The sequence below is a fragment of the Chryseobacterium sp. ON_d1 genome (assembly GCF_006829085.1).
Classification (GTDB): domain Bacteria; phylum Bacteroidota; class Bacteroidia; order Flavobacteriales; family Weeksellaceae; genus Chryseobacterium.
In genome coordinates this window covers 48,121-163,463 of sequence record NZ_BJTC01000007.1, presented here as the reverse complement: position 1 = coordinate 163,463, position 115,343 = coordinate 48,121, and the positions used below count along the sequence as shown (strand labels likewise).

The window sequence follows — 115,343 nt, the reverse complement described above, 5'->3', positions numbered from 1 at the left end:
TCTGCAACCATTTCGCCACAAAGCGCTTCTATATATGCAGCCAGTAAAGCTGCGATCAATGCAGTTGTAAAAATAGCGGCCCTTGAACTGGCTTCGAGAAAAATACGCATTAATGCTGTAAGTCCAGGCCCCATAGCGACAGAAATCATGGATAAAATCGGTTTGAATGAAGAATTGGAAAGTCATCTGATACAAAGCATTCCAATGGGAAGAATGGGAAAAGCAGAAGAAGTCGCTGATATGATCCATTATTTAACAAGTGAAAATGCAGGTTTTCTGACCGGAGCCAACTTTCTGGTGGATGGCGGACAATCTATTTAGAGAGGCAAGATAGCCATTTTGCTTCTCTTACCATGAACTTTTAAACAAAGTAAATAATGTTATTTCTTATCTTTACCTTATTGATTTCCTTCTTAAAAAAACAAAAATCATGGAATACCAAGCCCGATACATTACCGAAGATATAAAACTTTCAAGCTACGAAGACAAGTTTTTCAAATCGGACATTATGTTTGATGAGCATATGCTGGTCTGGTTTCTTTCAGGAGAAACCAAGATTGTACAGGCTGATGCTTCCTATATATTTGGAAAAGGGGATATTTTTCTAATTCCCAGAAATCAGTTAGCTACTATTATCAATTATCCTAAAGACGGTGAACCCCACAAAACAGTGGTCATGCATTTATCATTAGAAACATTAAAAAATTTTTATGCAGACAAGAACATAAATCCTCAACCCAAAAATTCACCGAAGATTTTTTGTTTCAATAATCACCCTCTGCTGGAAAGTTGCCTGGCATCGCTTATTCCCTATTTTGACATGAAGGACATCCCTGTGGATATTGCTTCCATTAAAATTACCGAAGCCATCAGTATTCTCAGAACCCTGAACCAAGAAATCGATCATGTGCTTGCCAATTTTGAAGAGCCCGGAAAAATCAATCTTGTAGACTATATGGAAAAGAATTTTATGTTCAATCTTCCGCTGGAAAAGTTTGGTTACCTCACGGGCAGAAGCCTTACAACATTTAAGCGGGATTTCAAAAAGGCTTTCACCATGACGCCACAACGGTGGTTAACACATAAACGTTTGGAGCTTGCTTATTACCAGATCACTGAAAAGAAAAAAAGGCCATTGGAAGTTTGCTATGAGGTAGGATTTGAAAACCTCTCCCATTTTTCATTTGCTTTCAAAAAGCAATTCGGGATTGCCCCGAGCTCTTTAGTTTCTTAAATTTTTATAGTTAAAAATCTTCTGTCAGTCAATTTCTATAGCTACATTTTACATTGTTGCCAGGTTAATGATTTGCAATATTCAGCCAATGAAAACAAATATTTTTTAAATAATTTTACAAATTGTTTTTACTTTTAAATATAGATATGGAAGATAAGCAGCTTCAACTGGAAAAAGGTGATTTTAAAATCCGGCAGCTTAAAGAAAATGAAGCACAGCTATATAAAGCTATGCGATTAGAGGCTATTAAGACTGAACCTGCAATGTTCAGAGTCAGCAATCCGCCCGAAGCTGAGCTCACAGATATTGAATGGGAACAACGAATTAAAAATCCCAGACTGGTTTACGGCCTATTTAAAAATAATCAGCCGATAGGCATGACAAGTATGCTTCTATTGAACCCTGAAGAAGCATATTTGGGACAATCATATATTAAGAAAGAATTTAGAGGCCAGGGACTTTCTTCACTCCTGTACCAGATAAGAATGCAGAGTGCCTACCAGTTAGGATTAAGAAGATTGTCTGTTAGCCACCGTAAAAGCAATCTTGCTTCAAAAGCAGCAAACCAGCGCATGGGCTTTATTTTTACGCATGAGGAGAGCATGAGCTGGCTTGATGGTACAACGGAGGATGTACTATATTATGTACTGGATCTATGAAATTTTAAAGAATTTATTAACTACAAAAGTCTATATTTTTTACAATTAGTATTAAGATCAGAATTTTAAAATTTACCACTGATTCTTGCTTTTTCTTTCATAATCCCAAAGTAGGAAGTGGTAAAGGCTGATAGACTTTTATAACCAATCATTAAAGCTATCTGACTTAAAGTATATTGTCCTGTATTGATTAGCTCAATACTTTTTAAAATACGGATCAGCTGTATATATTTTTGGACAGTAATGCCTGTTTCCCGTTTGAATATACGCTGAAGGCTTCTTATAGACATTAAGGATATATCAGCTAAGGTATCTATGCTTAGCTGTTCCATATAATTCTTATTAATATAATTACATACAGGGAGGAGCCTTGAATCAACTGGAATCGGGATTTGTAAACCTTTTTTCTCTGTACAGAAATGAGGAAGACTACTCAATAAAGCTGTTAAGAAATATCCCTGCTCTTCATTTTCATCCAATAGTTTATTCCATTTTGAAGCATATTGAAGCATTTCTTTCAAAACAGACGGTGCAGAAAAGACATGTACTTCATTATAAAAGTCATTGTCAAAAACTTCTTTGAATAAGATAACCATAAGGTTAACTGTGCCAGCTTCCGACTGAGTAAGATGTCTTTTACCTGAAGGAATCCAAATTAGATGATTTTGTGGAACAAGATAAATTTTATTCTCAATGTGAAAATACTGATATCCCTCTTCCACATAAGTCAGCTGATATCTTTGGTGAACATGATCATAGTCATCATGTGTCCAGTCTTTCTCATACCAGACATAAGCAGCAATTCCAATTTCATCATCAAATTCCCCTTGTCTTTTTTCTAATAATCCACATTTCATCCTGGCGTTTTATATAATAATTTTGGCAAATTTAATAAAAACATCGATTGTACATTTGTATTATCATAATTAAAATGAAAACATGTTTTATTTTTACACAACCCTAACAATATCATTATTAAACACTTATTATTCTGTTCAGTAAAAAAAACATACAGAGCAGCCTGGGTGCATATTCTATACCAGGCAACTCAACTGTCGAAATTCAAGCTATCTTTGAGATAGAATAACATAAAAAAATAACATTATGAAAAAAGTTTTTGTTGCAGGAGCCACGGGATGGGCGGGTTCTGAAATTAGCAGATCAATTTTAAATAATGACGAAATAATATTAACTGGCGGACTTTCTTTATCTCAAGATGGGAAAAATCTGTCAGAGATTCTGTCATTAAAATCGGACAATAATATTCCATTGTTTAAATCTATAGAAGATGCAATAGAAAATGTAGAATTTGATATTCTTGTAGATTTTACCAAGCCGGAGATAGCAAAGCATAATATCCACACTGCTTTACAAAAAGGCAAAAAAGTCATCATTGGAACTTCAGGATTAACTGATAAAGATTATGAAGAAATCGAACGTATTGCCAATGAAAATGATACTTCTGTTCTTGCTGCAGGGAACTTTGCATTAACTGTTGTTTTATTGCAAAAGTTTGCTGAAATGGCAGCAAAATATATCCCCCACTATGAGATCATTGACTATGCGGATGCTAAAAAAATTGATGCCCCAAGCGGAACAGTGGCAGAACTGGCTTATCGTCTTTCTAAAGTTCAAAAGCCTAAACTATCCGTAGCAATAGATGATACCATAGGAAATAAAGAAACAAGAGGCGCAACAATAAACGGCATACAGGTTCATGCTGTTCGTCTGCCTGGCCACACTCTCGCTGTCGAAACCATCTTTGGACTCAAGGGAGAAAAATTAATACTGAGACATGATTCCGGAGAAAGTGCGGAGCCTTATGTAAAAGGAGTATTACTTGCCATCAAAAACATTGATACTTTCAAAGGTTTACGAAGAGGATTAGACTCAATAATGGAATTTTAACAGGAAAAACAAAAAGAAAATTTCCCGGGGAATAAAATTTCACTTGGACCTATTTCCTAATATACATTCGTTGAGATCACAAATAGCCAAAAGGCGCCAACTCTCTTTAGTCGGCGTCTTTTTTCCTTTTAATCGAAGGGTATGAACAGTTTCTAAATATTGGATTTTTTATCCTGTCGGATAATAAATGCCACACGAAAGTATTCGTACGGCAGAGATTTATAAAGAAAATGTCTGTGGATATACAAAAAGAAAATTTCACCCGTTAGAATTTACCATTGGTCTGGATAAATCTTATAATGCTCAAGTATTTTCTTTTTTTTCAAAATCATCGAGTTTAAAATAATTACCTTAGCATAACTAAAGGGTAAAACATGTCAAAATTAACAGAACAGCGGGAAAAACTTTGTCTTACACAGGAGGAACTGGCAAAAATTTCAGGTATTTCTGTGAGAACCATTCAGCGGATAGAATCCGGGCAGGTACCAAGAGCCTTTACGCTAAAGGCTCTTGCCAAAGCTTTGCAGGTGGACGAAGCTTACTTTGAAAAGAACGAAATTCCTAAAGATGAAAAACAAAATATGCAGTGGAATAAAATCGTGAATCTTTCTGTATTACCTTTTATTTGTTTTCCGCCGTTAAATATCCTTGTTCCGATTGTTCTTATTCTTTGGAAAAAACAACTGAATCAGGTCAATAAACAACTCCTCTCGATACAGATCATTTGGATATTGATCGGTATCATACTGTTCATTTTTATTTTAATTCTGAACGATTGGTTCGGGGTGAAAAGTAATGCAAAAATGCTCATTCCTATTCTTTGGATCGGTATAAATGGGGTTATAATCATCCGAAATGCGATCATTTTAGCAAAAGGAGACTCTAACCGTATTTCACCGAATATCAACATCTTATAATCTAAGGCAGGTAACTGGCGGGGTATTGACGTGACATTGACATGTATTATTTTCTTATTCTAGAGATTTACTGCATTTCTTTGCTCAAAAATGTATGTCATGAAAAGATCAGATATTAAATACCGGTTCTTTAAAATTTTGGTGATGTTTATTGTAGGAATGCAAATCAGTTATGCACAGCAAAAAATCAGAACGATCAAATCTGCTTCAGAAAAAGCCTTAATCAGTGATGGAGAGAACGTTAAAATGGATTGGCATTTGGAGGCTGGAGTTAATCCTGATATTTATTACGTCAATATTCCTTTCCAAAAAAGTGTTATAAAGTTCACAACTGATCAGGACGAATTGATCATCAATACCCAACCTCAAAAAAAATATGATTTTGTGGTTTTACTTAACAGTAAAGACAGTTGTCATATCCAGATTGCATCTGTTCTTCCTCCTGATGCTGCTCATCTTGAAACAAAAAACAGCTATCCAATTCGTGTACCTTTCACATTACTCAATTCCAGGATTTACTTAAATGGACAAGTCAACCATAAAGATGTGCTTTTACAGCTTGATATGGGCGCAGGAACCAGCGTTGTCAACAGAAAATCTTCAGAAAAAATAGGTTTAGAATTCTCTTCACACAAAATGGTAAGCAATACACATGGGCTAAACAAAGAGAAAACAAGTCTGAATAATCAAGTGACGATATCCGGTTTGCAGTGGAATAATATTGAACTGACTGAGGTTGGAAATATGGATGATTCTGAAGACATCATTATCGGAAATGGATTTTTCCGGGATAAGATAATCGGGATTGATTACGATAAGAAGGAACTCACTATTTATGAAAACCTGCCCAATAAAGCCGGAGATTATAAAAAAATGCCTGTGTATTATGTTCAAAACCGACCGATGTTCAATGCTGAAATTGTACACAACAACAAAAAGTACAGCTCATGGTTCCTTTTTGATACCGGAAGAGACGGTTCTATGTTGATTGGAAATGATTTTACGGGGTCAAAAAACAATTGGGAAGAATTGAATCCGCTCACGGTAGTCAACGGACGGAAAATAATTCGGCTGGATGCTTTTATTGCCGGGATACAATTTAAAGACATTGTAACCAATGCTTCCAATCCTGCTGTACCAAATGCCAAAGCAAGTTTATTTGGTAATCAGATTTTAAAGCACTTTAATGTGATCTTAGACAACAAAAAAGGAACACTGTATCTGAAACCAAATTCCCTTGCCCATGAACCTTATTTCAACTATGACAGCTATCTGAAACAAATGTCAAATAAATAGAAACCAGGTATCATGATCACCATAAACATTTGTCGATTTGAAAACCCGCTTTATTTATATAATACAGGTTCATGTATACCTGCCTTGCTAAGTCGGTCCTTATTCATTTCGAAATGCATAACAGTCATATCATTATAATATTTTTTGAAAGAAGGTAAATGATAGCGGGCTCTCCATTTGTCGACCCGGGCACTGTCTACAAGTCCGTATTTGGGAATAGCCTGCCCAATTTTGTTATAGGTTACCTGTGAGCCAAAACGTTGCTTTTTCTTTTGATTAACTGCTATTCTGTCCTCCAGCATGGCATAATGACTTCTGTCGGCATTCTTTTTCCTAATTTCTTTTTTCAGCACTTTCAGCATTTCTTGCTGAAACAGAACATCATTATCCGCATGCTGGATTGAAATCCAAAACTGGGTTTCTTTTTCACCGATTTTATCATACCCCAGATAGCCATATTTTTCATAGAGTCTTTTTATTCTGTTTTGGTTTTCAAGTCCAACACTGTCTCTCATTTTCAGGAATACATCCCAGACTTTTTTCTCTCCATATTTTTCTTTCAATTCCGGAAAAGGAAGGCCTGCATATTTTTGGTCAATGGTATAGATGTAATTCAATTCATCCAGAATAGTTTTTTTGTCAGCATCAGAAATTTGGCTGGATCTGCAGCCTAATGCTATAAAGCTTAAAAATATGATTATCAAATATTTTTTCATATATCATTTATTTTTAGAGTTCTCCGGTAGTTGGGTACATTTTTATAATTTCTACACATTAGCAATAAGTTCCGCCATAACGCTCAAATTAATTCCAGTTTTCACATTCCTGATTTTTATATGATCGGTTTGATCGCATAGGTTTTGCTACATCCAAACTCTGTCACTTTTTATTTATCAATTGAATCGTATCATCCAGTTCAACATCCTGCTTATTGATCCAATTTTCGAACGTAGCTGCTATTTCATGATCCGGTATTGTACCGCGGCCGAAGTTTTTATTCAGATCAACCGCATTGGTGTATTTCTGCAGAGGTATAGTGATAACCAATCCTGTTGGAATTTTAGCTCTGCTCAGCATTCCGCTTGTATTGCCTTGATAACCGCCACCCGTCTCCTGCCCGATCACTACAGCTTTTTTGTTATATGACATCACGGCTGTAAAATCAGCACAGGATGAAAGACACAGACCATTGGTTAACAGATAGCTGTTTCCCTTAAAATTCATTTTGGCAGGTTTCTGCGGCTCGTAGTAATCGAATTCTTTGGTGATCCAGGATTTTTTCCAGAGATACAACCCGTTATTTTCTTCTGGTTTTTTGTAGAAGATCTTGTTGACGCCTTTGATCTCTTTAGCTACACCTTCTGTAACTTCAATCTCATCCCAATACCTGAAGGTCTTGTCAAAAAAGAAAGACGCCAGTAAAGCTGCATTATCATCCGTTCCTCCTGTATTGTTTCGTACATCAATGATAAGATCCCTGATATTCTGTTGTTGTAATGTCTCAAATACTTCCCTGATAAATTTCTTAAAATTCTGCCCGCTTTGCTTTATTGCGGTATCGGCAAAGGAATGAACTTTTAAAATAGCCATCTTATTTTTTATTTCGAACTCAAGTGCCCCATGATAGTTCTTTTCAAGCTGCTCCAAAGGAGGAAACACATCTTTGGAAACACCGTTTAGCTCAAAGGCCTGATCAGTACCTTCTGATCTCACAACAACTTTAAAAACTTTAGGAGCATCTATTATTTCCTGATACCAAAATGGAAATCTGTAATTCAGCAAAAGTATTTTTTCCGTTTGGTTATATCCGTCTGAAGGAATCGCACTAAGCAGTTTTTTTAATACTACCGGAACAGGAGTTCCATTAATTGAAACCAACTCTGCCCCCTGCATAACCTCTTTATTTTCCGAGTAATTTTTTGAAACCAATACTTTCTGATTTTTGACATCCACGAAAAGTTCTAACGGCAACAAAGTATTAGAAGTATTAAGATAAGCTTTATATTCTTCCGGCAGCTCAATTCCGGTATGCAGGCATCCGATTTTAGCAAATAATGGTTTCAGCTTCCTGTAATACTGTAGCTGGGTTAAGGAATCCTGAATGCTCTGCTTAGTGGAATCAATCAAAAATCCAAATTTTTCCCTGTCTGTATATCTGTAGAATCCAGGGTGCTTTTTGCTAATTTCATCCATTAATCCTGAGGTCCATAGACGTAAACTATCTGCAGGATATTTCTGAGCAGGTTTAAGATCCTTTGTCTGCCCAAAGAAATTTAGTGTTGAACTTATCGATAGTATAATTATTAATGCCGGTTTGATAAAATAACTTCCTTGCTTCGATAGACTTATCATTGTTGATTTCGTAATTTAATTGTATTAACTTCTTATTTTTTGAATTGATGTTGATTGGATTAATCAGGTATCTTTTCAACAACTTTATTTTTGAATCAGATCATCCAAAATTAATTATAAGAAAGCTAAATCAACTTGACGATGGGTAAGTTTTACTTTCCCTTAAAACTTTTTTAAGTGGCGTGCGCTGAAAAATTTCGGGAAGCTGGCTGATGAGATTGCCATAACGTTCTTCCGGATTAACAATCGGGAGTTTGCTCTGATCCTTTTGTTTTCACCGGATATTGGTTTCAACGAAATGAAGTAAGACCAATCAGTTGAGGCTTAAATATTAAATAAGAAAGATGTGAGTATAACTCAGGGAAAGCTATACCCACAACAATATAAGACCGGATTGCCAGGAAATAGAATGACGTAAGGGGTCTTTCTATTTTAAATTCCTTCAAAAAAGTGAATTTCTGCCGTCTTTACTTTTTAATGACTTTTATTGTTTCCAGACCTTTCTCAGTTTTTACCCTAATCAGATAAGAGGCTGGAGTAAGGGATGACAAATTAATTTCTGCTTCAACGCTGCTTACTTTTTGCCTTATAACAGTTTGCCCTAGAAAGTCAATTACTTCAACATCTAAAATGGGTTGTTGGGATGTTAGGAATAACTTGTTTGTAGCAGGGTTAGGAAAGAATTTAAAATTTGTTGTTTTTTCTACTGAAGATACATTTAAATAAGTAGTACAAACAGTTCCGGTATTTATAACACTATTATCAACCCAGTTAGAGGAATTTCCGTTTAAAGAAAAACCATTAAGAGTTCCATTGTAATTATTTCCGCTGCTATCCTGCAAAGTTGTTACGGAAGCATTATTCGCATTAGCGATGCCCTGATTAAATTTATAATATGCAACTAATCCTGCTACCGGATCTGGCAGCTCACAGTTCATGGTGCTTGTTATTTCACTGGGAGACAAAGCCCTATTCCAGATTCTCACTTCATCCATAGTTCCTGTAAAACTATTTGCGGCATTATTAAAAGCACCTAACCTAACCATGTTTCCTCCATCTACCGGACCAACATCGTTACTGGTATCTATTAATGCTCCATCTTTGTATAATTTCAATGTGGTAGTTGCAGCATCATAAGTTACTGCAACGTGATGCCAGGTATTAACAGACAATGGAACGGTATCCTCAAGAGCGAACCAATCCCCGTTATGCCCTGCAGAAAGTTTACCGGAACTATTGGGTATCCAAAAAGCATGCAGCCCGTCTGAGTCACCACCAGAGATGATATTATTTTGGCTGTTTAAACTTTTCACATAAATCCACGCTTCTTTGGTGTAAGATAAAGGCAATATGTTTCCACAGCTTACATAATCATTTGTACCATCAAAATCCAGCGCCGCTCCTTGCTGGGAGAATCCGATTTGGAACATTAAAAGAAAACTGGCAACCCCAATTTTTTGAAAATTCAGCTTGAATGGCATTAAAAGTAATTTACGTTTCATAATAATAATTTTATTAATTAAGTCACAAAATTGTCGTATTCTTCCGGAGATTCATACAGGGGTAAACCCTTGAATTAAGGATTGCATAATTTTCAATATTAGAAATTGATACATTTGCAGAAAAATACTTGTATGGCTACGATTAAGAAAATAATATTCTTATTCATTACTTTTTTTACACTATCATGTAGGGAAAAAAAAGAAAATTTTTATTTTGAAAAAGTAACTCCGACAAAAGAAGAGCCTACAAAAGTTTGGTTAAGAAAAAATGAAAACTATCATGCTGATAAAGAATATTACCTGAAAACTTTTCTGAATTACTATCAAAGTAAAATTGCTAAAGGCAATTATTCAGATGCTTCCGGAATTCTGGATTTAGTGACTACAAAATTTGTTTATTTTTATGATTTTGACCCTCGTCTTACCAAAGCTGTAAAAGAATTTGATGAAAGATATAGGAAGGATTTAGCGCCATTAAAAACAATTTACATTGATAGTTATTATGGCAATTTAGAATTTGACAGAGACCATCTGAACAAGGCTAAGGATTACTTTTTAAAAATTACAGCTTTAGAGCCGGATGACTACAGAAGTTGTTACAAAATAGCCCGTGCTTATTATGATTTATCATATACTTATTTTGTTTTAGGGGATTTAAAAAACAGCATAGAAGCGAATGAAAAATCAAGAAACTACTCCATAAGAATTAGAGATAAGGAAAGCATAGTTTCCGTAGAGTCGAATTATGTCAATATTTACAAAGCAAACGGTTCTTTTCAAAAGGCACTCGCAAGTGCAGATGAAGTGATAAAGGGATCTAAAGAAATCAAAAACACCTATGATTATTTTATGGGAAAATATAACAAATGTTCTGTTTATGGTTTTTTTAATAAGCAACAGTCGAAAAATAAATACATTCACGAAACTTACAAAGAGTATATAGCCAGCCAATATGATAATGATGTACTTCTGCTCTGTATTTCTGATTACGAAATAGAAGCTTTAATTGAAGAAAATAAATTAAACGATGCCAAAATAGTTTTAGACAGAATAAAGCCTGTTGCAGAAAAAAACACCTCTCAAAATTGGCAAAAGGATTACCAGGCGACATTAGCTTTATATCAAATCACTAGAGATGTAAAAACATGTAACACAGAATATATAGAAAATTCACTGCCCAATTTGCTGGAACATAAAAACTACGAAAGAGCCAACCTGTTTTACAATGTTTTATTAGAAAAAGCAATTCAAAGCAGAGATCTGGACAAGGTTGTTTTTTATAATAATGAAGTTTACCGCACAAAAGACAGCTTATCAAGCGCAAAAAGTAAACTGATCAATTTAGAACTCGCAGCAAAATATGAAACTAAAGAAAAAGAGCAGGAAATTAACCTCCAACAGGAAACCATTACCAATAAAAATGCTGTTATTGTGGCTTTAATACTCGTTTTTATTGCCTTATTATTAGTAATTGTTATTTATTATTTAAAACAAAAGCAAAAGAAACTGTCTTTAGAAAAAGAACGGTCACTGCAATTTACCAAAAACCTTCTGGATAAAACCGAGGAAGAACGCAAAAGAATTGCATCTGATCTCCATGATAGTGTGAGCCATGAACTCTTGTCCCTTAAGCATTCTTTTGAGGCAAGCCAGCTTCAGTTAAACGAAAAAGTGGATAGCATTATTAATGATATCAGAGCCATCAGCAGAAATTTACATCCCGTCCTTTTTGAGAAAATAGGACTCAAAGCCAGCTTAGAACAATTCATGGAACGCATCCAGAATACACATCGTTTTATGATCTCATCCGAAATTGATTATCAGGACAGCCTCACAACTGAAAAAGAATTACAGATCTATAGAATTGTGCAGGAAGCTGTTTCAAATATTATAAAATACGCAGATGCTATCGCAGCAAAAGTAGTTTTAACGGAAAATAAAGACACCGTTATCTTAGAAATTTTTGATAATGGAAAAGGGTTTAATGTAAAGGAAACTATGGAAAAAAAGGATGCTTTTGGTTTACACAATATTATAGAGAGGAGCAAAGCGATTGGTGGACAAGCTTATATCACATCAACTGATAAAGGCACAAAAATAGAGGTGCAAATAAAAAAATAATACTATGAAAATTCTAGTTGCAGACGATCATCCTTTAACCCTGAATGGAACGGTTTCCTACCTTACCAATTTGGGCTATAACGTAGTTAGTGCCTGCTCTAACGGAACTGCAGCCCTTAATTACATTCAGGTTTATTTGCCGGATGTAGCTGTTTTAGATTTAAATATGCCAGGTTTGGACGGATTGGAAGTGGCCAAAAAAGTAATGGAAAATAAATGGCATACTAAAGTTATCATCCTTACGATGCACAATGAAATTGGAGTTCTGAACAAAGCAAAAGAATTTGAAGTAGATGGCTATATTCTAAAAGAAAAAGCGGCTCCTGATTTAGAAAAATGTATGAAAGAAATTGCTTTGGGAAAGAAATATTATTCCGGAGCCTTACTTCAAAATTACACAATAGAACAAACGGATGACATAGGCAAACTAAATCTATTAACATTTTCTGAAAGAAAAATAATAGAATTAATAGCTGCTCAGAAAACCAGCAAGCAAATTGCAGAGCTTCTTTTCCTGTCCGAAAAAACAGTAGAAGGACACCGTACCAGAATTATAGAAAAATTGGGTATCCCAAAAGAAAAAAATGCATTGCTGATTTGGGCAATACAGAATTACAAAAAATGAAAGATACCTTTCGCCCTATTATAAGCACGGTCAAAATAGAGCAGATTCTGATGAACATCCAGTTTCTCTGATTGCATAAAGTGTTGGAAGATACGCTCCTCTCCGGCACAAATTGTTAAAAGGCGCCAACTGAGACTGCTGCTTCATTATTTTCTATAAAAAATTCATTTATAACAACTTATAAGAATTATTTTGATTCAAGAACAAAATGCCATTATTGAAAAAAAATTACGGTAAAACATCAGATATTTTAATTTGACAAGAATTAAATTTGTATTTCTATTAAAAAACAATGGACAAGTTCTACTTTCTGCATCTCGTTTCCGCTATTGGTATTTTCCTGGTATTTTTGTTTGCCCTGTTTTTGATTACTGTAAAAACGAAGTACAGACTTTCAAATTGGCTGCTTGCATTTTTTCTTTTTACCAATGCCGTAGATGCAATCAAATTTCTGACAAGAGATTTTCCAGTAAATCATATCAACCTTGAGGCGTTTCGCTGGAGCATTGTCTATTTGGTTCCGGCATCGTTTTATCTCTATGTGCTGTCCGTTTGTTATGCCAATTTTAGACTAAAACCGAAACATCTATTGCACGTGATTCCGTTTGTTGCTTACAATTTGTATTTAATGGGAGGGATTTATTTTGTAGACACAGCCTCTAAAATACATTTTATAAAAGGAATCTATAAAATGCCTGTAACACAATTTTTCTACTTTCTTTTCGAATTTCTTTTTCAGGTATATTTTATTGCGTCATTTCTGGTGATCAGAAAATCCAAAACAGTCTATCTCGAGAATTATACAAATCCTAATGTTTCTGTACTTAACGCACTGTACAAAATAACACTTCTATATTATGTCATACATTTTATAGTTCTTATAAGATGGCTGGTTACTTTCATCTATGGTCCGGGAGAGCTTCGAGCCTGGATCGTAACGCTTGATGGATTTGCATTTCTATTCTGTACCTGTTGGTATCTCTTTGTTGCGTTAAACAATCCCGAATTTTTCCGAGGAGTAAATTCCGGGCTAAAACCAATTACAGAGGTCGTTCCAAAACAAAAAACCAGCCCATTAATAATTGACGAAAAAAATGCGCAAATCGAACTCTTAAAAGATTTTATGGCGGAAAAAGAACCATTTTTGGATTCTTCATTAACGATTCAGGATTTGTCAGAGCAGGTAAAAATGCCTGTCAAGGATTTATCTACTCTGATCAACCTGTATATGGATAAACATTTTTTCGACTTTGTCAATGAATATAGAATTGAAAAAGCAATGCAGATCCTTAAAGATCCTTCTCAAAAAGAACTGACTGTTTTGGAAATTTTATATCAAGTGGGTTTTAATTCAAAATCTTCGTTTAATACCTCTTTCAAAAAATATACTGGAAAAACACCAACTGATTTTAGAAAACAAGCTTTATAAAAATCGAATTACTTTTAAAAATGAGTTCGACTTTTTTTAATCGGTCGTATATTAAACCGTTCTGATGCATTTTTGCAGCAAAATAATTAAAAATAAATTGAATCGTTGTCAATACGTTTTCTGTAACTCCGGAACGCAGACTAAGACTATGATAAGACTCAATTCTATCAAAAGAACGTCTAAATAAAATTCAAAAATTTCTCATGAAAAATATAATTGTAATCTTTTTTTGCATTTTTTCAACACAGGTCTTTTCTCAGAAAAAAACAAAAAACGCCCAATTCACTAAGCAAACAAAGACAGATTTCAAAGTTGATAAAACAAATAAAAAATTAATAAGCCAAATCGATTCGGTAATGGTAAAGTCCTACGAGAGAGGTTTATTCAATGGGAATATCCTTATTTCTCAACATCATAAGATCATCTATCAAAAATCATTTGGTTTTAGTGATGAAACAAAACAGACTGCTTTAAACGACAAATCAATATTTAACACGGGTTCTATTGCAAAGGAATTTAATGCGGTTGCCATAATGATTTTAGTCGAACGGGGTCTTCTTGATCTTGATGACAAAGTATCAAAATTTAATTTAGGGTTGCCTAAGTGGTCTGAAAAAGTTACGGTAAGACATCTTATTAATTATGCAAGCGGTATTCCTCAAATTGACCCAATAGCACCTAAGAATGATGAAGAAGCATGGAATATCCTGAGAAGCAATGACAGTCTACTTTTTGAACCAGGAACCAGTTACAAGTATGATAACAGTAACGTCTTTTTGCAAAGAAGAATCATTGAAAAGGTTACCGGAATGTCATTTGAGGAGTTTATTTCTAAAAATATAATTGAGCCGTTGAAGATGACCAATTCAGTGTTTGATCCAAAATCGGGATATAAAAACCGAACATCCTGTTATGATTTTGACAATGTTAAATGCCCTGAAATGCAATTTATAAGCGGTTGGCTTTGGGTGGATATCAATGATCTGTATAAATGGATCGAAGCGATGAATTCCAATCGGTTAATATCCAAAAAATCCTTTCAGACCCTGTTGAATAATCCATATGCAAAAGACGAAGGAGGATCTCTTGGCAGGTACTTTGAAAAAGAAGGACTGCAAAGACACAATGGCGTTTCGTATAAATTTGAATCTATCTTTTTAAACGATTTTAAAAATAATATGACGATCATTCTATTGTCTAATAATCTAAATAAAGTCTGGGATTTAGGACATATTATTCACAGTTTAATGTTGGGAAAACAGTATGAAATTCCTAAAAAATCCATTTATCAGGCGATAAGAAAAGAAGCTCTCAATGACGTAAATAAAGCTATAGGGACTTATTATTCACTCAAAGAAAATTCTAAAAATGAATATAGTTTCGAGAATCCGGGTGAGCTTAATAAATTGGGATATGAATTATTAAAACTCGGAAAAATCAATGAATCTATAACCCTATTTAAATTGGCGGCAAATGAATTTCCTAAAGACGCAAATATTTTTGACAGTTTAGGAGAAGCTTACTTTACAGGTAAACAATATGAATTAGCGCTGGATAGTTATAAAAAAGCAATCCATCTTGGCGGCACTAACGGGAATGCTGAAAAAATGATAGATAAAATCGGGAAAGAAATAGGGAAGTAAAATTTTCAAATCAGATTTTAAACAAAAAATCCCGGATTACCGGGATTTCAGTTTATTTGATCTCTACAGGAACCGAGATTTTATCCCAATCCATTGTAAACCCATTACTGTTTATTTTATACACTAAATTTTCCTGTGTTGCCGGTAACGCTTTTGTTTTTACATCCACACGTAAAGCATCTTTAGCCTGTTCGTATTTATAAGCACCCCATTGTTTGGGCTCTTTGTTAAAAATGGCAGTCCAGGTTCCATTTTCTTTAGGGATCAGGAAAAAACTGTATTTACCTGCAGGAAGCGGTTTACCCTGAACGGTAATATTTTTATCCGTTTCGAAAGTAGTTGCTTCATTGGCACCTGCACGCCAGACTTTATCATAAGATTCTAAACCACCCCAGATTTTACGTCCTTTAACAGATGGGCTGCTATAGGCTATTGTAATGGTGGCATCTTTAATTTTTCCGGTCGCCGTAGCCGGAGGGCTGGCAGGTTTTTTAGTGTCCTGTGCAAAGGCGTTTACTGAAATCGTCATTGCAGCCAAAACCATGGTAGCAGATTTAATCATTGTTTTCATACTATTTTTATTTGTTTGTTTTTGTGATTGTCCGTTTACTAATTTACTGTTTTCTGCTTATAAAACAGTAAACCGATCGCAGAAAATATAATGACTGCTGCTGCCCCGATTACATTAAGCCAAAGGAAAGAAACGATATCGAACTGATAAACCGCAATAACCGTAATTTCCGATAAAATGGCAGCTATAAATACATTTGCACCATCGATTTTTTTATAATAAAATGCGACCAGAAAAATTCCCAATATCGGACCGTAGAAAAGAGAACCCAATACATTTACCGCTTCAATGAGGGAACCCATCTGCGTGGCAAACATAGCAACACCGATTGAGAAAATACCCCAGGCTAACGTATGCAGGCGGCTATACTTCAATTCGGTTTTCTCATCAGGAATATCTTTTCTGAAGAGTAAATGAACATCTTTTAACGAGCAGGCGGCAAGGGAATTCAGCGCTGCTGAAATGGAACCCCAGCTTGCCAGGAAAATGACAGCGAACAGTAAACCGATCATCCCTGCAGGCAGGGTATTTTTTACAAAATACAGGAAAATGTAATTGGTATCCGTTTTCTCTGCATTATCGTTTGATTGATTGATCGCTTCCTCTACCCTTCCGTGAAGGGCTTTTACCTGAGCCTGCGTGTTTTTAAATTCCTCAATAGTTTTTTTGAGTTGGGGAGAATGGGTTTCTTTCAGTTTTAGAATTTCTTTCGATTCTGCATTGAATTGTATCTGTAAATCCTGATGTTCTTTTTCAAAAACCGCGGCCTGTTCAGGTTTTGTTTCCTTTAAATGCTGATAAGAGCGTTCATTAAAATAAATCGGAGCCGGTTTCAGAGAAAAGAAAGCGAAAAGCAAAGCACCGATCAGGAGAATCGCAAACTGCATCGGAATCTTAACCAGTCCGTTCAGCAGCAATCCCATTTTTGCATTGGTATTGTCTTTCGCAGTAATATATCTTCCAACCTGGCTCTGGTCCGTACCGAAGTAAGAAAGTGCCAGAAAAAAACCACCAATCAGCCCGCTCCAGATATTATATTTATCTTTCCAGTCGAATTCTGTGGTAATGACATTGAGCTTTCCGGATTTTCCCGCCAGATAAAGCGCATCATTAAAGCCAATTCCATCCGGCATATCCTGAATCAGAAGATACCCTGCAAAAGCCATTGTTCCGAGGATAATGAGAAACTGTAATTTTTGGGTATGAGCGATCGCTTTTGCTCCGCCAATATAGGTGTAGATCAACAGAATGCCGCCTGTTAAAACATTGGTTAAATAAATATTCCAGTTTAAAACGCTTGATAAGATGATGCTCGGGGCATAAATGCTGATTCCCGTTGATAAACCTCTCGAAAAAAGAAAAAGCAGCGAAGTGAGTACCCTCGTTTTTTTATCAAAACGGTTCTCCAAATATTCATAGGCAGTGTAAACATTTAAGCGCTGAAAAATCGGGATGAAAGTAATACAGATCACAATCATCGCCAAGGGCAGACCAAAGTAATACTGAACGAAACGCATGCCGTCTGTATAAGCCTGGCCCGGTGCTGAAAGAAATGTAATGGCACTGGCCTGGGTAGCCATAATCCCGATAAGCACAATGTACCAGGGCATTTTATTATCTGCTTTCAGGTAGGATTCGTTGCTTTTCTGGCCACGGCCGATGAATACGCCGTAAACCACCACTGCAACAAGTGTAACAATAAGAACGGTCCAATCTATACTACTCATGCCCAGAATTTAGTAAACCAATAATAAAATGCGATCTGAACGACTAATGCAACAGCCAATAGCAGGTACCAGGTATTCCAGTTTTTAAGTTTCTTGTTCATCAGTTTTTCTGTGCAGATAAAAAGTTAAAAAATAAACGTGCCGCCCCAACATTTCCGGCAGGAAGCTGTCTGAAAAAAGCCAACGGTGTATAAATAAAATTACCCTTCCCATATCGGGCATATAAAGTGGATCCCTTCAGCGGTTCTTCTCCGGTATCATGCATTTCAAAAAGCGGTTCATACGCTGCGTCCCATTGAGCCGGGAAATAGGCACCACGCTCCTGTACCCAGCCTTTAAAATCATCCGCAGTAATTTTGTTAGGAAAGTTCAGTAATTTATGATTGGGATTCAAAAACGTAACCTCAGCATTTTCTTCGGTAACCCGTTTATTGGCAATACTGAAATTGTATATTCCCAATTGGTCAACGGTTGTATCCTGGCTGGTGTTATACTGCATCACCAGATTACCTCCGGTTTTAACATAAGACCATAAAAAAGGCATCCAGCGGCCCAGCTTTTTCTCCGTATTATTGGCACGCACACCCAGTACGATGGCATCATATTGCGACAGCCTGTTTTGATTGCCGTTTCCGCCAGATTCATGTAAGTTGCCATAAAAATCTTCGTCTTTCAGAACATCTACCCGGATACCCGCAATACGCAGGAAATCAGGAATAAAATCGCCTGCTCCTTCTATGTAGCCTACTTTTCTGACCTTCGCCTGAATATCACCTTTCATTACGGTGACCGTAGCAGGCGCAAAATACTGTAAAGAAGGTAAATGCGGGTACTGAATTAATATTTGTTTTTTATGATAAGTGACTCCATCTGCCACAAAATTGGCATCCAATAATATCCGGGATGAATTGATTGTGGCAAGCTTTGTTTTTGGAATAACATAATCGATTGTAGTATCGTTTCCATTAAGTGAACTTATATCAGCACCACCTAACCGTTCTCCGTTATACATCAGGTTCAGAACACCTTTATTGAACTGTCTGCCGGAGTTAATCTTAAGATTTAAGCTCAAATGTAAATCTTCATTTTCTTTAACCACATACAGCGGCTGTATAAATTTCAGCTCCAATGCAGGAACAATACGCAGGGCTTCAACTACATCACCACGCACCGGATCTAATTTTTTGAAAGATAAAGGAAGCTTAACGTGAAATTTTTCCGAACCTATTTTTAAACCAAGCAACACATTCAGTGGCGATTCTGCCTCAGGCAAACCCACTAAAGTATCATCCGGAACAGAGAAAGTGGCTGCGTTCACTGGAGGTTTTGCCAGCCAGTAAGGTTCTGTGAGTGCTGCATCTGCAGGAATCTGAATGTCATGCTGAATGGTAATTAAAGAATCTTTTGACAGTTTTCTGTTGAAGCTTTCCGACTGGCTTAACCATTGTACATTTTCTAAAACAACAGGATCTGCAGCTCTTGAAATCAGGTTTAACCTGAAATTATAATGATCTCCGGCAACCGCTTCAGCCTGAGGGGTAACCACCTCACCCATAAAACCGGCACAGCTTAAAATAATACGATCAAGAGATTTCATTTTATCTTTTTTCAGATCTGAATCATTGAGCGCCATGACCTTTTTCCGTAAAGCAAGCAACGCAGGTAAGCTCTGGGCTGGTTCATTAAAACTGAAAGCCGAAATGATTTGATCCAATGCCTGGTCAATATCAGCATTTCCCTGTGAAATCCAGGTTTTAGTAACTCCGTCAAAAAGGGTATTTTTTGCAGGTTCGCCGATCACATGTGAAAAATATTCAGTTCTGATGCCGGCTACAGACTGTGTTCCTGCACCCTGGCTTTTATGTAAGCTTCTGCTTAATCCCGCCAGTTCACCATAGCCCATTCCCAGTTGCGCATCATATTGCCCAACGGTAACTTTCAGTTGATTTTCAGCGGTTGTATTGACTCCTCCAAATCGAAAAGTATTCCACAATACACGTTTTGGCTGCCATACATTCACATATTTCAACTGATCCGGGAAAGCGTTTTTATCGCCTGCCATCTTAAAAGCTTTTTCTGCCACCACCGCCGAAGCTGCATGCTGCCCATGGCCTGCCGCAGCTGTGGGAGGAAAACGACAGATGATAATATCCGGACGGAATTGACGGATCACCCAGACTACATCCGCTGTGATGCTGTCTGCATTCCATTGTTTAAAAGTATCTGTTGTATTTTTAGAGAACCCGAAATCAATCGCACGGGTAAAGAACTGTTGGGCACCGTCTAATTTTCTTGCCTCCAAAAGCTCATGCGTTCTGATTAATCCCAGGACTGCCCCCTGCTCTGTGCCCAATAAATTCTGTCCGCCATCTCCTCTGGTTAAAGATAGATAGCCTGTTTCAACATTCTGATCGTTGATTAACCAGGAGAGCAATCCTGTATTTTCATCATCAGGATGTGCCGCAAGGTATAAAACTTTAGGCAGATGTTTAAGGGTTTTAAGGTCGCGGTAAATTTCAGATGATTTGGAAGGCCGGACCTGCTGGGCAGAACAAAAAACCGTATAAAATCCAAGGATAAATACAGTGCTTACTTTTTTAAACATTTAATTTTACTTTGCGGAACAAATATAAGTAAATCATCTTTCTTTCAAAATTAAAAGAATCAGACTATGAATTTCACAAAAAATAGTTTAAATTTTTCATTAAATCACAATTCAATACTTCAGCAGATCAACGAAGTTGATTCTTTTCTTTTGCTCTCTTAAAATCAAGTCAACAGTTTCAAAAATGATTGAATATATTGAACCATTAAGATTTTTTAAGCTGTTAAGAACCGTTAAGAATATAGCTAAAGCTATTCATAAAGCGGTCTTTTCATTCATCAAAGATGAATCTTAACTTATCTTATCCTCCTCATTTTCCTTAATGATTTAAATGCTACAGGTAATATGTTATTTCCTATGTTTTGCACTTGTCCCCTATTCTGAAATAGTGTCAGCCCTCTTTTTTTCCCTCTTTCTCTGAAGAATAAGGTGTGCCGCATCCAGCATTTTAACCGTATGAATGTAGGGCATCACGATATTTCTTTCCGGCAGATTTTCTAAACGCCCATTGAGAAATAGACGATTCCAGATATAAAGTAATCAAATTCTTTGATGGTGTATTCTCTGAATGCTGTTTTGAAAACCAACAGAGGATTCCGGTATTCCGTCTCCAAAAGCAGGCCAAGAACCCACGGGGAAATTTTCTCCGGCCGGGTATCAACCGTCCATTTTCTGTCCTTCAGCATCATAAGATAGCCTGCCCGGATCAACGACCTCATCGACTGATGAAACTGGAAGATCACCGCCGGATCTTCATGGATCCAGCTATTTCTTTTCACCGCATAATTCATAATGTTGCTGAGCCTTTCTTTGGAAATATCCAGCTCATTGAACTGAAAGAAAGTTTCTATCAGCTGCAACCCGGAGTACTTTTTATCTGCCCGAAACCGGGAATCAAAGTTTGTTTTGCTTTTTTTCATGTGTTTGTATTTTTTTATAAATGTAAGGAAAAATTACAAACATTCGGATTTGAGTCCGAGATTTTTATAAGAATATGTAATTTATTTGTTTCTATGACAGAAGCAAATAGAAAAATTGTTGAATTTATAAGGGATGAGTGGGTTATCCCTATGAACAATAACAGCAAATTTGCAGTAGATCATAACATTGATGAAAAGACCGTTCGAAGAATAAAAGACGACAAAGATTATCAAATTGCTCTTCTCACGATAATGCGGATTTGCCATGCAAGAAATTTAACTCTTGCCAGCTTTTTCAAGATGGTTGGAATATAGATTACGAAAACAATATAACTGATAAATCCTGACGAAAGTTGGGATTTTTTTGCTTCAATATTGTTGATTTTTTTTGACTAAATAATTAACAATCATTTATATGTACGGGAAACCATATTGATATTTATTGTTATTTTTTTATTTTTGATATATAAAAACTAATTAAACTATAATAACTGGGGAAATTCAAAATATGGAGAAAAAAATTATTGAAAGTAAATATAAGTTTTTAGCTAACCAGCCCTTAGGTGAAGACTTATTTAAAAATAAATCTCAAGATAAGATAGCAACAGTAATAAGTGAAAAAATTCTCGATGAGAAAAGTTTTAAGATTATTGGAATAGATGGAACTTGGGGATCGGGGAAAAGTAATTTAATACACCTATTACAAAAAAAGGTAGAAAAAACTCATAAATTCTTTATGTATGATGTATGGGGTCATCAAGAGGATGAACAAAGAAAAGCCATATTAGTTGAATTAACTGAATTTATTAAAAATGAAACAGATCTTCTTAAGAAAAATGGTAAAAAAAATTGGGATCATAAATTAAAAATATTATTAGCTAATTCGAAAGAAACAACTACCATTAATCAGCCATACCTAAGTGTTGGATTTATTTTTAGCTTGTTATCTATTGTTTATATTCCAACAGTCAATGTATTTAAAGATTCAATTAAAGATTTCTTTCAGATAGATTCATGGTTATGGAAATTAGTATTGGTAGCTTTTCCAATTTTTATTGTCATTGGTATCTATATTTATAATCTTATTAGAAACTGGAAGAATAAAAAGGTTTTTTGGAAGTCATTCGGATATGCTGCAGAAGAAACTTTTCAAGTATATACTAATAAACAGAAAGAAGAAACAAAAATTGAAACAATTTCTGAAAATCAACCATCTGTTAGAGATTTTCAAAAGTGGATGGAGGAAATTGACGAAGATTTAAATAAAAAAATAATCTTAGTCTTTGATAACTTTGACAGGCTACCTAAAAAACATATTCTAAATATTTGGTCTTCTATTCATATTTTTTTTGCAGAGAAAAAATATAAAAATATCAAGGTAATACTACCTTTCGATAGAGAGCATATTCAAAATGCTTTTAAGGAACTAAATATTGATGGAACTGATAAGACTTTTGGAGATGATTATGTAAATAAAACTTTTGATATTGTTTTTAGAGTAACCCTTCCGATTATGTCTGATTGGAAGCTGTTTTTTAAAAATCAATGGGATAAGGCTTTTGTTAATTATGATGCAGATGAATTACGCTTAGTAATACAAGTTTATGAGTTTTTAAATAAAAGAATAACTCCACGAGAAATTATAGCTTTTATAAATGAAATTTTAACTATTAAACTTTTAGATGAAAATTTTAAAGAGAGATATATTGCTGTATTTGTTTTAAAAAAAGACGAAATTTTACAAGATCCATTAAGGGCTATTACAAAATTAGACTATTTAGACGGTTTAAAATCTATTTACTATAATGATTCTGATTTTTCAAACCAAATTACGGCGATCGTTTATCATATTCCAGTAGATGAAGCTATTGAATTAATTTATACTCAAGAATTAAAAGATGCGCTAAATCGAAATGATGTGGATAGGTTTAACGCTATTTGTAAATCCGATTTTGCTGATTCGATTTTTAGCTCAGCAATTATTGATACTGATATTTTAGAAAATCCAATTAAAACACTTTCTGCACTTCAGAATAATACAAATATTCCTGAATTACAAATTAAGCAAGCTTGGAAGACTTTCTACTATAAAGCTATAAATGACAACTCTCAAGTTGAAAAGCTTGAAATTGAAGATTGGAAGTTAATTCTAATTGAAAATTATGATGATGATCAATATCTGAAGACTTTATTATTTGACTATGCAGAACTAATTACTGAGTCTAATATGATGCAGTATATTTCTTTAATTGATAAATTCATGAATCACTTATATGATGATAGAATTCGACCTTTACTACCTTTTAAAAATATTAATGCTGAAAACTTTATTGCTTTAGTTGAAAATAAAGGAAGTGAATATAAAAAGTTTAGATTGACTTGTAACAATAAATTAATTGACGCACACATTTCCAAATTAAAAATTGAAAACATTCTAGAATTGAAAAATACTAAAATTATATGTCGAGATTTTGATCTTAGCAATTATAAACAACATTTAAAAACAAATTTTAATACTGCTGTTGATCAAAATAATATTGAAAAAGCAAATGATATACTTTTAAAAATTAAAGAAACTATAAATGAAGAAAGTACAGCTTTAAAAGAATTATTAAATGATTCTCAAATATATTCTCTTTATACAAATAATATTTCCTCTTCATCACTAATTATTGATGATTTAATAGCAATGAGAATATCAAGAGGTGGAAATTTTAACAATTCTTATAAAAGTCAATTCACTAATATTCTAAATACTCATGATGAATCTAAAGCAAAGGAGATAGGAGTAAAAATCCTAAATTATGTTTCTTATGGAGAACTTTTAATAAACTCGGAACATTTTGTTGACTCTATATTGTTTAAAAATATTATTTTGAGTTTATTTTCCGATTCATCTTTGGATAAGTGGGCGGATATTAATAAACTTATTAATAATTATGATAAAATTAAAACTTCACTAAAATTAAGAGATAGCCAGCTGCTAAATGAGCTGAATGAATGGACAGTAGAGTATTCTGATTTATCATTACGAAATTTAAGTGATGAGTTCATTAATGATTGTTTTAAATATAGTGATTTATCAATATCAAAGAGTTTTATAGAAAAATTTAATCGAGAATTTCAAGGTTTAGAAAATGATGGTTATAAAGATATTTTTAATTCTGAAAATGATATCCACTTTAAATATTTTCATTACTTAGATAGTACTTCCTTAACACAATCCTCTTTAGATATCTTTAAAGAGACATTTTTGTCAAAAATTCAAGAGAGCAAAGTTAATGGAACCTGGTGGACTATATTTAACAAATATGAGACTAATAACTCTAATTTATCGATCGAAAATAGTTTAAAAGATATCAGAGACCAGTTTTTAAATGGGCATATTGAATTTAATATTGATACAGCAAAAAAAATTCTACCACTTTTTATTAAATATAATTTATTAGATCCTTCTACAGATATTTTTAGAACTATCATTAAAAACAATTTTTTGAGTAATAATGAATTTTTAGATATTTTACTACAATATGGGGATTATTTAAAAAACCTATATCAAGCAACCATTCAAAGTCAAAAGGAGGGATTTCGAAATATAATTAATGAGAAAAGAGATAGTAATGAAAAATTAGATCAATTAGCAAAACAAATTGGAATCAGAAAACCAAAAGATAAATAATAAACTATCATATCATACATCTTTTAAAAAAATATTCAACCCCCGCTCTCCAAAATCTCCCGACTTCGGAGCAAGTTCAAAGAAAACAACCTTATTTCATGAGCTTAAAATCAGGAGACTTTCCGTTGCAAAATTTAAAACAAAAAAATCCCAGCTTTCGTTGGGACTTTTAAAGTCTTGACTGATCTAAAGTTTTCAAGCTATTTCAAAGTAAATGAAAGCTAATAAGCAAATCCAAGTCTATTTTTAACATGCTTACTTTCTTCGTCTCTTAATTTCTGATTTGTCATGATTTCATGCTCTTTATTTTTTTGGATAAGCTTAAACCAATGTATTGCGGGAATCAGCCCGTTGGAATGTAATTCAAGCCTGATGATGAACTCATCTGTCGGCTTGCGATGATTATTAATATATTGGCTAAGTACAGCTGGCTTCACATCCACCTCAACAGCAAAGTCCTTATCTTTTTTGTTTTGTCTTCTAACGTACTCATTTAAAAAAAATCCAAAACTAAAAGCTTCCAGATATTGACTGCTATCTATATAGTCTTCCAATTGAAACTTTAGCTGCAACAATTTTGAATACATTTTTTGACGATGAGTGCGATTGTCAAATTGTTTCCGACGAGCTGCCCAGAAGTCCTTCTCCTCTTTTTTCTCTTTCTCATCCAAAATTTGATCTGCAGGAAAGACAAAAGCATCCGCAAGCTCTTCACCTGTAAATTTTGAAAAATCTGTTTCCTTAATTTCCTTCCTGTTTGTCTTCATAATATTCCTGAATTAATTGTAATGAATTTTCACCTTCAGTGATCAAATATATTTTGGTTGACTGTAATCCATACTGCTGCATATAATGTTTAGCAAGCTTTGTTTTTGGCTTTAAGCATACATACCCTCCAAATCCTTTTTTAAATGCTTCTCTGCATGCAAATGCAATAAGACAGCCTGCAATCCGGCTATAGTTCTGCGATTGACCAACATTTTCTTTGGAAGCCGCCAGAAGTCTGATTTCCAAAGCATAATCCTGTGGCCGCTCTTCTATTGATAACAATCCTATGGGTTCTTCTTTCTCTTCTGCTGTCAATTTATAGACATGAAAGTCTTTTTCTTTGTTCCAATTAAAATCAAATCGCCTGGTTTTATTAATTTTCGAAATTTCAGCAGCATCAATTTTAGTTATTGTTGCTGCTTCTTTCTTACCCGTGATTTTATTTAATACGTACATTGCTTAACAAATATACAAAAAAAAGTTTACACATAATGTAAACTTTTTTTCTAATTACTTCTTTTTCAGATAGCTTAATTAACAACTCAAAGCCGTGAAACTTTGCGAAGAGAAATAACCATCTATGTTTTTCTAATTACATTCTGCGTAAGATAAATATAATTAAACATACAAAACGTCGCTACCGCCCCAAATGTATGCCATAAAAAGTGGGTTCCGAAACTGAAACATTCCCATTTATCAGCGATACGGAAGGTCAGTGCAAAAACAAACGACAATACAGCAAAGCCTACCCATTGTCCGGCTTTCCATTGGGTATACATCAGATACCTGAGTACCGAGAAAACTACAAATGACGCCATGATGGCATAATTGACGTTGATAAAAAGAGAAGGGTTATCAGCCAGAATCCAGTTTCTCAAAGCGAACATAAGTACTGTATATCCCAGAACCATTACAGCAGCATAGTACCATCGGGTACTCTGCGCTACAAAATAAAATCCGGCAGACAGGCAGAGTACCATAATAGGCAGCCAATCCATCATAATAAATACCGGCCATTGCCTGAATGAATGGTAAACAGTTCCCCCTATGGCTCCAATATATAATAAAAACAGGCAGTAGGTTAAAAAAGGATATTCTTTAAAATGACCCTTCAATTTAACAGTCCAGAAAATGGCTATGGCTAAAAAAAATGCAGCAGTGATTGCATTTAAAGGCTCAGGGAACAACTGAGTCATATCTGTTTCTTTATATAACAGGCCTCCGTCCGGAGGCATTAGGTGTGTCAGCATTGGCTTTTATATTATATGGATAGGCATGCTTTGGAGTAAAAAATACAAACACAAGCCATTTTTATAATCATGAGTAAAACATGTATTGATATACTAATATACTTCTTCTTAATATAATTTTTTATCAGAAAATTTAAAATCCTGTATTTTGGGCAGAGGCCTTATTAAAACTCTTTTTTTTCTTACACTCAGTGCTTTGGCTGAGCCGGATATTTCATCCGTTTCAGTTCTCATCCCGGTAACCAGATCAAATTTGGTTTCTGTAAATACTGTTTTTTCATCAATATAGCCTTTTGTTGCATTATTAGTGAGCTTATCGACATAGATTAATTCAAAATTGCCGTTATTGTATTTGAAGTCGTAGGTAATATTCCCGCCTTCAATTTCACTCCTCATTTTTAAGATTCCCTTTTCAATAGAGAAATCCGGAATTTGATATCCATTAAATTTCCCCTGGTTTTCAACCGGGTATTGGGGTTCTATGATCTTGGTTGAAGATACAGCCAGAGCTAATTTCCCATTCGGCTGGGACAGAAAAATATCTAATCTTAACGGTCTTGTTTTGTCCACTGTATCCATTTTCACCGTTATTCTATCCATTTTGCCATCATTATTTAAATCTCCATGTTCTTCTCTGACCTGGTACGTATAATGCTCTTTAGGATTACTGTTTTGGGCCAGTAAGTTCAGGGGGACCGAAAGTAAAATGAATATAAAATATATGCTTTTCACAGTTTCACTCATTATTTTAGTTTTTTCATTAATGATATTATAGCTGATAGATGGTTATTGAGTACTAACATTTTCTGCCCTCACTCAACTTATCCAGGATCAATTGCAATATAACAGGTCACCGGAGTGCATCTTACCTATGACCTGGCTGGCGTACTCATTTTTTATAATATAAAGGAAAGCTTTTATCTGAGATTTCTTTTCCCCGCCATTCCGACTCGCATGGGTCTGCCCGGCTTCAATCTTCATTGTATGGCTGCCATCGTCACCCACTATACAATATTTAATGATCCGGTCTCCTAAACGCCAGGTATAGATATCATACGGCTTAATAAAGGTTTCTCTGCTCACTTTTGACTTTCCATATTTCTCATCCAATAACTCTACAAACTTTTTAGTTTCTTCTAAAGAGATCTTTCCCGCAACCGCACTAAAAACCATCATCTTACCATCAGGAGTGGTGGCAAAATTGACGGCATTAAAATCAAAATCGTCAAACCTTGCCAGCACATCTTCATAAGAAAAAATTTCCTGCCTGTATTCAATCCGTACGGGCTTTTCACTTCCTATAAACGCTCCGTCAGAAATAGTATCAACACCTATCACCTCAGATTTTACCTGGTAATAGTTGTCATACGTTTTGTACTTATCCTTATCTGAAAAATAGGCGGACGCCTTATTATTAAAGTTGAAATCCTGTAACTCTATGGCCTTTTCCTTTTTACAGCTTGTCAGAAAAAGTAAACAGATTAAAATAAGGATGATTTTTTCCATGCTTAATGTTGGCTAAAGTTTATTGCGATCCCGAAATGAAGTCACCTCTAATATATAAAATTATATTGGTCTTATATATAATTTATTTTTAATCAAACAATTAACAAACCATTGAGCCTTCTCCAGTCCAATAGGAAAAAGACAGTAACGAATAAATATTTATTCTTTGAGGTAATAAAAAACAATGTTAGATGGTCTTATCTTTACATATACAATAACCAAACTATCATTAGTATGAAAAAACTTAATCTATTACTATTGCTGTCTTTATCCCTCAATATTTTTGCACAAAGTGTTAAGGATAAAATAAAATCATTTGAAAACAATCTTCTTAGCTGGGATACATCGAAAAATAAAAAATGGACTTTAAAGGAAAGAATGGCTTTCTACAATATGAATGCAGTAAGTATCGCAGTCATTAAAGATTATAAAGTAGAATGGTCGAAAGCATACGGTTTTGCAGATGTTGGTGAAAACAGGCCTGCCACGACTCAAACGCTCTTCCAGGCGGCATCTGTCAGCAAATCTATCAACAGTCTCGGCATTCTGAAACTGGTTGAACAGGGAAAATTAGATTTGGATCATGATATAAATAATTATCTGAAAACCTGGAAATTTCCATACGATTCTGTTTCTAAAGGGAAAAAAATCTCCATTGCGAATCTTTTAAGCCATAAAGCGGGACTGTCTGTTCATGGTTTCGGAGGTTATCAGAAAGGGAAAGATCTGCCAACGGTCATACAGATTCTCAATGGGCAGAAGCCTGCCAATTCTCCTGCGGTTCGCTCTGTGTTTGAACCTGATCTTAAATTCCAGTATTCAGGTGGCGGAACCACAATCACCCAGCTGATCCTTGAAAATACCACAGGGGAAAAGTACGAAGATTTTATGGGGAAAAATGTATTAGTACCCTTAGGAATGAACGAAAGTTCCTACAGCCAGCCTCCATCTCAGGATAAAAAAGAATTACTGGCAACCGCCTATAATGACGGAAAAGAAGTAGAAGGTAAATATCATATCTATCCTGAAAAAGCAGCCGCCGGTTTATGGACCAATCCCAATGACCTGGCCAAATACATCATTGAAACCCAACTGTCACTAGCAGGAAAATCAAATAAAATCCTGTCCAAAGAAATGTCTGTAAAGAGAGTTGAGAATAATTACGGTGTATTTCTGAATGATTTCAAAGGCACAAAATACTTCGGCCACAGCGGTGGAAATGAAGGCTTTGTCTGCTACTATATCGGAAGTGTTGAAGACGGAAACGGCCTGGCTGTGATGACTAACGGTAATAATTTTAAATTAATCGATGAAATTCTTTTAAGCATTGCCAGTTTGAACCATTGGAAGGATTATCCGATAGAGCCTCAAAAAGAATCTATCAGACTGACAATCAGAAAAGAATGCTTAAAAAATATTGACAAAGGAATTGCTTTATATAAAAATCTTAAAAAGACTAAGCCTGATGATTACAATTTTTCCAATGAAAATGAGCTGAATGACCTTGGCTATGAGCTTCTGAGAGATCATAAAACAGACTCGGCAATTAAAATTTTCAACTTAAATGTTGATGAGTTTCCAAATTCAGGAAATGTTTACGACAGTCGCGGTGAGGCTTATTTTAATAAAAAAGAGTACAGCCTGTCAAAAAGCGATTATGAGAAATCGCTGAAACTTGATCCCTCCAATAATAACGCAAAAGAAATGATTTTGAAAATCAATCAAATGCTGTCTGCTAAAAATTAAACCAGATTTTTAATATTAATCCTGGTGCTGTTTAAACTTTTTGCTGCAATCCATACTACAGAATCATTAAACGCAAAGAAAATGCATGGAAGCAAAGGAATTTGGCAGTGAAGGGTTCCAATAAAATTGCGGTAAAGCTTACCTGATTCTGATTGCTCTGTAAAAATGTTTGAGGCCAATATCCAAGTTAAAAAATCAAATGGCGTCACTTAAGTGGCGCTTTTTATTCTTTTTGAATACCGAATCAGATAGGTATCAATTTAGAATTGAATACAGTTTTAGAGCTTTCTCAGTCATTCTTTCCCATTCTCTTTACAATTACTCTTCTCAGCCTGTCTTCATTTCTGTCACCCCAGGATCCTAATGCAGAAATGACAGGAATTAAGGTTTTACCAAAATCTGTAAGGTAATATTCAACTTTGGGCGGAACCTCAGCATAGATTTTCTTCGTAACAAGTTCGTGCTCTTCAAGTTCTTTCAACTGGATATTTAAGACACGCCTTGAAGCATCCGGAATTTTACGCTGTAATTCGCTGGGACGCAGATGACCTTCATTGATAAACCACAGCAGACGGATTTTCCATTTGCCGTAAAGGACTTCGCCAATAAGGTCAAGGCCACAGTTTAAATTCAAAGGTATTTTTCTCTCATGCATACACAAATTTAGCCCAATGTACCCAATTGCACAAGAGGGGAAAAAATTATCCCTATGCGATTCCATTTTCCGTTATTGCCTGAAAAAGTGATACTTCCGAAATTTGTACCAAAGAATTCTACAATGGAAAATCTATTCAATTACAACAATGAACTTCAGGGTAAAATTGCCCTGGTAACAGGAGGTACAAAAGGAACCGGCAGAGCTATAGCAGAAAGATTGTTACAAGCTGGCGCAACGGTTATTATCACTGCAAGAAATTCACCTGAACAAGAAAACAGCAACCTGTATTTCATTCCTTCCGATTTGAGTACAGCAGAAGGAACTCAAAAAGTCATCAGCGAAGTGCTGTCAACTTATGGGAGGCTGGACATTCTTGTGAACAACCTGGGTTCTTCATCTACACCTGCCGGTGGTTTTAGCGTATTAACTGATGAAGACTGGGAGTCAACCCTACAGGCTAATCTGCTGGCTCCCGTCCGACTGGACAGAGGATTTTTACCCCAAATGACAGAGCGCAAAAGCGGAGTCATTATTCATATTGCTTCAATCCAGGGTAAACTGCCTCTGTACGAATCTACTTTGCCGTATGCTGCGGCAAAAGCAGGATTGATCAATTACAGTAAAAGTTTATCAAATGAAGTGGCACCAAAAGGTGTTCGTGTTCTGACTGTTTCGCCGGGATGGATCAGGACAGAAAATGTCAAAGTATGGCTGGAAACAATGGCCCGGAATTCAAAAACCTCTGTTGAGGAAGCCCAGCAAAGTGTTCTGAATGCATTGGGCGGAATACCTTACGGCAGACCTGCCGAACCGGAAGAAGTAGCTGAATTAGTAGGTTTTCTTGTTTCACCGAGAGCTCATTATTTAACAGGAACTGAATTTATAATCGATGGCGGGACAGTGCCTACCATTTAATCATCTAAAAAATTAAACAGAATGAATTTACCCAACATCATCTCAGAATTAGTGAAAGCCCAAAACGAATTCAACAGTGCAGCCTATGCCAACTGTTTTGCCGAAAATGCAGAGGTATTTGATGAAGGCCAAACCCACCACGGAAAACCGGAAATTGAAAAATGGATTGATAAAGCCAACAAAGAGTACAGAGCCACTATGAAGCCAATAGATTACAACGAAAATGAAAACATCCTATCTGCAGAAGTTGCAGGGACATTTCCAGGCAGCCCTATTGTTTTGAAATATCATTTTCAGTTGTCTGAAGGATATATTCAATCTCTGAAAGTAACAGATTAACCGTGTAATCATCATATAAATTGAATACTTTAACAGCATGCAGAGGTAAGCAGATTGCCATTCTTTCTTAATTGGCTCACCCGAACCCAATCATGAATAAAAGTATTTGAAAATACGTTCATACTGGTCACAAAAAATGGCATCACTTGTCTTAAGCGATGCCATTTTTTAATTTTTATTTCTTTAACTGAAATCAATTTGCACTAAATTCCATATTCTGCCTTATAAAGGCAATATTTTATAAATTATTTTAGCAAACTTTTTATAATTTTATGATGCATTTAAAATTATTGTCTAAAAATCCATAGATTCAGCCGTAAAAAAATTACGGTTATTGTTTTTTTTGTAATTTTGTCTTTAATAATAAAACTTAAAATGCTTAGAAAATTTAAAGTTTCCAATTTCAAAAGTTTTGAAAAAGACTTTGAATTAGATTTGACAGGAGTCAACGGCTATGAATTCAATAAGAGTTCTATTAAAAATGGAATTGCTAATAATACGATTATTTATGGTCATAACGGTGTCGGAAAATCGAATCTAGCATTAGCTATTTTTGATATTGTTGAACATTTAACCGATAAATATAGAAATGAATCCGTTTATAAAAACTATTTAAATGCTTATTGTCAATCAGATTATGCCAGCTTTTATTATGAATTTCTAATTAATTCAAAAATTGTAAAATATGAATATGAAAAAACGGACTACAAGACCATTTCGTCAGAACTTTTAGAAATAGATGGAAATATAATCGCTTCATTTGACAGAAAAAAAGAATCAAAAGCAACTATAAATCTAAAAGGAGCTGCAACATTAAAAACAGACATAGATAATCCTGAGTTATCCATTTTAAAGTATGTTAAAAACAATACAGATTTGGAGCAAAATGAAATTAATGACATTTTTATATCATTGTTTACTTTCGTTGAACAGATGCTTTTTTTCAGATCATTGTCAGATAGAACTTTTATAGGATTGGATGTTGGTGGCAAATCCATTCTAGAAGATATTATAAAAAATAACAATGTAGACGATTTTGAACGTTTTTTAAATGACGCAGGGATTGAATGTAAATTTTCTATCGTTGAAGAGTTAGGCAAAAAGACACTTGCATTTGATTTTGATGGGAAGTTCATACCTTTCAATGAAGTAGCGTCTACTGGTACACAATCTCTTTATTTATTTTATTTTTGGTATCAAAATATAAAAAAATCTGACATGGTTTCATTTGTCTTTATTGATGAATTTGACGCATTTTATCACTATTCCCTATCTGCATTGATTGTTGAAAAATTAAAAGAAACTGGAGTCCAATTTATATTAACAACGCACAACACATCGATTATAAATAATGATCTACTTAGACCAGATTGTTATTTTGAAATGACTAAAAAAGGGATTCGATCATTTTCAAAAAGTACCCCAAAAGAATTGAGAGAAGCTCACAATATTGAAAAAATGTATAAAGCCGGATCATTCGATGTTGAATAAAGTATTATTTGTATTTGAGGGAGATAAAACTGAAGAACAAGTCATTACCAGTTTACAAAAATACTTTGTAAACGAAAACACCAGCATTAAATGTATATATGGTGCAGAAATATATCAGATTTATCGAGAAATTAAAACTGATGAAGATTTAGATACCTTTAATCTCCTCAAAGAAAGAAACGAAAAAAATAAAGAATTACTTAAAGAATATACAAGAGATGATTTTGCTGAAATCTATCTATTCTTTGATTATGACGGCCATTCATCAATGGCTGATGATAAAAAAGTAAATGAATTATTAAATTTCTTTCAAGAGGAAACAGATAAAGGAAAACTATATTTAAGTTATCCCATGGTAGAATCTTTAAAGCATATTTGTGATTTTGCAACATTTCAGGATTTGGTAGTGGAGTGTAAAAAAAACATTAAATATAAGGCTATTGTAGGAAAAGAGTCTCTTAAAGAACTCATCAACTTTAATGGATACTCTATTGATATTTGGAAATCTTTAATATCAGCACATCTTAAAAAGGCTAATTTTATTATTAAAGACAATTTTGAATTTCCTACACAACTTTTTCCCCAATTAGAGATATTTGATAATCAATTAAAAAAATATATAATACCATCTTCCCAAGTATCTGTACTAAGTGGGTTTCCTATGTTTATTCATGATTACTACGGTAACAAAAAAACTATAGAGCTTGTAAATTTTATATAAAATAATTATTAAATAAGCTAAAAATATTGACGTTAACCAGAAACTTTCTATTAAATAGTTTAATATTTTTCTTTTTTTTAACGAAGTCCAATAATGCTAAATAAAGATTAATCAATTGCAATTATTCTTAATTTTTTGTCTAACACACTAAAATCTATAATAAATATAAAATAATTTTTTTTCAACCTGATTTAAACTCACACAATAATTGATAAAAATGTTTAGAGATACCTTCATACTGGTCACAAAAATGGCATCACTTGTCTTAAGCGATGCCATTTTTTAATACTAATGAGTATAAATACCTCTATCCGGTTTTTCCTCCTTCCCGTATGGTTTTAAATTTTGATTCTAAAAACCTTAAAAGGCTTTTTAAATTCTTCCTTTCCTTTATGAAACCAGGGCATTAGCTGAATCTGTGAATTGGAAATATATAAATATCCATCGTCAGAAATACTATAGCTGTCAGGCCATATCAGCTTTTCGTCATCTTTTACAATCGTATGCATTTTCAGATCCGGTGTTATTTTCACAATTGAATTCTTCTCCAGATCTCCCAAATAAAGGTTTCCTTTTTTGTCGAAAATCATTCCGTCCATTGTGATGAATTTCCCTAAATCTTCTACACTTTTGTTAAGTACTTCTTCAGTTGTTCCAAAATTCCTCAACAGCTCAGTTTTAATTCTGTACAGAAGGTTATCAGTAAGCGGTTTGTAATATAAATACTGATTGTCAGGAGTCAGGGCAATTCCATCTGAATTCACTTTCAACAAAGAACCGTCGTCTTTCCTGAGTTCCGTTCCCAACGGAGCAAAATGATAATTCGGATCTGATTGCACAGAAGGAGAATTGGCTAAAACCAATCTTGATTCCCCGTTTTTGATATTTAAAACAACAATTCCTCCGGTATTTGAATTGGTTAAATAAGCAAAACCATTTTGATTATCGATACGGATATCATTAATATAAACATCTTCCCCTACTACACTGCCCGGAAATCTGTAGATCCTTTCAATTTCATTCGTTTCCAAATTGATTTTCACCACTTTACTACTGTTCTGATAAACCTTTCCAAGGCCAATTCCGGCTGCATCTACCACCCAAAGAAAACCTTTGTCATCAGCCACTACCGATTGTACGGTTACGAATTTATTTTGTCCGTCCTCACCCTTTTGGAAACTGTTCCATTCTTCGTCAGGATAAGGAACAGGCTTACCGTTTTTCACCTCAACAACTGAGTAAGAATGAGTGTCCAGCCAATACGGATAATTCACAAAAACCCTGTTGTCTTTTGCAACAGCAACACCGGTCAACTGGTAAGTGCTGTCTGAGAAAACCTCTTCTAAAGGTGCATTTTTCTCTGCTGAAGTTTCAATGTCAGTTTTTGCATCTGCCCTGTTGGGAGATTTATTACAGGCTGCCAAGGAAATCAATGCAGCTGCCCAGAATGTTATATTTTTAAAATTCATTTTTATTTTTTTATCATGTTGATTACAGACTAATTACGATTTTCCCTACTGTTCTTCCGGTTTCCTGTTCCAGATGTGCCTCTCTCATTTTATCGAAAGGAAATATTTTGGAAACATGCGCTTTAATGGCACCACTTTCCAATAAAGAAGCAATCTGCTTCATATCTTCTCCGCTGGATTGTACGAGAATAAAATACCCCTTTACTCCTTTGGATTCTGCTTTAGAAGTGACCTCTTCATTCAATCCGGTGGGGATACTGATCATCGAACCGCCTTCTTTGATCACTTCCAAAGAATGATCGATATTGTTCCCGCCAATCGTATCCAATACAAAATCAAAGGTTCTTCCTGCTGATTTCCAATCGAAACCATGGTAATCGATATGTGAATCTGCCCCTAAGCCCAGTACGAAGTCTTTATTTTTCGCAGAAGAAGTTCCCGTAACGTTTGCGCCCAAATGTTTGGCAAGCTGCACGGCAATATGTCCCACACCTCCGGAAGCTGCATGAACCAAAACATTTTGACCCTGCTGAATATGGGCATGATGAACCAAAGCCTGATAAGCGGTAAGAGCTACCAACGTTGCAGCAGCAGCCTCTTCAAACGAAATATTCTCAGGTTTTAACGCCAATTGAGCAGCCGGAGCAGCAACATATTCTGCATAGGCTTTTCCGTGTCCCGGGAAATTGACCATCCCAAAGACCTCATCTCCCACTTTGAAATCCGGGCTTTGGGTTTCTTCTACAATTCCGGAAATATCCCAACCCAGGATCAATGGGTTCTCTGTTTTGATTCTTCCGTACATTCCTTTTCCTGCACGGCTTTTCACATCAACCGGATTGATGCTGATGGCTTTTACTTTTATCAGCACCTCGCCTCCGCCAATCGCCGGCTTTGCCAATTCTGCATATTCCAGATTTTCTACGCCTCCTGCTTCTTTTAATACAATTGCTTTCATAATATTGTTGTTGGTTGGATGTTATTTAATGTGTTGAATATAATTTCTCTGAGCTTTTGCATTGATTTTCCCAGATTTGATTTTAATGATTTTAACAAGTCAAAAGTACTCCCATTCTATCTTAATAAATAGTACATTTCCCGCTAATAACAGCACAGATTTACAGAAATGAAAAAGACTGTTTCAAAAGTAAAACAGCCTTAGCCCAAAAGGGTTTTAATTGATCTGGGACTTTCTGAATTCCAAAGGTTTCATTCCCGTTTGCTTCTTGAATAATCTTGTGAAATAAGAAGCATTTTCGAAACCCAGTTCGTAGGCAATTTCTGCAACTCCTTTTTCTCCCAGCCTCAACAGGTTTTTCGCTTCAGAAATCATAAAAATGTGGATAAGTTCCATTGCTGTCTTTCCGGTTTCCTGCTTTAATAAATCACTCAGATATCTTGGCGAAACAAAAAGCTTTTCCGCTAGAAATGCTACATTAGGCAGTCCGTTTGTTTCAAGCAGACCATCCTGTATATATTTTCTCAAGGCATCATTAAATTTGGAAGCAGTCTTTCCGCTCACCTGCGTTCTGTCTGTAAACTGCCTCTTGTAATACCGCTGCGCATATTTCAGGATAGAAGAGATATGGCTCAAAATAATATCACGGCTGTATTCGTCAGGATTATTAAAATATTCTCCCTGAATTTTCGAATAGAGCTCTAAAATAATCTGTTCTTCTTTTGGAGAAAGATGGAGAGCTTCCGTCACTTCATAGTCAAAAAAACTATATTTTTCTATTTCCTTGAAAAGCTCATGCCCGTTCAGATAATCTTCATGAATCATGAGCATATATCCTTTCTCTTCAAATTCAAGATTTTTCATCTCGATAATCTGTCTCGGCCTGGCAAAAAAAAGACAACCGTTATCATGATCATATGGTGTTCTTCCGTACATGAAAATACCTGACTTTATTTTTTTGAAAGCAATCACATAACAGTCTGCTGTAAACTCCCTGTTCCCTAATTTACATTCAGACAGACAGCCAATCATACTGAAAAGCGGATGTTCCGGAGCCTCCCAGTGATTGCCTAAATGTAGTTCCGTAAGGGTTTTATAATGTTGCATTGGTTTAATTTTATCTAAGTTAAAAATAATTTGCCGGAAGCAGGATTATTTTATGTCAAAAAAAACTGATATATCCTGCAGTAAGAGTCTGAATGATAATAAGGGCCATGTACCACATCATTTAAAATGACAGGCTGTATGGCGGGTTCATTTTTCATTAACGGAAACCTGCTTTCTGTTCCAACCTGATATCATGGCCCTCAGAGGATTGCTGCTTTTACAGTGGCTTATACCGTTTTTAATTAATACCCGTGTGCGGCAATACTCACCTCTTTCCACTTCTCAATATCTTCCAGTCTTTTCTTATACACTTCATGGATGGCATGGTAAGCAATCTTACCGAACAATAATCTTTCCGGAGGATTCTGATTATCAATAAGATATAAGACAGGCTCGACTGTAGCTTCCGGTTTTCCCCAGATTTCAGGATTATCTCCGCTTTCAGCAAAAGCCTCACGTACCGGATTGTAATCAGCAATATCCGAAGAGGTCTGGACTGCTGAAGCACCTGCCCAGTCTGTTGCAAACCCGTTAGGTTCAATTAAAGTGGTTTTGATTCCCAAATGAGCTGTTTCAGAACCGATGGTTTCAATCAACCCTTCAACTGCAAATTTTGAGGCATTGTATAATCCTAAAAGGGGTAAAGTCGTCAATCCCAAAAAGCTTGAAATCTGAATAATATGCCCGCTTTTCTGTTTTCTCATGACCGGCAAAACCGCCTGTACAACCCACAACGAACCAAAGAAGTTAGTTTCCATCTGTTCCCTCGCCTGCTGTTCTGTTGTTTCCTCTGCTGTTCCGAATAAGCCAAAACCTGCATTATTAATCAAAACATCAATTCTTCCAAAATGTTTTTCAACCTGATCTGTTACCTCAAAGACTTCTGAACGGTTGTTGACATCCAGTTTTAAAGGAAGGATGTGATCTCCATACTGGTCTTTCAAATCCTGCAAAGCCGAAATATTTCTGGCTGTAGCCGCTACCTTATCTCCTCTTTTCAAAAGTGCTTCAGCCCATAATTTTCCGAATCCTTTTGATGCTCCTGTAATTAAAACTATTTTACTCATTTAATTTTTTTTGTTATTTAATGAAGCAAAGTTATCATCAGGCATGGGGAATAAATAGTCCGTTTCAGCTGAAAAATAGTACAGAAATACGTTTTAAAATAAAATTTGGATTTCTAGCCTGAAAAATAGACCCGCAAGTTGGAGTATTTTTACTCTGACCTTTTATTTTTAATATTTTTTTATGATTTTTTCAGTATTTATATATGCTGTCTGAGGTGTTCTTCAAAAGAAACTAATTCCTGTTCAATCTCTGGATTTTTGAAAACATCATAGAAGGCAAATGTCGGTAACGGCTGAACCCCCACAAACTGAAGTGTCGCTGTAAATGGTTTCGTAAATTCTTCCATGGAAAAATTTTCTAACAGTTGCCCGGAATTTCCAAATGTTTCCTGTGGTGCATTCCAGGTATTGACAATAATCCCTTTAGATTTCAGCAGCCCGCCGGTTCCATAGTTTCCGCCATTATTTCTGCCATCTCCCATATAGATTTTGCCATAACCGCTCATCAAAACCTTATCAATATAGTCTTTTGTCTTTGCAGGCATTCCAAACCAGTTGATCGGAAAATGAAACAGGATGACATCGGCATTCACCCACTTTTCGATTTCCTGAGGAATTTCATAGCCATTATCAATAACGGTTTCCAGAATTTCATATTCTTTTTCGCTGAACACCTCTTTACTTTTTTCAAAAATTGTTCTGTTCAGATTTCCTTCTGCAATTTGCGGCCATTTGATATGCCCGTTGATTACTAATGCTTTCATTCAGCTATAAATATTTGCCCAGGTTAAGTTCTACATCGCCATATGTCTGCAACCCCTGATCCAGCAGCTTTTTGATTCTCGTTCTTGCTTCCGGTTCTGTCAATGACGCAAAAAATCGGGTCTGGGTTTCCATAATATGCTCATTTTTAGGAATAATAGTTCTTTCATTCATAATAGATTTTATAGCTGTAATGATTTTTTTGTCAAATGAAGCAATTCTGTTGGCAAGGTTTTCTACAAAAGCGTCAAGCTCATTATCAGGAAAAGCTCTATTGATCCAGCCATAGCTCGCTGCCGTTTCAGCATCATAATCATCACCGCTCAAAATAATTTCCAGAGCTCTTGCTTTTCCGGTCAACAAATGCAGGCGTTCCAGTCCGCCACCGCCAGGAAAAGAACCAATTCCAATTTCAGGCTGTGCAAAAACAGCTTTTTCCTTACTGGCAAAACGCATATCAAAAGCCTGAATAAACTCGCTTCCCAATCCTCTTGCTCTTCCTCTGACAGATGCAATACTTACAAAAGGAGCCTGTTCCAGACGTTTGGCAACATCCGGCCATGAAATTGAAAGTCCTGTTTCTCCGGTGCCTTTCGGAAATTCAAATATATTAACCAATTCTGCATGGGCAACGTAGAAATCCGGGTTGCCACTTTCAAAAACCACAACCTTCAGATTTTCATTGGCTTCCAGTTCTTCCATTGTCGTTCTCAGCTGAACAGAAAATTCAGGATCAAAAACATTTACGGGAGGATGATTGATGACCACTTTCCAGTAGCTTTCACTTATTTTTTGTGTTGTAAAAATCATAGTAATAATTTTAAATGATATTAAATTTTTAAGACATAGCTTATCTGTCTGTTCAAAATTAATTGGACAGACCCGGGATTTTTAACACAAATCAGGGAATATCTTATACTTTTCTCTGATTTCTTATTTCTGTTGGAGAAATGCCTTTAGCTTTTTTAAAAAATCTTGAAAAATAAGGAACGTTGGTAAAACCCAGCTGATAAGCCACATCACTGATATTCATGTCTGTTTGCAGCAATAAAATTTCGGCCTGTTCAATCAAAAAATCCTGAATGAAACTGATCGTACTTTTTCCGGTTTCTGCACGGATAAGATCTGTAAGATAATTGGAAGACATATTGAGCTCTTCAGCAACAGAGGAAACTGTGGGAAAATTTGAAACGGGTTTTGAAAGATCTTTATAATGTTTCTGCAGTAAGCTTTTTAATTTTGAAGCAACTGAAATGGCTTTTGTGGCTTTATCTTTAAATTGTCTTTCATAAAAAACATCTGCGTAGGAAAGAACAGTATTTAACAGAGAAAGAATAATATTGATGTTTGCTCCGGCTTTATTTTCAACCAACTCCATATGAATTTTTGTAAAAAGCCAGGTAATCGTCTCCTCTTCCTGCGCCGTCATCAATAACGCATCATTGATCTCATAACTGAAATATTTGTACTGATTGATTTTACCTGCTATCGGATTCTGCCTGATCAGATCAGGATGAAATACAAATGCATAACCGTCCCAGAAAGTCAGACTATCCCAGGAAACAACCTGTCCCGGCTCACTGAAAAGCATCAACCCATTCTCTGTATAATATTTATTCTTGCCGTAAAGAATATCTCCGGTGAAATTTTTCTTCAGTGAAATTTTAAACAGGTTAACCTGAATCTCGCCGCTTGTCTGCGGAAAATTTGGAATGGCCTGCTTACAAACTCTGCTGTCCATCAACGGATGCAGTGGTGCAGACAGATTCAGATATTTATTATAGTTCACTAAATCGCTAAAGGTTTTCATATAAGCAAAGTTGCGAAATTGTTTTATAATCTGAATATAAAGTTTTAAAGATATAATCTGTGAAGGATGAGTTTTATAATCCGGTTTTAATCTGGCTCAAACTATCAAATATCTACAAAAGTGTTTAAATATATGCTCTGGTAACTTAAAGAGACAGCTATCCAATAACGGTCTCTTTTTTATACTATAAAATCTAATTTATTAAAAGCTATTTATTCTGCAATTCGATCTTAAAAAATGGATTGCCATTAATTAAAAGACTCCCAGTCAATATTATCTTTTGCCCACTGCTCAGCAGAAATGGTCTCAATGCCATTTTTAAAATTATAGGTTGTCTCTAATGGCCAGGAAACACCTTTTCCTGCTCCGAATATTGAACGGTACTTTTTAACAAAATTGGAAGGATCATTTTTAAGATCATTCTGTATCTCTGTCATATCAGAAAGCGTACGATTATATTTTTGTCCTGACAATGACTCTGCGATATCAGCTAATTGTCCATAAGTAATTGTGTCTCCACCGATATATACGACTTTATCCTCTATTAAAGGTTCTGCAAAAAATATCTCAGCTGTCAGCTTACCAATATCCTCCGGTGTGGTTACTGTAACTGCAGTGTCCCATCCGCCAATAGCATTGATTGATTTTTTTTCTAAATCCAAAACACCAAAGAAAGGTTCAAAAAGATAGCTGGTAAACATCCCTGTGGAAATAATAACCCATTTTGTGGCACTTTGTGATCTGAGAAGCTCCCGGACATCAAGCTGTTCATCAAAAAGATCCTGTGCACTGCCTCGTCCTATTACTTCAAAATCAACTCCAAACTGCCATGGAAAATATCTTTTGACCCCAGCATCCAGCACAGCACTGGCCAGCTTTAGCTGAAAACCTCCCGCACCATTTCCATATCCTGTACAGGAAACAATAGCGTCATAATTTTTAAAAATTGACACCAGTTCAGAAGACGGAGCAGACAGATCCCCGGGAAGTAATTCTACCCCCAATTCTTTAAGTTCTGTAATATTCTTTTTCTTATTGATATCTTCAGTATTAATCGTTGCTTCTCTCAGCAGCACTGTAACTTTTGTATTGCTATACTTTTTAGCTTTTTTGGCTAATTGACGGATGACAGGCATTCCTAATTCACCTGCTCCCAAAACTAAAATTGATGTATTATTCATTTTAAAAAATTTAAGGTTCAAAACTCTGATCTAACCTGATACAATAAGTTCATTTCCCTGAGCAAAGTTACTATGATCAGATAATGAAAACAATAAGGCACCTCGTTGTGAGCTACTTACACAGATGTTAGTTTTTTGATTGATAGTCAGATTATTTTAAATAATACAGAAAATACTTATACGACAACATGATCTATACTAACAAATTCATTTTATTATACACCTTCTTTTGTCAGAAAAATCTATCTTTAAACAGCAATAACATGTTTTATTATGGATAGACTGATGACAGATGCCGAAATCGAAGAAGCCTGGGATGACATCTGCAAAGTACTGAATAAAGACCAGGATGAACTTAAGCGGGATATAGTAAGTCATATTGGTAATAAATGGTCACTTTTTGTTCTCCACGCACTGGGAATAGACGGTAAAATGCGCTTTTCAAATTTGGAGAACCATATCAATGGAATCAGCCAGAGAATGTTGACAAAATGTTTACGGGAATTGGAAAGAGACGGATTGATCTTAAGAAGTGTATATCCTGAAGTACCTCCAAAGGTGGAGTACGAATTAACATCTCTGGGTCGTGGCTTACTGATTCAGGTTACTCCACTTTGGTTGTGGATCGCCCGTCATAGTGAAGAACTTAAGAGTGCACGAGCAAATTATGAGAAATAAATCAACGGGAAATTAAGAAAGAATGCACTGTTAATACTTTCATCAGTATACACGCTATAAAGCCCACAATCAGAAATTTTTCTTTTTCCAACTGTGGGCTATATATCAAATCAGTGATCATGCTTCTTTACCAGACAAAATCACATGGCTGCTCTCTTTCTGCAATCACTCTGCGTAATTCTGTAATATACAATCTTACAAAGCAGCCCGGTTTAATATTATATATGGGTTTATTATATATTCTAACTTCCATCGGGGCACCATATTTGTCAAAATTGTAAATGACAATCTGTTGTTTTGGGTAGATTTCTTTGAAGTTAACCGCCATTTTAATCTGTTCTCCGATAATATGGATCAGTCTGTTTCTGTCATCTACTTCAAGCAGCCCGGAAGAATCAATCTGGTATTCGTGCGGATCTAACCTAATGGTATAATCAGATTTATCGTTTACAATTTCATCTCTGAGATCAGCTACTTTACCATTAGGAATAAATATTGTATCCGGGTTTTCATCGTTCGATTTAAAGTTTTCACTGGCTTTTATGGAACCTTCAACCACTAACTTATCAGCATCATTGGCCTTTCTCCCCATTCCAAAGTTCTGTATACCCCAATGATAGTTTAAACCATCAAAGTCACTCTTCTTTGAACCATAACAATAATATTCTTTTCTTTTTGTAGCGACCTGTTTACCCTCTTTGCTATCGATAATACCTGACTCACCTCCAAAATAATCATCTGCAATGACCAGCCCTGATCCTGTATTTACTGTAAAATCCAAGTTCAGCTGTAAGCTGTACTGGGTCATATAATTCCACTTCTGAATATCTGTGAGTGTAAAATCTGCATCTGTCCAGAATTTATACCATGGTGTAGTCCAGTTTCCATCAATTCCTTTTCTGATTTTGAGCATCGGAATTCCGGAGCCATTAATACCACTCTGATTTGCAAATGCCAACTGATAGGACGAATCTCCTGTAGAGGCAGTTGTACCATCCCAAGGCGAATAAGTCATGATACCAGCATAATTTCCTGACGCTCCCAAGCCCGCACTGTTAGACTTAGCAAAATCAAATCTAACTCTTTTTGGGGTAGCATTAGGGGCAATATCATCTGCATTTCTTGATCCGTCCCTAGATGTAACGAAAAAATTGGTAACGGTAACAGCATTATTTCCGCTTATACTTAATTGCTGCCCTCCTTCATTTTCAGGAGCAGTGCCCAATACAATCTGATTTTTGTTGACAGCATGGCTTCCAAGTGTCCCATTGGGAATAACAGGACTGTGGGTAAATGTTTTTGTATCGCTTATTGTTTCAACTCCATTTTTTCCAACGAACATATTTAAGGACTCGTTCTTCGTATAATAATTGGATAATGCCGAAGTGGTAAGATATGATGCATTGGCATGGTTTCCCCAGTTAAATGCAGTATTCCAATTGCTTACATCTGTTCCGGAAAAGTCATTTGAATCCCAGTCTTTTGTCCAGGGATACCAGTTTCCACTGAAATAGTACCTCCTGTAAACATCGTTATTATTTGCATAGGTAGTATATTCCTGAACGATATGGGTTGCCGTATAATACACTCTTAATTGTCCGGCTAAGCCTACAGGATAATTATTTGCAGAAGTTGCATTCGCATTTCCTGTCTGAACCCACCATCCTGTAGAAGTAATACTGTTCAGATCTACTGTAGGGCCTAAAACACCTCTGTAGAGAAAACCAGTATTATATGCTGATATCCAATCGGAAGAAGTTCCGTCATTGAGTGTTGTAATTCTACCGGTATTATTAATTTTTACAACCTCAGTTAATGTCGGAACATTTCCATTCGTACCGGTAGCACTCCCATAATTAAATGAAAAGTACTTGTGATTGTTCACTGAAAGTCCCCATGAATTTAAGGCTCCTCTTGGCTGAATAAAATCGGTCCCATTAAATTGTAAATTCTGCCCCAGCCACACCCCATAGCCATGCGTTGCATTAGCTATATTCGTATGGAAAATAGCGGATCCTGCTGTTGTTTGATTGCCAAACAGTAAATTATAAGCATCTACAAACTGTGTGTTATTGGCATTGATAACTACCTGACCTGCAATTACAGCATCTCCCTGCGGCCTCAGATACACTACTCCTGCAGTTCCATCTCCTGAAATCAATGTAAACGCAGGACCTGTTCTGATTCTATTGACTCCTATTCTCTGAACCAGAAGTTCACCTGCTGTACTGTTAATACTTCCTGCAACTCCTATATTACCGGATGTATAGCTGTTACCGGCAACGTGAAGCCTGTATCCATCCAACGGTAATGAAGACCCGCCTAAACCAATTCCTACTCTCTGGTCTGAGGTCCAGAGGAGTGCTTTAGTGGCATTGTAACTTGTCGCTCCAAAGTAGCCATACGTCATTTTTACTGTACCATCCGCATCCACAGCCCCAAACCATGCAACAGCATCTACCACCCCATTAGATCCGCTTAATTGTAAAATATCCCTGGCAAATCCTGACGCCGTAGTGATTGCAGATAAATCTTTTTTAATTGTACTATTTACAGCATGATTAAACGTAAGGGTACCACTCATCGAGTCTCCCGATCTATTAACATAGGAATTATTATCCAGAGAGCCGTCCGCTTTTAAAAACTGGGCAGCTGTACCACCCGTCACTTTATAGCCTTTAGAGCTGTTATAATATGCGTATTTTACATCCATTCTAAATATCTTTACGGGTTACTGTTACGGATACAGTATTAGGCAAAGCAGAATCAAATTCAATATCTATTTTATTCGGATCAGTTAATTTTATTCTGCCGTCAATTTTGTAAAAAGTCACCGTATCATACATGGCAACATCTACATTTCTGGTTCCTAAGTTGTGAGCCACACTTGCAGTTCCAGAAATAGAAGTAGTGTATGATTTTACTGTGGTATTTCCGGCTGTTACCCTACCTTTGGAATCAACAGTAACCTCATCATAAGTCCCGGCAGCTACACCCGTTGCACTTAAAGTCAACGCTGAAGTTACATTGGCAGAACCGTCAAATGTAACATTCCAGCTTCCGTCACCTGTAGCCGCTATTGTTCTCGGTGTTGTCAGTTTTGCAGCTGATCCGGTGGTATTGATTGATGCTATTCCTGTCAGTAATGTTGCAGGCACAGCGGTAACAGGAACCACTACGTTTCCGGAACCGTCAATGTTCTGTGCCGTAGCTGTAACTCCGGAAAGTGTAATAGTTCGTATTGTCGACCATTTTGTAGCGGAAAGAACGCTTTTCGCAGCGTCTGCCGTATTATCAACATTACTTAACCCAACATGAGACTTATTCAGAACTACCACTCCTGTTAATCCATTGACAGAGTCTACAGCTCCGGAAGTGATATACACGAATGTTGTTCCCGTCCATCGGTAAGTTTTGTTAGTATCCAGAGATACATAAATTTTGCCTGTTTCCCCGGTGATAAGGTTAGTATAAGCAGCTTCTTTATAAAACTTTCCGTCAGCCACTTTATAATATCCTTCCAAAACATCATCCACATAAGATGGCAATTGGGATGCTGGGACTTGCCCGGATGCATCAAGAGCTGCTACTCCATTCGCTGCACCTTTTTGTGATAACGGGATATAATTGGCCAGATCCGAAGCGGTAGCCATAGAGCCCAGATACACCGTTATTCCGTTGGTTGTCTGACTTATTCCGGTAACCACATTCCCCGTACCTGAAGTAGTGACCGGCAAGGAAAATGTAGTCCCCGTAAGTGTCAGACCATTGCCCGCACTGTAAGTCGTATCCGTAGAGGTTAATGTGATGGTACTTCCAGTCTGGCTAATCGAGGTATTGGCTCCTGCTGCCAGGGTAATATCCCCGGATACCAAAGATCCTGAAGCACCACCTTTCAGGCGGGTAATTGTGTCCGGTGTTGTAAATGATCTGTTGGCTGAGAGATCATAAGAGGTACCATTAATCGTTAAAGTCCGTGTTTTTGGTACATAATCTAAAGGATTTAAATTTCCATCATGCCAGAAAGAATTGATTGATCTTGTGCCACCGCCGGCAGTTAAAATATCATTGTCTGTTTTCCCTTCTATTTTATATCCAACAGAACTTCGATAATAAGCGTATTTAATGTCCATAACTATATTTTTTTAATTGTTAACTGAATGATGTTTGGGGGTAATGAATCAAATAGTACTTCAATATTATTGGTGTCTATCCTCTTCACTTTAAGGGGAACTGTAAACATGGTAACGGTGTCATAAGCATCCATTACAAAACTTAATGTATCAAGATCATGTTTTATTCTGGAGTCCCCTTTAACTCTTTCTTCATGCTTGATTTTCTCGGAACTGGCAGCATCTTCGATCTTTTTAATTTTATCATATACCAAATCATTAAACTGATTTTGATAAGTGACCGCACCCCAGTTTGAATATATTCCGACAAGATTGATTTTATCATCCGAACTGCCTCCGATAACAGCCTGTTTAAGCAATTCTATCTCCTCTCTGTTCTGTTTGATATAGCCTACGATTTCCTGAAGCGTATCAAGATCACCATCATCAGACACCAGTATTTCATTCATTTTCGAAAGATGCTCAAACAATTCATCATCCTTTGCCTGAAATACATTCACAATTTCACCAATCTGCTCTTTTGTATAGACGTTTCCGGTGTTTCCATCTCCATCGATAGTAGCAGCTAATTTGATTTCTAATTTTTCTTTCCATTCGTTTATATTGGCTGCAGTAAGATTGGAAGCGTTGCGTTTTGCCAGTACTGAAGTATGTGCACTTTCATCCTCCAGATGATTGGTAAAAGCCTTAATAGAGAGTGTTTCCTGAAAAGCTTCAGTTAAGCCTGACACTTCGTTTATTCTGATTTTTTCATCTATATGACGGAATGAAGAAAAGGTCTGTTTAAATTGGTATTCTGTAGGTATATCACCTTTTTCAAACCAACTGAAAATTATATTTAATGGTGTACTCATCTGATTGAAATTAATTTTGATAAAACTGATAATTCGAAAAAACCTCTATAGGGATCATTAGGCTAATGGAATTATATTTTTTGAGTGATTTTTTTAAATTATCTCTCTTTTACCATTCCATCAATTTGTGAATTATTTATTTTATATGGTCATCCCCAGAAAGACCATACATTTTGTCAATGTTATCAACAATATCACGCACGCTTTTTCTGCAATACCTTCTGTTTATTCTCCTGATAGATGATATAAGTAAGTTGTATGATGATACATCCAGAATCTCAAATCCCATCCTTCCTGCACTCTTACAGAAGTTTTCTCATCCCTCTGTCCAGTAGTTGCAGCAAGCTTTATTTTTCTGAATTGAGGCGATATTGTTGTGTAATTACAATGTTCAAAATTCATTTTTTTTAACTTCATATGAAAGCTTTTTGCCCCTTCTGTTCTGTAGTTGCAGTGGACTTATATTCTAAAATCCGGTTAAGCCCTTTATAATGTTAAGCTTTAGACTAAAATATACTTCGCCCCTTTCAAGGTCAATAAAAAAGCTGTCTCCTACGTTTGACAAAGCAAACATAGGAGACAGCCACTAATCAATTATTTCAGTTATTGAGTCTCTGAAATTTCTAAACTTTACGGTTTCAAATCTTCAAACTTCTCGTCCGCAGGCAAGATATGCTGTACTTTTTCAACCATCAATTCTTTTGGAACAGAAAATTCTGATGTAAGCCTGATATCTAGAGAAGAGGCCCCCACAGAAATTTTATAATTACCGGCTTCTGCAACCCAGGCGGATTTCCCTGTTTCAAATGAAGCCAGATCTTTCGGATTTAAAGTCATCGTAAGGGTTTGAGATTCTCCGGGTTTTAAGTCTTTTGTTTTTGCATATGCTTTCAACTCGGACTTGGGTTTATCAATAGATTGTTTCGGAGCAGACAGGTACAGTTCCACAATTTCTTTTCCTGCGACTTTTCCTGTATTTTTCACATCAATAGTTACGTCAATATTGCTGTTAAAGCTTTTAGAACTGATTTTAATATTCGAATACTCAAAATCTGTATAAGACTTCCCATAACCAAATTCATACGAAGGTTTTACCCCAAACGTATTGAAATAGCGGTAACCGACATACACTCCTTCCTGATAGGTTACTTCTTTTGGATTCTCCACAGGAATTCCCGGAAAATTCTTTGCTGATGCATGGTCTGTATAATTTACAGGAAAGGTCATTGTTAATTTTCCCGAAGGATTTATCTTTCCGGAAATTACATCCGCCACAGAATGTCCCCCTTCCTGTCCCGGCTGCCAGGCCAAAAGAATAGCGTCCACTTTGTCTTTCCACGAAGCGGTTTCGATAACTCCACCTATATTCAGAATCACAACCACTTTCTTACCTTTTGAGTGAAAAGCTTTGGTAATTTTATCCAGCATATTGATTTCTTCTGCTGCCATATTGAAATCATTCTCCACTCTTCTGTCTCCACCTTCACCGGAATTTCTTCCCAAAGTCACAAAAGCAATTTCGGAAGTTTCTGCTTTTTTAGCATAAAACGCATCATCCAGTTTCATTTCAGGAAGTCTTTCCGGCAACGCCAGAATTCCTCTTTTTTTTCTGTTTTCTTTTTCTGAAGCCTGTTCTTTTTCTGCAAAAGGTTTGTACAGATCAACCAACTCTTTGTCTAATTGATAACCTGCAGCATTCAATCCTTCCAATAGAGAAACGGTATGTTTGTTATTTACACTTCCGCTTCCTGTTCCTCCTGTAATCCATGCGTAGGAAGTCACTCCGAATAAAGAAACTTCTTTATGTTTATCGGCAAAAGGCAATGTATTATTTTCATTTTTAAGCAAAACCATTCCTTCTGTTGCTGCATTTCTTGTGACTGCCGCGTGTTCGTCCAGATTGGGTTTATCACTGTATTTGTATTGAGCAAAAGTGGGCGTTCTGAAAACATACTCCAAAATCCTTTTAACATTGAGGTTAATAACATCCTGAGATACTTTCCCTGAATTTAAAGCTTCCAGCAAAACTTTTTTCTGCGCAGGAATTCCCGGCATCAAAAGGTCATTTCCGGCATTCATCTGTTTTACAACGTCAGAAATACCGCCGCTTCTGATTGATTCAAATCCAGGGAAACCACCGAACCAGTCTGTCATTACAATTCCTTTGAAGCCCCATTCGTTTCTCAGAACCTGGGTCAGCAAATCTTTTGAATCGGATGTATAAACACCATTTATTTTGTTGTAAGACGACATTACGGTCCATGGCTGAGATTCTTTTACTGTAATTTCAAAATTTCTCAGGTACAGTTCCCTCATGGCTCTTTCAGAAACATGGGCATTGATGGTCAAACGGTTCGTTTCTTCATTATTGGCTGCAAAGTGTTTGACGGAAGTTCCAACCCCCTGAGACTGAATTCCGTTTACAATAGCAGCCGCCGTTTTTCCTGAAATCAAAGGATCTTCAGAATAATATTCGAAGTTTCTTCCGTTCAACGGATTTCTCTGAATGTTCAAAGCTGGCGCTAAAAGCACGTCAACACCATATTCTTTTACTTCATTTCCCATTGCTTTTCCAACCTGTTCCAGCAAAGTTTTGTTCCAGGTTGAAGCTAAAGCTGTTCCTACAGGAAATGCTGTTGCATAATAAGTTTTAGAGTCGTTTTTTCTGGTTGGCGAGATTCTTAAACCTGCAGGTCCATCAGCAACCACTGTTGCAGGGATCCCGAACCGGTCAAAACTGGCTGTTCCTCCGGCTGCACCGGGGACTAATCCCTGCTTTGAATCTCCAACCGGACCGGTCAAAACTTCAATTCCGGGCATTCCGGTTCCAATTAAAAGATTAACCTTTTCTTCGTTGGTCATTTGGCTGATAATCGCATCAATTCTTTTATCCACTGAAAGTCTTGTGTCTTCCCAAACATCAAGCTTCCCGTTTTTATTGAGGTCTTTGAATACTTTTCCGCCAACGGTAACTGTCGGGCTATTTTGAGCCTTTACAAAAGGCGAAGCTGCTAATAAAGCCAGGAACAATCCTGCAAATTTTGCTTTTTTCGAAAGCATCAGCAAGGTAGTTTCGTTCTTATTCATACTGTTGATATTTTATTTTCTACTCACAAAAGTTTTTTATCAATGGGTTATATAAAATTTCAGATTTAAAACTGACCTTCCTTTTGTGGTTACTATTTATAGTTTAATGATTTACAGAAATTTGTGGAATCTCAGCCAGTCCAGATAGACATCTGACCATTGGTCAACAGGGAGGTTCTGTTTTCCCATTCCGAAACCATGCCCACCTTTTTCATAGATATGAAGCTCAGTTGGCTGTCCCGCTTCCAGCCATTTATTATAAAGCAAAACTGATTTTGGTGCCAGTTTTAACTGGTCGTCACTTGCGGCACAAATAAATAAAGGAAGAGGAGATTTTGGAAGTTCTGTATCTAAAATTTCCTGACTGGGACCACCATAAATGGATGCTGCAAAATTAGGCAGCGTTGAAACATCTTTACTGTGAAAAATACTTTCCAGGATTACACTTGCCCCTGCCGAAAATCCAATAACACCTAATTTTTCAGGATTGATGTTTAACTCTTTGGCGTGGGTTCTGATATAAGAAATTGCCATTTTGATATCATCTCCAGCCATTGCCTTAATAGGTGCAGTTTTCGCGTCAAAAGCTTTTCTGTCTTTGATATTTTCCATCATTTCTCTGGCTGGATCGTTGGATTTTGTTTCCAGCAATCTGTATTTTAAAACTACTGCGGTAATTCCGTTTTCCGCCAGTTTTTTTGCCATATCAACCCCTTCCCGGTTGATGGATAAACTTTGAAAACCTCCCCCCGGAGCGATAACGATTACAGTTCCATTGGCCTTTGCTTTATCGGCTTCAAAAACCAGCATGGAAGGCTGTGAAACATTGAAAACGACTTCTGTTTTGAACAGCTCATTGAACTGCTGTGCTTCTTTTTGGGTCCAGTTTTCTGTTCCGGGTGCTTTTCCTTTGTATAACGGAATTGATTTTTGAGCATTGATGCTGTTTAAACCGAAAAGGAATAAACTTGCTATGATGATTTTTTTCATTTTTATTGATTTTAAAGTTTTAATGCAAACAGCTAAATAGTTTTTTGTGCAATTCGTTGTTTTTAAGTTCACAAAAGCATTTGACTGCATTGAATCCTCATTTCATTCAGGAAAGAACAAAAGCTAAATAACAGTTAATCCGTCATTCGGCTGGAATCTGGATTCAGCATTTCAAGACCATTGCTGAGATTCTATGGAATGTCAAAAATTCTGTTGATATCTTATTTGAACAACTGTGGAACAAATTCGTTCAGATAGGTTCTCCAATTGCTCCAGGTATGCCCTCCTTCTGATTCTGCATATTGATATTTGAAATTCATTTTGTCGAGTTTTTCACGATACTCTTTGACATTCTTGTAGAGAAAATCGGTCTTTCCAATGGCAATCCAATAAAGTTGGTAGGAATTGGTTTGCTGGATTTTCAGCTTTTGATCTAAATTCTGATATACTGGACTTTTCTTATCGTCAGGCGGAAGAATCGCCGGAGAAAAAAGACCTACATAATCAAACGTTTTCGGCTGATTGGCAGAAATATACAGTGAATGGAAACCACCCATTGAAAGTCCGGCAATCGCACGGTTTTTAGCATCCGCTTTTACACGATAACTGGACTCTGTGAAATCCATAATTTCCTTGAAATACGTTTCCATATCGCCACTGAAAATATCCGGCGTTCTCATATCTATTTTATAAAATCCTTTTGAAGATTCGCCAGGCGCCGCTGAATTGCTGGTGTGACCATTCGGCATTATGACAATCATAGGCTTTGCTTTTCCCTGAGCTATCAGATTATCTAAAATCTGTGACGCCCGCCCTAAAGTCATCCATGCTTCTTCATCTCCGCCCATTCCGTGTAAAAGATACAAAACAGGAAATTTTTCCCTGGAATTTTCGTACCCCGGCGGAGTGTAAACGGTTAATCTTCTGTCTTCCTTCATTCCGTTGGAGTGATACCATCTTTTGGAAACCGTTCCGTGAGGGACGTTTTGAACTTTATAATTTTCCGATGGCTTCCCGTCAATTAAAATCATACTCATCACCGAAGAAACATCACGAACCTGGTAAGAATTGTTCGGATCATTGGCTTTTACCCCGTCAACAATAAACGAATAGGTGTAAATATCCGGATTAAAATCATTTTTTGTGAACGACCAGACACCGTCTTTGTCTTTCTGTAAGTCAACGGAGCCCGGCTCCATTCCTTTTGACGGAAACCAGTTTCCCTGCAGTTTTACACTGTTTGCATTGGGAGCCAGCAGACGAAAGGTAACATTCTGACCGTTGATTTCCGGAGAAACCAGGTTTTTCTTTCCGCTGAAATCGAGGTTTTCCTGGGCAAACATTAATGAACCCAGCATTAATGAATATAGTGTGAATTTGATTTTCATATTAAGTTGTTTTTTAGGCACAGAAGTTTTTAACACTTAATTATTTTAAGTTCAATGCTATTTTTTTAAAGGCCACTTATATTTTGAAAATCCTTGATTTTCGATTTTGTAGACTTTTAGAATTATTATTTTAGACTTAAAGCTTTTGTAACTTTTGACTCCGTCGAATCTTTTGATTTGTAGTTGACAGAAAACAGTTTTTTAATTCAAAAAATAAAATTCTGAGCCCGTACAATACAGACTCAGAAACATTCAATTACTTTTTATATTTTTCTGTCCTTGCATCTTTAATCACACCAGACCAATTCATCCCATACCCAAAATCATAATTATGGCCTTCAGTATCTCTGTGCGTTTCCATATCGTATGGAACATCTTCTTTCTGCTTTTCTACCGTAGCCATATTCGCAGGCATCTGAACCGGAAGTAATCCTGACGGTTCATATTTTCCGGTGATGATATCTACAACTGCCTGATTGGATACGTTGAAGTTCATCAGAATCGCATCAGCATATTTTTCAAATTCGTTGAAAACCATCGGTTTTGAAGCTGTTACTGAAACAATGACAGGTTTCCCATTCATAGCTTTATACGCATTTTCAATGGTCAGCAAATCGGTAAAGTTCGTAACTGTTGAGGTCTTATTTTTGTAGGATCTGTTATGTACATCCGGAGCCACCACCGGGTCTCCGGCAGCTATACTTTTTTCACGCGCATCAGTCGCTGTATAGGTCTGGTACTGAAGAGAAATCGGAAGATACCCGTTTCCGCCTTCTTTGGCATCGATGTCACTGTAACCGCCTTCTTCGCTGTGCGGGCTTTTCACAAAAACCAATGCAAAATCAGCTTTTGTCGGATCTTCGGTTACGTTATAATCTTTTTTGATTTTCTCAATGTTCACGGGATAATCCAAAGACGGAGGAGTATAAATTCCCCACCAGTTGAACATTGCAGGAGAATACCGCTTGGGAATATAAACCGTTTTTCTTTCCTTGATGGGAAGAACATTGGCTTTATTTTTCAACATCACGATAGATTTTACCTGAGCTTCGTAACCAGCTTTCATAAATTCAGGATTACCAACAGTCTTTTTGGTTTCTTCAACGTTAACGTAAGGATTTTCAAATAACCCTGTTCTGAAGAAATTTCTCAGCAAACGAACAGCAGACTGTTCAAATTTTGCTCGGTATACTTTTTCCCCATGCTCTTTTACCCCCATCTGATACGCTTCCAGAACAGGGCCTTTATCATTATTTCCTCCGAATTGGTCAACGCCGGCTTCCAACACTTTATAATGACGCTCAGCAATGGATAGTTTTTCAGCTCCCCAGGGTTTTCCGGCAAATCCACCCGGTGTTTTTGGTTCATTGGCTGTAATGAGCCAGTCAGTGCAAACAACACCATCATACTTATATTTTCTGCGAAGTAAATCTGTGATTAAATATTTGCTGTATCCGTTTCCAACGTTTTCCCCGTTTTTCGTATCCTGATTAAAGCTAATCGTGTAATAAGGCATTACTGCAGAAGCTTCCTTTGTTCCTCCGTTTAGTTTGAAAGCGCCTTCAGTAAAAGGTTTTACGTGATTCTGAAAATTATTGCCCGGATACACCGCAAATTTTCCCATTGCCCAGTGTCCATCGCGGCCACCCTCTTCCGGTCCGCCTCCAGGCCAGTGTTTTACCATTGCATTGACACTTTTGTTCCCCCAACCGTTTTTGCTCCCAATGGTGGTTTGGAAACCATCGATATAGCCTCTTGCCAAATCAGCCGTCAGTTCAGGACTTTCAGAGAAAACATAGGCAATTCTATACCAGCGAGGTTCTGTTCCCAGGTCGATCTGCGGAGATAAGGCCGTTGAAATTCCCAGCGCCCTGTATTCCTGCGCGGCAATATTCCCGAATTTCTTTACCAACTCAGGATCGAAAGTTGCCCCCATAGCCAAACCATCCGGCCAAAGCGAAATCTGTCCACCTGCTCCTTCATTAAATTCTGCCGTTACTGTTGCAGAATGTCTTGGGTCTGTACTGTTGTTGGCTGGAATCCCCAATCCCAGACCTTCAATATATGCCTGGATATTATTGCTCCACTGGGCTGCAATTTCAGGAGATTCAACGGTTGTTACCAAGACGTGACGAAGGTTGTCTTCCTTTAAAAACTTCTTTTGCTGGTCGGTCAAATCAGAAGCTTTTGCTCCGCTTTCTTTATAAAACATGCCATTATATTTTCCTGCTCTGATACCGTCTGCAGGAGCCGGAACAGACTGATGTCCGCTGTACAGCATCAGACCTGCAATTTGCTCAATGGTCATTTTTGAAGCCAGATCTTTCGCCCTTTCATCTGCGGAAAGTCGCCAGTCTTCGTATTTATCGAGTTTGCCGTTTCTGTTTAAATCTTTGAATTTATTTCCGCCAACCGTTAGAATTTTCACTCCTGAATCTGTGGAATACCCCAACACCGGGCCTTTTGAATTGGTCACGATTTGAATATTCTGAGAAAAAGCGGTCACACTTAAGAATAAAGCGGCTATGTTGAATACTGATTTTTTCATTTTCAAATTTTAGAAATTAAAGCTTACTGATAACTGACCTGTCAATGGCATAATGTATGTTCCTGTCAGCAGTTTTCCATAATACTGGCTTGCATCGGTAATCAGCTCAGCTCCGTTGATGGTTCCGCTTGCTCCCCTCTGATTTAGGAAGTTGATAACCGTTGCACCGATATTGATATTTTTATTAACGGTATAGCTTACCCCACCGAAGGTTTCCCATCTTGGGGCAAAATACAATGCATTCGTAATATTGGCATACTGCTTGGAAAAATACCTGAAACTTGCCCAGAATCTCCACTTTTCTATCGTATAACTTGGATCTATCTCCATTAAAACCTTTGAAATTCCCACTACGTTTTTATCGCTGTAATTGTAGTTCTGTCCGAAGGCATCAAAGGCAAAATCTTTGTAAACCGGATTCTGAAAAGTTATAAGATAGTGTAAATTAAACCCTTTAAAAGGTTTTAAAACAAAGTCTGTCGTCCATCCTAAGGTCTGGATGCTGTAATCCACGCTTGCCACAAGAGCCTGAGTGGAGTTATTTGGGTTAACAAGATTATATCTTCCTAAATATCCATTTTTCGTCAGCCAGGTTGCCTGAGAAATCAACTGAATATAATCGGTATTCCAGAATACGCCGAGTGCACCCAGTGGACTTTTAATTTTTCTTGTATCAGGGCTGAATGGCTGAGAATAACTTTCCAGTCTTCGGTTTTCTTCGGTGTAAAGAAAATTAGCCAAAAGACCAAAATTTTTGCTGATGTTGTAGACTGCATTAACACTTCCCGCAACGTGAAACCAGCTTTCGTTGATATCCTGGAAATCATTAGGACCGAAAACAAAATTCGGAGACCTTGGCGTCATTGAAAACTGTCCGTTGATGATATGGTTTCTCAGGTGCAAACCATAGCTAAGATTGAAATTATCTGAAACTTTCCATTCATCATTGGCATAAACAGAAATTTTGTTCTCGGTTCCGCTGTGGAATTCACCACCTACGTTGTAATTGTAGAATCCGTCTGCATCCGTCGTAGGGCTCACCAATCTCTGAGGCTGTGCTTCTGCAGTCTGAAAGAAGAACGAACGGTTTGACGTAAATTTGTCTACGTTATAGTATTGCTCTAAAAGTCCGAAGGTCAGGTTGTGATTTTCAATCTGTTTATTTAATGAAAAACGACCTGCGATATTGGTAACCGGTGTTTTCGGTGTATAAAGTACAAGCTGCGTTCCTACCGGACCGGAATAAGCCTGGCCCGTTGAAGCAATTGTGTATCCTGATGCTGCAGGAGCATTAAAAATACTCAAAGGAATAATATTGGCCATTTTAGTTGTTGCAAAATGTGCCCTTGTGGAGAATTTAAAATTCCAGCCGTTATTCAGCTTGTAATTTCCCAGCACATCAATATTGTGGGAAGTAGTTCTGTTGTCTTTCCCATTCATTGAAGCCCACTGCGTTTCCCCGGAAAGAATATCTTTGAACTTAATTCTTCCGTCCCTCGTTACATAAGAATCTCTACCGATGGTAAAATTGTCAAGTTCAGTCACTTTTCCGTTCTCACCATACTGGAACAGTGCGTAATTGGTGATACTGTAAGAATCTGCGTATTTGTAAAGGAATGAGATTTTACCCCGGTCATCTTTAAAATATTTTGTAACTCCTGCTCTGAAAATCTTGGTTTCATCTGCATTTCTGGCAAATCCTAATTTGTAGGTACTCGGATCATAGTTGGCAAAAGCACCTACCGTATATGTCCAGCCGTTTTTAGAAATAGGTCCGGAAGCATTCACATCACCCTGCAGCCATCCGAAAGTACTGGTTGTAAATTTTCCTTTGAGCTTAAATTCCTTTGTTCCTGTCTGCGCGTAAGAATTTACCGCAAACCCAAGGTCGCCCATGGTGTTGGCAAGCTGGTCCATCTTCAGAAGTCCGGTTCTTTCTAAACCAACACTCTGTCTCCAGGTTTTATTGGGAAGCTCCGGCCAGAAAAAGTACACAACTGGCAGATCATTTTCGAGAATGGTAATTCCCCCCACTGTTCCAGGCAGACCGATATTTACATCTCTTGGGCTGGTATTATTGGCTGCATTGAGCATTACATTTCTGTTGTTGTCTTCCTTAGATGTGACCGTTTTTACGCCTTCTTCAGGTTTAGAAGCTGATTTCAGAACATTTTTCACAGCTGTGCTGTCAGCTTGCTGACCAAAGACAGTGGCAAAGGAAAGCATCAGTCCAAGTGCAGAAATTCTTAAAGTTGATTTTCTCATTTTCAGTATATATATATTCAATTTTTCCCAATAAAAGATTGTTTTTCAAACATCTGAATGTTTACTAATCAACTTTCAAATTGTTCAATCTCTGCTCAATAATTTCAAACTTTCCTAAAGCTGCTTCATATATTTTTCAACTGCTGATTCTAAAATCATATCAATGCTTCAATATGAAGCATTACAATACTATAAATTTTTGTGAGAAATTCAAAAAAAATGTAACAAAAAATTAACAATTAGTACAAGTATTTAAAAATCAGCAACTTAAATATTGATTATTTATGGATTTTTCATTGTTTCATAACGAATCAATGAGAACACATTAACAAAATATTAACCAAAAAATGTACTCAGTTTGCCTAATTTGACTTTTTCTTAAAATTTTTAGTATTAAATTTGTACAGAATGACAAAATGATGTTATGGATTCCAGAGAACTAATCATACAACAATCTGAATACAATAAAGCCCGCTATATTCCCAATCTGTCTGTGGACTCTGTCATTTTTGGCTTTGAACAGAATGAACTTAAAGTTCTGCTGCTGAAGACCGACTACAAAAAGCTTTGGCTTTTGCCTGGTGGTTATGTTGAATTTTCGGAAGACCTGAATGATGCGGTAGCCCGTGTGCTTAAAGAACGTGTAGGAATTTCCGGAGTTTATCTGGAGGAATTTGGTGTATTTGGAAGGAAGGACCGAAGCCAGTCTTTTTTTGATGAATTTGATGAGACTCTGTTCCACAAGCAGCGCTTCATTACACTGGGCTTCTATGCGCTGTACAATTCTTTGACACTTAACCCTATTCCTGATAAGTTCAGTGAAACCTGCGGTTGGGTTTACCTCAGCCAGCTTCCTGAAATTGAATTGGCAATGGACCACAGAGAAATCATTGAAAAGGCCTTAATGACTTTAAGAGAAAAGATCTCTATTAAACCTATCGGTTATAATCTTTTACCTGAAAAATTCACGCTTCCTGAACTTCAAAAACTGTATGAAGCCATTCTTGGAAAAGAACTGAACAGGGGAAATTTTTACAGAAAAATTAAAAATCTCGGAATCCTGAAAAGATTAGACGAACAAAGGCGCGGCGGTGCACATAAAGCACCGGATTTATATTCTTTTGATGAAGAGCATTACAATGCTGCCTTAAAAAATGGATTAAACAACTGGTAATTATAAAGACAGTCTGTTTTTAGACTACACTTTTTACCAGCTTTTATCTTTTATATCAGTTAATTGATTTTTTTCTTTAAATTAGGCATTGAATATCATTTTCCGAAGTCTTTAAATCATTACATTAGCACAGAATTAAAATGCCCTGAGATTTCTATGAAAAATATATTCTGTGTATTGCTTCTTTCAATCGTACAGCCAGTACTGGCACAGACCAAATTAGAAAAAGCAATTACCAATCTTGAGAATAATTATGAACAGGAGAAGGTATATTTACTGACCGACAAATTACAATATGCTGCCGGTGATAAAATATGGTTCAAAAGTTTTGTATTTGACGGATATAACCGCTCTGCATCATCCACAACCCTATTTGTTGAACTGTACAATTCTGATAAAAAATTAATAGACTGGAAAACCATCCTTCTTACCAATGGCGAAGGCAGCGGTGATTTTCAGCTGAAAGACGATCTCCCTGAACAGGTTTATTTTGTAAGAGCCTACACTCCTTACATGACTAATTTTAATGAAGATTTCCAGATTGTTAAAACACTTCCGATTTACAATCCGAATTCCACAGAATCATTAATTATCGCCAAAAGCTCTGATTGGTCTGTCAAAACCTTTCCCGAAGGCGGAACTTTCATTAGCGGTATGCCTACAAAATTTGCGGTAAGATTATCAGGAAATTCTTCTTTGCCAGAAAACTGGACCGGAAAAGTAATCGACGTTCAAAACCCCAGCACACCCATCACCACATTCAAATCTTTTGATAAAAATGTTGCTTCTTTTAAAATAACTCCCGCTTCAGGAAAAAAATACCAGGCTATTATTCAGGATAATAACGGAAAGAAACAGACAATAGATCTGCCACCCGTTGCCGACAGCGGCCTGAATATGGAAGTTTCAAGCTCTAAAGAAGGAATAAAATACACCTTAAAAGGGGTAAATCTGAAACAACAGCTTCAAAATTATAAAATTATCGGAACGATCAACAACCACCTTGCGTACCGAGCTAATATCAACCACCTGACCAATGAAGTTTCAAGTCTTATTCCTACCAAAATAAGCAATGGTGCCAACGGCATTTTACAACTGGCCATCTTTGATGAACAGGACAATGTGGTTGCCAAAAGGCTTTGCTTTATAAAACCCGGAAATTTAAAGATTGACAAACCTGAAATCATAGCTCAAAGCTTAAAACCAACTCCAAGATCGTTTAACAGCATTGATCTCTCTCCGGAATCCAATTTTAAAAATTATACTGTTCTGGTGAGCGAAGATGACGGGATTCAGAATCCGGAAGAAGAAAATATCCTGAGTGCACTTTGGCTTACCGGTGATTTTACAACAAGAATAGATAATCCTGCACAATACTTTTCTAAGAATGCCAACACAGAAGCTCTGGATGCTCTGCTTATTTCTGAAAACTGGAAAAGATTCGACTGGAATTCTGTTCTCAGCGGATCTGCACCTTCCATTAAAACCAATTCACAGCAATTTCTTTCTTATAGGATAAAACCTATTAAAAACAGTGCCCTGCTGATCAATACCAATGTAAATATAATATCACAATTGGGTAAAAATGCATCTGCTTTTAACCAATTCAAAACGGATCAGAATGGCTATGTATATTTAAATAATCTCAGCAATGATGAACCTTTGAATATTTCATTATTTGTAAATTCGGAGAATAAAGAATCAAGTACTGATAATTTATTTGTTACCATTGAACCCCTGGTCAATCCCACCCCATTTAATGGAAACTTCCCGGGTACAAAATATACTTTGGTAAAAGCCGACAAAAATAAATCCCTTCCGCCTGCAATTTCCAGAGCCATCAACACTCAGAATAACAATAAAAAAATAGCAACTAATGAAATACAGATTGAACAGGTAAAATTGGTAGGAAAAAAGAAGGACCCAAAAGAAGAGCTCAACAAACAGCTCTCCACCGGAATGTTTAACTCTGTCAACTCCACTATATTTGATTTTGTAAATGAAGATCAGCATGCTGCAGGATCAACCAATATACTGGACTGGCTGCAGGGAAGAGCTGCGGGTTTAACATTTCAAAGAAACAGTTCAGGGGTTAATATACCTTATATCCGCAATCAGCAGGCTAAACTTTATTTAGATGAAATACCTGTTGACCCAAGCATGATTTCCAGTCTTCCTATCGCCCAGATTGCTATGGTAAAAATTATCAAGGGAGCTGGATTAATAGGTGATGCAGTAGCCGTTTACACCATGAGAGGTGATATGAAATCTAAAAATACTGAAAAGGATGCTCCAAAGAACAACTCTTCTGTCATAAAAGGATATGATAAACCATCAGAATTCCCTATTGAAATGATAGATGATACTGCGAAAATTGAAAATGATACCCGGGAAACCCTGTACTGGAATCCTAATTTGTTTGACAGTGACTATGTTCCTCCCAGAATTAAGTTCTTCAATAACGACAGTGCAAAGCAATATAAAGTATTGATCATAAGCTTTGATGAATATGACAATCTCCTGTATGACCAGCAAGTTTTGAAATAATTAAAAAGAGCCTTTCATTTCCTGAAAGGCTCTTTTTATTTTGCTGCGAACAGGATTTTTATTGATCGTAGTTTTACTACAATTTTACATATTTAACGAAAATTTACATTATGTAATCTATTTTTTATCTAAATTCGGTGACATAATACCAAAAAAAAACGTACAAAATATTATGAAAAACTCCTCAAATTCTGAGAAAGTTTCAGACAACCACATTTCGGGCATTAACCGGGTGGTAAAACTGGATATTGTGGTTGAGGGCAAGACTATCAATCACTTTAAACACTTTCGTTTACAGCAGAGTGCAAGAAAGCACCATGATTTTGAACTGGTATTGGCTCATGACTCTTTAGGTGAGGTACAAAATCACAACCTGGAGCAGGCCCAAAAGTTTTTAGGTAAGAGAATCACCATTGTTTTTAAATATAAAGATGCCGAAAATGAGAGCCCTGAAAGAACATTTGTGGGTCTCATTACCCAGGTAGCATTCAGTCAGGAAAAAATGAGCCTGGGAAATATCATCTTAAAAGGAAAAAGCCCAACTATTCTGATGGATGCTGCTCCCCATACCCAAAGTTTCGGAGGAAGCCAGACGGTGAATACCAATATTATTGCCAACCGGATTATCAAGGAAACATTGGGAACAAATAAATTCGATTTCAGGATAGACCCACAAAACAAAAGTTACATCAGTTACAGTTCACAATACAACGAAACCCATTACAATTATCTTACAAGGATTGCAGAAGCCTACGGAGAGCAATTTTATTATGACGGAGAAATTCTTCATTTCGGAAAGCTTCCCCCTTCTGAAAAACCGATCCAACTGGTATACGGAAGCAATGTAACGGATGTGATTGTGGAACTAAAAGCAGTTCACACCAAGCCGGAATACTTTGGTTATAACAGCAGCAGCCATACGAAGATGGTGGGTTCTTATGACCGTGTACAGCACTTAGGAGAATTATCTGCCAAAGCCTATGAACTGAATGACACTATTTTTACCACCCGTTCACTGACTCCTACTCCCGTTAATGCCAATATGTTTCTGGATGTGGATGACTCCCAGAAGAGTGCAAGGGGAAGTAAAGCGGTAGAAGTTTTTACGGTTACAGGACACACGACAGTGCCATTCCTGTACATTGGCTGTGTGGCAGATTTAGCTATGAGGAAGACCGATACCAATGATACTTCGCATTTTACCACCCTTATGATTACGGAGGTGAGCCACGAAGTGAATGCAAGAGGATATTATACAGGAAGCTTTGAAGCTATTGCTGAAGGCACCGGCTTTATGCCAAAACCTGATTTTGAAATGCCTAAGGCAGAACCTCAGGTGGCCACCGTAATATCGAACACAGATCCATTGAATCAGGGCAGAATACAGGTTCGGTTTGACTGGCAGTTAAATGACACCACCCATTTTATCAGAATGATGAGTCCTGATGCGGGAGGAACAGATGCTGTAGCTCAAAACAGAGGTTTTGTAGCCATTCCTGAAGTTGGCGATCAGGTAATGGTAGGATTTGAATACCACAATCCCGATTTCCCGTTTGCAATGGGGGGAATGTTCCATGGCCAGGTAGGTCTGGGCGGAGGCGTAGACAATCATCTGAAGTCCATACAAACCAGAAGCGGTATTAAGGTATTAATGAATGATGCCGAAAAAAGTGTAACCATTAAAGATCCAAGCGGAAATACCTATTTTATGGATGGACAGGGCAATATTCATGTTACTGCACCGAAAAATATGACTTTCACGGCAGGCGAAGATATGCAGATTTCTGTGGGAAGAAATATGACCACTAAGATTGGACAGGACAGTACTCTGCATATTGGCAATGACCATACCGAATCAATTACAAAGAGATATACTCAGACCTCTGAGAATAAAAGTGTTACCGTAAAAAAAGATCAGACAGAAAGCACAGGCAATACCTTTAGAAGTATTTCCGGAGAAGCTGATATACAGACCTCTAAAGGTGATTTAAAGCTGAGAGGAACATCATTGGCCGTATTTCAGGGAGGAAAAGACGTTAAAGTAAGTAAAGGTTAGGCCTGCTTTGGATGAGGAAAGTCGGTTTCATCTGTTACCAACGAATGATTCTAACCTCAACCTTTGAATCCAATCTAAAATATTAACACATGGAAGATCAGAATACTTCAGCACATGATCAGAAACTTTCTGAGAAAAGGGCAGAAAAACAAAAAAGATCCAACGATGATTCTCCTTCAGAAAAGAGGGAAATGGTAATGCATGGAGCCACCTTGAAGTGTCCTTATGCCCAGGCGCCGGGAGAATTGAAAGTAACCTCAAACGAGATCATCCTTCAGGATAAGTTATTTGCTACAAAGGGCGATGGGAACAATATGGTCAACCTTCAGTTCAAAGGAACCTGCGGACACCCGAAATGGCCTGCCAGAAAAATACCTCCTCCACCCTGTATGAGTGTGATAAAATTAACGCCCTGGCAAAATCTGGGAACCTCTGTTATCCAGGAACAGACCGTGCTGGTAAAAGAGTCTTATATAGACTGTGACCCTGAGTTTAATGCTGCGGCTGCGACACCGATTCCGAAAGCTGAAAGTATAAAAAGTGAAATTCAAAATAATGAAACTCCTAAAATAATTGATGCCTACTTTGTAAAATGGACCGCAGAGAAAGGCTCTCCTGTTGAAAAGGAGGAGGAAGTCTATAACAAAAAACTGGGGAAAAAAGTTTCTGTAAAAAAGAAAGTAGATACTACAAAAATATCTATGGAAAAAATAACAGAACGGGGATTAAGTTATCAGGTTGCCTTAATTGTTGAGACGGAAGGACTTTCAGGAAAAAAAATAAAAGTTAAGATTAAAAGCGGTAAAAATAAAGTTCTGACGGATATTGATACTGAAGTAAGCTTAATTGATATAAAAGATGTGGAAAAAGTTACTGATGCTTCGAAATATGCGGGCATAAAAGCAAAAAGTGAATTTGAAATAGATGTTGATAATTTTGCCAATGATCCCACAATAGAAAATTCAAGCCAGTTCAAAAACAAAGCAGTGCTAAAGCTGATGCTCAATCAGCGTGCTGATGACCTGTCATTTAATTTAGCCAAGCTTATAGCTGCAAGTCCGGACAAAGAAGCCTCGGTATATATAGAAGTTACTTCTGATGAGCCTAAAATTGAATATCTGGGTAAAGAAGGAAGCAGCAGCCTGAAAAACACCTTCTTAAATGAAGCCGGTAAATATTTTAAAATAAAATACCTTGAGCAGCCATGGGTTGTTAAGGCCCGGGAGGAGCAGGAACTTGGCGTTTCAGAAGCCACGCACTGTTCAAAAATTGTAGATGAATATCATGCTGTAAACCGGCAAAATAAGCCAAAAGCCTGCGCCAATACGGATAACAGCTCCTGGTGTGCTTCATTTGTGGGATGGTGTTTAAAAAACACAGGATATTCTGCTCAATTAGACCCGGGTGCCTATTCATACGGAGAAGAAAAGACAAGATACAGAGCCGGGCTTAAGAAGAACCCGACCGATAAAAAAGGACTGGAAAAAGAAGAATTTGACGATCCGGTATGGGGGAAGCTTATTGCTGGTAATCAGCCTCTACTGGGTTCAATATGTGTTTTATTAAACAAACACCACGTAAGCATAGCTGTCGGAAAGAGTAATGATGGCAAAACCATCTATTATCTGGGAGGAAATCAGGGAAACAAAGTCTGTGTAGGAACCTTCGGACAAAGGACTTCCTCCATATATCCCATAGAGTATACCAAAAAATCTGAAGATGATGAATTACCTATTTATTATACAAAAAATGAAAAGCTCAGTTACTAGTATGGTATTACTTTTCTGTATTCCTGTTTGCGGACAAAAGTCTGTGAATGATACTTTGAAAAGGTATTATCAGGACTCACTGATCATAAATAAAAACTTCAAAGACGGAGGCATATCCAGTAAGCTTACAGTAAAAGTAATTAATCCCTGTAATTCTGAAAAAAACAGATTTGACGGAGCCGTAACCCTGATCAGTGCCACTGTTAAAAATAAAAATTACAGTAACAGCATAGATTACAATTATCCCTATGCACAATCCGGTTTAATCCATGTAAAAGCTGAGAATATATCCATTAATAACATAGATAAACATCAGGCTGTTTTAATACCTTTTACCTATTGCGGAAACTGGGATAATGATACAAAAGTCTCCTACATCATATTGTATAACCGTAAAAAGTATTTACACCATATAAAGTATTACTGCGAACAGGAAGGCAAATGTAAGCTCAAAGATAATCTGAATGTTACATTGAAAGATTTACCTTCAAAATTAAGGTTAAAAGTACTCAAAGACTTAGAAACAAAATATAATCAATCCAATGATTTTTACTAATAAGCTCAAAATAGAACGCTATGAGTGAAACACAAAAACAAGATGATTATGCTGCAAACCCCAATCAAAAGGTTTATGATCTGCCACACCAGGTAGATCATGAAGTGAATGTGGTAAAAATATATTTTGCAAAACAGGTTCCCAAAATGACCTGGGAAACCAAGGAAGAAACGTACACAGTGAAAAGTGGCGGTATGGTATCTGATGTCAAAAAGAAGTATGAAAAAAAAGGAAGAAGAAACATACAGGCTGATAAAGAAGATTCGGTAAAACTAAAAGCAAAAGAATCGGTAAAAGTCACCTGGGAAGAAGAGGTACAGGCAAAAAAAACAGATGGCAGCCCGGATTTTGATTTTGAGAGAATAAACAGTACGACCATTAAAAAGAAAGTATGGGTAGTCGCTAACTGTGAAGGTGCAAGCGGAAAGCTCTCTGTTGAGATCTATGAAAATAAACTGAAAAATGCAGAAAACATTTATGAAAATCCCGTAAAGTTTCTGGATGGTGAAGAAGAGAAAACCAAAATAGAATTCACGATCAACGGAACACTGGTGTATGCTAAAGAAATAACGATGCGTCCCAAAACTGATGAAGATCTGAAAAAACTGATTGATAAGTTTAATAAAAGAGACGACAGGAATGCTTTCTTATATTTCAAAGCAGAAATAACGGGAACTGAGGATGAAGTGAAGTTTCCGGATGATACGCATGAATTTTTAAATAAGGACAATGAAAGGTTTGAGATCAGATATTGTAATTGCGGAAACAATTATGATATTACATGCACCCGGTATAGCGGAAAATATGGACCTGCCTACTGGGGAACAAAAAAACTTGAAAACTATGCTGATTGGGATACACTGATCGAAGACAAGAAAATCACGACTGAAGAAAAGGCTATTTTGATAGGAATGTCTGAAAATGAAGGAAAATTAGATTCTGTGCAGTCCTATGACTGGGACCTTTCCGGCGAACAGATGATATTAACTGCCGGTGCCATGCAGAAAACGGTGGATCATACAGGAAAAGGTGAGTTTACAACACAGGTTGAAGAGTTTAAAGCCCAGTACCCTGAGAAATATGACGAATTATTTGTATCATGCGGATGGACAGTAGAATCCGGAATTCTGTATTATAAAGATCCTTCAAATTCCAAAGCAGAAAAAATTACGGGGAATACATTATCAAACAAAATCAGAGAAAACTGTAAAGAATCCTTATTTGGCAAAACAGTGGAATGTAAGCCTCTTCAGCCGATTGTAAATGCTGTTATTGATAAGACTTTTCAGGAAAAACAGGTGCTGGATTTTATCAAGAGGCTGAAAGAGGTCGTACTTCCTATAACTCCTACAGGCTACTCTTATAAATTGTCAGATTATTTACAATCCAAACTGGGCAAGGCCACCGTATTGGATCATCACATCAACAGACCGGCATTGGTAAAAGATGATTTCGGTGCCGCATTAGGCCGGTTTTTTGCTAAAAAAGATGCCAATACAGCGAAAGAAAATAAAACTAAAAAGGAAGGAGAAAAGGTAGAAAAACTATCAAGAAACCCTGCTGAATGGGGAGATAAGCATAGCCAGTATGAGCAGGAAATCCTTGATGATTACGGTAATAACAGAAGAGGTACCGATATGGATAAACGGTATGAAAAAATGAAAAAAAATTCCAATCTGTCATGAAAAAAATTACATCCATCGTAATGATTTTAGTCATTTGTATTACATGCGGAAACACCGTTTCCCGGCGAGATCATTATGAGCACAATAAAACAGTAAAGAAGGACACCCTTATTGCTTTAAATAATACTTTATCATTATACTATGCCTCCTATAATAACAATACGAAACTGTGGTACAATCTCTATATCATGAATAAAAAGAAGCGTATAAAAGTGGATAAAGGCAATGAATACAAAGGCATTGGAAGTGAGCTCTTCTACCGGCTGTCTCCTAATGCTAACTATGTAGTGGTAGATGCCATCATCAAAGATTATGTGCACGAAAGTGATAAAGACAGCACCCTCCATGAAAACTATACCTGTGCCATTATTGATCTGAAAAAAGCCAAAATAGTAAAACAGATGCAGCAGGACTGTGACGGATCATGGAATAAAAAAAACCAGTGGATTTCTTCAGGTGGAAAAGTAGTTTTCAAATAAAAAATGGGGTAATCTGCAATAACAAGTTGATAAAACGAGTGAGAAATTATGGAGCCTGTATTTCCCATCAATGTTAAATTAAATCTTTCAGAAGGAAAGAAATTTTACCGCTATTCCTGTAATGAATACACCACAATCTATGGGAAAGTACACAGAAGCGAGCTTAACAAAAACTTTCATGTCACGCTGAAGCGTTTGGAAGCTGATAGATTTGAATACCATATTGAAGTTTTTGACAGAGTTCACCGCGATAAGGAACTTTCATTATCTGAAAAGGATTTTTTAGCCAGAGTTGCAGATATCAATGATGATGTAGTTCTTATAACCGATGAATATGGCCGTTTAAAAGATGTACAGGGATTATCAATTCTTCAGGACAGAGCGGAAAAGGCTGTGGAAAGGCTCTCCCGGTCTTATATTGGTAAAAAGGCAGAAGATATTTATCAGTTTTTAAAAACATTTTACCAAAATGAAAAATTAGTGAGTCAGGATTTTTTAAAAAATATTCATTTTGGGATGATCCTCCATAAATTTTATGGCTGGTATGACAAGGAAAATCTGGTAACGCATAAGGTACGCTACAGTAATTTTATGGACAGTACCATAATAGATATCAATGAGACTGTACAAACGGAAGCCATGCGCTGTGATGATGAATTATTGCTTTTACAGTACACCGGCAATATTCCTTCGGAGAAAAACTGGGAAATGTTTTATGGTGCAATGAAAAGAAAAGAAATAACCTATCACAGCGAAACAGATGTTCCGAAACTTGAAAAATACAAAGGACAGATGTTATTAGATTCCACCACCAAAGAAGTGCTGGAACATAAACTTACCATAGAATTTTCCCTGGGGGAAAACTACCAAAAGAAAATCATCTATCATATAAAAGAAATAAGCCATGAAGAATTATAAAAAAATAGGATGGATTGAAGAAATACTGAGCCCGCCGGATAAAAAATTCAGCGAAAGATTATGCCATTCCGGCAGTGTATGTTTATTAATTGGATGCATGAGCCTTCCTTCAGCTAAGGAAAATACAATCATGGACCATCCCCGTCAGGAAATAGCAGTAACTCCCATATTAAAAAAAGAAAAGTTTTAAAATGGCAACACGCATTACCATCACAGACTCCGGGCAGACACAGACATTAAACAGCCCATTGGCTCCGGATACTCCCGATAATTCATTACAGCGTATTACGGATGTTTATTTTGCCAAGAAGGTCACGACAGACAATGGAACAAGAGTCAATTTCACAAAAATTGATTCCGCCCATGTACAGCAAGACCATCAGAACCAGGACATTCCCTATGATTCGATATTGGGAAAAACAGTATATCTGGTTATAGAAACCAGCAATATGACAGACCTGGATATCGATGTGGTGATAAGACCTTCAGCCAGTACCATGACAGAAAATACAGATACATTACAGCTAATGCGTTTTATATCTCCTGACCGGTATGAGGCACAGAGATTGTTTACAGTACGGGTTGGAAATTTTGATGCTCTTAACAACAGAGATGGAAGCCATGCCCATTACAGCAATCTGCAGAGTGATCATATCAATAAAGCGATTATCAAATTACAGCTGAGACCGGATGGAAGAGCTACTTTCGATGAATGGTCCCAAAGACTGGGAGACGGCAACATCAACCTGGAAGTGGTCGTAGAAAGAACAGACAATAATCCCTGTGCTTACGGAGAGGGGCAGGAAGAAGTAAACGGAGCCGGTATTTTCCTGAATGATACCACAAGATTCAGGGTGGTGAATAAAAATATATATACCATTCATCATGGCAGTAATGTTTATAATACTTTACCATTGAATAATGCGGGAGGAAGAAGAAGAATCCAGAAGGTTGTGAATCGCCATTCTACTGAAGCCGTTTATTTTTATTATGACCAGAATGATAATGAACACAGAATTTGTTCAAGAATAAAGGAAACGGTAACCCGAAAAAGAAGAGTCAATACCATTCCACCGGTGGCCCAGAGAGGAACTCTGCTGGAGACTATAGATTTCACGGCAAACAGAGCTGCAGGAGAACAGATTGATGCCCATCAGCTGCTGGTGTATTCCAACGGGACACTGGGTGACGGAGCCACTGATAAATGGTATGCCAATCAGCAAGACAATGTAGAGCTTGTCAATATGGATATTTTACAGAATACAGGGGTTGGGTCACAGATCTTTGAAGCGTTCAATTATAACCGTGATGGCGTCATCATCCGATACGGCTTTCAGCATACCAGAAGAAGGAGCATTCAACCGGACTTATTCTCCGGATTCTTAGGAGCACTGGCACAGTTCAGACAGGAAGGACACGAGCATTATATCGTATCCCAGGGGTTTTCCTATGCTGATGCCTCATGCTATCCCAGTGCCGAACACGTCAATGGAGAAGCCGGGGATCTGAATTTATTAACGACCCAGCAGGATGGAGTCAATACCATCCTTACAGCGGCCAATTTTGATTATGACAACCAGGTCATTCTCCGGAATATTCTTTATGATTTTGGATTTATATTAGGCCGGTCAGAGGATTTTTCAAATACTTCCAATACGAGTACTGCAGACAATGCAACAACGCGGCTGCCTCATACGACCCATACCGCTACCCCCAGACATAACAACCACCTGCATATTCACGGGTTCAATCAAATATCAGATATTTATGCATAAAATTAATATCGCCTGTTTCAGTATTCTGTTTTTTCTTTTTTCCTGTGGGACCAGAGCCCAGACAGAAAATAAGACCATTTATACAGAAAAATCTTCAGCAGCTCAGGGATCGATCTCCTTTAATACTCATAAAACTGACTGTATCAACCTGCCCTTCGGATATTCTGATCTTTCAAAAAGAACAACTTCGGATGCCGTTCTTCCTGTCCTGCAGGATGAAAATAAACTGAAGGAGCTCAATGCCCTGAAATTTGAAACGCCCATCAGGAAAGATTGGGTATCTCTCCCTGAAGAATATGATGTTTTTCTGCCTTTCAGAGAAAATGTCAATGAGAAAAATAACCGCATTGCTGTGGCCTCCGATTTTCTGTGCTATAGAGACCAATCATTATACTTTATGGCGGTGTATAATACGGTCCGTTACGCTCAGCCATTTATTGAAAAAATATATTTAATTTCAACCAGGAACAATACGCCTGTTGATATGAAAAGAATTTATCTTCATCATGAAGGCGAAATGGGATTTGCCCGCTATACCCTGTTCAATATTGATAAGAATTATATTATTTCCCTTCAGGATTATGAATTTACCGAAGATCCTTTTACAGTAAAACCTTTACAGCAGTACCAGATTCTGCCTTCCGGAAAATGGGTCAGATACTATGAGCATGACGGCATTTATAAAGATGAGGAAGAACAGGGCATCGTGAAAAACCATCACAAAGAAGGAAAATGGATAGAATTCAAATCAAACAGTTCCATAGATTTACAGAAGTATCCGGAATTTACAGATCCCTATACCTATCTGGAAGCGGAATATAAAAACGGACTGCCTGCGGGAACATGGAAGTTTTATAAGTTGCTGCAGAACTATAATGAAAAAACAGGAAAACCGCTTATCAATACAAGAAAAAAGGGGAAATTGATATACACTGAAACCTATAGAGACGGCATATTGGAAAAACAGGAATTTCAGTAATACAACCGAATATAGAAAAGCCTTCCCATTGCTGTGGAAGGCTTTTTAGTTTCGAAGAAAGAAGCTGGGAAAAGGAAGCTATGGTGATCATAAAGAACAGCAACTGATGCAACATTATCTTAAAAAGTTAATCAGATAATCCCATTTTTTACTCTATAAGTGAAAGTTTTTTTTTATATATCAGAATTTATTGTATTTTCGCAGCTCAAAATTAATAACCATGCTAAGAAAATTACTGCCACTGATCATAGTGGGCACAATTTGCACGTCCTGTGCAGAAGAAACGTTTGCTGAAAACACACCAGAGAGTGTAAGCTTACACCAATCATTAGCTAACAGATCTACAGGAGAAGTAGTTAATGGAAGATTATTCTTTAATACAAAAGAAGATTTTCAGGATACTTTTGACCAGCTAAAAGATTTAGAGGAGGAAAAAATTGCCAGCTTTATTGATAGCAAGGGGATAACTTCGTTACGACCTGTTGTTACAGAAGGCAATGAACAGTTGATTAATGACCTTACTGTAAAAAGAATTGAGGCTTTAAAAGACAATCCTCGGTTTATGGAGACAAAAGATGCCAAGGAAAGGCTCAGTAACAAAGAGTCTATGATCGAAGATATTGAAAATATCGAGTCTCAGATTGGTGACGATACTTTTGCAGCTTTATTAAATAGCGATGGAGAAGTACAAATTGGAACTGATATTTACAAGTATACAGATACCGGACTATTCGTTATCAATGAAGATAATTATCTGGCCTTAAATAAATATTTAGCAATGAATAATATTTCAGATAATTTCTTGTATCCTACCAATGATGATGTCAGAACAAACTTTGTACAGGAGCGGGTATCACCGAACAATAGTTTACAACTCATCGATCCCAATGACGGAATCTACTATTTTCCTATAGAGATCACTGTACCACCTTATAATCCGCCTGCAGGAAATCAGCCACCCCAACCTACAGTGTCTACCAATCCTTCAGATGCGATGTATAATTATATCAATAATCTTCAAAGCTGTTCACCTACAAATGGACTTTTTGACAATCTTTTCGGAGATAATGACGTATGCACGGATAAATATGAAAAGAGACGTAGAGTGAAAACAAAAGCTTACAACTATAATTACGTGCTTGTATATAATTTAGGAGTAAAAGTGAAGCACCAATATAGAGGATGGACTGGCTTTTGGAGAAAGGAAAATACTGATGATATCAGACTAGGTGTTATTTCCGGATCTTTCGTTTATGATTACAGCACTTATTTTGATCCTGTACCATCCCAGTACAGAATAACAACCATATACAATAACAATTCAAGACTAATGTTTGATGCTACAACAAACTGGGCACCAGGCTTCTATCCGAATGCATATACGATGACCGGATACAGTACACAGAATTACCCTAAATTATTTAGAGATGATTACTTTATTGAAGATATCTTAAATAGATGGGTTGATTTTTCTTCTAACAACTTTTTAATAGATAAAGCCATATGGTCTGCTCTGGATGCTGGAAATAAAAACCTGGCCAGTGCCTATATGAATAAAAAATTCTGGGATGAATCATATAAGTTTCTGGGTGATACCTGGCAGGCACTTGGCAAGCCGAAACCTGATAATAATATAACCTATTCATTAAATGTTGTTGAAAAAGGGAAATTATTAATTCATAAAACGCTTTACAGAAATGAGCCAGGTGGAGACAAAGTTGAAAAATCATTTGACTGGGGGTTCCAGGCTGGAATTAATATTGCAAGTGATGGAAAGATCTCACCTAATACATCAGGTTCAGGACTTAAAAAACCTAGCAACTTTAAAGTGACAATGTATGGAATAGCGAAGCGAAACGGACAGTGGCATGGTAGTAAAATAAATACATACTAGAAATTTTGAGAAAAATCGTATTTATATTAGTCTGTTTTTTAACAATTTCCTGTGAACGACTATTAGATCAACAGCATAAAAATTTACAAGAATCTCTAAATACCTCATCATTTATGGGAAATTGGAAAGGATATTATGACGGTGATTTTAAGGGCACAATCAATATGTACGTTAATAAACAGGGATATGTAAATGGCCAATTTAACTCAGAAGACTTGTCGGGATTAATATTAAGTGACGGATCAATGCTGAACACACAATCATCATCAGGTTTTATTTTACAAGGTAATTTAAAATCTAAAAATGGGGTATGGAAGAAGCAAAACCTAACAGGAACCTGGCACTTAACTAAACAATAATATGCAATGAAAAAAGTATCTCCAGTCATTTTATTATTATTTTATACATTTTCTTATTCTCAAAAAGAATCTGAAAAAATCTCGAAATCAATTACAGGGATACAAGCCGGTTTAATTGGCCTGGATGTATATAATGAAATGCGTATTTCAGATCATATATCATTAAGAACTCAAGTATCTCTAAACCCCTCCCTATGGGGTGGAGATGCTTACAGTGAAACAGGATTTGCTTTGTCACCCTCTATTTCAATAGCGCCTAAGTTTTACTATAATATAAGTAAAAGAGTAAACAAAGGATACAGTGTAAAAAATAATTCGGGGAATTATTTCTCTGCCAGACTGGAATATTTACCTGATCTTTTTGTGATCTCTAATACTAAAAATGTTCATGTAAATGATATGATTTCTATAATACCCAACTGGGGGTTACGCCGAAATTTTGCATCTCATTTCAATTATGAATTAAGATTAGGTTTAGGAATAGGTAAAATTTTAAAAAAAGGTTACGATCCGCAGATTATTCCAGATATAAGTTTTAAAGTTGGATATGATTTTTAATACCTAATAAAAACCAAAAAAGCAGGCTGTTTCATCATGGATGAACAGCCTGCTTTATAATTTAATATACATAACGGTAATACCATATGATTAATAGTATTTTTAACAACAAAAGAGTGTGACTGTCCAAGAAATCATTTTAGTTTTACTGATTCAAAGTCAGACGCTTTTTCCAATAGATATTTCAAAAAAATCACCATCTTTCAAAAGAAACACCCAAATATTCCGTTTAATTCTTAAATTTGGCTTATGCGAAAGAATTTATATCTCATCATTATATTATGTTCTCTTACCAGCTGTTATACCTATCAGGTAAAGAAGCCGGCAGATCCGGCAACCGACAGTAAACAGGATCCTAAAAAGAATAATACAGCACTTGCCAATGCTGCTTCACCGCAGATCAATGGGGCAAGGGCTGCTTCCCAAAACCTGAATGCAGTACAACAGGCACCCGCTCCCATCAGTATTCAGGAAAAACTGGCAGCCGGTAAAAATGTTAAAATTGAAGTGGATAACAAGAGTTATAAAGTCATTGTTGACCGATGGGAAGGTGACAGCCTGGTTGTACACCCTGTCCGTAATGCTAAAAAGAATATGAAATTCCATAAAAACCAGATCAATAGCGAGAAAATTGCCGAAAAACGCTTTTCGCAACCCATTGCTGATATTCTTACGGTTACGGCCTATGCCGCAATTGGTGTTGGAATCTACCTTCTTGTCCGTTAGTTTTCTTCAGCTTTCCGGTAATGAGAAAAGGATTTTTCTTCTTAAACTCTTAAAGCCTGACTTAAAAAAATAAAAACAGCGCCACTTAAAAATAAGTGGCGCTATTTTTACAGATGAGCCTGATGGCCTTTACAGTCCTTCCCTATTCCATCGACTATATTTATTTTCACAAGGTAAAGCCCTGATGCAAATCCGGAGAACTCAAAACCCTCAGATTTCTCCGAGGGTAAAACTAATAACTATGAAACTCAAAAAACATGAGCTGTATTTTATTCAATAGCAGTTATGACAGTGGCTTTTATCTACGTATACTTTATTACCGGAAGAGTTTATATAATAGCAACCTCCCTGATCGCCTACGTGTAAAGTATGTCCGCTGTAAGAGCATCCACCCGACCCTCCATCACAAGCTGCAGCAATCCCCCAATAATCAATAGTAAAATTATTTTTTTCATTCAAGTAAAATTATTTTTGACAAAAATAAAGTACCCAATCAAAGATAAAATACGGGTTTCCATAAAAGCAAAACCTCCCGAATCATCAGGAGGAAAAGTGTAGATTTCGTAAATGCGAAATTTTCGAGCATTCAAATATAAGGTATCCGGGATTTTACGGATATGACTGTAGTCATAAGCCTGCGGAAAGCCGTAATTGTTGAGTTTGAATTGTTTGTATATTAGGGTTCATAAATTAATTATCATGGAATACAAAGTTTTAAACAGTCAGTTTATTCAAGTCTTAGAAGAACAAGTAAATGCTCATTTATTGGTTGGATGGCAGTTACAAGGAGGAATATTTGCTAACGATAAAAGCTTCTTTCAAGCTATTTTTAGAATGAAATAATAACAAACAACCCCACCCTAATAGTGGGGTTGTTTATTTCGAAGAATATTCCGCTTCCGTTTTTATTCTCCGAATCCAGGCCATTTAAAACCTTTCCTCCGGCGGTAATAATATTTTGTGGTAAACCAATTCCGGATTACAGCTGCTTATATAAGATCATTTTATAAACTTAGACCAACCAATACCAACCCTATCACTCACAAAAAAGCCTCTCAATTATGAGAGGCAGCATTAGATTAAGAGAATTTACAGCATCCGCTATATGATGCTACAAGCATGCTTCTGTTACGGGTGCGCAATAATATGCTTTACCTCGTGTACAACATTTTCTTTCTCCAGGCAGGCAGTTTTGAGTACAGGCTTCAATTCCTCCGTTAATAGTGATCAGTCTTTTTCTGGAAATCTTTTTCAAATTTTTCATGGTTAATATATTTATCTGCAATAAGTTACTAATTAATTTAAATTTAAAACCACAGTGAAAATACGGATTTTTTGTAGTTATAATACTACGGAAAACCGTAAGGTATGGGATTTAATTGTTTGTATATTCGAACCCAATAAAAAATTAATAATTATGATAAAGGAATTCACAGCAGATGAATGGAAGGATCTGAATGGAACTTTTGCGTTTCTATTTACAAAAGACGAACCAGGAAAACATATTATTCAGGTTTTCAAAAAAGATCAAGATGGAAGCTATTTTCCAGTTGATATAACCGTAAAAGATAAAGGATATTCTATCCTTTTATCAGTAAACAGAGATCCTTTTGATGGTTATGCTGTAATAAGATAAAACATTCCCCCACCTAACAGTGGGGATTGTTATATGTTAGAAAAAATCGTAATTAATCTTTTTTAATTTATTTTGTATTTTCGTGGAAACTAATAGTTAATGAAAAGAGATAATTGGATATTTTGGACTATAGGTAGTGGATCAATATTGTTAATGGGAGTCGTTCTATACTTGAATTACAATTATGCAACAAGTTTATCTTTAAACAAGCAAGGTATATTTGGAGATATGTTTGGTGCTTCAAATGCTTTTTTTACAGGTTTATCTTTTACAGGAGTTATAATCGCAATACTTTTACAACGTCAAGAACTAAAGCTTCAAAGGAAAGAATTAGAACTAACGCGAAAAGAGATGAAATTAACTCGAAACGAATTTGAAACTCAAAACTCCACTATGCGTATTCAGCAATTTGAAAACACATTCTTTCAAATGCTAAATTTATTACATACTGTAATTAATAATAGCTCTTTAAGTAATGGCAGTATTGATATTAAAGGTAAACAAATATTTGATTGGGTTAATGAAAATATTTCAGGAGAAGTAATTAATTTTGCTAGACCTAAATATTTTCCTACACCAATTACAGATGAAGCTTATAGAAAAATGTTTGAAGATAATATGCTTAAAATAAACAAAGATGACATTTGTCTAATATATAAAGAAGTATATAATAAACATCAGCATTTATTAAGTCATTATTTTTCTACTTTGTTAACAATCTATAAATTCATAGACGAAAATAAAATCAGTAATAAGATGCTTTATTTCAACATTGTTAACTCTCAAATGTCAACATCTGAACATTTAGTTTTATTTTATCACTATACATCATTCAATGATAACCTAGATTTAATAATCTTAGTTAAAAAATACAATATTTTGAAGAATTTGAACACAGACTTACTACCAATTAAAAATTTTGCCGAATGGGCAATATAAGATGTAGATTGAGCAACTTGTCGAATAGCTTTGTAGTACTTCAGTTTATTTCCCAAAGAACATATTCGCCTCTGCTTTTCTTCTCCGGATCAGGCCATTTAAAACCTTACCTCCGGCAGTAATGTATTTCGTAGTAAACCAATTCCGGATTGCGGCTTCTGATGCACGGTCATTTACCAGCTTGAACAGACCGTCTGAGCCACCGGTATTATAGGTATGAGAAACCAAAGCATCGAATTGGTTTTGTGCCAATGGAACTTTGATTTTTGAATTCACTATTTTTTCATAAGTTGGTAAAACAGACGAAAATAATTCCACTCCTTTTTCTTTACTGATGGCAGAATCGTTCATGGTTACCTTTTTACCTCCGGGGTAATACGTATTTCCATAGCCTATTGTCGGAATACCCGCTGAGTCCAGGTATGGTTTTGAACTGAATCCTTCAAACGATATGATCAGATGTATTCCTTTCTGTGATGTTTTCATTTCTTAAAATAAGTATAGGTGAAATAAACAAGTATTAAAGTGATTCCCATGATGAGAATGAAAATCCAGGCGGCAGCATCCAATCCATTCAGCTGTACTTTTTTTGTTTCTTCAGAAACTTTTGAAGCTACTTCTTTATGATTTTCTTTTGAAACCGCTTTATGGGTTACCTCCTGCATATTCAGGGCAGATTCTTCTTTTTTAACCTCTGCCTTTTGATGATGGGCCTTTGTATAATAATTACGGATTATATATTCTGCATTTCCCATGATAGAAATGCTTTGAACAGTATCTTTTCCCACCACATTATGGAAAACAAAAGGATTCGACAGATCCGATTTTCCTTCAATGAACAGTTCTCCGGATATTTCATTTTTCTCTTCCTTCAGCAATGTATTATCAGATTTACTCTGAACTGATGTGGAACTTTTTACACCTGAAGAATCCATTTTCATTTTTTCTGATTCCTTTGTGTTTTCTCTGTAAGTGGTGGTTATTTTATGTTTGCTCCGACAGCCTAGCACGACGCAGCTCAGCAGCGTCAATATAAATATCATTGTTTTCATGAGTCTTAGTTTTTAAATTGAACAGTTTAGATCACTGATCTTTTTGAATTTTTCAATACAGAAGCCGGAATTCAGATTTCTAAATGAATATTTTATCTTCCTTCACGTATTCTTTTTTAATCCCTTCCAGCAGCATGTCTGAATTTACTTTGTAGCCCGGTTCTTTTGAGGCAATGATTTTTAAGCTTATATCCTGGATAATGTTCATAATATTGGATCCGGTAAGTTCATACCGTCGGGCAATCTGCTCCAGATCAATGTCTTCAAGCTGTAACTGTTCCGGGAGATTCTGCTGCCAGATACGCAGGCGTTCTTCGTATTTTGGATTATTGAATGGTATACAGCTGTGAAAACGTCGTGTAAAAGCTTTATCCATATTATTTTTAAAATTGGAGGCCAGGATAATAAGCCCTGAAAACGTTTCAATCCGCTGCAGCAAATAAGAAACTTCCTGATTGGCATATTTGTCATGAGCATCTTTTACGGAGGTTCGTTTTCCAAAAATGGCATCTGCTTCATCAAAAAATAAGATCCAGTTTTTATTTTCGGCTTTATCAAATAACTTAGCCAGCTGTTTTTCTGTTTCCCCGATATATTTTGAGACCAGCATAGAAACGTCCACTCTGAAAACCGGACGTTTTGTATATTTCCCTAAAAGACTGGCAGCAAGCGTCTTTCCTGTTCCCGGCTCCCCGTAAAACAACACCCGGAAGCCCGGCTTAAGCTTTTTCTGCATATCCCATTCTTCCATAAGGATCCGGCTGCTGTGGTACCAGGCTTCGATACTCTGAAGTTCCTGTAACGTGGCCTGAGGAAGTATTAAATCTGCCCACGATCTACGGGTGTTTAATTGTTCTGCCGGAAAGTCATTGCTCATTTTTGGTAATAATTCCAATCCGAAAATGATTGCATTAAAAGCTTCCTGATGGACACTTATCTGGCTATTCATGGCGATATGATCATGAACTGAAAAAGCAATAAGCTCTTCTTTCATTATCACCGAATCCGGACCGAAATAATCCAGCGCCTTTAATCGTCCTGAAATACTGTCTCCACCTAAAATATACTGAACAGCCTGAATGGTAGGATAAAAGAGCCTGCCACTGTCATTGGTTGCACAAAAGTCAAACAATTCACTATTGGGAAATTCCAAATACATGCGTTTCAGCAATGCAGGATCCAACCGTGGCAGCAAGGCCATTAAGAGAATAATAACTTCCTGATGGGCAAGCCCTTTCCCTGAAATATAATTGCCTAATTGAAATCCTTCATGGTCATTAGCGCTAAATTCAGGCGCTCCTGTATTAAAATCTTCAGAAGAATTGTTAATACGCCATGTAATGACTTCTTCTAAATGGGTAAATAATTTTTGTAATTGACTGGCCTCCATTGGTTTTAGTTTTTCTATTTTGAAGTTTATATGCTACAATTCTGTGATCTTATTTAAAACCTCAACCGGAAAGTCTTTCACATTTGAGCATCTCTCCGCAACTGCCAGAGCAGCTGCTTTTTGGGAAAGTCACTCCATCACCGGAGTTCCTACTTTTTAAAGAATAATCTACACCTGAAAGAAATTATCAGATCCGAAGAGCCGGTATTCCACTTCCCTGATGAGATCCTGATGATCATACATCAGAAAATTCAGGTATTTCAGGCGCAAAAGGTTTCCCACTAGAGAAAGTCTCTCCGATTGAGGTATTTTTTTATTTTATATTTTTAGATATCATGTACTCAGCCTGCAGAAGGAGTACACTATAGTGCGTATGCTTTAAGAAACCTCAACCGGAAAGTCTTTCACATTTGAGCATCTCTCCGCAACTGCCAGAGCAGCTGCTTTTTGGGGAAAGTCACTCCATCACCGGAGTTCCTACTTTTTAAAGAATAATCTACACCTGAAAGAGATTATCAGATCCGAAGAGCCGGTATTCCACTTCCCTGACGAGATCCTGATGATCATACATCAGAAAATTCAGGTATTTCAGGCGCAAAAGGTTTCCCACTAGAGAAAGTCTCTCCGATTGAGGTATTTTTTTATTTTATATTTTTAGATATCATGTACTCAGCCTGCAGAAAGAGTACACTATAGTGCGTATGCTTTAAGAAACCTCAACCGGAAAGTCTTTCACATTTGAGCATCTCTCCGCAACTGCCAGAGCAGCTGCTTTTTGGGAAAGTCACTCCATCACCGGAGTTCCTACTTTTTAAAGAATAATCTACACCTGAAAGAGGCTATCAGATCCGAAGAGCCGGTATTCTACTTCCCTGATGAGATCCTGATGATCATACATCAGAAAATTCAGGTATTTCAGGCGCAAAAGGTTTCCCACTAGAGAAAGTCTCTCCGATTGAGGTATTTTTTATTAATCAATAATATAGTTAACCAAATCCATCCTTTCTTTTCCCAAAACAATTTTTATATTGACGGGATATGATTGGTACTTTGTACCGTTTATATCAATTTCCAGAAACATCTGAATAAGAGAAAATGGTTTTCTATGATGAACCGTATATCTGAATGAACCGGGTCTGTTGAGTGTGCCTGACGGATAAAACTCGTTATAGTTTGCCCCGGGTTTGAAATAATGAATAGGATTAATATCCAGCGTCATTTCGTTAGCCGTTACAGGATATTCAGATTCTCTGCCCCAGGATTTTGCATCTTCCAGGTGCTCTCTGTAGAAGCCCGAATCCTTCACCCCACGCTTAACTTTTTTCTTCTGTTTATAACGTTTTATGATAAGCTTTGGCTGATATTTATCAATATCCAGCTCACCTGATAGCTTTATGTTTAAAAATTTATAGTTTATATCTTTACTAAAAACATATTTGTAGTTGTCGATCTTTTTCGGGTCGCTTCCGGATTCAGCTTCGAGATTGATATGCCCCCTGCCCGATTTTTCAATGTTTTCAGCCAGATAGAAATGATAATATTTACCCGTCCAACTCGATGATGCCTTTACATCCAGTCCGAAATTAAGTTCATTCAAATGGACATAATTATCAATGAACCTCCCAAATTGACTTTGTGTAGGATATTTACCTGTTTCAAAATAGGTTTTGATCTCCTCTCTCTGGATTAGTTTATTTTTTTCTTCCATGATTATTATAATGTTCTTTATTGCTTATATCTTTGGTATAATTGCTTTCCGGAACCCATTACCACTTCTGATTCAGAGGTTCCAAAATTCATCCTTTTTCTGTTTTTATGAAAGTTTTTCGGCGTTTACATCCTATCGTTGCAGTAACTCCTGCAGGTGTAAGATGAAATAACAATGCCTGTGCTGGAAATTCCGGTATCTCAAGAGTAAGAGCTTCCCCATAAAAGGGTATTATGCCTGGTTGGATGATTTTTATGAATTAGGAATGCTGCTGATCTGCTTTCCGGATGTCATTATTATTAATGATTTCGATTACAAAATTCGGTCTTTTTTTCTTCTTATAAAAGTTTTCTGACCTCTCCATCCTGTAGTTGCAGTAACCTTTATTTTCATCAGATGAGCTTTTTAATTTTTAGCTTCTTTCTCAGTATTTCAGTATGACAATCTTTTATTTATATTCATACTTACATTCAATTCTTATATTTCTGACTTCATTGACCTGCCCTCCATACCAGTCACTATGACTTTGTCCGGCGTTTAGGTTGCCTGTAGTTAAAAGACTGTTATTATCCTCATCATAGATCTCGCAGAGTATAGACTGATTGATCTCCCTAAGGTCTGCCTTATAATAAAAGGTGAGATTATCCCATGCATCATAATGATCAGTAACAGTGTCTTCAGACCGGTACCTGTTACTCCAGGTAATTCCTTCTACCCTGTACTCAATTGGTACCTGGGTTTTATTAATAAACTTAACGTTTGTATTTACAATGTTTATTTTTTTTCCAAAATCCTGTTTTGCAATCTGTACAGGAACCCTTTTACTTTCCATTGCGCCCAATTCAAAACCTTCAGGAACAGTATCCAGATTATTACCAAACAACCTGTAGATCATATAATTTTGACTGATCTGATAGCTAAAAATATAATATTCAGTTTCTTTCAGATTTCCTCCGGAGGCTTTTTTTGTTCTCAGGATATAAGGCGGACTACCTAATATGAACTGTTTCTCCACAGCGCTGTCAGTATTTTTTACCGTAATCACCTGATCTTCTTCATCCTGAGAACTTACTACTATTGGTAACCTCAAATCTCCTACACTGTTTGTATTATAGTAAATAAATGCATTATCAATAATTGCCAGCCTATTGGCGAGCAATACCATTTCTTTGTTGGTCAAGGCATCTCCTTTATGCTGCAAGGAATCTATCAGTTCTGAAAATTGGTTTTGTGTGGGATATTTACCGGTTTCAAAATAAGTTTTCAGCTCCTCTCTTGGGGTTAATTTGTCATTTTTCATAATACTTCACTATTCTTTTATATCTTACACTGTCCACATTATTGTTTTGGGGTTCAATGATTTATGAATCAAAATTCATTATTTCCTGGTTCCTGTAAAAGTTTTTGGACCTATCTATTCTATAGCTGCAAAAATCTTTATTCGTTCAGAATTCCATACTCACATTCAATTCTTATATTTCTGATTTTAAACACCTGATCGCCAGCCCAGACATCGTGGTTATATCGTCTGGCATCCAGCTGACATACTGTTAAAATTCTGTCTTTATCCTCATCATAAATCCTGCATACCACAGAATCATCAGTTGCCGTAAGATCAGCCTCATAATAGATAGCCAAATCATCCCAAATATCATAATGATCGGTAACAATATCCTTGGATCTGTATTTATCACTCCAATTGATGGCAGATGTTCTGTACTGAATAGGTATTTCTGTTTTATTGATGAACTTAATAACGGTGTTTACGATACTTATCTTTCTTCCGAAATCCTGCTTATCCACCTGCAGGTAAAACCATTTTTCATCACCTTCCAGTATTCCGAATTCAAACCCATCAGGAATGGTAGGCAGATTATTCCCGAACATTCTTGCAATAGAATATTTTAGCTGTACCTCAGAGGTCAGTACATAATATTGATTTTCTTCCAGCCGGTCTGCTGAAAACTCCTTTGTTCTAACAGTATAAGGAGCGCTCCCAAAAAAATATCGTTTTCCTTCCGGAAATCTATAGCTGCCCGATTCTCCCAACATGATCACCTGATCTTCTCTATCTTGTGAACTTATTACGATCGGGAATTTCTGCCCTTTGATACCACCAGATAGATTATAGATAATAAATCCATTTTTAATGGAGGCCAGATTATTGGCAAAAGCTACCATTTCGTCATTGGTCAGAATATCTTCTTTGTGTCTTAGCGAATCGATCAGATCTGAAAACTGACCTTCTGTAGGATATTTACCTGTTTCAAAATAGTTCTTTAATTTTTCTCTTGGGATTAAGTTATTTTCTTCCATATACATTATTATTCTTTACTGCTTAAATTTTCGGTTTAATTGATGTGATATTTAAAGTTCGAAATTCATCTTTTTTTTATTTCTGCGAAAGTTTTTTGAGGGCTCTATTCTGTAGCTGCAGTACCCTTTGTTTTTTAGGAAAAGGGTGATTGATTATCTGATTGCAGATCCAAAATTCAGTTTTTTTTATTTCCTGTGAAAGTTTTTTGGGGCCTCCATTCTGTAGCTGCAGTACCCTTGTTTTTTTTCAGGAAAAGGATGATTGATTATCTGATTGCAGATCCAAAATTCAGTTTTTTTTAATTCCTGTGAAAGTTTTTTGGGGCCTCCATTCTGTAGCTGCAGCAGCCTTTGTATTTTCAAGGGCTCATGATAAAATTATTTCATCTGCCTGGATATTCTGTATGGTAAAAAGAGCAGAAAGTATATCAGAAAATTGTTTAAAACAATATATGTTTATCATAGAAAAAGGCTCAGATTATAAAATCCAAGCCCTATTTTTATTTATCCTGTTTATTCTTTACAGATCTGCCATCAATTCATCTTAAAAAAGAAATACACGACTGCCGCCCACTCTTTTTTAACTCCTCTCGCATAACCAATCGTGCTATGGCTGCTGCTTTCTACTGTTCCATCATCCTTGATATAACCAATGGTGGAATGGCTGCTGTTTTCTACCGTTCCGTCACTTTTTACATATCCCACCGTTGAATGGCTCTTGTTTTCAATAGTTCCGTCACTTTTGATATACCCAATCGTTCCATGGCTTTTGTTTTCTATAGTACCGTCGCTTTTAATATAACCTACTGTTGAATGACTGCTGTTCTCTATGGTTCCATCACTTTTGATATACCCTGTAGTGCTGTGACTTCCGGATTCTATAGTCTGTGCCCTTATCATAGAAAAGCTGAACAGAAGAGAGCAAATGAATAGTATTTTTTTCATATTTAAGATTTTAATGGATTATTAATTTTGGTTTATTTGATGTATTCAAAAGTATTAATTATTCTTTTTATAAAGATAAAACTTGCAGATAAAATGATTGAAAATAAAAACCGCACGAAAGGATTCGTGCGGCAGTAGTAAATTTTCTTTTAAATTTATATCAAACTGTATGACAGATCATTGCATGCTCTTTTCAGCTTCTTCAATATTATATGCAATTCTATCATCTTCTTTTATCAAAGATTTAAAAATATCTGCATATTTATTAAAACTACTTTTATCATAATGAACAAGTACCGGAAACAGCTGACTTGCCTGATAATACCTTTTATTTTGTAAGGAATCGTGGATCGCCTGCTCTATTTCTTTTAAAAGCGGTGTGCAATTTTTCTTTAAAAGAAAGTCTTTTAGATTCGATTCAAAAAATTTATTTCCATAAATACTCAGAAAATACTTAATGTAAGGGTAAAGCTCCTGTTCGCTCTTTCCGTTTATTGTCGAAATATATAGAGCGTCCGTAATTACATCATATACATTATCTTCGCTGTGTATTCTATGGGATTCAAAACTTTCTTTTTCATCCCATTTTTCGGAAATAAACCGGTCAAGCTGTTGAAACCCTTCCGGTATTGCCCACGCCAATAAAATAAGCATGGCCTGGTAAGCAATATACTGATCGTCATTGTGAAGAAGTAATTTTAGCTTTTCAACTCTTTCTGAATCTATATTTTTAAGGAGTTGTACTTCGCTTAAATCATATCCTTCGTACCCTTCTTCGTTGTAGTGATAGAGGAGTTCGTTTATTTGGGTATTCATTTTATTATTAATTATTTTTTAATTTTTCATATTGTAAGAAACTTAATCTTTCAAAAGAATTATATTACCATTTGCATCTCTTTTTCTTTTTAAGTATGATAAGTCTTCATCGGATAAATAGGGAGAATTAATAATCCGATTTTTGAGAAATCCTGGCAATTTATACTCTTTTTCTAAATCATCTATAAATTTTGGATGCAATTTATCTTCTGAATCCATATCAAAAGTTGATATTTTTTCTTTCTCATTTTTATATAACTCAAAATCTTCTTTTGAAATGAAGAAAACAATAACATCTTGTATTTTTTCAGCGTCATCAGCATGAAAGCATTTTGCTATAAATTCTTTACTTATTTTTTTTGTTTTTCCTTTCCATTTATCTGATGGAGTCACTACATATTTAGATTCTAAGAGGAACATTTTTCTTAAATTCTGAATTGAAGAATCATCATATTCAAAATCAAATGGCCACTTTTCATCTATCCCATCTATTTCAGGAATAAATTTTATATATATTCCTAATTTAGAATTCATGATGACATCAAAAATATCAATTACTAAATCTTCCGGATATAGATCATTATCTATTTCCTCTAAGAAACTGATGTTAAAATTATACTTTGGTATTAAGTGCATAATTAATATATATTTAAATTTCGTAATCTTTTTATATCTTCATAAATATAACCAAGCTTTTCTTGCATTGAATTATTTATTCTCATTTGTTTCAAAAGGTTGTTAGTTTCTAATATCATACTTTCTCTATATTTATTTCCATAAAATTCAGCTCCATGTCGAGCTTGTGTAATAACCTTATTAGGAACTTTGATTCCTGCCTTTTGCATGTTTAGAATCCTTTCTATATCCTGTAGCCTATTATGATACTCTATAGCATTCCAAAAACGCTCTTCGCCCAGTGATTTAGAAACTCTGCCGACTACCTTATCTGTAGCTATATTTATTCCTTGTGATCTTAGTTTTTCGACCTGCATAATATGTCCATGCTCATGCAGCATTGTGTTATAATCCATTTCTTTGATTAAAATTACTTCTTTATCAAAACCTAAGAATTCTCTACCCCTTGAATACATTTTTCTAACTTTAACTTCCGGATCAATTCTTATCTTACTAAAGTCCTGCTCTACAATTGTTACTTTGTATCCTAACTCTTCCATTTCATTTACTAAATTGTTAAAGTTAGGATGTAACTCCATTTGAACCGTACCGGTAGCTATGGTTTGTTCTGTTGCAACTAATCCTGGTTTTGGCCCATAATTAGTATCTCTCCAATGACTATTCTCATTTATCCATTGAGCTTCTTGGTTAGCTAGTGGTTCTAAATTTTTATCAAATGTACGGTTTTGCGATGAGCTAATTTTGTTATTTTGTTCTTTACTTTTTAATCCAGAAGATTTTTCATTCCCGGATATGTGAGGAGATTCTTTTGGTAAGTTATTGCTGGAGATGCTATTTTTAGTAGACTTTACATTAAAATATTCCGAAGGAATTTCACCTTTAATTAAAATCTCTTTATCTCTGACACTATTGTTAAGATCTCTTACAGCATTATCCACCCTTTTTTGATTATCAGCTGATGGATTTTTTTCAAATTTATTCATCGCCTCATCTATTTTGGCTTGTAATTCTGCCTGTACCTTTTCCGGTCTTAAAACTTCTACGTCATTTATTTTACCTGCAGCAATGTCAGCTTCTAGCTTTTTAATATCAACTTCAATCACATGCTCTCCATAAGTTTTACCAATACCAGGTCCTTCTTCTGAGAAAGAGGTATAAGGACTTTTGCTTTTATTGGGTTCGCTTCCTCTTACATGATCAGACACTGTGGCGCTTCCGTTTTTATTTGCAGGAGTTAAATTGCCATCTTCATTAATATGAGATTTTATTCTATCCTCTGTTTTACCTACAGGAGAATATGGTCTGTCATCCTGTCTGAATATGCTTTCTTCATATACATTTTCCTGCGTTTGAATTGGTTTCACATCCTCTTCCTTAATGTTGGATTTCCCACTGCCTTTTTCATTTCTTAAAGGTTGCTCATGCATTCTGTCAGGAACGGTCTGCTCTTCGAAAGGAAGTTGATTTAAGTTTCGGCTTGGCTGCGTTGGAGCTTTTTTCTTGAAAGGCTCAGCAACCCAATCTTTCGCTTTTTTATATGCTGTTTTAAAACGTTGGGACGCTTTAATCCATGTCTCTTTTTTGAAGACAGATGTTATTTTTCCAGGGATAGAAACAATACTTGCTTTTATTCCATTTCTTGCGGTAATGAACATTCGCTTACCAAAAGTTTTTGGGTTTCTTTTTGCCAGATCCTTTACAGAAGCACCTCCTTTTTTCGAAGCTTTCCCACCTATCATTGCCAAAATAGCCATACCAGAATTAGTAATGTCGCTTTTTAGCTCACCCGAATTTTTGAATAAAACTTCAGCTGTTTTTGCCGTATGTACATCATAAATATTTTTAATTCCGTTGAGTATATTCAATCCTAATGCTATAGCCCCGATCCAGAATGTTATGGTTCCCATTGTTATGGTAGCTCCTCCTAACCAGGCAGCTAATGGTGCCAGCCCACCAAGTGTGAAGATGGATCCTACGGCAGCAGCTATTGTTAATATTCCTAATATTCCTGTAATTACTCCGGCTATAACAAGCACTTTATTGGCTATTCCTGCGGCTTTTTGAAGAATCATTCCTACCGGATCTTCTGAGAATCCTTTCCAATTTGTTAAATCATCCCAAATCCCGCTTATAGAGCCAGAAATCGCCTCATACCAAGCTTTTGGACTAAATATAGATTCGATGAATTTGCCTACATCGGTCAAGGTAATGGATGTAACATCATTCCAAATGTCTGAAAATGCGATAGAAATAGACATCCATAATCTTTTTAAACCAGTAATTCTGTTCAGATTTTTGGTTACTAAGTTTAATGGCTTTTGTAAAGCATCTTTACGCTTGTTATTAAAGACTTCAATTTGACCATTTCTGATGCTTTCAACGTTCTGATCTATTAAATTTTGATGTTCCAATTGATCATTATCATAATTAGCATTTACCTCATCAAACTTATCTTTCAATAATTTTTGTTCGCCCGGGCTTAATTTTCTCAGAAATACGATTTGTTCATCTTCTGATTTTAATTGTGTAAAGTCGATTAACAAACGCTCTGCCTCATTAAGCTCTTTGGGTGTTTGCTGAATTTTATCTTTTTCTTTTTGTATCAAGCTATTTCGCCCTTCAACTGACGCCATATTGGCATAATAAGCATGTTGAGTTTTTATAACTTCACTTTCGATAATGTAAGAATCCAATAATAATCCATCTGCTTCCTGGTTTAATTTTTTACTTTGTGATTCTACTTGTTTTAATTTTGGTGTGAGTTTTCCAAGCTCCTGTTTTGCTTCTTTATTCTTTTTAGTATCTGCCGCCAGTTTAGCTTTTGATTTTATTATTGACGCCCTGGAAGACATTATTTCACTCTGTATCTTTGCATTCTTCCCTTTAGCTTGCTGGGCTTCTTGGGATAATTTCTGAGTTGTATTGCCTGCCTGTGATACTGCCTGATTTATTGTACCCGCGTTAGTATTTAATTCATTTAATTTTCTGGTAAGGTTTCCAGAATCAGCATTTTTTGGATCCTGATGTTTCTGCGAACCTCCAAGTAAATCTTTCGCTTCTCTATTTAGATCGCTTGCTTTGGTCTTATTTTTATTATACTCCTGTTGATATATTCCTACCTCCTGTTCTACCTTTTGTTGTCTTTTTACTGAGGTCTCCAGTCCTTTTTCTAATTTATGAATTAAAGCCTCTTTGCTTTCTATACTATCTTCTGATTTTTGTAAATCAGCATTTGACTTTTGAATTTCTTTTTCAACCTCCTTAATTTTATTTTTCAGTGTGTTTGCTGCTTTATTTTGAGATTTCACCTGATCCCTAGCTTCTACTCCCTGATCCCTAAACTCCTGTGCTGCTGCAACAAGCCCAACAATATTGATTGTCGTTTGTGCATCTGGAGCTATTTCAGCCTGCTCGCTGTCAACAGCTTTATCCATTCTTGGAGTAACAACAGGTTGAATATTACCAGGAATGACAACTTTTGTTTCTTTTTCTCCCGTAGTTTTTGTATTTAACTTTTTACTATTAGATTTTTTATCGTTTTTAGATTCAACATCCTGAGAATGAGTGGCAGCATCTTTATCAGTAACTGTTTTTGAATCACTTTTATGAGTTTCTGTTGAGATAGGTTTAATAGAAGGTTGCTTAATTTCAACTTTTTTCTCTTTTATCTTCTCGTCTGCAATAACTTTAGGCTCTTCAGGTTTAGTGTTAACTTCTTTAAGTGCACCATTTTCCGGAAGCTTCGCACCCTGTACTTTTTCACTCAGCAAAGCTTTGAAATCTTCTTTCCTGAACATTCCTATTTTTTGCGCATCCATAGAGCCTACCTGGCTTGCCTGCGCCATACTTTGACTTTCATTGGCAGGTGAGGAAACAGTCTGTCCATCAGTTCCTTTTTTCTCTGCGAGCTTTACAGCAGGGTTTGTTTCTTCAGTTTTCTTATTTTGCTGCTGAATTATAATCTGCTTTTCTGCTATATTTGGAGATATTTCTGGTTTAGCACCATTATCGTCCTGTACCTGATGAAGATTCAGGGTTGACCTGTATCCTTTCTCCATCTTTTTAGTATCGGGATGATTGATGTCTCCGGTTTGTGCTAAACTCTCCTGATGCTTTTTATACATTATTTCAGCTCCCTGATCGTAGATGGTCTGCAAACCATAAACGGTTGGAATAATCCCATTGAGATTAAGCTGCTTATTATTGGGATTTACAGATCCGGTCCCTTTCGGCTTTTTCGTCTGTATACCCACCACCTCTACACCGGATTGATGAACAGCCACAGGCTCTTTCGGCTTTTGCTTTTTGCTTTTGCTTTGGTGGGCATTTTTGTCTTTTTCTACAGGTTTTGCTGCTTTCATTGACTTAGTTTTTTAATTCATATTTTTTAAAAGACATACAAAGCACAACTAAAAACGGTTGTGCTTTATATGGTGCCTGCCGGGTTTGAAAAATCATACTATGCGGATGATTCTTTAAGAATTTAAGTAAATAGAAGTGGTTTTGACAATAAGAAACAGGCAACAGTGATCCACTTCGGTTTTATTCTCTTGTTTTGGTTTTCAGGTTTTCAAATTCAAAATTCACTTTTTTTCAGAATGGCTCCCATTTTTTTTGGCTACAGTTTCAGTAGTTACAGTAAAGAGTTCCGGGACTTTTATTCCTGTGATGATCCGGTCGGCTAACAGGTCGGCAGCATCCTGAATTTATTGACAGAACTATGGCTGTTAGCTATTGGTTTATTCTGAAAACTGTATTTTCTGCTTTTACATTTTATTATTTTCTATTGGCCGATGTTATCTTTTTTCTCTTCCTCTTCCTCAGGCTGTCTGTCTGTTTTGATGCCGTATCGGTTTTCAATAAAAAGGTTCACCGCTTTATCAATCCAGTTAGGCAGGTTGGTTGTGATCATTTTCAGAAATTTATCATAGCCGTAGCCAAGAACAAACAGGACTCCTGTTGAATACCATTTGTCATCTAACTCAGCTCTGTTCATCAAATAGCTCATTGTAAAACCAACAATTACCACGATTACCAGTGTGATAAAATGTTCCCATGGCTGTTTTTTTTCCTTATTTTGTATGGAAATCAACACCCTTAATAATCCTCCTGAAAATGCTATTGCAGTTCCTATCAACAGGGCTTTTATACTATCCAAATTCATTTGTTTTCCTCTATATTATTTATTAAAATTTTAATTTTCTGCGATTTTCAGATGGGTCTTATTATTCCTGATCCAGCATGTACATGTCATCTAAAAACCTTTTACTTTTCAGGATGTTTTCATTTTCATTCATATAAGCTAACTCGTCAATAATATCACTGATATCTCTTCTGGGTTTCTGTCCTTTTTCCTTATTTTTTTTCTTTTTTTTCTTTTCTTTCTTTTTCATGGTTTCTCATTTTTTTGAAATTGCTTTTCATCTTTCAATTTTCTAACCCCCGATTATCCGCACTCAGATTCATCTGAAACAACAGAACTAAAAGCAAAAACTTTTTTTCACTTTAGGATACATTTATAAATTTTAATTTGAGAAAGAAGTCAGGAAAACCTTTGAATGAGTATTTCTCAGGCAGCTATTGGCAGAATAATAACTTTGGACCCTTTTCTATCTGTTTTTAGAATATTATATGTTAAGATCTGGCGGATGATTGGGCATTAGGATTAAAAAGATTTACCTAATAATGTTCGACACGGCATTCTCCGATATTCACTGAACTGTTCACCTACCTGCTAAGCCTGAAGAATAATATTATATATTGTTCTTTCGGACAAAAACAACATTTCTGTCAGTTCAGTTACAATCACTTTCATTTGTTTGCTTTGATTACGTTTTACGTATTCAATGACAAAATCTTTTCTTTTCTCTAGTAATTCTTTACTACGTTTCATTTTTCTATGTTTAAAGTTTTTATGGTTAAGTTTTTGTTTTTATGAGGCCAGCTGTCGATTTCTTACATTTCTAGTGTTTAATTAGGTCAATAAGAAACCCTAAAGGCATAATTTTACGCCCTTAAACAGATGTCAATCACATTTTAAATTTTGGTTTCAGAAGCTGATACCAGGTGTTTCTCTCAATAGAGATCATACACCGACTTCTTTTCTTTAATTCTACATTCAGTAAATATTGTATTGATGTTTATAAGAAACTGATGTGTTTATAAACATGTAAACGGACATTATTTACTTCCCGTATCTGGTTGTAAAAGCTCGGTCTCTCATCATCTGACTTTTTAAGCCTTAAGAATCATTAAGTCTGCTCTGCCAACTTTGGTTTACTATTCAGGATGTACAAACCCTCTTACTGATAACTATAATTAATCGATATTTTATATGTTAATCAGCTGTATTCGCTGCATTTTAGAGACCGTTTTGGACTTTTTCGAAAAAAATAAAGAGCCCGACAGCCGCTTTATTTTAAACCCACTGATAATAAACGCACTTTTATCACAAATAAAGCCGTTCATAAAACGCACAAAAAACAAAATCACGCAATCAACAAACGCATTATTTACACTTAATAAACCTGAAACATCTTTTTTTGTTTTTAATAAGACATCGAAAACAAACAAGAATTGAAATTCGAACGCAAAATAAATCAGGTAAAAAAACAAAATATAAACATCTGATTACAAGCACTTACGAATTTTTCAAAAAGCTCTTAAATAGCAAAAAAACATTTAATTATAAATATATTTTTGTATATTTGTGCGGTTACGTCTTAACAGCGAAACAAATATACGAACATTGTTCGTTTTTCAAAATATTTAAACGAATATTTTTCATATTTTTTTATAAATAAACTATAAACATATCAAAATGACCTATTTAGAATTCAAAGAGATCAGAAAAAAACTCAATATGAAGCAGTCTGATATTGCAAAATCTATAGGAGTTGGTACCAGAGCTGTACAATATTGGGAAAAAGGCGAACGAAAAATACCGGAAACAACTGCTTACTTTGTGACCAATCTGCTGCTAAAACAACAAGAGGAACTTAATAATGACAGTGCTGCACCTGTTGTTTTTTCAGATTTAAAGATTATGCATGTTCCTCTGGCAAATCAATATGCACAGGCTGGTTATCTGAGTAATTTCGCAGATGAAGAATATATAGAAAGCCTGCCAACAATTCCTTTTACAGATGATGTAGAACACCGTGGTGAATACATGTGCTTCGAAGTAAAGGGAGACAGCATGGACAACGGATCGTACGAGAGCTATCTGGAAGGTGATATTATCTTATGCAGAAATATCAGACAGGATTATTGGATGAGCAAGCTGCATTATGATAAGTGGGATTTCGTCATTGTTCACAAAGAGAAAGGGATTTTAGTAAAGCGGATTATCAATCATGATGTGGAGAAAGGGATTATCACCCTGCACTCCCTGAATGAATATTATGATGATTTTGAAATCCATTTAAAAGATGTTGCAAAACTTTTCAATATTATAAGTACGAGACGTAAAAACAACAGAAGATAACTGAGTTAAAAATCTTCAGTCTCTGATTTCAGATCTTTCTAAATAATTATATACTCAAAGTAACGAAGATGAAGTACAGGTCGTAATACCGGCTGATGAGCTTATTTCATCTTCGTTATAATTTGAGAATTTATTCCGTTTCATAAGGAACCCGCCTGCGTTACCGGCATACAACCTGAACTATAGGCTGATATTGCTGATATCCTAAGGAGCAGAAGTGGAACATCTCTTCTGTAAGCCGATATCATCAATCATTTACTGAAAGAAATCCGTCCCCAAGGCATAATTCACCTTTGGCGCGACTACAAAAGCAAAAATTCTTTTGGTCCCGTTGTTTGGCCCGATAGCCTGAGAATTCAGCAACTGCAGGCCAGACGCTGTAGGATTGGTGCCGTTTACCGTACCAGATGTACCTGTCGTACTGAAAGTGAACATATCACCTGTCGTTTTACCATCTGTTGCACTTTTTATAAGATCTGTCAAAAACTCAATACGGTCTCCAACTTTCGCTTCAAATGATTTCCACTTATCTATAGGACTATCATATTGAGTATTGGCATCCCTGCTGTCTACTACAATCTCACCATTCTTCCTGATGACAAAGTTTACTAAGGTATTGAATGAATCTCCATTCAGAGTCCTTTTGGCATGATTATAAAATATGATCCTTGTCTCATTTCCATAACAGTTTCCAATCTGAAATGAATCAGTGCGGGTGGCAAGAACCCCACCTGCAGATATCTGCACTGTCAAATCGTAATTGCCCGGAGTCTGAATCGGTGGAAGAATTGTTATACCATTGGGATCAATGGTCCCTATATTGGTTGGATTCCCTGATCCATGAATCTCATAGGACGCAGTGGTAGTTGAATTCGCACTTGTACTCGGTATGGATGATGTATAATCTATCTCAAATGAAATCTCGCATTGTGCTGCTGCCATTATATTATATTTTTTTATTATTACTATATTTTTCCGAATATATAAAAGGGTGTTTCAGTTCTACAACCTGTTCAAACACCCTTTTCTGGGTATATCTGATCTTGACCGGAGTCAGGTAAATTTATTTTTCACCTGCAATCACAGAGGTAACTATTCTATTAATCATACCCAAATATTAATACTTTCACAGTTTTAGTATCAAAGGCACCAGAAGCAGGATCAATAACCATAAATTGGAATATATAATTACCATAATCCCTCAAACCTGTAACCCTTACAGAAGGTTGATTACTCACATCAAGTATTAATTTTGATCCTGTATCACTATCTACCTGGAACCATGAATATTCAAGATCCGAAGGTCCATATCCTTTTCCTTCCAATATAAAAGCTCCATCATTTAAGTCAACATTTTTGTTCTCTTCCGTCACTTCAGCTTTGACTGTAGAAAGGTTCCCATCACAACAGTTCCCTTTTGGAAATTTAATACTGTTTATGACAACCGTTGGAGGCTTGTACCAGTTCCCTATCCTGATGGTCTGAGTACATCCGCCGTTGCTCACAAGCATATTTATCGTCGGATTTCCTTTAGGATCAAGATTTTTCACTGTATAACTCATATTTCCGTCGGTATCCGGCTTTAGAAGATCTGCACTGCCAGCCACACTGTAGGTGTAATTTTGAAAGTATGGCCCGGAAACGATAAAGTTTACGGTAGCCTCTGTCGGATCACCGTTTGGATAATCAACAGACTTAACACTCACATTAACCGCAGGCTGAGTAATAACAGTGATATTGCAGCTGGTTGATACCCCATTAACGGTAAAAGTAATCACCTGACCATGTAACCCGGGATCTACTGACCGTGGATCGAAGCTATATTTCCCATTGGTGAATTTTACACCATCACCCGCACTGGCTTTTACAATCCCGTCTACAGGAAATACTGTAAAGTCTACAGGGCTGGATTCAGAACATATAACAGAAGTAGGCAAACTTAATTTAACAGGAGCATCGTACCAACCTCTTATCAGAATGTCTTGAGTACATCCGTTGCCGTTCACCTTCACCTTGATCGTTGGAATTTTTGTAGGACTCAGATTATAATAGGTATAACTTACATTTCCATCCTTATCAGGTTTTAGGGTAACGAAACTTCCATTATCCAGGAAATCCCAACTGTAGATATAATCTGCAAAGTTGGCTCCGGTTATTGTAAAGTTTACGATTGTTGCCGGTGAGACACCTTCCGGATAATATACAGAGCCAACAGAGATCTGTATGTCCGGCTGTGAAATAACCTTGATGCTGCAAGTAGTAGGCATGCCGTTAACCGTAAAGGTAATTTCCTGACCTTGTAATTCGGGGCTTACTAATTTCGGATTAAAGAAATAGAGTCCATTGATGATTTCCACTCCTCCATTTAATTTTGTATCAACATTCGCTTTTACAGTTCCATTCATAGGGAATACCGTAAAAGGTATGCGGCTGGACTCAGCACAAATAACAGAAGCCGGCAAACTCAGTTTAACTACAGCTTTCGGTGTACAGCATATGTAAGGAAGCGAGAAATCTGCAATAACGTTCTGACTGTTTAAAGGATCATAAACCATGATAAAGGTGCCTCCTTTGCCGACTCCATGTTTATGTTCCAATCCTGAATTTTTTTCTACATACTCATTGAAATAGGCTTTTGACAGATCTTTATTATCTTTCAATTCCTCTAAAGATAAAAGCATAATATCAAATCCCAACTGGTGTTTTTCTTTTATTTGCTTTATTTCTTCAAAAGCCGTTTGATAATTCATCCCCTGATGGCCTTCAATATTATAAAACGAATAATCATCCAGCGTAAGATTTAGAGGTGATTCTTTTTCCAGGCCTATTGGCACCCAATCGGTATTAAAATTCAAATTATTACTAAATGACCGATTGCCTGTCTTATCAAAATTCCATACTTTCAAAAATCCTTCTGTAATACGGTAATAGAAAGGAATTGCCTTATTACTGAGAGGGTTTAATTTTTGTGATGGTGTAATTTTTATACGTCCTTTATTCTCAAAAATATTACCATAGTTAAAATTCTGTACCTGCTGATTAAAACGATTGATCAATACTTTGACTCTTTGGGTCGCTTTATCGCTATCTAAGGCAGGTGAATTATAGAACTGATGCCTCAGGGAATCCAATTGTTTATCTGACACTAATTTTCCGAGCATGATATGTTTAGGAAAGGAAACAAAATCGGGGAATGCTTTAGTAAATGCCTTAGGAAGCAGTTCTGCAATTTCAGCGTAAGTATCCATCAAGTCCTTTACAACATCATAAGCATACTGAAAGCCGGAATCCTGATTAAAAATATTCACGAATGCTTCTTTGAATGCAGCATAGCCGGCAACTGGAATACCCAGTATTTTACCGATAGCCTCAATTCTTTCAAAAACAATCTTACCATAATTATTTTTTTCCACAGCCTTGATATACAGATTTTTTAAATCAGATACTGTCAGGCTTGTTTTTGACACAAACCGTTCTAAAATAATCCGTTCCTGTTTTACAGGTTCCATAATGCCATCTATAAATAAGGGATGAGGCTGAATTGCATCTTTTACACCAGGCTTATAGGTATTGCTCAAAGGATCATAGACAAGTCGGTATTCTCCAAGAAGGTCCGTGATTCCTTTTGATGTAGTTACCAATACTTTTAGGTTTCTGATTTGCTGGATCCCGTGATTATCACAGTCGACTCCCCTACATGGCTTAACTTCTTTCTCATAATCCTCCAAATAAAGCAGCAGATATTTGTCCTCTAAATTTGTAAGATTACTGACAGGCTGAAAATCAGATTTTGCTTCTTCATCTGTTGCCAGCTCCCAAAGCTCAATCTGCTGGTCCTTATCATAAAATGCAGGATATTTTATTTTAAAATTATCATATGTTTTAAAACAGGTATACTTTTTATTTTCTATTGCAACAGTTTTTAAGTCACTCATATACAAATCCTTACTCACTTCACTGGTACTATTTAAGGTAAGAAGGTCTCCATCAGTCGTTATAGCTGCTCCCTGAGAAAGCTGTACACCGCTTAAAATTCTGTTTTTATAAATAAGTTCGTGTTTTAGGCCACATACAATACCTACTCCCTGCAACAGCACCCTGGACAAACGATCCTGATCTTCGAAAAAATCCAGGAACTCATTGAACTGATCCGGATCTTCGATGTACTGCCCTTTACTGAATTTGCGGTATTGGGTTGATATATTACTTAATCTATTCTTCATTATTTTTAATTTTTTAATGATTTATTAAGATCGGTTAATGAACTTCATAGACAGCAAACTGTCTATGAAGTTATTAAACACATCTCTCCTTATCAGAATTCTTATTTTGTTACACCTGTACAAGGATTTATTTCTAAGAAATTACCATTTGGATAACCTGAATAAATAGGTGTTGCGGCATTGGCCAGGAATATCTGAGTATAAGCAACCCCGGTATGACAATTGGTTAGTGCGCATTCAAGGGAGAATTTCACAAAACCATCAGGTGACTGCTGTGCTATTGCCTGAGCCTCATCTTTGGTAATGATAATCTCATTATATCTGCTGGAACCACTTAAAGGAGCAATATTTCTTGCATCCTGAGATCCTCCTGTATTACTTAAATGAACATTCCCTTTGATGATTCCTCTTGGATCGTTGTATGGTATTTTACCTAATATCAGAGTACCATTTCCTTTTAAGTTGAAACTCGCATTATTACAATCATGACCAGGATCTATTCCTGCTCTGTACTGAATCACAATTCTCATCCCGTCTAAACATGCAACGGTCATTTGACCTTTCAGCTTTACAGGACCTACAGCAATTGTTTTACTACAACCGTTTTTATTGGTCACAGTAAGTGTAGGGTTAAAGACATCTTCCTGCCCGGCAATAAGATCATAGGTATGCTGAACAATTCCATTAGCAGGTAAAGTACTTAATGACAACGGAGGTGTTCCGTCCCCAAAATTCCATGTGTAGGTAAGTCCTGCACTGTTATTTGAAGTACTAACCTGGAAATTAACTGTTGCATCCGGATCTGATGTATCTACCCCATACGTTATATTTCCTATCGCGACAGATGCACTTGGCTGTTCATACACAATCAATTGTGTCTCCACAGGGTCATCATTAACCGTAAAGGTAATGGTCTGCCCTAAATAAGCTGCATTGACCAAACCAGGATCAAAGAAGCTTTGGCCTCCGGACTGTTTAATGGCTGGTATTTGGGTAGTGCCGTTTACAAATGCTTTTACCTGTCCATCCAGCGGAACAATTGTAATAGCCATTGGGGCATCACTTTGGCATAGTTTACTGTCTGGTAACGCTAAAAATACCGGATCTTTTTTAGAACAGCACAAATAAGGTAATGAGAAATCTGCAAGAACCTGATTATTTGTTTCCGAATCATAGAGCAAAGCAAAAGTTCCGCCTGGTTCTACACCAGCTCTATGCTCAAGTCCTGATTTCCGTTCTACAAATTCACTTAAAAGTTCGCTGACCACTTCTTTTTTAGGGTCCTGCTTTACAACGGTAATCCCTTCTGATGATCCTTCTTTTGAAAATTCAGCCTGGTTCAGCAATCTTAACTGATCATCCAGTTTAGAAATATTAAGCAAAGTATTTTGTGAATTAACCGCCCGGTTGCTGACATCGCTGGAAATAGACACCAGCTGCTTTCTAAGTTCTTCTATGGATACTGTTTTTTCTCTGACTGGCGTTTCGCTACCAGGTTTTTCATCTTTACGTAAAACCAGTGCAATGACATCAAAAGCTAATCCGTATTGGGTCTTAAGGTCATTGATGTTTTGTAAGGCTGTTTTATAAGGCATCCCGATGTGACCTTCAATTCTATAGAAATCATTGTTATCGATGTTATAGTTCAATGGATTCTGAACAAAATCATCTCCTGCCAGATTGGCGGTATGATAACTTAAATTATAGGTTTCTCTGTCGGTTTTTGTTTTTTCAAAGTTCCATTGAGCCAATAAAGGCTTATCTACATTATAATAATATGGTATAGCCTTATTTCCCAATCTCACATTCTGGTTTGAAGGTGTAATTTTAATACGCCCGATATAGGACTGGAATCCATTAACTTTCTGCACAAAACGATTGGCAAGCATTACAACTCTTTCGTAATTCTCATCGTCATTGGTCGTTACCGGTGAATTATAAAAGCTATGACGTAAAGGGACAGACTGCCCTAATTCCATCTTTGCTCCGACAGGGCCTAACATCAGGTGCTTAGGGAATGAAGTGATATCCGGACAGCATTCAACATCCAGATGCAGGATCAATCCTTTTATTTCATTGTAAGTATCAATCAAATCCTTCAATAAATCATACCGGTACTGATAATCTTCTAAATTCGGTGAAGTAGTAGAAAGTATAGCATTCAATTTATTAAACAATGTCTGCCCTCCCAGATTAACACTGACATTAAAAGCTCCTGCAATAGAAGTAAAACCTTCGCTTAATTCAGCAACAGTACTGATAGCACCCTGAAATTTTGCTTTTAATTGTGATGCTGATTTAACAAGAGTATCCAGAATAACTCTCTTAGTCTCAATATTTGGTAAACTGTCAAAAAGCCTTTCATAGGCATTATGCTGTTTATAGATAATATCTTTTGCATCGCCTTTCGTAATAAGCTGTGAAACAGACTCCGAATCTGCCAGAAGTACTTTAAGATCAGATACCTGTTCTGCTCCGTTATTATCACAATCAGCATCCTGACATGGACTTTCATCATTAGAATAACTTTCTAAATACAGAATGACAATTTTATTATTTAATGAACTGCGGATATCTTTTATCTGTTTAAAATCCCCGGCATTAGCTCCTCCGGCTACCAATTGATTATACTCCTGAGTTGTAAACAGTTCTAAAAGAGGGATCTGCTGTCCCCCGATATGAAAATGCTTATACCCCAGGGTATCAACATAATTTCTGTAATATCTGTAATTTTTAACAGGGAAGTCTATGACTGCCTCTGAGGTATTTGCTGTCTGACGCAGTGTGATTAAGTCTCCATCTGTAGTAACTCCGGCTCCTTGTGTAATTGCAATAGTATCGAAGGGAATTTCAATCAAATCTCTCCCAAGTTCAGTTGTTTTTTCCATTGAAGCCTGAGGCTGCAATTCCAGCTCTATGTATTCTGACTGGAAGCCGCACACGATTCCCACCCCGTTCAGACGGGTTCTTGATAATCTGTCCTGATCTTCAAAATAGTCGATAAATTCGTTTAATTGCCCTTCTGTTAACGCCTGATTGTCGTTGAACTTTCTATATTGGGTTGTTACCTTGTCTAATTTAGTATTCATTATTTTTTGATTTTTGATAAGTTTGATTGTCCTAATATGATTTTTCCATCCAGATCATCATTATCATCCGCCGCACAGTCCAGAAGCCTTCCCGGTCTATAAATATTATTTAAGTGGGCAAGAGCAGTCAATAGATCTGTAATGCTGTTTCCCAGATTCACAATATTGTTTCTTGATTTATCTGACAGATATTTTTTAAAAGCAGCTTCAAATTCAGCAAGGTCTCCCTGAGCAGTTTGTTTTTCGCTCAACCGATCCCCAACCCAGCAAATTTTGGCTAAAATATGGGCTGGAATTTCCTGTCTGATCACTGTTTCAGCATAGCGTCTGAAATCAGGATCCTGGAAACGATAGGCAAATCCCGGAAGAACAACGCTTACCCTGTAAGAATAAGGATCAAAAACATCTGTTTCACAATCTTCTTCGCAGGAAGACATGAAAGCTTCCGAATATTTTATAGGATCTTCTGAAGGCGCTCTTTCTTCAATGTCATACATCACTTTGAAGGTACCTCCTATGGACATACAGCCAATTCCACCCATCTGTTTATAATCTTTGGTAGTTGGCTTCAGTAATAGGTGCTCAACCAGGAAAATACCCTCTTCTGTAAAATCATATTTAAAATAATTCACTGTGATTTTAATTCCTTCTATCAAATCCTCCGGTTTCGTGTAAGGGTTTGTTTTTTTATGAGTCGCAATTACATTTTTCTTTTCAGGATCATCTACAATCTCAAAATAATAGTTACCTCCCAATGAAATGCGAATGATTATATTTCCGATTAACCGGTTATGCTCAATAGGCCCCTTTAATGCGTTATCAAGATCTTCCTGATCAATCTGAATGGTCTGATAAATGGCCTCATTCAGGTTTTTGATTGCAATATGTTCAGTTGTATAGGTATTGACAGATGATAAGACAATATTACCATCCTTATCTTTTATTTTCCATGTATAGTTTTTTTTACCATTTCCGTCTACTGTCTCAATAATGGACACCGGTGATTGGGATAAGTTTCGCTGAGTATAGTTTTTAATACCCAGAAGACGGGCAATTCTTTTCTGCACCCCGGAAATGTTTGTGGTATTCCAGATATCTGAATCTCCAATTAAGGTATAATTGTAACCTAATCCTCTGTCTTTACTCAGAGAGATATACTCTTTCAGGAAATTTTCCTTGTTACTCAGGACAATTTCATCAGTAGATTTACCATACAGTGATTTCATTACGAAAGTATAATCACTGAATGTTTCTGCAAAACGGGAGATCAAATGGTCTAAAACCTCATTTCGGCGTTCTACACTATTGTCCAGTTCTTCATATAATGAATCTGTAAGCTGATCATCATTTTCCGTATTATAATCGGAAACCAATTCATCAAAGCCTTTAATATTTTTGAGTGCCTGTGTAAAAAAGGTTCTTTTTAAATGACCATTCACGCTCAGTACTTCTTTTACTTTTTCAAGGTGTTTGAAATAGCTGGCAAGGATCTGATCAAAAAACAGCAAATACGCTTTCAGCTGTTTGGCCAGAGCTTCTCTATCAGGAGTCTGATGTCCTATAATTCCTGATACTCCTACTCCGTAGGTATCCGGAAATTCATTTAAAATAGTAGCATAGTTTCCTATATCGTATGATGTTCCCTGCGGTAAGGACAGTTCTTTATTCTGTTTTGCATCCTCTCTCAGGATTTCCTCTTCTCTTTTAAGAGTTTCAAGGTAATCCTTTACTTTTTTGTCATTGATATTTAAAGGGAGCGCACCTTTGCTGTAGCTGAATGAACTTAGCTCACACAATTCAGGTTTTCTGCCTTTTTCAATACAGATCACCCAGTCGTTGGTTTGCCTGATCACATTATCACAACCTGCTATAGAAATATCATGAATTTCCTTCACTCCGTCAATTTTCATGATTTCACTGATGATATCAGAAAGACGGACTTCTGTTCTTAACTGGCTGTTTCTAAGTTCTTCGGTATCAATAAAACCGTTATCTAAAAGTGGACCATCAAAGATCTGATCTGTAGTCAGTCCTTTTTCAAGCATTTGCTTCAGCGAGTAAAAATAAACCTCAGGAGATAAATAGTTATTCACCGCTCTTATTACTTTGGCATGCACCAGTTCTTCATCAGCCTTGTTTACAAGTCCGATACGGGCACATACAGCCACCTTCTGGGTTTCAACTTCTTTAATCTCGGCTAAATCTTCACAAAGACTTCTATTGGCGTGATAGCGGTCTAATATCTTAATGTTGACATTAGATTTATCGCATCCGCTGTCTTCGGCATCAATATCTTCGGCATAATCTACATAAAGATCGTATAATCCTTTTACATTAAAGCTCTGTGTTTTATCTCCAACAGGTTTAAAGTCTAATTTTCCGGTTTTACAGTCTACATACAATGTTTCAGTTTTAGGAACTAACCAGCAATTGCGTACAGGACGTTGATGGCCCCCCTCCATATGAATGTCTATAAACAGCTTTCTATAGTCAAGCTCGTTTAAAGGTCTTGAAGGTAAAATCTCCGTGGCTTTTAAAAACTGTGTATGAATGTCTTTATCGGCATCTTTAGAGGTCAGGATGTCTTCCATATCCAGGTTCATTCTCATACCAAGATCCGTGATGGCATAGCTTAAAACTTCCAAAGTGGTAATACCGGGATCATGAGAATTATAATCGGTCCAGAGTTTTCCTCCTAATTTTTCTATGTATTCAATACCTGTTCTGCGTAGAAAATGAAAATCGGTCTGATCCCCGGTTTCTATATTTTTTGATATACTGATATGTTTATTTTCTGACATGATGATGTTTTCTTCTGTTTATTATTAAATACATACTTGTTCCGTAATAGTTATCTTGTGCTGCTTGGCAGAGACCAAAATTGATTTTGGATCCACTTCGATTAATGACTTTCTCTGTATTACATCATTCACCAAAATTTTGACTTCATCGATGTAATCCACATAATACAGCTGTTCCAGGTAGTTGATTAAATGATTAATATTCAGCTCCACATTAAAGTCAATATCTTTAGAGTCTGTAAATGCCCAGGGGGATATATATTTTTTAATATCTTCATCTAATTGTTTGATATAGAATGTTTCGTCATACTGCTGAAAAAACTTAACTTTCGTATCTACTTTTGCTTCTTTGTAATTGGGGTTCACCACCTGAGCTTTTACATGCATGGTATTTAATTCATTGACATAATTCTGAATTTTATTCAGACTGGCTCTGCTAACTCTAGGCTGATAGATATCAAAGGCATTTTTATTTTTAATATTCGGTACCACCATCAGAGTGACATGGCCGGGAGCCATATATGAAGATTCAGAAGTATGGTTTAAACATTTTACCTTAAAGACTTCCGGAAATTCCTGTAATACCAACTGTTCGTAATCCCATTGTGTGATGGCTCTGTGTTTATGTCTCAGCCGTTCACTCACACGTCTGTAAAATTCTACATCCGCTTCTTTATATTTGCCATCGAATGAATTGTAAGGCTGGCTAACCGATTTCACCTGAGGAACTCTCGTGATCAGTTTGGAGATTGTTTTAGCTTTCAATCCGTTATTCAGATGATCCAGATCATTGTCCTGATTCTGGAATGTAGCTAAAACAGCCTGGGTATATATTCCCTGTATTTTACATACGGCATCATAACTTCTTTGAGATTGGGCTCTGATCCAGATTAATCCATCAGGAAGCATGGTATGGCTGTTGCTGATATCTTTAGAAATTTTGAATTTTACAATTCCTGATTCCAGAAACTTTCTGGTTTCATTTTTCAGCATATGATTCGAAAGGCTCCTCCATGTATTATCTGAAAGGATGTGCCATTCTATAAATTCTTTTTCCCCGAAGGTCTCAACCAAAGGATTTTCACTTCCTTCCAACATCTGGATCAGTAGTGAAACAGTGGTTTCCGGCGTTGCTTCCAGCCCGATGTATAATTCACCCCCGCCCTTATGTACAGGGACAATGCTTCTGGTGTCAGTCTCTTTTTCATACTGCCCAAATGCATCTTCATGATACAGCTGTACTCCGTTGTTTTTAGACGCTTCACCTATGGATTCTTCATTTAGGTATGAGTATATAGATTCACTTGCTCTGTAGTTCAGTTCTATATCTTCTGCAAAAGGGATATAAGGCTCGTTGGGAATGAGCTTTTTAGCTGTCGGATTACTGGATAATGCCAATGTATATAATTTAGGATATACATCCTGCAGTGCAGACTGTTTCAGCGTCAACCTGATCGCCTCACTGGTGCCCGATTCATTACTTAAATTATTAACAGAAAACCGGGTTTTATAAACACCGTCTACTTTTTTAAATAAGTCAATATCCTGGGCTTTATTGTACCATACTTCTTTTTCCAGGAGTGCAGTATCTGCTTTAAAGTAATCATCACCTCTTACAACAGATGGGTTTTCAGAAGCTTCGAACTCTTTTAAACTAATATTCTGATTAGGCTTAATGACATATCCGCTGTATAATTCCTGTATGGAATTGGGGGTATTCTTCCAGTTGATCGTAATGTCTGCCTCTTTCCATTTTTTGGAGAACATTTCAGGACATTTGATATAAAAATTAGATCCTTTAACGGGCTGTGCAGTGAATGGATAATATGGCTTTTCTGAATTTAAAGTATTGTTGTCATTTTCTATCTGAACTGACTTTATCCCTTTTACATCAACAGTTACGGCTATATTTTTCACCAGTTTTTCTGAAAGTGCCTCGTAGATATCGTAGTATTTCTTTCCTTCGATCATCAGCCTTACCACCGGATAACTGGTCTGGAATGTTTCTGACAGCACTTCTTGGTTATATTGTACAACGGCAGGAAAATCTTTGGATAATGTAAAAGAAAGTTCCAACTGATCTTCCTCATTATTGGTGCATTTTAAAACAATACCTGAAAGCCATTCCTTTTCCCCACTGCAAAGCACTTTGATATTATTTGCAATATCCGCTTTTGAAATATTCTGTAATTTTTGCGTTGAATTTTTATCGAAATCTATTCGGAGTGTGACCGTTCGTTCCCCTTCTTTCAAATCAAATAAAGATGATGCAATGGAAAAGCCCAGTTTAGCTGTCGGAAGCTTTTTATAGGCAGATTTCTCCGAAACGGTTTCATCAGAATTATATCCGAACGGCCACCAGTAGCTGCTTTCTTCTGGCAATGTATCTCCAAGACCGTCAGCAGAGTTGGCTACCGGAGCCATCTTCAGCTCTCTTTTTTCAACATCGTTTAAAAAGCTTTTTATCTGAACCACTTTTGCCTGATTAGCGATAAGCTCTTCGCCTGTTTTGTAAACTCTCTTCTTTCCATTCGCATCTTTCCCTCCATCCAGCAATGTACCACCTGGAATTCTTTCCTGAAGCGCTTTTTTTGCCAATTCAAAAATGACGTAGGCTTTATCTGCTTTAGCTTCATTTTTTTGAATCTGAAGGATCTCGTTATAATAGAAATCCAAATGTCTTTTTGTCAGATTATTAAAAGCTTTTTTTGAGAAATCCAATAGTTTTAAAAAGCAGACAAATAATGTCAGGTGCGGAGTCAGATTACTGTCCTGTTCAAACTGGGACATCAGATCTGTAACCTGTTTTTTCATACTTTTATACTCAACGCTTTCCCTGCGTGGGATGGCATTGGTATCATCACCCAGGAAGAAGTTTCCCCAATTTCCTTTTGGTGTTGTATTATCATCTTTTTCAAAATAGTTTACACGCTGAGCAAAATTGTTTGCGAACAATAGCCAGTCAAACAGATCGAAATCGTGTAATTCAAGATTACCAGGATCTAGTTCTGCTAAAAAGCGCTGCATTTGTGATTTTCCTTCACGATAATGTGAAAATGTATCTGTTTTTTTCATTTGTTTATATTTATCTTTCTATGGTCAGATGCAATACTTCATGTAATGTTTGGTAGTATTCAAAATGGCTACAGACATCCCGTAATTCATTATATTTCAGTAGCTTCCCCTTTATAAAAAGGAAAAACAATATTGCTTCTTGTATTAGTATTTCTTACTTCGTAGTCAATTTGGATCAGAACTTCACCCTGAAGTTCATCCTGAGTATCAATATCAATATTCAGAATGTTTATCCTGGGTTCATGATATAAAATGGCCCGCTCAATGATCCCTTTCATTTGGGTGATCAGTGTTAAATCCAGAGGTTTAAAAAGCATTTCCTGCAGGTCACATCCATAGTTCGGGAACATGACACGTTCTCCCGGACGTGTTGACAACAAAATAATAAGGCTGTTATTGATGTCTTCCACATCGGTGGTCATGGCCAGCTTTCCTTCAGCCTCATTAAACTCAGGCGGGAAGCTCCAGCCTATTCCTAAAAAATCTGTATTTATTTTCATACGTTATTGGTTTATATTTAATTGTAACATCCTGCATCTGTAACATAGAATTCAGTTGTTTCAACTCTTTGTTATGGATGTTTAACATTTTAATTTGGCCGGATAATATTGATAGAGCAGATGATGATTCATATCAGTCTATTCTTCTTTATCCTCCTATCAGGACAGTGGCCTCACCCGCGGTTATTACTCCTCCATGGGCGGTAGAATCTCCCATTCTTGCAGCGGGTTTCCCGCCTATCAAAACACTTGAAGATCCCGATGCGACAGTATCTATCGGCCCTGTACATACTGCTTTGTCACCAACCCTTGCTGCGGGCATCCCGCCGATGAGCACTGTAGGCTCGCCTGCCGGGATTATAGGACCTCCTACATGGGGAACATTTCCCGTCACCATAGGGCATGTATGCATATCTGTAATTCTTGCTGCCGGTTTCATGATTTAATTGATTTTAACTTGAGATCCTTTTACGACTGTTACTGCGCCTGATTTAAGTTCAGAACCTGAACTTCCTTCTGCTTTTAGCTGGGCACTCGCTTTTACGCTGATATTGGTTCCTTCCATGCTGATATCACCTTTTGCCTTGATTTTGATGTCTTTTCCACTTTCCATGCTAATACCATCTTTATTAAGAGTTAATGTATTAGAATGCTCATCCTGTATTTTAATGACATCGGCATCTTCATCTACAATCACTTTTTTACCTTTTGGTGTTTCAAGGGTATAAGAGATTTTTTCATCATTAAAGATCATTTTCATTTCGCTTCGAGTTACAAATCCTTTTTCATTGTTATCATCAGAAGCTACTATGGGAGCCGGCTTTGCACTGCTGTTTAACATTCCCAGCACTACGGCGTCATTGGGATCGTCATTAATGAATCCGATGATGACCTCGTCTCCGATTTCCGGTCTGAAAAATGAGCCTCTGTTTTCACCTGCATCAAGGGTTGCTATTCGTGACCAGATTCCTTCCTCTTCATTATTAATGATAGGTATCTGTACCAGGATTCTATCTTCTCCATCCGGATCAGATTCCAGCTGTAATACTACCCCTACCTGCAGTCCGCTTATGGCAGGAATAATTCCCGAACCAGGCATTTCATTTACATCATAGGTTTCAGAAAACCATGTTGGCGAAAGTCCGAACTGAGCATCAACCAGCCAGTTTCCATCAGCAATTTCATGGCGGACACCTGTTACGTATATTTTTCCGTTAAACCGGTTGCCTACTCCCTGCAGTGTTAATGTAACCCCTGGCTTTACAGAGGGAATTCCCTGAAATTTCACTCTTCCTCTGGTTTTTGCCAACTGCTGAAAAGTAGCTTTGGCATCTCCCCATTCCTGAAGTTCATCCTGAGTAAGATTCCCGCCATGCTTCAGCTGCAGATCTTCAATACCAAAGACACCTGCCAGATCACCTGATGAAAGATTTCCATTGAGACGGATGGCCGGGTCCTGCGCTTCTACTTCTGTCAGTTCCTGATCTGTGTAGCTCCATGTTTTGGCTGTAATTTTATTGAACTGATCCCTTGCATCAATTTCTCCGTCAAATTCGTGTACAGATGATCCATAAACCACTGTTTCTACAGTTTCCCCACTAAAATCAGGTTTGGCAACTTTGATGGTTCCATCTTCAACAAAACAAAGCTTACCGTTGGCCTGCGCTCTGGTCAGCATAAAATCCCAGTCAGAAGCCCGGTACTGTATCAGTTCCTTGTGGGTATTAGCTGTTGCTTCTACATCGGCAGCAGCACCGTTATTACTTATCAGTTCTTCTATGATATCACTGTCTTTACTGTCGTAGAAATATTTGCTGTTTCTTCCTAAGGTCATTTTTACAGCCTTATCTCTGCATTCAACAATCAGGTAAGAATCTCCATTCCTGATTTTGATGTTATGCTTTACCACAACCCCTTTAAAAATGGTTTCTTCTTTGGAATGGTATCCTGCGGTAATTTCAATTTCTTTTCCGGGAATCAGCAGGTCTTCGTTACTTAGCTTAAAATCCTGTTCCGGTACACTTCCGTCTAAAATAACAATGTGGGCATAAGGAATTCTGTTTACCTCTTTTTCCACGACAATGCTTTTCACACCATACCTGCCGGGCAATTCTGAACCTCCGGACATTACCTTATAGGTGATAAGATCCGGGTTTTTTGCTGTTTGTATGTATCCGCTATTGTTCATGTTATGATGTTTTTTCTAATGGCGGAAAGAATAGCTCCTGTCCTGGTGTTAACTGTCTGAAACTGATAAGGCCATTGATTCTGGCTACTTCAAGGTAATATTTGGAGTCTCCATAAATTCTTTCCGTCATCAATGGTAATGTATCTCCATCCTGTACTGTTCTTTTATGGGTAAGATCCGGAGAAGAGGTTTTTACAGTTCTTGCTGCAAGTTCTTTACTAACAGCTCCTGCAAATGTTGCTTTTCCTATGGCTCTGAGAGGGGTTCCATCATTATTAAACAATTTATAGTCTATTGTAAATTCAGTCAGAACGCCTTTGAATTCAAATTCACCCCAAATAATGATAACATTATATGGTTTATGAATAGACCCATTATAATTTCCAGTAGCTACATAAAATTCTGCCAACTGATCTTCTACCGCTTTTTTGCTGAAAGGGTTTCTTTTTCCTAAACCTTCCTTTATCTTATTTATAAGTTTATTACCTGGGTTGGCCTTTGTAACTCCTGTACCATCAAATAAAAATTCCAATTGTAGGGATTGAGGAGATGCATTGATATATTTGGGATCAGCTTCACTTGCTCCAGGTTCCAGTTTCGTATTATATTCATTTTTACGTGTAAAAGAAAAACCTGTGGGATTAATGAGAGCCACAAAAGCACTACTGCTAATCCTTCTTCCGTATGTAGAATCTTCATAGGTTCCTATTGTTATTTTTTTTATTTCTCCTCCCATTATCTTTCTTTTTTACGTTGTTCTATCTTTACTGCCTGTTCTACACTTTCGCTGACTGCCCGCATAATTTGTGCTTCATCTACAGAAGCTGCAGAAGTGGTCGTTGCTGTTTTCTCGTCCACATTGATTTTAATGTGAAGCTCTTTTATTTCTATTGGCATTTCGTTTGTTTTTAATCGATCATTAATATTCAAAACACTAACAACCAATGATTTAAAATATTTATTTAAAAAAATCCAAGCACATGAAGAGTCTGTTCAGCCTTGTGATAGACCAATCTGTTGTTTTTTATATGAAAAAATTATTTTGCTAAAAGTTATCTTTAGACTAAAACACTTTCAGGTGCTTAGATTTAATTTAGAAATTACAAGCCTAAGCTTGCTAACGATGAGGGTATTGTGAAATATCTGTATTTCAGCTCTATTGTTTCAATAGCAAGTTTGCTTTCTTCTGCGTTGAATTCCGATACTTCCCATTTTACGGGATATGCTCCGACTACGTTCCAAACCATTAAAGGTGCTGTAGACTGCAGCCCTCCGGAAAGGGTCACCAGGAGATCCCTGGGTTCAAACTCGAAGTTTTCCATAGCGTTTCTGCACCAGCTTATCAGTCCGGAACTTACAATTAATCCGCGTTTAAGAACTAAATTCGGATATTTTGGCCTCAAAGGAAGCTGATGAAGAAATCTGTTTTCGCCTCCTTCGGCATATTCTTCAGTTGCAATTTCTGTTGATAAACCAGATACAGACTGAAATCTGGAGTCAATACCCTCTGTTGTTGAAATCCCGTTAACAATAAAAGAGAAACTGGTTGGAGGATATAAAAGAGCCATGATTAGTTATTTTCAATAGTTAATCCTTCGTGTGCAAGTTCCAGAGTTTCAATAGCAACCTCGTTACCTTCAGCTTTCAAATCTGTTGACTGCAATTTAAGCGGAAACGCATTTTTCACTTTCCAGGTTACGGCAGGCTCTCCGTTTTCATCCAGAAGAGAAATCGTAATAGATCTTCTTTCCACCGTATTCAGCTGAATCGACTGGAACCATTCGAAAAACTCGTTATCTTGTTTGAAAGTTCCTCTCTTTAAAGTGATGTTGTTGAAAACCCTCAAGCCCGGCATTTTGATTTTGCTGAAATCCGGACTCGCGCCATGTCTGTATTCAATAAGACCAGCTTCAATATTTAAACCCGATACTTCCTGAAAACCTACTTTTGTTCCCCCCCAATCTACTTCAAAGGCAAACTTTACTAATGGATATGTACTCATAATTATTTTATATTTTTTTGTTATTTACTTTAAATTTTTCTAAGCTTCCTGTAGTTTGTGAGAAAAACGTAACACAATAAATTCAGCAGGACGTACAGCAGCCATACCGATCTCAACGATCATTCTTCCTTCCAGAATATCCTGGGCAGACATTGTTTTGTTTAATCCTACACTTACATAATATGCTTCTTCAGGCTTGCTTCCTGCCAAAGCTCCATCCTGCCACTGCTGGTTAAGGAAATTTTCAATCATTGTCTGCACGCGAACCCATGTATTAGCTGTATTCGGTTCGAAAACGAAACGTTCTGTCGCTTTTTTCACAGACTCTTCCACCATGTTGAAGAAACGGCGTACCGAAACATATCTCCATTCGTTGCTGTTTCCATCCAGTGTTCTTGCTCCCCAAACCAATGTTCCTTTTCCTGTGAACGTTCTGATCGCATTGATGGATTTCCCGGCTGTTGCATCTACGTTAAGATTTTCCTGATCTTCATGAGAAATTTTAACGGTAGGTGCTACCACATAATTAAGTCCAATATTAGCCGGTGCTTTAAATACTCCTGAAGTGCTGTCTACTTTGGCGTAAACTCCTGCCATTGAAGATGATGGAGCCATTACTACTTTTTTAGACTCGATTGCAGCCTTGGCCAGGTTGTACAATTCTGAATCTTTAGTTTTCCAATACTCTAAAGTTTCACCCGAAACCTCAACAACTTTTGAATCATATCCATAAGTTAAAACAGTTTCTAATTTTGGATAATAAGCAGCTCCATATTTTAGACGCTCACCGCTTGGACCAGAACTAGGACCTGCAGTTCTGAATGCAGAAACATTTCCAAGAACGTCCATAATAACAAATCTGTCTTTCAAATCTTCTGCCTGATCTAAAGCTAAATTATACAATTGATAAGCATCATTTTCTGAAGCTAATCCTTCAGCATCAGGGAAAACAATAAGAGTCGGCTCATCTTCTTTTTCCAGAGTCTTAAGACCTGCTGTCAAATCAGCTAATTTCACTCCTGTGGATGGATAGTCTGCTGCTACAGAAACAATATAACAAGGTCCGCCACCGTTTGCAAAGTACATTTGCAAAGCATAGTACATTTTGAAAGGGCTAGGTGTCAAATTCGCCGTAACAGTTCTAGGCTTAATAGGCGGAGTTGTTGTTGCTTCAACTACAGTAAATGTGAAGCTTTCATTTTTTGCTCCTCCGAAAAGCGTTTCGTATTCCAACAAAGAAGAGATTCTTGTCGGTTCATTTTTTGGCCCTTTTTCAGTATATCCGATAAAAGCTGGAATAGCCGTTTCTACTTGTGCTACAGATGGTGGAAATTTTGCCAGTTCCTCTACGTAGACTCCAGGTGTTTTGTAATTCATTTTTTTAAATTTTTAAATTAATAATTAGTTATTTTCAATAGTTAATCCTTCGTGTGCAAGTTCCAGGGTTTCAATAGCAACCTCGTTACCTTCAGCTTTCAAATCTGTTGACTGCAATTTAAGCGGAAACGCATTTTTCACTTTCCAGGTTACGGCAGGCTCTCCGTTTTCATCCAGAAGAGAAATCGTAATAGATCTTCTTTCCACCGTATTCAGCTGAATCGACTGGAACCATTCGAAAAACTCGTTATCTTGTTTGAAAGTTCCTCTCTTTAAAGTGATGTTGTTGAAAACCCTCAGGCCCGGCATTTTGATTTTGCTGAAATCCGGACTCGCGCCATGTCTGTATTCAATAAGACCAGCTTCAATATTTAAGCCCGATACTTCCTGAAAACCTACTTTTGTTCCCCCCCAATCTACTTCAAAGGCAAACTTTACTAATGGATATGTACTCATAATTATTTTATATTTTTTTGTTATTTACTTTAAATTTTTCTAAGCTTCCTGTAGTTTGTGAGAAAAACGTAACACAATAAATTCAGCAGGACGTACAGCAGCCATACCGATCTCAATGATCATTCTTCCTTCCAGAATATCCTGGGCAGACATTGTTTTGTTTAATCCTACACTTACATAATATGCTTCTTCAGGCTTGCTTCCTGCCAAAGCTCCATCCTGCCACTGCTGGTTAAGGAAATTTTCAATCATTGTCTGCACGCGAACCCATGTATTAGCTGTATTCGGTTCGAAAACGAAACGTTCTGTCGCTTTTTTCACAGACTCTTCCACCATGTTGAAGAAACGGCGTAC

The 115,343-nt window shown here is 36.5% G+C and carries 97 protein-coding genes (1 of these 97 running past the window's edge); 36 read left to right on the top strand and 61 right to left on the bottom strand.

The genetic code is table 11. The features are described 5' to 3' along the window. The 3 genes from CRS_RS12680 to CRS_RS12670 all read left to right on the top strand — a co-directional run. A protein-coding gene (locus CRS_RS12680; protein ID WP_142724408.1) for an SDR family NAD(P)-dependent oxidoreductase crosses the window boundary here: on the top strand, positions 1–321 show its 3' end. It extends 408 nt beyond the left edge of the window; the window shows 321 of its 729 coding nt (coding positions 409–729); its start codon lies off the left edge, out of view; the stop codon is at positions 319–321. A 109-nt stretch (positions 322–430) separates the two neighbouring features. Continuing rightward, the gene (locus CRS_RS12675) at positions 431–1,234 is read left to right on the top strand and encodes an AraC family transcriptional regulator (RefSeq protein ID WP_142724407.1); all 804 of its coding nucleotides are present in this window, start codon (positions 431–433) and stop codon (positions 1,232–1,234) included. A gap of 146 nt (positions 1,235–1,380) precedes the next feature. Continuing rightward, the gene (locus CRS_RS12670) at positions 1,381–1,893 is read left to right on the top strand and encodes a GNAT family N-acetyltransferase (protein ID WP_142724406.1); all 513 of its coding nucleotides are present in this window, start codon (positions 1,381–1,383) and stop codon (positions 1,891–1,893) included. Positions 1,894–1,958: 65 nt separating this feature from the next. Here CRS_RS12670 and CRS_RS12665 read toward each other — a convergent pair whose 3' ends face one another. After that, complete coding sequence (locus CRS_RS12665) at positions 1,959–2,750, bottom strand: AraC family transcriptional regulator (protein WP_142724405.1); 792 nt, start codon at positions 2,748–2,750, stop codon at positions 1,959–1,961. 247 nt (positions 2,751–2,997) lie between these two features. On the opposite strand from CRS_RS12665, the gene dapB reads away from it, so the two are divergent. The 3 genes from dapB (at position 2,998) to CRS_RS12650 (ending at position 6,014) form a co-directional block, all read left to right on the top strand. After that, positions 2,998–3,801: a 4-hydroxy-tetrahydrodipicolinate reductase gene (dapB, locus tag CRS_RS12660; RefSeq protein ID WP_142724404.1), complete on the top strand. Its 804-nt coding sequence runs from the start codon at positions 2,998–3,000 to the stop codon at positions 3,799–3,801. Positions 3,802–4,175: 374 nt separating this feature from the next. After that, complete coding sequence (locus CRS_RS12655; protein ID WP_142724403.1) at positions 4,176–4,718, top strand: helix-turn-helix domain-containing protein; 543 nt, start codon at positions 4,176–4,178, stop codon at positions 4,716–4,718. Positions 4,719–4,817: 99 nt separating this feature from the next. Beyond that, positions 4,818–6,014 (top strand): retropepsin-like aspartic protease, encoded by a 1,197-nt coding sequence (locus CRS_RS12650; RefSeq protein WP_228451246.1) that lies wholly within the window; start codon positions 4,818–4,820, stop codon positions 6,012–6,014. A gap of 50 nt (positions 6,015–6,064) precedes the next feature. Here the strand turns inward: CRS_RS12650 and CRS_RS12645 are convergent, their stop codons facing one another. The 3 genes from CRS_RS12645 to CRS_RS12635 form a co-directional block, all read right to left on the bottom strand. Next, positions 6,065–6,730, bottom strand: a complete 666-nt coding sequence (locus tag CRS_RS12645; RefSeq protein WP_142724401.1) for a DUF6624 domain-containing protein — start codon at positions 6,728–6,730, stop codon at positions 6,065–6,067. A 163-nt stretch (positions 6,731–6,893) separates the two neighbouring features. After that, the gene (locus tag CRS_RS12640; protein ID WP_142724400.1) at positions 6,894–8,366 is read right to left on the bottom strand and encodes a S41 family peptidase; all 1,473 of its coding nucleotides are present in this window, start codon (positions 8,364–8,366) and stop codon (positions 6,894–6,896) included. A gap of 467 nt (positions 8,367–8,833) precedes the next feature. Next, positions 8,834–9,868, bottom strand: coding sequence for a LamG-like jellyroll fold domain-containing protein (locus tag CRS_RS12635; protein ID WP_142724399.1), 1,035 nt, complete (start codon positions 9,866–9,868; stop codon positions 8,834–8,836). A gap of 132 nt (positions 9,869–10,000) precedes the next feature. Here CRS_RS12635 and CRS_RS12630 point away from each other — a divergent pair, with 132 nt between their 5' ends. The 4 genes from CRS_RS12630 (at position 10,001) to CRS_RS12615 (ending at position 15,686) form a co-directional block, all read left to right on the top strand. Continuing rightward, positions 10,001–11,989 (top strand): sensor histidine kinase, encoded by a 1,989-nt coding sequence (locus tag CRS_RS12630; protein WP_142724398.1) that lies wholly within the window; start codon positions 10,001–10,003, stop codon positions 11,987–11,989. A 4-nt stretch (positions 11,990–11,993) separates the two neighbouring features. Continuing rightward, a complete protein-coding gene (locus CRS_RS12625) occupies positions 11,994–12,614 on the top strand; it encodes a response regulator transcription factor (RefSeq protein WP_142724397.1) in 621 nt (206 codons plus the stop codon). 292 nt (positions 12,615–12,906) lie between these two features. After that, complete coding sequence (locus tag CRS_RS12620) at positions 12,907–14,043, top strand: AraC family transcriptional regulator (RefSeq protein WP_142724396.1); 1,137 nt, start codon at positions 12,907–12,909, stop codon at positions 14,041–14,043. Positions 14,044–14,246: 203 nt separating this feature from the next. Beyond that, the gene (locus CRS_RS12615) at positions 14,247–15,686 is read left to right on the top strand and encodes a serine hydrolase domain-containing protein (protein ID WP_142724395.1); all 1,440 of its coding nucleotides are present in this window, start codon (positions 14,247–14,249) and stop codon (positions 15,684–15,686) included. A gap of 52 nt (positions 15,687–15,738) precedes the next feature. On the opposite strand, the gene CRS_RS12610 is transcribed toward CRS_RS12615, so the two are convergent. The 4 genes from CRS_RS12610 to CRS_RS12595 form a co-directional block, all read right to left on the bottom strand. Beyond that, positions 15,739–16,257 carry a DUF2911 domain-containing protein gene (locus CRS_RS12610; RefSeq protein ID WP_142724394.1) on the bottom strand — a complete coding sequence of 173 codons (519 nt, stop codon included), beginning with the start codon at positions 16,255–16,257 and terminating at the stop codon, positions 15,739–15,741. Positions 16,258–16,295: 38 nt separating this feature from the next. Beyond that, positions 16,296–17,984 carry a sodium:solute symporter gene (locus tag CRS_RS12605; RefSeq protein ID WP_142724393.1) on the bottom strand — a complete coding sequence of 563 codons (1,689 nt, stop codon included), beginning with the start codon at positions 17,982–17,984 and terminating at the stop codon, positions 16,296–16,298. Positions 17,985–18,084: 100 nt separating this feature from the next. After that, on the bottom strand, positions 18,085–20,589 hold the full coding sequence (locus tag CRS_RS12600; RefSeq protein WP_142724392.1) for a PIG-L family deacetylase: 2,505 nt from the start codon (positions 20,587–20,589) through the stop codon (positions 18,085–18,087). Between the two features lie 497 nt (positions 20,590–21,086). Next, a complete protein-coding gene (locus tag CRS_RS12595) occupies positions 21,087–21,509 on the bottom strand; it encodes a hypothetical protein (protein ID WP_142724391.1) in 423 nt (140 codons plus the stop codon). Positions 21,510–22,017: 508 nt separating this feature from the next. On the opposite strand from CRS_RS12595, the gene CRS_RS12585 reads away from it, so the two are divergent. Next, the gene (locus CRS_RS12585; RefSeq protein WP_142724389.1) at positions 22,018–25,188 is read left to right on the top strand and encodes a P-loop NTPase fold protein; all 3,171 of its coding nucleotides are present in this window, start codon (positions 22,018–22,020) and stop codon (positions 25,186–25,188) included. Between the two features lie 221 nt (positions 25,189–25,409). On the opposite strand, the gene CRS_RS12580 is transcribed toward CRS_RS12585, so the two are convergent. From CRS_RS12580 to CRS_RS12560, 5 genes are all read right to left on the bottom strand, one after another. Then, positions 25,410–25,955: a helix-turn-helix transcriptional regulator gene (locus tag CRS_RS12580; RefSeq protein WP_142724388.1), complete on the bottom strand. Its 546-nt coding sequence runs from the start codon at positions 25,953–25,955 to the stop codon at positions 25,410–25,412. Continuing rightward, complete coding sequence (locus tag CRS_RS12575) at positions 25,930–26,412, bottom strand: hypothetical protein (protein ID WP_142724387.1); 483 nt, start codon at positions 26,410–26,412, stop codon at positions 25,930–25,932. Before CRS_RS12575 ends, CRS_RS12580 begins: the two co-directional genes overlap by 26 nt. 122 nt (positions 26,413–26,534) lie before the next feature. Then, positions 26,535–27,206 (bottom strand): hypothetical protein, encoded by a 672-nt coding sequence (locus CRS_RS12570; RefSeq protein WP_142724386.1) that lies wholly within the window; start codon positions 27,204–27,206, stop codon positions 26,535–26,537. A gap of 108 nt (positions 27,207–27,314) precedes the next feature. Then, positions 27,315–27,950, bottom strand: coding sequence for a hypothetical protein (locus tag CRS_RS12565; protein WP_142724385.1), 636 nt, complete (start codon positions 27,948–27,950; stop codon positions 27,315–27,317). Positions 27,951–28,037: 87 nt separating this feature from the next. Further along, a complete protein-coding gene (locus CRS_RS12560) occupies positions 28,038–28,712 on the bottom strand; it encodes a hypothetical protein (RefSeq protein ID WP_142724384.1) in 675 nt (224 codons plus the stop codon). A 234-nt stretch (positions 28,713–28,946) separates the two neighbouring features. Here CRS_RS12560 and CRS_RS12555 point away from each other — a divergent pair, with 234 nt between their 5' ends. Then, positions 28,947–30,458 (top strand): serine hydrolase, encoded by a 1,512-nt coding sequence (locus CRS_RS12555; protein WP_142724383.1) that lies wholly within the window; start codon positions 28,947–28,949, stop codon positions 30,456–30,458. A 289-nt stretch (positions 30,459–30,747) separates the two neighbouring features. On the opposite strand, the gene CRS_RS12550 is transcribed toward CRS_RS12555, so the two are convergent. Continuing rightward, positions 30,748–31,113 carry a helix-turn-helix domain-containing protein gene (locus tag CRS_RS12550; RefSeq protein WP_142724382.1) on the bottom strand — a complete coding sequence of 122 codons (366 nt, stop codon included), beginning with the start codon at positions 31,111–31,113 and terminating at the stop codon, positions 30,748–30,750. 123 nt (positions 31,114–31,236) lie between these two features. On the opposite strand from CRS_RS12550, the gene CRS_RS12545 reads away from it, so the two are divergent. From CRS_RS12545 to CRS_RS12530, 4 genes are all read left to right on the top strand, one after another. Next, on the top strand, positions 31,237–32,031 hold the full coding sequence (locus CRS_RS12545) for an SDR family oxidoreductase (RefSeq protein ID WP_142724381.1): 795 nt from the start codon (positions 31,237–31,239) through the stop codon (positions 32,029–32,031). Between the two features lie 21 nt (positions 32,032–32,052). Beyond that, positions 32,053–32,370, top strand: coding sequence for a nuclear transport factor 2 family protein (locus CRS_RS12540; RefSeq protein WP_142724380.1), 318 nt, complete (start codon positions 32,053–32,055; stop codon positions 32,368–32,370). 375 nt (positions 32,371–32,745) lie between these two features. Next, positions 32,746–33,861 (top strand): ATP/GTP-binding protein, encoded by a 1,116-nt coding sequence (locus CRS_RS12535; RefSeq protein ID WP_142724379.1) that lies wholly within the window; start codon positions 32,746–32,748, stop codon positions 33,859–33,861. Then, entirely contained in the window at positions 33,851–34,582 is a 732-nt protein-coding gene (locus CRS_RS12530; RefSeq protein WP_142724378.1) for a hypothetical protein, read from the top strand. Before CRS_RS12535 ends, CRS_RS12530 begins: the two co-directional genes overlap by 11 nt. A gap of 338 nt (positions 34,583–34,920) precedes the next feature. Here the strand turns inward: CRS_RS12530 and CRS_RS12525 are convergent, their stop codons facing one another. The 8 genes from CRS_RS12525 to CRS_RS12490 form a co-directional block, all read right to left on the bottom strand. Continuing rightward, positions 34,921–36,051 (bottom strand): L-dopachrome tautomerase-related protein, encoded by a 1,131-nt coding sequence (locus CRS_RS12525; protein WP_142724377.1) that lies wholly within the window; start codon positions 36,049–36,051, stop codon positions 34,921–34,923. Between the two features lie 22 nt (positions 36,052–36,073). Then, entirely contained in the window at positions 36,074–37,009 is a 936-nt protein-coding gene (locus tag CRS_RS12520; RefSeq protein ID WP_142724376.1) for an NADP-dependent oxidoreductase, read from the bottom strand. 216 nt (positions 37,010–37,225) lie between these two features. Further along, entirely contained in the window at positions 37,226–38,116 is an 891-nt protein-coding gene (locus CRS_RS12515) for an AraC family transcriptional regulator (protein WP_142724375.1), read from the bottom strand. A 242-nt stretch (positions 38,117–38,358) separates the two neighbouring features. Next, positions 38,359–39,183: an SDR family NAD(P)-dependent oxidoreductase gene (locus CRS_RS12510; protein ID WP_142724374.1), complete on the bottom strand. Its 825-nt coding sequence runs from the start codon at positions 39,181–39,183 to the stop codon at positions 38,359–38,361. Between the two features lie 197 nt (positions 39,184–39,380). Beyond that, positions 39,381–39,947, bottom strand: coding sequence for an NAD(P)H-dependent oxidoreductase (locus tag CRS_RS12505; protein WP_142724373.1), 567 nt, complete (start codon positions 39,945–39,947; stop codon positions 39,381–39,383). Between the two features lie 4 nt (positions 39,948–39,951). Beyond that, positions 39,952–40,755, bottom strand: a complete 804-nt coding sequence (locus CRS_RS12500; RefSeq protein WP_142724372.1) for an enoyl-CoA hydratase/isomerase family protein — start codon at positions 40,753–40,755, stop codon at positions 39,952–39,954. Between the two features lie 103 nt (positions 40,756–40,858). Further along, complete coding sequence (locus CRS_RS12495; protein WP_142724371.1) at positions 40,859–41,755, bottom strand: AraC family transcriptional regulator; 897 nt, start codon at positions 41,753–41,755, stop codon at positions 40,859–40,861. Positions 41,756–42,003: 248 nt separating this feature from the next. After that, positions 42,004–42,936 (bottom strand): aromatic alcohol reductase, encoded by a 933-nt coding sequence (locus tag CRS_RS12490; protein WP_142724370.1) that lies wholly within the window; start codon positions 42,934–42,936, stop codon positions 42,004–42,006. Positions 42,937–43,209: 273 nt separating this feature from the next. Between CRS_RS12490 and CRS_RS12485 the strand changes: the two genes are divergently transcribed. Continuing rightward, entirely contained in the window at positions 43,210–43,614 is a 405-nt protein-coding gene (locus CRS_RS12485; RefSeq protein ID WP_142724369.1) for a helix-turn-helix domain-containing protein, read from the top strand. A 127-nt stretch (positions 43,615–43,741) separates the two neighbouring features. On the opposite strand, the gene CRS_RS12480 is transcribed toward CRS_RS12485, so the two are convergent. The 9 genes from CRS_RS12480 to CRS_RS12440 all read right to left on the bottom strand — a co-directional run bounded on the left by CRS_RS12480 (position 43,742) and on the right by CRS_RS12440 (position 58,879). Then, positions 43,742–46,327 carry a pyocin knob domain-containing protein gene (locus CRS_RS12480; protein WP_142724368.1) on the bottom strand — a complete coding sequence of 862 codons (2,586 nt, stop codon included), beginning with the start codon at positions 46,325–46,327 and terminating at the stop codon, positions 43,742–43,744. Between the two features lies 1 nt (position 46,328). Continuing rightward, positions 46,329–47,747 (bottom strand): hypothetical protein, encoded by a 1,419-nt coding sequence (locus tag CRS_RS24605; RefSeq protein WP_185150436.1) that lies wholly within the window; start codon positions 47,745–47,747, stop codon positions 46,329–46,331. 2 nt (positions 47,748–47,749) lie between these two features. Then, the gene (locus CRS_RS12470; RefSeq protein ID WP_142724367.1) at positions 47,750–48,601 is read right to left on the bottom strand and encodes a hypothetical protein; all 852 of its coding nucleotides are present in this window, start codon (positions 48,599–48,601) and stop codon (positions 47,750–47,752) included. A gap of 225 nt (positions 48,602–48,826) precedes the next feature. Then, positions 48,827–49,018 carry a hypothetical protein gene (locus CRS_RS12465; RefSeq protein WP_142724366.1) on the bottom strand — a complete coding sequence of 64 codons (192 nt, stop codon included), beginning with the start codon at positions 49,016–49,018 and terminating at the stop codon, positions 48,827–48,829. A gap of 213 nt (positions 49,019–49,231) precedes the next feature. Continuing rightward, complete coding sequence (locus CRS_RS12460) at positions 49,232–51,688, bottom strand: glycoside hydrolase family 3 N-terminal domain-containing protein (RefSeq protein WP_142724365.1); 2,457 nt, start codon at positions 51,686–51,688, stop codon at positions 49,232–49,234. A gap of 111 nt (positions 51,689–51,799) precedes the next feature. After that, positions 51,800–52,678: an alpha/beta hydrolase gene (locus CRS_RS12455; RefSeq protein WP_142724364.1), complete on the bottom strand. Its 879-nt coding sequence runs from the start codon at positions 52,676–52,678 to the stop codon at positions 51,800–51,802. Between the two features lie 221 nt (positions 52,679–52,899). Next, complete coding sequence (locus tag CRS_RS12450; protein WP_142724363.1) at positions 52,900–54,066, bottom strand: esterase; 1,167 nt, start codon at positions 54,064–54,066, stop codon at positions 52,900–52,902. A 256-nt stretch (positions 54,067–54,322) separates the two neighbouring features. Then, the gene (locus CRS_RS12445) at positions 54,323–56,614 is read right to left on the bottom strand and encodes a glycoside hydrolase family 3 N-terminal domain-containing protein (protein WP_142724362.1); all 2,292 of its coding nucleotides are present in this window, start codon (positions 56,612–56,614) and stop codon (positions 54,323–54,325) included. 9 nt (positions 56,615–56,623) lie between these two features. After that, positions 56,624–58,879, bottom strand: coding sequence for a TonB-dependent receptor (locus CRS_RS12440; protein ID WP_228451244.1), 2,256 nt, complete (start codon positions 58,877–58,879; stop codon positions 56,624–56,626). Positions 58,880–59,303: 424 nt separating this feature from the next. On the opposite strand from CRS_RS12440, the gene CRS_RS12435 reads away from it, so the two are divergent. The 15 genes from CRS_RS12435 to CRS_RS12365 all read left to right on the top strand — a co-directional run bounded on the left by CRS_RS12435 (position 59,304) and on the right by CRS_RS12365 (position 76,354). Further along, entirely contained in the window at positions 59,304–60,053 is a 750-nt protein-coding gene (locus tag CRS_RS12435; RefSeq protein WP_142724361.1) for an NUDIX domain-containing protein, read from the top strand. A gap of 156 nt (positions 60,054–60,209) precedes the next feature. After that, positions 60,210–62,600, top strand: coding sequence for a hypothetical protein (locus CRS_RS12430; protein ID WP_142724360.1), 2,391 nt, complete (start codon positions 60,210–60,212; stop codon positions 62,598–62,600). Positions 62,601–62,772: 172 nt separating this feature from the next. Next, entirely contained in the window at positions 62,773–64,656 is a 1,884-nt protein-coding gene (locus tag CRS_RS12425) for a type VI secretion system Vgr family protein (protein ID WP_142724359.1), read from the top strand. An 89-nt stretch (positions 64,657–64,745) separates the two neighbouring features. Next, on the top strand, positions 64,746–66,425 hold the full coding sequence (locus CRS_RS12420) for a PAAR-like protein (protein WP_142724358.1): 1,680 nt from the start codon (positions 64,746–64,748) through the stop codon (positions 66,423–66,425). Then, the gene (locus CRS_RS12415) at positions 66,406–66,981 is read left to right on the top strand and encodes a hypothetical protein (RefSeq protein WP_142724357.1); all 576 of its coding nucleotides are present in this window, start codon (positions 66,406–66,408) and stop codon (positions 66,979–66,981) included. The genes CRS_RS12420 and CRS_RS12415 overlap by 20 nt, the downstream gene beginning before the upstream one ends. A gap of 20 nt (positions 66,982–67,001) precedes the next feature. Next, positions 67,002–68,666 (top strand): hypothetical protein, encoded by a 1,665-nt coding sequence (locus tag CRS_RS12410; protein WP_142724356.1) that lies wholly within the window; start codon positions 67,002–67,004, stop codon positions 68,664–68,666. Beyond that, on the top strand, positions 68,663–69,145 hold the full coding sequence (locus CRS_RS12405) for a hypothetical protein (protein WP_142724355.1): 483 nt from the start codon (positions 68,663–68,665) through the stop codon (positions 69,143–69,145). The genes CRS_RS12410 and CRS_RS12405 overlap by 4 nt, the downstream gene beginning before the upstream one ends. Positions 69,146–69,193: 48 nt before the next feature. Then, positions 69,194–70,063 (top strand): hypothetical protein, encoded by an 870-nt coding sequence (locus CRS_RS12400; protein ID WP_142724354.1) that lies wholly within the window; start codon positions 69,194–69,196, stop codon positions 70,061–70,063. Further along, complete coding sequence (locus CRS_RS12395) at positions 70,050–70,253, top strand: hypothetical protein (RefSeq protein WP_142724353.1); 204 nt, start codon at positions 70,050–70,052, stop codon at positions 70,251–70,253. The genes CRS_RS12400 and CRS_RS12395 overlap by 14 nt, the downstream gene beginning before the upstream one ends. A 1-nt stretch (position 70,254) precedes the next feature. Further along, on the top strand, positions 70,255–71,838 hold the full coding sequence (locus CRS_RS12390) for a hypothetical protein (protein ID WP_142724352.1): 1,584 nt from the start codon (positions 70,255–70,257) through the stop codon (positions 71,836–71,838). Then, complete coding sequence (locus tag CRS_RS12385) at positions 71,831–72,817, top strand: hypothetical protein (RefSeq protein ID WP_142724351.1); 987 nt, start codon at positions 71,831–71,833, stop codon at positions 72,815–72,817. Before CRS_RS12390 ends, CRS_RS12385 begins: the two co-directional genes overlap by 8 nt. 220 nt (positions 72,818–73,037) lie before the next feature. Beyond that, positions 73,038–74,711 carry a hypothetical protein gene (locus CRS_RS12380; protein ID WP_142724350.1) on the top strand — a complete coding sequence of 558 codons (1,674 nt, stop codon included), beginning with the start codon at positions 73,038–73,040 and terminating at the stop codon, positions 74,709–74,711. Between the two features lie 5 nt (positions 74,712–74,716). Further along, positions 74,717–75,070 (top strand): hypothetical protein, encoded by a 354-nt coding sequence (locus CRS_RS12375; protein WP_172617061.1) that lies wholly within the window; start codon positions 74,717–74,719, stop codon positions 75,068–75,070. A 6-nt stretch (positions 75,071–75,076) separates the two neighbouring features. Then, on the top strand, positions 75,077–75,628 hold the full coding sequence (locus tag CRS_RS12370) for a hypothetical protein (protein WP_142724348.1): 552 nt from the start codon (positions 75,077–75,079) through the stop codon (positions 75,626–75,628). Between the two features lie 249 nt (positions 75,629–75,877). After that, positions 75,878–76,354: a hypothetical protein gene (locus tag CRS_RS12365; protein WP_142724347.1), complete on the top strand. Its 477-nt coding sequence runs from the start codon at positions 75,878–75,880 to the stop codon at positions 76,352–76,354. Positions 76,355–76,627: 273 nt separating this feature from the next. Here CRS_RS12365 and CRS_RS12360 read toward each other — a convergent pair whose 3' ends face one another. Next, positions 76,628–76,813 carry a hypothetical protein gene (locus CRS_RS12360; RefSeq protein ID WP_142724346.1) on the bottom strand — a complete coding sequence of 62 codons (186 nt, stop codon included), beginning with the start codon at positions 76,811–76,813 and terminating at the stop codon, positions 76,628–76,630. 240 nt (positions 76,814–77,053) lie between these two features. On the opposite strand from CRS_RS12360, the gene CRS_RS12355 reads away from it, so the two are divergent. Then, entirely contained in the window at positions 77,054–77,197 is a 144-nt protein-coding gene (locus CRS_RS12355) for a DUF1737 domain-containing protein (RefSeq protein ID WP_142724345.1), read from the top strand. Positions 77,198–77,465: 268 nt separating this feature from the next. On the opposite strand, the gene CRS_RS24445 is transcribed toward CRS_RS12355, so the two are convergent. Beyond that, complete coding sequence (locus tag CRS_RS24445; RefSeq protein ID WP_172617060.1) at positions 77,466–77,618, bottom strand: hypothetical protein; 153 nt, start codon at positions 77,616–77,618, stop codon at positions 77,466–77,468. A gap of 153 nt (positions 77,619–77,771) precedes the next feature. On the opposite strand from CRS_RS24445, the gene CRS_RS12350 reads away from it, so the two are divergent. Both CRS_RS12350 and CRS_RS12345 read left to right on the top strand, forming a co-directional pair. Then, positions 77,772–77,990 carry a hypothetical protein gene (locus CRS_RS12350; protein ID WP_142724344.1) on the top strand — a complete coding sequence of 73 codons (219 nt, stop codon included), beginning with the start codon at positions 77,772–77,774 and terminating at the stop codon, positions 77,988–77,990. A gap of 99 nt (positions 77,991–78,089) precedes the next feature. Further along, positions 78,090–78,929 (top strand): putative phage abortive infection protein, encoded by an 840-nt coding sequence (locus tag CRS_RS12345; protein WP_142724343.1) that lies wholly within the window; start codon positions 78,090–78,092, stop codon positions 78,927–78,929. Positions 78,930–78,974: 45 nt separating this feature from the next. Here CRS_RS12345 and CRS_RS12340 read toward each other — a convergent pair whose 3' ends face one another. The 13 genes from CRS_RS12340 to CRS_RS24435 form a co-directional block, all read right to left on the bottom strand. Continuing rightward, on the bottom strand, positions 78,975–79,415 hold the full coding sequence (locus CRS_RS12340; protein WP_142724342.1) for a lysozyme: 441 nt from the start codon (positions 79,413–79,415) through the stop codon (positions 78,975–78,977). Positions 79,416–79,418: 3 nt separating this feature from the next. Further along, positions 79,419–79,484, bottom strand: coding sequence for a hypothetical protein (locus CRS_RS24815; RefSeq protein ID WP_373995764.1), 66 nt, complete (start codon positions 79,482–79,484; stop codon positions 79,419–79,421). A gap of 576 nt (positions 79,485–80,060) precedes the next feature. Continuing rightward, positions 80,061–81,371 carry an ATP-binding protein gene (locus CRS_RS12330; RefSeq protein WP_142724341.1) on the bottom strand — a complete coding sequence of 437 codons (1,311 nt, stop codon included), beginning with the start codon at positions 81,369–81,371 and terminating at the stop codon, positions 80,061–80,063. A 970-nt stretch (positions 81,372–82,341) separates the two neighbouring features. Beyond that, positions 82,342–83,079 carry a hypothetical protein gene (locus CRS_RS12325; RefSeq protein WP_142724340.1) on the bottom strand — a complete coding sequence of 246 codons (738 nt, stop codon included), beginning with the start codon at positions 83,077–83,079 and terminating at the stop codon, positions 82,342–82,344. Between the two features lie 448 nt (positions 83,080–83,527). After that, a complete protein-coding gene (locus CRS_RS12320) occupies positions 83,528–84,379 on the bottom strand; it encodes a hypothetical protein (RefSeq protein ID WP_142724339.1) in 852 nt (283 codons plus the stop codon). A 137-nt stretch (positions 84,380–84,516) separates the two neighbouring features. Then, the gene (locus CRS_RS12315) at positions 84,517–85,395 is read right to left on the bottom strand and encodes a hypothetical protein (protein WP_142724338.1); all 879 of its coding nucleotides are present in this window, start codon (positions 85,393–85,395) and stop codon (positions 84,517–84,519) included. 534 nt (positions 85,396–85,929) lie between these two features. Then, the gene (locus CRS_RS12310) at positions 85,930–86,340 is read right to left on the bottom strand and encodes a 5-fold beta-flower protein (protein WP_142724337.1); all 411 of its coding nucleotides are present in this window, start codon (positions 86,338–86,340) and stop codon (positions 85,930–85,932) included. 177 nt (positions 86,341–86,517) lie between these two features. After that, positions 86,518–87,156, bottom strand: coding sequence for a hypothetical protein (locus CRS_RS12305; RefSeq protein ID WP_142724336.1), 639 nt, complete (start codon positions 87,154–87,156; stop codon positions 86,518–86,520). Between the two features lie 42 nt (positions 87,157–87,198). Then, entirely contained in the window at positions 87,199–87,792 is a 594-nt protein-coding gene (locus CRS_RS12300) for a hypothetical protein (RefSeq protein WP_142724335.1), read from the bottom strand. Between the two features lie 2 nt (positions 87,793–87,794). Beyond that, positions 87,795–92,153 carry a hypothetical protein gene (locus CRS_RS12295; protein WP_142724334.1) on the bottom strand — a complete coding sequence of 1,453 codons (4,359 nt, stop codon included), beginning with the start codon at positions 92,151–92,153 and terminating at the stop codon, positions 87,795–87,797. Between the two features lie 422 nt (positions 92,154–92,575). After that, positions 92,576–92,950 (bottom strand): hypothetical protein, encoded by a 375-nt coding sequence (locus CRS_RS12290; RefSeq protein ID WP_142724333.1) that lies wholly within the window; start codon positions 92,948–92,950, stop codon positions 92,576–92,578. Between the two features lie 67 nt (positions 92,951–93,017). Then, positions 93,018–93,185: a hypothetical protein gene (locus tag CRS_RS24440; protein WP_172617059.1), complete on the bottom strand. Its 168-nt coding sequence runs from the start codon at positions 93,183–93,185 to the stop codon at positions 93,018–93,020. Between the two features lie 341 nt (positions 93,186–93,526). Continuing rightward, on the bottom strand, positions 93,527–93,685 hold the full coding sequence (locus CRS_RS24435; protein ID WP_172617058.1) for a hypothetical protein: 159 nt from the start codon (positions 93,683–93,685) through the stop codon (positions 93,527–93,529). A gap of 927 nt (positions 93,686–94,612) precedes the next feature. On the opposite strand from CRS_RS24435, the gene CRS_RS12285 reads away from it, so the two are divergent. Next, positions 94,613–95,278, top strand: coding sequence for a S24 family peptidase (locus CRS_RS12285; RefSeq protein WP_142724332.1), 666 nt, complete (start codon positions 94,613–94,615; stop codon positions 95,276–95,278). A 255-nt stretch (positions 95,279–95,533) separates the two neighbouring features. Here CRS_RS12285 and CRS_RS12280 read toward each other — a convergent pair whose 3' ends face one another. From CRS_RS12280 to CRS_RS12215, 15 genes are all read right to left on the bottom strand, one after another. Continuing rightward, positions 95,534–96,220 carry a hypothetical protein gene (locus CRS_RS12280; protein ID WP_142724331.1) on the bottom strand — a complete coding sequence of 229 codons (687 nt, stop codon included), beginning with the start codon at positions 96,218–96,220 and terminating at the stop codon, positions 95,534–95,536. A 158-nt stretch (positions 96,221–96,378) separates the two neighbouring features. Then, a complete protein-coding gene (locus tag CRS_RS12275) occupies positions 96,379–99,501 on the bottom strand; it encodes a hypothetical protein (RefSeq protein ID WP_142724330.1) in 3,123 nt (1,040 codons plus the stop codon). A 101-nt stretch (positions 99,502–99,602) separates the two neighbouring features. After that, complete coding sequence (locus CRS_RS12270) at positions 99,603–102,590, bottom strand: PKD domain-containing protein (protein ID WP_142724329.1); 2,988 nt, start codon at positions 102,588–102,590, stop codon at positions 99,603–99,605. Continuing rightward, entirely contained in the window at positions 102,590–105,391 is a 2,802-nt protein-coding gene (locus CRS_RS12265; RefSeq protein ID WP_142724328.1) for a hypothetical protein, read from the bottom strand. The genes CRS_RS12270 and CRS_RS12265 overlap by 1 nt, the downstream gene beginning before the upstream one ends. A 24-nt stretch (positions 105,392–105,415) precedes the next feature. Next, positions 105,416–108,466, bottom strand: a complete 3,051-nt coding sequence (locus tag CRS_RS12260; protein WP_142724327.1) for a baseplate J/gp47 family protein — start codon at positions 108,464–108,466, stop codon at positions 105,416–105,418. Positions 108,467–108,555: 89 nt separating this feature from the next. Then, positions 108,556–108,966, bottom strand: coding sequence for a GPW/gp25 family protein (locus tag CRS_RS12255; RefSeq protein ID WP_142724326.1), 411 nt, complete (start codon positions 108,964–108,966; stop codon positions 108,556–108,558). Positions 108,967–109,114: 148 nt separating this feature from the next. Beyond that, complete coding sequence (locus tag CRS_RS12250; RefSeq protein WP_228451240.1) at positions 109,115–109,405, bottom strand: PAAR domain-containing protein; 291 nt, start codon at positions 109,403–109,405, stop codon at positions 109,115–109,117. 3 nt (positions 109,406–109,408) lie between these two features. After that, the gene (gene vgrG / locus CRS_RS12245) at positions 109,409–111,154 is read right to left on the bottom strand and encodes a type VI secretion system tip protein VgrG (protein ID WP_142724325.1); all 1,746 of its coding nucleotides are present in this window, start codon (positions 111,152–111,154) and stop codon (positions 109,409–109,411) included. A 1-nt stretch (position 111,155) separates the two neighbouring features. Beyond that, entirely contained in the window at positions 111,156–111,890 is a 735-nt protein-coding gene (locus CRS_RS12240; RefSeq protein WP_142724324.1) for a LysM peptidoglycan-binding domain-containing protein, read from the bottom strand. Then, positions 111,890–112,051, bottom strand: a complete 162-nt coding sequence (locus tag CRS_RS24430; RefSeq protein ID WP_172617057.1) for a DUF5908 family protein — start codon at positions 112,049–112,051, stop codon at positions 111,890–111,892. Before CRS_RS24430 ends, CRS_RS12240 begins: the two co-directional genes overlap by 1 nt. Positions 112,052–112,254: 203 nt before the next feature. Next, positions 112,255–112,722 (bottom strand): phage tail protein, encoded by a 468-nt coding sequence (locus CRS_RS12235; protein WP_142724323.1) that lies wholly within the window; start codon positions 112,720–112,722, stop codon positions 112,255–112,257. Between the two features lie 2 nt (positions 112,723–112,724). Continuing rightward, a complete protein-coding gene (locus CRS_RS12230; RefSeq protein ID WP_142724321.1) occupies positions 112,725–113,156 on the bottom strand; it encodes a phage tail protein in 432 nt (143 codons plus the stop codon). Between the two features lie 39 nt (positions 113,157–113,195). Beyond that, on the bottom strand, positions 113,196–114,533 hold the full coding sequence (locus CRS_RS12225; protein ID WP_142724322.1) for a phage tail sheath C-terminal domain-containing protein: 1,338 nt from the start codon (positions 114,531–114,533) through the stop codon (positions 113,196–113,198). A 24-nt stretch (positions 114,534–114,557) separates the two neighbouring features. Continuing rightward, complete coding sequence (locus CRS_RS12220; protein WP_142724321.1) at positions 114,558–114,989, bottom strand: phage tail protein; 432 nt, start codon at positions 114,987–114,989, stop codon at positions 114,558–114,560. A 39-nt stretch (positions 114,990–115,028) separates the two neighbouring features. Next, on the bottom strand, positions 115,029–115,343 hold a 315-nt coding region (locus tag CRS_RS12215), incomplete at its 5' end, for a phage tail sheath C-terminal domain-containing protein (RefSeq protein ID WP_142724494.1).

Excerpts from the sequence above, each read along its gene's own strand:
- CRS_RS12675 (WP_142724407.1), top strand. The coding sequence starts at position 431 with ATGGAATACCAAGCCCGATACATTACCGAAGATATAAAACTTTCAAGC.
- CRS_RS12670 (WP_142724406.1), top strand. The coding sequence starts at position 1,381 with ATGGAAGATAAGCAGCTTCAACTGGAAAAAGGTGATTTTAAAATCCGG.
- CRS_RS12665 (WP_142724405.1), bottom strand. The coding sequence starts at position 2,750 with ATGAAATGTGGATTATTAGAAAAAAGACAAGGGGAATTTGATGATGAA.
- dapB (WP_142724404.1), top strand. The coding sequence starts at position 2,998 with ATGAAAAAAGTTTTTGTTGCAGGAGCCACGGGATGGGCGGGTTCTGAA.
- CRS_RS12655 (WP_142724403.1), top strand. The coding sequence starts at position 4,176 with ATGTCAAAATTAACAGAACAGCGGGAAAAACTTTGTCTTACACAGGAG.
- CRS_RS12650 (WP_228451246.1), top strand. The coding sequence starts at position 4,818 with ATGAAAAGATCAGATATTAAATACCGGTTCTTTAAAATTTTGGTGATG.
- CRS_RS12645 (WP_142724401.1), bottom strand. The coding sequence starts at position 6,730 with ATGAAAAAATATTTGATAATCATATTTTTAAGCTTTATAGCATTAGGC.
- CRS_RS12640 (WP_142724400.1), bottom strand. The coding sequence starts at position 8,366 with ATGATAAGTCTATCGAAGCAAGGAAGTTATTTTATCAAACCGGCATTA.
- CRS_RS12635 (WP_142724399.1), bottom strand. The coding sequence starts at position 9,868 with ATGAAACGTAAATTACTTTTAATGCCATTCAAGCTGAATTTTCAAAAA.
- CRS_RS12630 (WP_142724398.1), top strand. The coding sequence starts at position 10,001 with ATGGCTACGATTAAGAAAATAATATTCTTATTCATTACTTTTTTTACA.
- CRS_RS12625 (WP_142724397.1), top strand. The coding sequence starts at position 11,994 with ATGAAAATTCTAGTTGCAGACGATCATCCTTTAACCCTGAATGGAACG.
- CRS_RS12620 (WP_142724396.1), top strand. The coding sequence starts at position 12,907 with ATGGACAAGTTCTACTTTCTGCATCTCGTTTCCGCTATTGGTATTTTC.
- CRS_RS12615 (WP_142724395.1), top strand. The coding sequence starts at position 14,247 with ATGAAAAATATAATTGTAATCTTTTTTTGCATTTTTTCAACACAGGTC.
- CRS_RS12610 (WP_142724394.1), bottom strand. The coding sequence starts at position 16,257 with ATGAAAACAATGATTAAATCTGCTACCATGGTTTTGGCTGCAATGACG.
- CRS_RS12605 (WP_142724393.1), bottom strand. The coding sequence starts at position 17,984 with ATGAGTAGTATAGATTGGACCGTTCTTATTGTTACACTTGTTGCAGTG.
- CRS_RS12600 (WP_142724392.1), bottom strand. The coding sequence starts at position 20,589 with ATGTTTAAAAAAGTAAGCACTGTATTTATCCTTGGATTTTATACGGTT.
- CRS_RS12595 (WP_142724391.1), bottom strand. The coding sequence starts at position 21,509 with ATGAAAAAAAGCAAAACAAACTTTGATTCCCGGTTTCGGGCAGATAAA.
- CRS_RS12585 (WP_142724389.1), top strand. The coding sequence starts at position 22,018 with ATGGAGAAAAAAATTATTGAAAGTAAATATAAGTTTTTAGCTAACCAG.
- CRS_RS12580 (WP_142724388.1), bottom strand. The coding sequence starts at position 25,955 with ATGAAGACAAACAGGAAGGAAATTAAGGAAACAGATTTTTCAAAATTT.
- CRS_RS12575 (WP_142724387.1), bottom strand. The coding sequence starts at position 26,412 with ATGTACGTATTAAATAAAATCACGGGTAAGAAAGAAGCAGCAACAATA.
- CRS_RS12570 (WP_142724386.1), bottom strand. The coding sequence starts at position 27,206 with ATGCTGACACACCTAATGCCTCCGGACGGAGGCCTGTTATATAAAGAA.
- CRS_RS12565 (WP_142724385.1), bottom strand. The coding sequence starts at position 27,950 with ATGAGTGAAACTGTGAAAAGCATATATTTTATATTCATTTTACTTTCG.
- CRS_RS12560 (WP_142724384.1), bottom strand. The coding sequence starts at position 28,712 with ATGGAAAAAATCATCCTTATTTTAATCTGTTTACTTTTTCTGACAAGC.
- CRS_RS12555 (WP_142724383.1), top strand. The coding sequence starts at position 28,947 with ATGAAAAAACTTAATCTATTACTATTGCTGTCTTTATCCCTCAATATT.
- CRS_RS12550 (WP_142724382.1), bottom strand. The coding sequence starts at position 31,113 with ATGCATGAGAGAAAAATACCTTTGAATTTAAACTGTGGCCTTGACCTT.
- CRS_RS12545 (WP_142724381.1), top strand. The coding sequence starts at position 31,237 with ATGGAAAATCTATTCAATTACAACAATGAACTTCAGGGTAAAATTGCC.
- CRS_RS12540 (WP_142724380.1), top strand. The coding sequence starts at position 32,053 with ATGAATTTACCCAACATCATCTCAGAATTAGTGAAAGCCCAAAACGAA.
- CRS_RS12535 (WP_142724379.1), top strand. The coding sequence starts at position 32,746 with ATGCTTAGAAAATTTAAAGTTTCCAATTTCAAAAGTTTTGAAAAAGAC.
- CRS_RS12530 (WP_142724378.1), top strand. The coding sequence starts at position 33,851 with ATGTTGAATAAAGTATTATTTGTATTTGAGGGAGATAAAACTGAAGAA.
- CRS_RS12525 (WP_142724377.1), bottom strand. The coding sequence starts at position 36,051 with ATGAATTTTAAAAATATAACATTCTGGGCAGCTGCATTGATTTCCTTG.
- CRS_RS12520 (WP_142724376.1), bottom strand. The coding sequence starts at position 37,009 with ATGAAAGCAATTGTATTAAAAGAAGCAGGAGGCGTAGAAAATCTGGAA.
- CRS_RS12515 (WP_142724375.1), bottom strand. The coding sequence starts at position 38,116 with ATGCAACATTATAAAACCCTTACGGAACTACATTTAGGCAATCACTGG.
- CRS_RS12510 (WP_142724374.1), bottom strand. The coding sequence starts at position 39,183 with ATGAGTAAAATAGTTTTAATTACAGGAGCATCAAAAGGATTCGGAAAA.
- CRS_RS12505 (WP_142724373.1), bottom strand. The coding sequence starts at position 39,947 with ATGAAAGCATTAGTAATCAACGGGCATATCAAATGGCCGCAAATTGCA.
- CRS_RS12500 (WP_142724372.1), bottom strand. The coding sequence starts at position 40,755 with ATGATTTTTACAACACAAAAAATAAGTGAAAGCTACTGGAAAGTGGTC.
- CRS_RS12495 (WP_142724371.1), bottom strand. The coding sequence starts at position 41,755 with ATGAAAACCTTTAGCGATTTAGTGAACTATAATAAATATCTGAATCTG.
- CRS_RS12490 (WP_142724370.1), bottom strand. The coding sequence starts at position 42,936 with ATGAATAATACATCAATTTTAGTTTTGGGAGCAGGTGAATTAGGAATG.
- CRS_RS12485 (WP_142724369.1), top strand. The coding sequence starts at position 43,210 with ATGGATAGACTGATGACAGATGCCGAAATCGAAGAAGCCTGGGATGAC.
- CRS_RS12480 (WP_142724368.1), bottom strand. The coding sequence starts at position 46,327 with ATGGATGTAAAATACGCATATTATAACAGCTCTAAAGGCTATAAAGTG.
- CRS_RS24605 (WP_185150436.1), bottom strand. The coding sequence starts at position 47,747 with ATGGACATTAAATACGCTTATTATCGAAGTTCTGTTGGATATAAAATA.
- CRS_RS12470 (WP_142724367.1), bottom strand. The coding sequence starts at position 48,601 with ATGAGTACACCATTAAATATAATTTTCAGTTGGTTTGAAAAAGGTGAT.
- CRS_RS12465 (WP_142724366.1), bottom strand. The coding sequence starts at position 49,018 with ATGAAGTTAAAAAAAATGAATTTTGAACATTGTAATTACACAACAATA.
- CRS_RS12460 (WP_142724365.1), bottom strand. The coding sequence starts at position 51,688 with ATGAATAAGAACGAAACTACCTTGCTGATGCTTTCGAAAAAAGCAAAA.
- CRS_RS12455 (WP_142724364.1), bottom strand. The coding sequence starts at position 52,678 with ATGAAAAAAATCATCATAGCAAGTTTATTCCTTTTCGGTTTAAACAGC.
- CRS_RS12450 (WP_142724363.1), bottom strand. The coding sequence starts at position 54,066 with ATGAAAATCAAATTCACACTATATTCATTAATGCTGGGTTCATTAATG.
- CRS_RS12445 (WP_142724362.1), bottom strand. The coding sequence starts at position 56,614 with ATGAAAAAATCAGTATTCAACATAGCCGCTTTATTCTTAAGTGTGACC.
- CRS_RS12440 (WP_228451244.1), bottom strand. The coding sequence starts at position 58,879 with ATGAGAAAATCAACTTTAAGAATTTCTGCACTTGGACTGATGCTTTCC.
- CRS_RS12435 (WP_142724361.1), top strand. The coding sequence starts at position 59,304 with ATGGATTCCAGAGAACTAATCATACAACAATCTGAATACAATAAAGCC.
- CRS_RS12430 (WP_142724360.1), top strand. The coding sequence starts at position 60,210 with ATGAAAAATATATTCTGTGTATTGCTTCTTTCAATCGTACAGCCAGTA.
- CRS_RS12425 (WP_142724359.1), top strand. The coding sequence starts at position 62,773 with ATGAAAAACTCCTCAAATTCTGAGAAAGTTTCAGACAACCACATTTCG.
- CRS_RS12420 (WP_142724358.1), top strand. The coding sequence starts at position 64,746 with ATGGAAGATCAGAATACTTCAGCACATGATCAGAAACTTTCTGAGAAA.
- CRS_RS12415 (WP_142724357.1), top strand. The coding sequence starts at position 66,406 with ATGAAAAGCTCAGTTACTAGTATGGTATTACTTTTCTGTATTCCTGTT.
- CRS_RS12410 (WP_142724356.1), top strand. The coding sequence starts at position 67,002 with ATGAGTGAAACACAAAAACAAGATGATTATGCTGCAAACCCCAATCAA.
- CRS_RS12405 (WP_142724355.1), top strand. The coding sequence starts at position 68,663 with ATGAAAAAAATTACATCCATCGTAATGATTTTAGTCATTTGTATTACA.
- CRS_RS12400 (WP_142724354.1), top strand. The coding sequence starts at position 69,194 with ATGGAGCCTGTATTTCCCATCAATGTTAAATTAAATCTTTCAGAAGGA.
- CRS_RS12395 (WP_142724353.1), top strand. The coding sequence starts at position 70,050 with ATGAAGAATTATAAAAAAATAGGATGGATTGAAGAAATACTGAGCCCG.
- CRS_RS12390 (WP_142724352.1), top strand. The coding sequence starts at position 70,255 with ATGGCAACACGCATTACCATCACAGACTCCGGGCAGACACAGACATTA.
- CRS_RS12385 (WP_142724351.1), top strand. The coding sequence starts at position 71,831 with ATGCATAAAATTAATATCGCCTGTTTCAGTATTCTGTTTTTTCTTTTT.
- CRS_RS12380 (WP_142724350.1), top strand. The coding sequence starts at position 73,038 with ATGCTAAGAAAATTACTGCCACTGATCATAGTGGGCACAATTTGCACG.
- CRS_RS12370 (WP_142724348.1), top strand. The coding sequence starts at position 75,077 with ATGAAAAAAGTATCTCCAGTCATTTTATTATTATTTTATACATTTTCT.
- CRS_RS12365 (WP_142724347.1), top strand. The coding sequence starts at position 75,878 with ATGCGAAAGAATTTATATCTCATCATTATATTATGTTCTCTTACCAGC.
- CRS_RS12355 (WP_142724345.1), top strand. The coding sequence starts at position 77,054 with ATGGAATACAAAGTTTTAAACAGTCAGTTTATTCAAGTCTTAGAAGAA.
- CRS_RS24445 (WP_172617060.1), bottom strand. The coding sequence starts at position 77,618 with ATGAAAAATTTGAAAAAGATTTCCAGAAAAAGACTGATCACTATTAAC.
- CRS_RS12350 (WP_142724344.1), top strand. The coding sequence starts at position 77,772 with ATGATAAAGGAATTCACAGCAGATGAATGGAAGGATCTGAATGGAACT.
- CRS_RS12345 (WP_142724343.1), top strand. The coding sequence starts at position 78,090 with ATGAAAAGAGATAATTGGATATTTTGGACTATAGGTAGTGGATCAATA.
- CRS_RS12340 (WP_142724342.1), bottom strand. The coding sequence starts at position 79,415 with ATGAAAACATCACAGAAAGGAATACATCTGATCATATCGTTTGAAGGA.
- CRS_RS12330 (WP_142724341.1), bottom strand. The coding sequence starts at position 81,371 with ATGGAGGCCAGTCAATTACAAAAATTATTTACCCATTTAGAAGAAGTC.
- CRS_RS12325 (WP_142724340.1), bottom strand. The coding sequence starts at position 83,079 with ATGGAAGAAAAAAATAAACTAATCCAGAGAGAGGAGATCAAAACCTAT.
- CRS_RS12320 (WP_142724339.1), bottom strand. The coding sequence starts at position 84,379 with ATGAAAAATGACAAATTAACCCCAAGAGAGGAGCTGAAAACTTATTTT.
- CRS_RS12315 (WP_142724338.1), bottom strand. The coding sequence starts at position 85,395 with ATGGAAGAAAATAACTTAATCCCAAGAGAAAAATTAAAGAACTATTTT.
- CRS_RS12310 (WP_142724337.1), bottom strand. The coding sequence starts at position 86,340 with ATGAAAAAAATACTATTCATTTGCTCTCTTCTGTTCAGCTTTTCTATG.
- CRS_RS12305 (WP_142724336.1), bottom strand. The coding sequence starts at position 87,156 with ATGAATACCCAAATAAACGAACTCCTCTATCACTACAACGAAGAAGGG.
- CRS_RS12300 (WP_142724335.1), bottom strand. The coding sequence starts at position 87,792 with ATGCACTTAATACCAAAGTATAATTTTAACATCAGTTTCTTAGAGGAA.
- CRS_RS12295 (WP_142724334.1), bottom strand. The coding sequence starts at position 92,153 with ATGAAAGCAGCAAAACCTGTAGAAAAAGACAAAAATGCCCACCAAAGC.
- CRS_RS24440 (WP_172617059.1), bottom strand. The coding sequence starts at position 93,185 with ATGAAAAAGAAAGAAAAGAAAAAAAAGAAAAAAAATAAGGAAAAAGGA.
- CRS_RS24435 (WP_172617058.1), bottom strand. The coding sequence starts at position 93,685 with ATGAAACGTAGTAAAGAATTACTAGAGAAAAGAAAAGATTTTGTCATT.
- CRS_RS12285 (WP_142724332.1), top strand. The coding sequence starts at position 94,613 with ATGACCTATTTAGAATTCAAAGAGATCAGAAAAAAACTCAATATGAAG.
- CRS_RS12280 (WP_142724331.1), bottom strand. The coding sequence starts at position 96,220 with ATGGCAGCAGCACAATGCGAGATTTCATTTGAGATAGATTATACATCA.
- CRS_RS12275 (WP_142724330.1), bottom strand. The coding sequence starts at position 99,501 with ATGAAGAATAGATTAAGTAATATATCAACCCAATACCGCAAATTCAGT.
- CRS_RS12270 (WP_142724329.1), bottom strand. The coding sequence starts at position 102,590 with ATGAATACTAAATTAGACAAGGTAACAACCCAATATAGAAAGTTCAAC.
- CRS_RS12265 (WP_142724328.1), bottom strand. The coding sequence starts at position 105,391 with ATGTCAGAAAATAAACATATCAGTATATCAAAAAATATAGAAACCGGG.
- CRS_RS12260 (WP_142724327.1), bottom strand. The coding sequence starts at position 108,466 with ATGAAAAAAACAGATACATTTTCACATTATCGTGAAGGAAAATCACAA.
- CRS_RS12255 (WP_142724326.1), bottom strand. The coding sequence starts at position 108,966 with ATGAAAATAAATACAGATTTTTTAGGAATAGGCTGGAGCTTCCCGCCT.
- CRS_RS12250 (WP_228451240.1), bottom strand. The coding sequence starts at position 109,405 with ATGAAACCGGCAGCAAGAATTACAGATATGCATACATGCCCTATGGTG.
- vgrG (WP_142724325.1), bottom strand. The coding sequence starts at position 111,154 with ATGAACAATAGCGGATACATACAAACAGCAAAAAACCCGGATCTTATC.
- CRS_RS12240 (WP_142724324.1), bottom strand. The coding sequence starts at position 111,890 with ATGGGAGGAGAAATAAAAAAAATAACAATAGGAACCTATGAAGATTCT.
- CRS_RS24430 (WP_172617057.1), bottom strand. The coding sequence starts at position 112,051 with ATGCCAATAGAAATAAAAGAGCTTCACATTAAAATCAATGTGGACGAG.
- CRS_RS12235 (WP_142724323.1), bottom strand. The coding sequence starts at position 112,722 with ATGGCTCTTTTATATCCTCCAACCAGTTTCTCTTTTATTGTTAACGGG.
- CRS_RS12230 (WP_142724321.1), bottom strand. The coding sequence starts at position 113,156 with ATGAGTACATATCCATTAGTAAAGTTTGCCTTTGAAGTAGATTGGGGG.
- CRS_RS12225 (WP_142724322.1), bottom strand. The coding sequence starts at position 114,533 with ATGAATTACAAAACACCTGGAGTCTACGTAGAGGAACTGGCAAAATTT.
- CRS_RS12220 (WP_142724321.1), bottom strand. The coding sequence starts at position 114,989 with ATGAGTACATATCCATTAGTAAAGTTTGCCTTTGAAGTAGATTGGGGG.